We start from the raw sequence: 115,343 nt of genomic DNA, 5'->3' as shown, positions 1-115,343 counted from the left end.
CGGCCGGTGCCGCCGGACGGCTGGTGGATCAGCACGCGGGCGTTCGGCAGGGCCATGCGCTTGCCGGGCGTACCGGCGGCGAGCAGGACGGCCGCGGCGGAGGCCGCCTGGCCCATGCACACCGTCTGGATGTCCGGCTTCACGAACTGCATCGTGTCGTAGATGGCCGTCAGCGCGGTGAAGGAGCCACCGGGGCTGTTGATGTAGATGGAGATGTCCCGGTCCGGGTCCATCGACTCCAGGCACAGCAGCTGCGCCATGACGTCGTTGGCGGAGGCGTCGTCGATCTGCACGCCGAGGAAGATCACGCGCTCCTCGAAGAGCTTGGCGTACGGGTCGTACTCGCGCACGCCCTGGGAGGTGCGCTCGACGAAGCGGGGGACGACGTACCGGTTGTCCACCTGCGGGCCGGTGTAGAGGCCGCTCGCGGAGAAGTTGCTCATGTGGGTGTTCACCATCCTGGTGGCGTTCGGCGGGCTGGGAGGCGGGAGGCTGGGGCGGTACGGCGCGGCTGCTCGGGCAGCTCAGGCGCCGGTGCCGCCACCACCCGGAACGCCCGCGGCGGCGGACATGATGTCGTCGATCAGGCCGTACTCCTTGGCCTCCGTCGCGGTGAACCAGCGGTCGCGGTCGCCGTCGCGGATGATCGTCTCCACGGTCTGGCCGGAGTGGTGCGCGGTGATCTCGGCCATGCGCCTCTTGGTGCGGAGGAGGTACTCGGCCTGGATCTTGATGTCCGAGGCGGTGCCGCCGATGCCGGCGGAGCCCTGGTGCATCAGGATGTCGGTGTTGGGCAGCGCGAAGCGCTTGCCGGCGGTGCCGCCGGTGAGGAGGAACTGGCCCATGGAGGCCGCCATGCCCATACCGATGGTGACGACGTCGTTGGGGATGTACTGCATGGTGTCGTAGATCGCCATGCCGGCCGTCACCGAGCCACCCGGGCTGTTGATGTACAGGTAGATGTCCTTGTCCGGGTCGGCGGCAAGGAGCAGCATCTGCGAGGTGATCTTGTTGGCGATGTCGTCGTCCACCGCCTGGCCGAGGAAGATGATCCGCTCGCCGAGCAGCCGGTTGTAGACATGGTCGCCGAGGCCGCCACCGATGGACGGCTCACCCGCGGCGTAAGGCTTCAGATTCGTCACGTATCCACCTGCTCGTCTCTGACGGCTCCGGCGGCCGTCTCAGCGTCTTCGTACTGGGGCGGGTATCCCCCTGCCCTCGTATTCATGGACCCTAACGCGCAGGTGGGACAACACCATCCCGCTTCCCGAACTGTTCGCTGGGAGCGCAAGGTCCGGGGGCTGCCCGGGGGTCCGTACGGCGACGGGCCCGACCGCACGCGGGGTGCGGGCCGGGCCCGTCGATCGTTCTGCTGGACCGGTCAGGGTGAGGCTCAGGCCTCGGACTTGCCCTCGGCGGCCTCGTCCTCGGACGCCTCGGCGGCGGCCTCGGCGGCCTCCTCGGTCTCGTCCTCGTCGTCACCGAGGTCGACCGTCTCACCGTTGGTGTCGACGACCTTGGCGGCCTCGACGACGGCCGCGAGGGCCTTGCCGCGGGCGACCTCGCCGACCAGCATCGGGACCTGGCCGCCCTCGACGACGGCCTTGGCGAACTGGTCGGGGCTCATGCCGGAGGAGGCGGCACGGCGCATCAGGTGCTCGGTCAGCTCGTCCTGGTTGACGTTGAGCTTCTCGCGGGAGACGAGCTCGTCGAGGATGAACTGGGTCTTGATGCCCTTGACCGCCTGCTCGCGCGTCTCCGCGTCGAACTCCTCGGCGGTCTTGCCCTGGAGCTCCAGGTACTTGTCGATGGTCAGACCCATCTGGCCGAGCTGGTGGTGCTCGAGGTTGTGCTTGCGGGTGTTGACCTCGTCCTCGAGGAGCTTCTCGGGGATCGGGACCTCAACCAGCTTCAGCAGCTCGTCGAGGACGCGCTCCTGGGCCTGGGTGGCCTGGTCGTACTGCTTCATGTTCTCGAGGCGCTTGCGGCTGTCGGCCTTCAGCTCGTCGAGGGTGTCGAACTCGGACGCCATCTGGGCGAAGTCGTCGTCGAGCTCGGGGAGCTCACGGGCGGCGACCTGGGTGACCTTGACGGTGACCTCGGCCTCCTTGCCCTCGGCGGAGCCGCCCTTCAGCGTGGAGGTGAAGGTGGCCTCGCCGCCGGCCTCCAGGCCGGTGACGGCCTCGTCGATGCCCTCGAGGAGCTCGCCGGAGCCAATGGTGTACTGCACGCCGTTGGCGACGCCGTCCGGGAGGACCTCGCCGTCGACCTTGGCCTCGAGGTCGATCGTCACGACGTCGCCCTCGGCGGCGGCGCGCTCGACCGGGGAGGTGGAGGCGAAGCGCTCGCGCAGCTGCTCCACGGACTTCTCGACGTCCTCGTCGCTGACCTCGACGGCGTCGACGGTGACCTCGATGCCGGAGTAGTCCGGGATCTCGATCGCCGGGCGGATGTCGACCTCGGCGGTGAAGGCCAGCAGCTCGCCGTCCTTCAGCTCGGTGATGTCGACGTCCGGCTGGCCCAGCGGGTTGACGTCGGCCTCGTTGATGGCCTCCGTGTAGAGCTTCGGGAGGGCGTCGTTGACGGCCTCCTCCAGCACCGCACCCCGGCCGAACCGCTGGTCGATCACCCGGGCCGGGATCTTGCCCTTGCGGAAGCCCTTGACCGTGACCTGCTGGTTGATCTTCTTGTACGCCGCGTCGAGGCTGGCCTTGAGCTCCTCGAAGGGCACCTCGACAGTGAGCCGAACCCGAGTCGGGTTCAGGGTCTCCACGGCGCTCTTCACGGTTCGGTCTCCTTGGTGACTGATTCTTGGTTTCTGCCGGGGCGCTCGGTCGGGCGGCCCGGCTGATCGGCCCGGTCACAGAGACACACGGGCACGCAGCTTGCATAGTAACCGCAAGCGGGATGGGGCCCACAATGTGATCTTGGTTCCGCGGCACGCCACGGCGGCGGGAGCGCGGGAGAGGAATGGTCGGGGTGGCGGGATTTGAACCCACGGCCTTCCGCTCCCAAAGCGGACGCGCTACCAAGCTGCGCCACACCCCGTCGGTGCGACACGTAGGGTACATGGCCGCGGGCGGTGCGTCGGCATGATTCGGGGGCGTGCGGCGACCGGCCCGGACCCGCTACGATGCTCTTCGTGCCGCGGCCCACGCGACCTGCGGTGCACAACGTGCGGGCGTAGCTCAATGGTAGAGCCCTAGTCTTCCAAACTAGCTACGCGGGTTCGATTCCCGTCGCCCGCTCCACGGCCTCCGGCCCGGCTCGGCGAACCATCCCGAGCCGGGCCGGAGGCGTTTTCGCGTGCGCCCGCGCGTCCGCGCGCCCACCCGCACGGCCGCCGGTCAGAAGCGGATCTGGTTGATGGAGGACGCTATCGAGTCCAGGAACTTCTGGATCGACGGCGCCATCCCGGTGGAGGCGAGGAAGAAGCCGAAGAGCGCGGCGACGATCGCGGGCCCGGCTTTGATCGAGCCGCTGCGGATCATCACCACGAGGATGATCGCCAACAGCAGCACCACGGACAGTGAAATGGCCACACTGATCACAACCCTCGGTCGGTCGGTCTCCGCTTGCCGGCCGGGGGCGGGCAGCCCGGCGCACCCCCGTTCGGCTCATCGTGCCAGCAACCTTGCCCGGATCCCGACCCCCTGACGCATCGTCGGCGGACCGAACCGCCGGGCCGCCGCGCGTTCTGAAAAAAGTACTGCTCATTCGAGGTGATGGTTTCGCCTCGCACACAGGGTGGTCACAGGAAATTCGCAGCGTGTCCGAGTGGTAATTCTTCGTCGAAAATAGCGTAACGATATGCACCATTTAAGAGGGATTAATTGGGGCATATCGCACGGTTGACGGTCGTGTCGGCTGCGAATGGACGCGCCTTCCCGAGGGTTTTACGGATACGCCGGAGCGCTACTAAGGTGCCTGAGATGTTCCACGCTCCGCAGGGAAATCAAAGGGCCCCGCTCCCCTCGGCCCGAGAGGCACCGCAAGCACGGGAGGAACCGCAGGCACCGGAGGCCCGGACCGGGACACGGGCCGAGGCACGGACCGTCGACAGACCCGCTCGGACGGGTGAGACGGGCGAGAAGGGTGCCGGGCGCGACCCCTGGTTCGACAACGCCAAGTACCTGGCGATCGTGCTCGTGGCCGTGGCACACGCGTGGGAGCCCGTCATGGAGGGCAGCCGCGCGACCCGGTCCCTCTACATGCTCGTGTACACCTTCCACATGCCGGCCTTCATCCTCATCTCCGGCTACTTCTCCCGCAGCTTCACCGCCAAGCCGCACCAGATGAAGCGGCTGGTCACCGGGATCGCCGTGCCGTACCTCGTCTTCGAGATCGCGTACACGCTCTTCAGGCGCTGGGCCGGCGACCCCGCGCAGGTCTTCAGCCTGACCGACCCCTTCTACCTGACCTGGTTCCTGATCGCGCTGTTCGTCTGGCGGCTGTCCGCGCCCCTGTGGCGCACCCTGCGCCACCCCCTGCCGGTCGCGCTGGTGATCGCCGCCCTCGCCTCGCTGACGCCCGACATCAGTGACGACCTGGACCTCCAGCGCATCCTGCAGTTCCTGCCGTTCTTCGTCCTGGGACTGATCCTGAAGCCCGAGCACTTCCGGCTGGTGCGGCGCCGGGCGGTGCGGCTGGCGGCGCTCCCGCTGGCCGCGGGCGCGCTGGTCTTCGCGTACTGGGTGGCGCCGCGGGTGCGGATGGGCTGGTTCTACCGCGCCACCAGCGCCCCGGAGCTGGGGTACGCCTGGTGGACCGGGCCCCTGATGACGCTGGGCCTGTTCGCCTGCGCGCTGCTGCTGACGGTGGCGTTCCTGGCGTGGGTGCCGGGCAGGCGGACCTGGTTCAGCGTGCTGGGCGCGGGCACCATCTGCGGCTATCTGCTGCACGGCTTCCTGGTGAAGTCCCTCGACTACTTCGAGGTCGTCCCGGCGCACCCCTGGCTCAAGGAGCCGGCGGGCCTGGTCGGGGTCACCCTGGCGGCCGCGGCGGCCGTGACCCTGATGTGTACGCCGCCGGTGCGGCGCGTCCTGCGGTGCGTGACGGAGCCGAAGATGGAGTGGGCGTTCAGGAAGGAGCCCGGGGAGCTCACGAAGGGCTGATCCCCAGCAGCGCGCGCATCGCCGCGTACTTCGCGGTCAACCGGGCCCGGGTCGCCTCGTCCAGTACGGCGAGGCGGTCCGGGTCCGCGTTGTGTGCGAGGTCGGCCTCCTTGACGAGGCGGGCGCCCGGTGCGGAAAGGACACGGGCGGCGTACGCGGCGAGGTCCTCGCCGGGCCGCTTGGTGAGGGCCAGGACCATGTCCTTGACCTCCTGGGGCAGCGCGGCGGCCGCGAGCCACTCCTCGGACAGCTTGTCGTCCTCCACCGCGTCGTGCAGCCACGCGGCCGCCGTCTGGGCCTCGTCGCCGCCTCGGGCGCGTACCCCGTCCGCCACCGCCCGGAGGTGCTCGGCGTAGGGGCGGCCCGCCTTGTCGGTCTGGCCGGCGTGGGCCTCGCGGGCGAGCGCCTCGATCTCCTCCAGCGTCAGCACGTGTGCCTCCCTACGCTTCGCGCGTGATCAGCAGCAGCGCCCGGTCGTCGTTGACGTCCTTGGCGCACGCCTCGATGAGGTGCCAGGCCGCGCCCTCGAAGCCCGAGGCGACATAGCGGTCCGCCTCGCCCGTCAGGCGGTCGATGCCCTCGGCGATGTCCCGGTCCGCCGCCTCGACCAGGCCGTCGGTGAAGAGCATGAGCACGTCGCCGGGGCGCAGCGAGCCCTTGGCCGGGTGGAACTCGGCACCGTCGTACACGCCCAGCAGCGGGCCCTCGCCCGTCTTCTCCTCCCAGCGGCCGCTGCCCGCGTGCAGCTGCAGCGCCGGCAGGTGCCCCGCCGACAGCAGTTCGTAGTCGCCGGAGTCCAGGTCCAGTACGAGGTGGATGGAGGTCGCGAAGCCCTCCTGCCAGTCCTGGCGCAGCAGGTAGCCGTTGGCGGCCGGGAGGAAGCCGTGCGGCGGCAGCGAGCCGAGCAGGCCGCCGAAGGCGCCCGACAGCAGCAGGGCGCGGGAGCCCGCGTCCATGCCTTTGCCGGACACGTCGGTGAGGACGACCTCCAGGGTGCGGCCGCCGTGGGTGCGGGCCGCGACGACGAAGTCGCCGGAGAAGGACTGGCCGCCGGCCGGGCGCAGCGCCATCTCGTGGTGCCAGCCCTTGGGCAGCTCCGGCAGGGCGCTCTGCACGCGGATACGTTCGCGCAGGTCGAAGAGCATCGTGCCGCCGCGCCGCCAGGGCACGCCGACGCGGGCGCGGAACTGCGCCAGCAGCAGCCCGAACAGGCCGCACGCGGCGACCACCAGCACCGTGCCGGGGGTGACACGGGCGGCACCCTCGGTGTACGGGCCGAGGGCCAGCGATTCGACGATCAGGGCCGCGGCGGAGGCCGCGTACAGGCCGAGCAGGCTCGCGGGGCGCAGCAGCAGGCCGCCGGCCACGATCGGCAGGACGAGCGCCGCCGGTGCGGCCCACACGGGGTTGGCGATGGTGAAGAGCGTGATCGCCGGGACGGTGAGCAGCAGGCCCGCGAAGGCGATCCAGTCGGAGCCGTCGCCGCGGAAGTAGTCCACGGCGGATTTGCGCAGGGCGATGCGGGCCCGGCGCGTCGACTTCCGCATCCGGGCCAGGTACGCGTCCACTCGTGCGCTACGGGCCATTGGCCTGGACCCTATCCATCCGGTCCGCCCGCGTGCAGGGGGACCCCTATGACAATGCGTTCGAAATTGGGTCGCCCCGGGCAGGCCGTCCTGCTAGGCATGGCATATGACGATGGAATTACGGGTGCTCCGCCCGGACGAATGGGACCGCTGGTACGGACAGCTGGAGCTGGCCTTCGGGGGCGTGCCGGAGGCCCCGGAGGAACGTGAGCTGTGGCACGCGCTCACCGAGTACGAGCGCTCCCTCGGGGTGTGGGAGGGCGACACGTGCGTCGGTACGGCGGGAGCGTTCACCTTCCGGCTCACGGTGCCGGGCGGGGCGTCGGTGCCGACGGCGGGCGTGACCATGGTGAGCGTGGCCCCAACGCACCGCAGGCAGGGCGTGCTGACGTCGATGATGCGGCGCCAGCTCGACGACGTACGCGCCTGGGGGGAGCCGCTCGCGGTCCTGACGGCGTCGGAGCCGGCGATCTACGGCCGGTTCGGGTACGGCTGCGCCACCCGGCAGCTGCGCGCGGAGATCGACACCGAACGGGTGCGGCTGTCCCTCCCGCCCGGTACGGATGACGTACGGCTACGGCTCGCCGCGCCCGCGGACGTCAGCGCCGAGTGCGAGGCGGTCTACGCCCGGCTGGTCCCGGAGCGGCCCGGGATGCTCGCCCGCCGGCCCGGCTGGGAGCGGCTGCCGCTGCTGGACCCGCCCGGCGAGCGGGAGGGCGCCTCGCCGCTGCGGTGCGTGCTGGCGGAGCGGGACGGCGAGGCCGTCGGCTACGCGCTCTACGCCACCAAGCCCGAGTGGCGCGCCTCCGTGCCCGACGGCACGGTGCAGCTGCGGGACATCGGGGCGCTGGACCCGGCCGCGTACGGCGCGCTGTGGCGGCACTTGTTCTCCCTCGACCTGATGTCGACGCTCACGGTGGTGGACCGTCCGGTGGACGACACCTGGCAGTACCTCGTCTCCGACGTCCGGCGCTGCGGGGCGCGGGTGCGCGACGGTCTGTACGTACGCCTGGTGGAGCTCGGCGCGGCCCTGGAGGCGCGCACCTACCAGGCGCCCGTGGACGTGGTGCTGGAGGTGGAGGACGCGTTCTGCCCCTGGAACACGGGCCGCTGGCGGCTGTCCGGCGACGCCAAGGGGGCCGTCTGCTCCCGTACGCGCGACACGCCGGACCTCGCCCTGTCGGTGCGGGAGCTGGGCGCGGCGTACCTGGGCGGCGAGTCGCTCGCGTCGCTGGCAGCCGCCGGGCGCGTACGGGAACTGCGGCGCGGCGCGCTGGCGGAGGCGTCCGCGGCCTTCGGCTCGGCCGTCGCGCCCTGGCTGCCTCACGGCTTCTGACAGCCGGGGCACCAGAAGAGGTTGCGGGCGGCGAGATCGGCGGTGCGGATCTCGCCGCCGCAGACGTGGCAGGGCAGGTGGGCCCGGCGGTAGACGTACACCTCGCCGCCGTGGTCGTCGACGCGCGGCGGCCGGCCCATCGCCTCGGGCGTGTGCTCGGGCCGTACGGTGTCGATGCGGTTGTTCCGCACGCCCTCGCGCATCAGCGCCACGAGGTCGTCCCAGATCGCGTTCCACTCGCCCTCGGTGAGGTCCTTGCCGGGGCGGTACGGGTCGATGCCGTGCCGGAAGAGCACCTCGGCGCGGTAGACGTTGCCGACGCCCGCGATGACCTTCTGGTCCATGAGCAGCGCGGCGATGGTGGTGCGGCTCCTGGAGACGCGGCGCCACGCCTTGGCGGGGTCGTCGCCGTCCCGGAGCGGGTCGGGGCCGAGGCGCTCGTGTATCGCCCGCTTCTCGGGCTCGGTGATCAGGGCGCAGGCGGTGGGGCCGCGGAGGTCGGCGTAGTGCTCGCCGTTGACCAGGCGCAGGCGGACGGTGTCGGTGGGCGGGGGCGCGGGGGTGGTGCCGAAGCCGAGCTTGCCGAAGAGGCCGAGGTGGATGTGGACCCAGTCGGTGCCGTCTTCGTCGAAGCCGAGGAAGAGGTGCTTGCCGTGGGCATCGGCGGTGGTGAGGACGCGGCGGTCGAGGAGGGCCGCGCTGTCGGAGAACTTGCCCTGGGGGCTGGACACGCGGACCGCGCGGCCGCCGAAGCGGGCGAGGTGGTCCTGCGCGAGGCGGTGGATGGTGTGCCCCTCGGGCATGCGGTTCTCCTCTCGGGCGCAGGGGAAGAGGCCCCGTCCTTCCGGAGGGGCCTCTCGCGTGCCGCGGTCAGTCCTGCTGGGGGTGGTGCGCCGGGATCGGGGGGAGGTCGCCGGTGGTCTCGTAGGCCGAGAGCATCTCGATGCGGCGCGTGTGGCGCTCCTCGCCCGAGTACGGGGTGGTGAGGAAGGTCTCCACGAACTTCGTGGACTCCTCCAGGGAGTGCATGCGGCCGCCGATGGCGACGACGTTGGCGTTGTTGTGCTCGCGGCCCAGCGCGGCCGTCTGCTCGCTCCAGGCGAGGGCGGCCCGGACGCCCTTCACCTTGTTCGCGGCGATCTGCTCGCCGTTGCCGGAGCCGCCGATCACGATGCCGAGGCTCTCGGGGTCCGCGGCGGTCTTCTCCGCGGCGCGGAGGCAGAACGGCGGGTAGTCGTCCTGGGCGTCGTAGATGTGGGGACCGCAGTCGACGGGCTCGTGGCCGTGGGCCTTGAGCCACTCGACGAGGTGGTTCTTGAGTTCGAAGCCGGCATGGTCGGAGCCGAGGTACACGCGCATGCGTCCGAGTGTGGCACGGGCCCGGCCCCGGTCCGGTCAGGGGGCCCCTCGGGGTGCCGCAGGGTCACGATCCGGAATCGGGGTCTTTCGGCCCTCGCGGGTCCCGTGTTTGCATGCAGGGCTCGTAACCCGAGTACCGCACAGACGTAAGGAATCGTCCATGACGACGCAGCCGACCCTGCCGAAGGAAGGCGGAACGACCGGAGACCCCGGCATTTCGCAGCCCTCCGACGGCCTCAAGGCCGGACTCAAGAACCGCCACCTGTCCATGATCGCCATCGGTGGAGTGATCGGCGCCGGCCTCTTCGTGGGGTCCGGTTCCGGCATCGCCGCCGCCGGACCGGCCATCCTGCTGTCGTACGCCCTCGTGGGCGCGATGGTCGTGTTCGTGATGCGGATGCTCGGCGAGATGGCCGCCGCCCGGCCGACCTCCGGCTCCTTCTCCGCCTACGCGGACCAGGCGCTCGGCCGCTGGGCCGGCTTCACGATCGGCTGGCTGTACTGGTTCTTCTGGGTCGTGGTGCTGGCCGTGGAGGCCACCGCGGGCGCCCAGATCCTGGAGCACTGGATTCCGGCCGTCCCGCAGTGGGGCTGGGCGCTGATCGTGATGGTCGTGCTGACCGCGACGAACCTCGCCTCGGTCTCCTCGTACGGCGAGTTCGAGTTCTGGTTCGCCGGGATCAAGGTCGTGGCAATCGCCGCCTTCGTGGTGGTCGGCCTGCTCGCCGTCTTCGGTCTGCTGCCGGGCTCGGACAACCCGGGCGCGGGCTTCGCGCACCTGACGGACACCGGGGGCTTCTTCCCGATGGGCGCCGGGGCGGTGCTCACGGGTGTGCTGATGGTCGTCTTCTCGTTCATGGGCAGCGAGATCGTGACCCTCGCCGCGGGCGAGTCGGAGGACCCGCAGCGGGCCGTCACCAAGGCGACGAACAGCGTGATCTGGCGGATCGCCGTCTTCTACCTGGGCTCCATCTTCGTCGTCCTGACGCTGCTGCCGTGGAACGACAAGTCCATCGTGGACAAGGGCTCCTACGTCGCCGCGCTGAACTCGATCGGCATCCCCAACGCCGGCACGGTCATGGAGGTCATCGTCCTCACCGCCGTGCTGTCGTGCCTCAACTCGGGTCTGTACACGGCTTCCCGGATGGCGTTCTCGCTGGGGCAGCGCGGTGAGGCGCCCCGGGCGTTCGCACGGACCAACGAGCGGGGCGTGCCGCGGGCCGCGATCCTGTCGTCGGTGCTGTTCGGCTTCGTGGCCGTCTTCTTCAACTACAAGTGGCCCGACACCGTCTTCGCCTTCCTGCTGAACTCCTCCGGCGCGGTGGCCCTCTTCGTGTGGCTGGTCATCTGCGTCACGCAGCTGCGGATGCGCGGGATCATCCTGCGCGAGTCGCCCGAGAAGCTCGTCGTCCGGATGTGGCTGTTCCCGTACCTGACGTGGGCGACGATCGCGATGATCACGTTCGTGCTGGGCTACATGCTCTACAAGGGCGGGGACGCGCGTGAGCAGGTCGTCCTGTCGCTGGCCGTGGCCGCGGTCGTCCTGGTGATCGCCTTCGTGCGCGATGCCGTCAGGAAGCAGAACCGGTAGCGGACACGACGAGAAGGCACGACGGAAAGGCTCTCCGTACCCGTCGGGTACGGAGAGCCTTTCCGTTTCCGTACGGCTGTAGCGGTCGTACGGTCGGCGGCTGCCGCCTCAGCCCTTGCGGCCGATCAGCTTCCACGCCGTCGGCAGCGCGCCCATCGCCAGCGCCGCCTTCAGCGCGTCGCCGATGAGGAACGGCACCAGGCCCTTCGCCACGGCCGCCGACAGCGTCATGCCGGTCGCGAGCGCCAGGTACGGCACACCGACGGCGTAGATGATCAGGGACCCGAGCACCATCGTGCCCGCCATGCGCGCCACGGAGCGGTCGGCCCCGCGCCGGGCCAGGGCGCCGACGACGGTCGAGGCGAGCAGCATGCCGAGGACGTAGCCGAAGGACGGCATGGCGTACCCGGAGGTGGCCTGCGCGAACCACGGCACGCCCGCCACGCCGGCGACCACGTACAGCGCCAGGGAGAGGAAGCCGCGGCGGGCGCCGAGCGCGGTGCCGACGAGCAGCGCGGCGAAGGTCTGGCCGGAGATCGGCACCGGCGAGCCGTAGACGGGCACGGATATCTGGGCGGCGATACCGGTGAGCGCGGCGCCGCCGACGACGAGCGCGATGTCACGGGTACGGCCGGCGGGCAGCAGGTCGGCCAGGACCGTACCGGTGCGGATGGTGGGGGCGGCGGCAGTGCTCATCGGGGGCTCCGCGGGGTGAGGGCAGGTGGGGACAGGTAAGGACAGGCTGACGCTAGCCCAGGAGTGAACGAGCGATCACCGTCAGCCGATGACAAAGCGCCGGCCGAGCGCTTGGTGGAGTTCACACAAAGGGGGCCGCTCACACCTCGCCGGGCGTGACGCTTGTCACGAGGAGCTCCTGACGGACCGTCCTTTTTGCGCCAGGTACGCCCCAGCGGGAAGACTGTGGGCTCCCGCCAAACAGCACCCCTTGCGAGAGTACGAGCGCCATGCACGACGCCCCTCCGGCCGCCCCGCCGGCCCCGCTTGCCCCGGAGCCCGAGCCCCTCGCGCACGGGTTGAAGCAGCGGCACCTGACGATGCTCGGCCTGGGCGGGGTGATCGGCGCCGGGCTGTTCGTCGGCTCGGGGGCCGGGATCGCGGTCGCCGGGCCCGGCATCGTGCTGTCGTACCTGATCGCGGGCGCGCTGGCGATGCTGATCATGCGGATGCTCGGCGAGATGTCGGCGGCGATGCCCGCTTCGGGGGCCTTCTCGGTGCACGCGGAGCGGGCGCTGGGCCGCTGGGCGGGGTTCAGCGTCGGCTGGCTGTACTGGTTCCTGCTGGTGGTCGTGCTGGCGGTGGAGGCGTCGGGCGCGGCGCGGATCGCGCACGGCTGGGTGCCGGGCGTACCGCAGTGGACGTGGGTGCTGGTCTTCATGGTGGTGTTCACGGCCGCGAACCTGACGGCGGTGAAGAACTTCGGCGAGTTCGAGTTCTGGTTCGCCGCGCTGAAGGTCGGCGCGATCGTGCTCTTCCTGGCGCTGGGGGTGGCGGCGATCGCCGGCTGGCTGCCCGACACCGACCCCGTGGGGATGGCGAACCTGACCGGGCAGGGCGGGTTCCTGCCGGCCGGCTGGGACGGGGTGGTGTCCGGGGTGCTGGCGGTGGTCTTCGCCTTCGGCGGCCTGGAGGTCGTGACGATCGCCGCCGCCGAGTCCGAGGACCCGGCGCGCAATGTGGCGCGCGCGGTGCGCAGCGCCGTGTGGCGGATCCTCTTCTTCTACGTCGGCTCGATGCTGGTCGTGGTGACGCTGCTGCCGTGGACGTCGATGGAGCCGGGCCGGAGCCCGTACGTCGCGGTGCTGGACGCGATCGGGGTGCCGTCGGCCGGGCAGATCATGAACGTGGTGGTCTTCGTGGCCCTGCTGTCGGCGCTCAACGCCAACCTGTACGGGTCCTCGCGGATGGTGTTCTCGCTTGCGGAGCGCGGCGAGGCGCCGAAGGGACTGCTGGCGGTGTCACGCGGGGGTGTGCCGCGGCGGGCGGTGCTGGCGTCGGTGGCGTTCGGCTTCGTCTCCGTCCTGCTCAATCTCAAGTGGCCGGATTCGGTCTTCCTCTACATGCTCAACGCGGTCGGCGCGGTGCTGCTGTTCGTGTGGAGCCTGATCGCGGTGTCGCAGCTGCGGCTGCGGCGGCGCATCGAGCGGGAGGCGCCGGAGAGGCTGTCCCTCCGCATGTGGGGGTTCCCGTGGCTGACGTACGCGGCGCTGGCCGCGATGGCGGCGGTCGTGGCACTGATGCTGGCCGACGAGGGGACGCGGCCTCAGGTGCTGTGGTCGGGCGGGGCGACGGCGGCTGTCTTGATGGTGGCGGGTGTGCGGGAGTGGCGGACGCGCCGCCAATTGTGAATAATCGGTGTTCATTCCTTCACATTGTGTGAGCACGGTGTCCGTATAGCGGTCCGCTGTTCCCTGTAAGCGGTGCGCCCCCACAGACTGTGGGCCACACGCAGCCCCCCGTCTCAGCTACGAACAGGGCACACCCATGTCTCGGACCCCCGCGCCCTCATCCGTCGACTCGGCCCCCGCCGAGTCGACGCCTGTCGGCACCCCGACGCCGGTCGTCGACGTACCGCTCGCCAGCGGACTCAAGCAGCGGCATCTGTCGATGATCGCCCTCGGCGGCGTCATCGGCGCCGGCCTCTTCGTCGGCTCCGGCACCGCCATCGCCGCCGCCGGCCCGTCGATCATTCTCGCGTACGCGATATCCGGCGCGCTCGTCATGCTCGTGATGCGCATGCTGGGCGAGATGGCGGCGGCCAACCCGGCGTCCGGCTCCTTCTCCGTGCACGCCGAGCGCGCCATCGGACCCTGGGCGGGCTTCACCGCGGGCTGGTCCTTCTGGTTCCTGCTCTGCGTGGCCGTCGGCCTGGAGGCCATGGGCGCCTCGCAGATCATGACCGGCTGGTTCCCGGACACCCCGGAGTGGATCTGGGTCGCCCTCTTCATGGTGGTGTTCTGCGGGACGAACCTCGCGGCCGTGAAGAACTTCGGCGAGTTCGAGTTCTGGTTCGCCGCGCTCAAGGTCGGCGCCATCGTGCTCTTCCTGGCCATCGGCGTGCTCGCCATCCTGGGCCTCCTGCCCGGCACGGACTCCCCCGGCGCGAGCAACCTCACCGGCCACGGCGGCTTCATGCCGAACGGCTCCGAGGGCCTGATCGTCGGCCTGCTCGCCTCCGTCTTCGCGTACGGCGGCCTGGAGACGGTCACGATCGCCGCGGCCGAGTCCGAGAACCCCGTGCAGGGCGTCGCGAAGGCCGTCCGTACGGCCATGTGGCGGATCGCCATCTTCTACGTCGGCTCGATGGCCGTCGTCGTCACGCTGCTGCCCTGGACCCACAAGTCGGTCGCCGAGAAGGGCCCGTACGTCGCCACGCTGGAGCACCTGGGCATCCCGGCCGCCGAGCAGACCATGAACGTCGTCGTGCTGATCGCCCTCCTCTCGGCGATGAACGCCAACATCTACGGCGCCTCCCGCATGGCGAACTCCCTGGTCGCCCGCGGGTGGGGTCCGAAGCTGCTCGGGAAGCTCTCCGGCGGTGTGCCGCGCGTCGCCGTCCTGGCGTCGTCGGTCATCGGCTTCGTCTGCGTGCTGCTCAGCTACTGGAGCCCGGACAAGCTCTTCGGCTGGCTCCTCAACACCATCGGCGCGATCATCCTGGTGGTCTGGTTCTTCATCGCGGTCTCGCAGCTGCTGCTGCGCCGCCGGCTGGAGCGCGAGGCGCCCGAGAAGCTGGTCGTGAAGATGTGGGCGTACCCGTACCTGACGTACGTGGCGCTGGTCGGCATGGCGGCGGTCTTCGTCCTGATGGCCCGCGACGAGGGCACGCGGGAGCAGCTGTACTTCACGGGCGGGCTGACGCTGACGCTCGCGGTGATCGGCTACATCCTCCAGATGACCCGCAAGGAGTCGACGGAGGCAAAGGCCCCCGAGAAGGTCTGACCCAGCCTGTACGCGAAGGCCCCGGCGCACCGCGCGCCGGGGCCTTCGGCGTGCCGGTCCGCGCCGGAGCCTTCGGCGTTCCGGTGAAACCCGGCCGTACGGCGGGTGAAACGGACCGGCCCGCGGGCGGGGGCCGCCTACCGTCCGGCGGTATGAGACGTCGTTCCGTACTCCTCGCCGCGGGCGCCGGCGCCACGGCCGCCCTGTCCGCTCCACCGGCCGGCGCCGCCGCGCCGCCCGCCGCCCGGCCCCTGGTCGTCGGCCACCGCGGCGCGGCCGGCTGGCGCCCCGAGCACACCGCCTCCTCGTACGCCTTCGCCGTCCAGTGCGGCGCCGACTGGATCGAGCCGGACCTCGTCGCCACCCGCGACCACCACCTCGTCGTGCGCCACGAGAACGAGATCTCGGCCACCACGGACGTCGCCGACCGTCCGGAGTTCGCCGCACGCCGCACCACCAAGACCGTCGACGGGCGGTCCGTGACGGGCTGGTTCACCGAGGACTTCACGCTCGCCGAGCTGAAGACCCTGCGGGCGGTCGAGCGCCTCCCCCTCGTACGGAACCGGAACACCGTCTTCGACGGGCGTGAGCAGCTGCTGACCTTCCAGGAGGTCGTCGACCTCGCCCGCGGCCTCTCGCGGCGGTACGGCCGGACCGTGGCCGTCTTCCCGGAGACCAAGCACCCGACGTACTTCCGCTCCCTCGGCCTGCCCTTGGAGCCGGTCCTCGCCGAGGCCGTACGCCGCAACCGGCTCGGCCCGCGCGAGTGCGTCGTCCAGTCCTTCGAGCCGTCCAGCCTGCTGCGCCTCGCCGGCGAGGAGGGGCTGCGCGTGCCGCTGTGGCAGGCGCTCGGCACCAGCGGCGGCCCGTACGGCCACTCCGCCACGTACGCGGAGATGACGACACCCGCCGGGCTGCGCGCCATCGCCGCGTACGCGCGGTGGATCGGCCCCGACAAGTCGTCCCTCCTGCCACCGTCCCCGCTGCTCGCGGACGCGCACGCGGCGGGGCTGCGCGTCGGCGCGTACACCTTCCGCGCCGAGAACCGCTACCTCCCCGCCGACCTGCGGCGCGGCACCGACCCGAACGGCTTCGGGGACGCCTTCGCCGAGTACGCCCGCCACTACGCGCTCGGGGTGGACGCGGTGGTGACCGACTTCCCGGACCTCGCGGTGATCGCCCGGGACGCGCGGCCTAGGACGAAGGGCTGATCAACTTCCGGACCTTCCTGCTGTTAGCCTGCACTTGCACAGCCTTTGCAATAAGCAGCAGAATGCAGCAGCAGTCGGAGGGCACGGACATGGCGATCTACACACTCCCCGAACTTCCGTACGACTACGCGGAGCTCGAGCCGGTCATCAACCCGCAGATCATCGAGCTGCACCACGACAAGCACCACGCCGCCTACGTCAAAGGCGCGAACGACACCCTCGAGCAGTTGGAGGAGGCGCGCGACAAGGAGCAGTGGGGCGCGATCAACGGCCTGGAGAAGAACCTCGCGTTCCACCTCTCCGGCCACATCCTGCACTCCATCTACTGGCACAACATGACGGGCAAGAAGAACGGCGGCGGTGGCGAGCCGCTGGCGGCCGACGGCGTGGGTGAGCTCGCCGACGCGATCGCCGCGTCCTTCGGCTCCTTCGCCAAATTCAAGACGCAGCTGTCCAAGGCCGCCGCGACGACGCAGGGCTCGGGCTGGGGCGTCCTCGCGTACGAGCCGGTCAGCGGCCGGCTCATCGTCGAGCAGGTCTACGACCACCAGGGCAACGTCGGCCAGGGCTCGGTGCCGATCCTGGTCTTCGACGCCTGGGAGCACGCCTTCTACCTCCAGTACAAGAACCAGAAGGTGGACTTCATCGAGGCGATGTGGGAGGTCGTCAACTGGCAGGACGTGGCCAAGCGGTACGCCCAGGCCAAGGAGCGCACCCCGCTGATCGCGCCGTGAAGACGTGTTTGTGAAGGCGTGCCCCTGAACCGGGGCACCGCGCATCGTCCTGCTCGTGATCGTCTTCTCAACCTTCACCGGGCAGGCGGATGAAGGACGGCCCCCCGCGATGAAGTGAATCGCGGGGGGCCGTCTGTTGTGTCGCCGTACGGCGGCGGCTACAGGTTGCTGAAGTCGGGGCCGGCGGTCCGGGTCCGCTTGATCTCGTAGAAGCCGGGCGTCGACGCCACCATCAGCGTGCCGTCCCACAGGCGGGCCGCCGCCTCGCCCTGGGGGGCCGGGGTGACGACCGGGCCGAAGAAGGCGATCTGCTCGCCGTCCGCGCCGGGGACCGCGATGACCGGCGTCCCGACGTCCTGGCCGACCTTGTCGATGCCCTCCTTGTGGGAGGCGCGCAGCTCCGTGTCGTACGTGTCCTTGTCGGCGTAGCCCGCGAGGGAGACCGGCAGCCCGGCGTCCTCCAGAGCCGCCTCCAGGACCGCGCGGTCGGTGGCGTCCTGGCCCTTGTTGTGGAAGCGGGTGCCCATGGCGGTGTAGAGGGGGCCGAGCACGTCGTCGCCGTGCTGCTGCTGGGCGGCCATGGCCACGCGCACCGGGCCCCAGGCCGTCTTGAGCAGCGTCTGGTACTCCTCGGGAAGCTCGTCCATCTTGGGCTCGTTGAGGACGGCGAGGCTCATCACGTGCCAGCGCACGTCCACCGGGCGGACCTTCTCCACCTCCAGCATCCAGCGGGACGTCATCCACGCCCAGGGGCACATGGGGTCGAACCAGAAGTCGGCGGTGATCCTGCTCTCGGACATGCGTCTCCTCAACAAAGGGGTCGGGTGCGCCTGAGGGGGGCAACACCACCGGGCACCACCGGCATTCCCCATACCGGCCGTCAGTTGCGCATGGGAGGATCACTCCTGTCAGAACGAGCTACGAAGGAGTTGCCCGTGCCCGGTGAGAATCTGTCCCGCGACGAGGCCCGTGAGCGGGCCGAACTGCTGACCGTCGACGGGTACGAGGTGGCTCTCGACCTGCGGTCCGCAGTCGGGGAGGCCGCCGGCGGCGAGGCGCAGCGGCGGACGTTCCGGTCGGTGACGACGATCCGGTTCCGCTGCGCCACGCCGGGCGCCGCCACCTTCGCGGACCTGGTCGCCCCGTCCGTGAACGCCGTCACGCTCAACGGCCGCGCGCTGGACCCGGCCGCCGTCTTCGACGGCACGCGGGTCGCCCTGGAAGGCCTGGCCGAGGAGAACGTGCTGGTGGTGGACGCGCAGTGCGCGTACAGCCGGACGGGCGAGGGGATGCACCGCTTCGTCGACCCCGAGGACGGCGAGGTCTACCTCTACACGCAGTACGAGCCGGCGGACGCGCGGCGCGTGTTCGCCAACTTCGAGCAGCCCGACCTGAAAGCGCCCTACCGCTTCGAGGTGACGGCGCCCGAGGGCTGGACGGTGTGGAGCAACGGCGCGGAGGAGTCGCGGGAGGGCGGGGTCTGGCGGTTCGCGGAGACCGCGCCCATCTCGACGTACATCACCTGCGTGGTGGCCGGCCCGTACCACTACGTCACGGACACCTACCGGCGCGGCGACCTGGAGATCCCGCTCGGCGCGATGTGCCGCAAGGGGCTGGCGAAGCACTTCGACGCGGACGACGTCTTCCTCGTCACCAAGCAGGGCTTCGACTTCTTCCACGACAACTTCGACTACCCCTACCCCTTCGGGAAGTACGACCAGGCCTTCGTCCCCGAGTACAACCTCGGCGCGATGGAGAACCCCGGCATGGTGACCTTCCGCGAGGAGTACATCTACCGCGGCAAGGTGACGCGCGCGGCGTACGAGCGGCGGGCCAACGTCATCCTGCACGAGATGGCGCACATGTGGTTCGGCGACCTGGTCACCATGAAGTGGTGGGACGACCTGTGGCTGAAGGAGTCCTTCGCGGACTTCATGGGGTCCTTCTCGCTGGCGGAGGCCACCCGCTTCACCAACAGCTGGGTCACCTTCGCCAACAACCGCAAGGCGTGGGCGTACCGGGCGGACCAGCTGCCGTCGACGCATCCGATCACGGCCGACATCCGTGACCTGGAGGACGCCAAGCTGAACTTCGACGGCATCACGTACGCCAAGGGCGCGGCGGTCCTGAAGCAGCTGGTGGCGTACGCGGGGCGGGAGGCCTTCCTGGAGGGCGCCCGGCGCTACTTCAAGCGGCACGCGTACGGGAACACCGCTCTGGACGACCTGCTGTCGGTGCTGGAGGAGACCTCGGGCCGCGACATGAAGGCGTGGGCGCGGTCCTGGCTGCAGACGTCGGGCGTCAACGTGCTCACGCCGGTCGTGACGTACGACGCCGAGGGCAGGGTCGCGGAGCTCGCGGTGGAGCAGGAGGGCGCTGAACTGCGCCCGCACCGCGCGGCCGTGGGCCTGTACCGGGCGGAGGGCGGCGAGCTGGTGCGGTACGCCCGCGCGGAGGTGGACATCACCGGCGCGCGCACGGTGGTGGCGGAGCTCGTGGGGGCCGAGCGCCCGGCGCTGGTGCTGGTCAACGACGAGGACCTGACGTACGCGAAGGTGCGCTTCGACGAGGACTCGCTGGACACCCTGCGCGAGCACCTCGGCGACATCACGGACCCCCTGGCGCGGGCGCTGTGCTGGTCGGCGCTGTGGAACCTGACGCGGGACGCGCTGCTGCCCGCGCGGGACTTCGTGGCGCTGGTGCTGCGCTTCGCGGGGCGCGAGTCGGACATCGGTGTGCTGCAGATGCTGCACGCCTGGGCGCAGTCGGCGCTGACCCACTACGCCGCCCCGGCGTGGCGCGAGGAGGGCGGCCGGCTGGTCTCGCAGGGCGCGCTGCGCGAGCTGCGGGCGGCGGAGCCGGGCAGTGAGCACCAGCTGACGTGGGCGCGGTTCTTCGCGGCGACGGCGAGCGGGGACGCGGACTTCGCGCTGCTGGAGGAGCTGCTGGACGGTTCGGCCAAGATCGACGGGCTGGACGTGGACCAGGAGCTGCGCTGGGCGTTCCTGGGACCGCTGGCCGCGCACGGCCGCGCCGACGAGAGCGTGATCAACGCCGAGCTGGCGCGCGACGACACGGCGTCGGGCAAGCGCCACCAGGTGCGGTGCCTGGCGGCGCGCCCGTCGGAGGCGGTCAAGGCGCAGGCGTGGGCGCAGGTCGTCGAGTCGGACGCGCTGTCGAACGCGCTGGTGGAGGCGACGATCGCGGGCTTCGTCCAGCCGTCGCAGCGGGCGCTGATCGCGCCGTACGCGCCGAAGTACTTCGACGCGATCGAGCGTGTGTGGCGGGAGCGGTCCATCCAGATCGGCATGGACGTGGTGCGGGGCCTGTTCCCGTCGCTCCAGGACGACCCGTCGACGCTGGAGGCGACGGACGCCTGGCTCGCCGCCCACGAGGAGGCCGCCCCGGCCCTGCGCCGCCTGGTCCTGGAGGCCCGCGACGACCTGGCGCGCGCGCTGCGCGCGCAGGAGTGCGACGCGGCGGCGGGCTGACGCCCCGGAGGTGCCGCCTGAGGCTCGGGTGGGACCCGGCTGCCCGGCCGGCACCTCCGGCCTGGGGGCTTCCGGGCAGCCGGGAGCCCCTGATCGGCAGTCGAACGCCCGTACTTTAGGACGGGGTTGTCCCGGATTGTCGACAGGCTTGTAACAACGGTTAGCGGGCGGGGAGTTGGCGGGAAGTTCCGGGGCATGACGAACACCCCGCTCTCCCCCCGTCCCCTCTCCGGCTCCTCCGACGTACGGCGGCGCGTGCTGTCCACCGCGCAGCTGCGGGCCCGGGGCGTGTCCGCCGCCGAGGCCGGCGCGCACTGCCGCGCCGGTGGCCCCTGGCAGCAGGTGCTGCCGGGCGTGTACCTGCTGCGCCCCGGGCAGCCGACCAGCGAGGAGCGGCTGCACGCCGCGCTGCGGTACGCCGAGCGCCGGCCCGGCGGCGAGGGCGACGCGATGATCACCGGGCTGGCGGCGCTGGCGCTGTACCGGTTCGCCGCCGCGCCGCCGCTGCCCGCGCTGGACCACATCGACGTGCTGGTGCCGCGCACACGGCGGCTGCGGTCCACCGGATGCGTGCGCATCGTGCGCGCGTCGGCGGACCCGCCGGTGGCACGGGAGGTGACGGGCCTGCCGGTCGCCCCGGTGGCCCGCGCCCTCGCGGACGCCGTCGCGCACATCGCCGACGCCCACACGGTGCGCCGGCTGCTGACCGAGGCCGTGCGGAGCGGGCACTGCGAACCGTCCGCCGTCGCACGGGAGCTGAAGCGCGCCCGGCTGCTGACCCGGCCGCACGTCGTGGACGCCGTCGACACGCTGCTCGCCGACGGGCGGGCGCTGGCCGAGGAGCGGCTGTACGAGATGGTGCGCGTCCACCGGTTGCCCGACCCGCTGTGGAACGTGGACCTCCGGCTGCCCGGCGGCCCGCACCTCGGCGGCGTGGACGCCTACTGGCCGGACCACGCCGTGGCCGTGGAGCTCGACACCCGCTCGCCCCGCCAGGACGACGGCGACAGCACGTGGACCGCGTACACCCGCAAGCGCGAGCACCTGGAGCGGCTCGGCGTCACCGTCGTCCACCTCACGCCCCGCAAGCTGCGCGACGCGCTGGAGCAGCAGGCGGTCGTGGTGCGTACGGCCCTGATGGCGGCCGGGGACCGGGCCCCGGCCGCGTACATCGTGGTGCAGCCCAGGTGAGGGCCCGCCGGCGCGTCAGCCGCAGAACTCGGCTTCGACGATCTGCCGCGTGTTGCCCGCCCAGTCGCCGTTGACGTTCAGCGCCAGCGACTGCCGCCCGTCCCGGGTGGCGACCACGTTGGAGAGGGAGCCGTGGATGCCGCCGGTGTGCCCCCACACCTCCGTACCGCAGCTCAGCTTGTCCACGAACACGCCCAGGCCGTAGCGGGCGGTCGGCCTGCCCTCGCCGACCGGGACCGTGGTGGTCAGCTCCTTCATCTGCGCGGGCGGCAGCAGCTTCCCCGTCAGCAGCGCCCGTACGAAGCGCTGCAGGTCCGCCGAGTCGGAGATCATTTCGCCGGCCGCCCACGCCCCCGACGGGTTCAGCTCGGTGACGTCGTGGACCGGCGCGTTCGGCTCCGCCGCCATGAGCGTGGAGTAGGCGCGGCCGCTGGGCTTCGGCATCCGCGCGTCCGTGCCGGGCACGGAGGTGGCGCGCAGCTTGAGCGGCTTGAGGATCCGGCGCTCGATCTCCTCTCCGTACGGCCGTCCGGTCACCTTCTCGATGACCATGCCGGCGACGATGTAGTTGGTGTTGGAGTAGGACCAGTCCGTGCCGGGCGCGAAGTCGGGCCGGTGGCCCATCGCAATGCCCACCAGCTGCCGCGGCGTCCACGTGTCGTAGCGGTGCTGCAAGAAGCCCGGGCCGAAGGCCTTCGCCTGGAACCCCGGGTCGGCGGTGTACTCGTAGATGCCGCTGGTGTGGTTGAGCAGCTGACGGAGGGTGATCTTCCGGCCGTCGTGGCCGTTGCCGCGCACGACGCCGGGGAGCCACCGGTCGACGGTGTCGTCGAGGTCCAGTCTGCCCTCGGCTTCCAGTTGCAGGACGACGGTGGCGACGAACGTCTTGGTGATGGAGGCGACGCGGTAGCGGTCGTTCGGGTGGCGTTCGCGGCCGGTGTCGCGGTCGGCGACCCCGGCGGTGCCGTTCCAGACGCCGTCGCGGTCCCGCGCCTGGGCGAGCACGCCGGGCGCGCCCTCCCGTACGAGGGCCTCGACGGCCGCCTGGGTCTTCTCGTGCCCACCGGTGGTGCGGTCGGTGCTCTCGGTACGGACGGTGCTCTCGGTACGGATGGTGCGGTCGGTGGCGGCCGCCGGGACGGTGAAGGCGGTGGAGGCGAGAGCCGCCGCCACGATCGCCGCCGTCAGGGCCGTCTTCCGTATCGCCATGTGCGTTCCCCTCGCTGTTCGAGTGCGGTCGGTGGAGGGGACCGCGCCGGTGCGGGGGGAGTTGCCCGGGGCCGCCGGGTTGAGCGGCTTTCAGCCTTCCTTGATCACCGGCGGGTTGTGGGGCGAGTACTCCGGTACCGCCGACCACCGCAGCGGGCTCGCGCCCTGGTGCTCCAGGACCCCGTCGACGGTGAAGCGCACGGTGCGGCCGGTGGCGGTGAAGGCGGTGCGCGCGGTGCCGGTGAGCTGGAGCGTGGTGCCGGTGGCCCAGTCGAGGAACAGCAGTCCGGCGCGGGCGTCGGCCTCCAGGTTGCCGAGGGTGAGGAACATGGCGTTGCCCGGGTAGTCCTGCCAGGCGAGCTCGGTGGGCGAGGTGACCTGGACGAAGCCGGGGTTGCCGCCCCGGTGGCTCGCGTCGGCGCCGTGCCCGGGCGCGACGGTGGCGATGAAGAAGGTGTCGGCGGCGCGGACGAACCCCTGCTGCGCGGGGGTGAGCCGGTCACCCCGCTGTACGGCGCCGGGGCGGGTCGCCGCGCCGTCCTCGGGCGCGTACAGCGCCCGCTTCTGCAGGTACTTGGGGCAGTTCGAGAAGACCTGCCGCGCCGCGATGACCAGGCCGGACGCGCCGGGCCGGGCCGTCCCGTTGAGCCGCATCCGGCGCCGGCTGCGCGGGTCCAGGGCGATCGTGCCGACGGGGGTGTCCTCGGCGCGGGCCAGCGTGGCGGCGAGCGGGTCGCCGGCCGCCACGCCCCCGGCCACCGCCACGGAGCGCGCCCCCGTGGCCCGGACGAAGCCGGGCGCGCCGGTGAGCAGGGAGCTCCAGACGCGGCCGCCCTCGTCCTGCGCGCCGAGCACCAGCATGGGCTGGATCTCCAGGAAGGCCGCGGCGACCGGGCGGATGCCGGGGCCGATGGAGCGGCCGACGTGGTCGGCGAGGTCGCGGACGCCGACGCGGGTCTGCACGGCGAGCGATCCCTCGTGGTAGGGGCGTGACATGGGCGACTGCCTCCTAGAAGAAACCGCAGGTGGGGGCGGCGGCGTTCGGTGCGGGCGCCTCCTCGGCGCCGGTGGGGGCGTAGATCTCCAGGCGGGTGCCGTCGGGGTCGTGGAAGAAGATCCCGCCGGAGGACGCGCCCTCGCGGTGCGCGACGACCCCGTCGTACGCGAACGTCACGTCGAGCGCCCGGAGTTCGGTCTCGACGGCCCGGACCTCCTCCATGGTGTCGACCTCGAAGGCGAGGTGGTGCAGGCCGGCGCGGGCGGGGGCGTAGGAGTCGTCGGCCTGCTGCCAGAGGGCGAGGGCGAGCCGGCCGTCCCGGCCGAGGAGGGCGAAGCGCCGGCCGTCCTCCTTGCCCTCGACGAGGACGTCGAAGCCGAGGACGTCTCCGTAGAAGGCGAGTGAGCGGGGGAGGTCGGTGACGTTGATGCCGACGTGGCCGGTACGGAGCGTGCTGATGGTGGTCGCCGTCATGGCGGTGCCCCTTTCCTGGGCAAGCTTGTAACCAGTGATCAGCACCTTAAAGGTTAGATCGCTCGCACACAACCACTCACGTACGATTAAGGGGTTAGCCGCACCGGCCAGGCGGCGAGAGCAGCGAAAGGGAGCCCACAGATGCCCGCACCGGACCCGCGTCCACTCGTCGGCGAACCCCTCTCCCTGGACCTGCTCAACACCCGCTGGGTCCACGACGGCGCGACCCTGGACCTGCTGACCGGCCTCGAGGGGCTGGCCGTCTGGCTGGCGGCCAACGGGCTCGACACCGACGCCCGCTTCCGCGCCGACGCACCCACCCTGGAGCGCACCCTCGCCGCCCGCGACGCGCTCGCCGCCGCCGTCGACCGGCCCGGCGACACCGCCGCGGCCGCCGCCGTCAACGAGGTCCTCGGACACGGCCGGATCCGCGCCCTGCTCACCGCGGAAGGCCCCGCCGAGGAGGCGGAGTTCGCCGATCCCTCCTGGGGCCCCGGCTGGCTCGCCGCCCGCGACTACCTGGACCTGCTGCGCACCGCGCCCGACCGGATCCGCGCCTGCGCGCACAAGGCGTGCGTCCTGCACTTCTTCGACACCTCGCGCAACGGCACCCGGCGCTGGTGCTCCATGGCGGTGTGCGGCAACCGCGCGAAGGCGTCCCGCCACTACGCGCGCACCAAGGACAGTTGAACGCGCAGCCATTGAACGCTCAGCCGTTGAAGGATCAGCCGAACGGCCTGCAGCGACCGGGGAATTGACCCGGTTTCTCCCCACTGGCGTATCGGCGCCGGTGGCGGATGTACGCCAAGACCCGCATCCCGCCTCCGGCGCCCTCCACAAACCCCTGTCCCGTGCGAAAGGGTGAGCGGTCATCCGGCACCACATACCGGACCGTCTCTTTCACCAACAGGGATGCAGATGACCACCCTCGAATCCCAGAGCTCCATACCAGGGAGCTCGACCCCCGGCCACAGACGGACGGCTCGGCGCACCGCCCGCGTCGTCGCCGCCGCCGGCCTGGTGGCCGCGCTGGTCGCGGCCGGCACCGCCCCGGTGTTCGCCGCCGACGACCCGGCGGGCACCCCCGCGGGCACGGCCCCGGCCAAGTCGGGCGCCTCCTCCGCCGCCGACGCGAAGCTCGGCGCGGCCGACGCCGAGCGACTGGCCGAGGCGGAGGCCCAGGGCGACCGGACCGTCACCGTCATGGTGGCCACGGCCCCCGGCCAGACCGAGCAGGTCGCCCGGCAGCTCGACGGCGTCGACGGCGCCACGATCGGCACGACGTACGACAAGCTCGGCTACGTCCGCGCCACGCTGCCCACCGCGAAGGCGAAGTCCGCGCTCACCGCGGCCGCCAAGCTGTCCTCGGTGCAGGGCATCGACCTCCAGTACGAGATCGCGCTGGAGGACCCGTCGCCGGACGCGGGCACCGTCGGGGAGGGCGGCGCCACGACCGGTTCGACGGCCACCACGTACCCCGGCCCGGACGCGCGGACGCCGGCGAAGAACCCGTACAACCCGTCCTTCGAGACCGGCGCGGTGGACTTCGTCAAGAAGTACCCGAAGGCCGACGGCCGCGGCGTGACCATCGGCATCCTGGACTCCGGCGTGGACCTGGGCCACCCGGCGCTGCAGAAGACCACCACCGGCGAGCGCAAGATCGTCGACTGGGTGACCGCCACCCACCCGGTCACCGACGGCGACGGCACCTGGCGGCCCATGAACAACCCGCCGGTGGCCGGCCCGACGTTCACCGCCGACGGCCGCACCTGGACGGCGCCCGAGGGCTCGTACCGCTACCGCGACTTCAAGGAAGCCGCCACCAAGGGTGGCGACATGAACGGCGACCTGAACCGCGACGGCGACACCACCGACGTGTGGGGCGTGCTGTACGACGCGGCCGCCGGCACCGTCCGCGTCGACCTGAACGGCAACAACGACTTCACCGACGACGTCGCGATGAAGCCGTACAAGGACGGGTTCCAGGTCGGCTACTTCGGCACGGACAAGCCGGAGACCGACGTCGTCGAGCGCATCCCGTTCGTGGTCGAGATCCGCAAGGACGTCGTCTACAACGCCAACAAGGACAAGGCCGACTTCGTCAACATCGGCGTCGTCAACTCCGACCACGGCTCGCACGTCGCCGGCATCACCGCCGCCCACGGCCTGTTCGGCGGGAAGATGAACGGCGCCGCGCCCGGCGCCAAGCTCGTCTCCTCGCGCGCCTGCACCTGGTCCGGCGGCTGCACCAACACCGCCCTGACCGAGGGCATGGCGGACCTGGTCGTCAACCGCGGCGTCGACATCGTCAACATGTCGATCGGCGGCCTGCCCGCGCTCAACTCCGGCGACAACGCGCGCGCCGCGCTCTACGGCCGCCTGATCGACACCTACGGCGTCCAGCTGGTCATCTCGGCCGGCAACTCCGGCCCGGGCCTGAACACCATCGGCGACCCCGGCCTGGCCGACAAGGTCGTCTCGGTCGGCGCCGCGATCTCCAAGGAGACGTGGGCCGCCAACTACGCCTCGGTCGTCGAGAAGAAGTACGCCATGTTCCCCTTCTCCTCGCGCGGCCCGCGTGAGGACGGCGGCCTCACCCCGACGATCTCCGCGCCCGGCTCGGCGATCAACACCATCCCGACGTGGATGGCGGGCGCCGGCGTCCCGGAGACCTCCTACAAGCTGCCCGCCGGCTACGGCATGCTCAACGGCACCTCGATGTCGTCGCCGCAGGCGGCCGGCGCGAGCGCGCTGCTGATCTCCGCCGCCAAGCAGCGGAAGATCGCGCTCTCCCCGCTGAGCCTGCGCACCGCGCTCACCAGCACCGCGAACCGCATCTCCGGTGTCGCGGCGCACGAGCAGGGCGCCGGTCTGATCGACGTCGTCGACGCCTGGGAGTCCATCGAGGACGGGGCCACCGCGCACGAGTACACGGTCGCCGCGCCCGTCGACACGGCGCTGGAGCAGGAGCTGAAGAAGCCCGGCACCGGCATCTACGACCGCGAGGGCGGCCTCAAGGCCGGCCAGAAGAAGGTCTACGACGTCACCATCACGCGCACGACCGGCCCGGACCGGCCGATCGAGCACGAGCTGGACCTGAAGTACAACGACGGCACCTTCCGCATCCTCGGCGACGACGAGGTGGACCTGCCGCTGAACAAGCCCGTCACCGTCAAGGTGCAGGCCAAGCCGGGCTCCGCGGGCGTGCACAGCGCCATCCTGGAGGCCGACGACGAGGACACCGAGGGCGTCGACAAGCAGATCCTCGCCACCGTCGTCGTCGCGCACGACCTGGCGGCGCCGAGCGCGTACGCCTACAGCGCGACCGGCACCGTGCAGCGCAACAGCCACAAGTCCTACTTCGTCACGGTGCCCAAGGGCGCCAAGGCGCTGGAGGTCGCGCTCGGCGGGCTGAAGGAGAAGAGCCAGACCCGGTTCATCGCCATCCACCCGTACGGCGTGCCCGTCGACACCACCGCGTCCAACGCGTGCTACCCGCACTACAACCCGGCGAACACGTGCCGCCCCGACGCGCGCTCGTACGCCAACCCGACGCCGGGCGTCTGGGAGATCGAGGTCGAGGCGCGGCGCACCTCGCCGGATCTGGACAACCCGTACAAGCTGGACGTGTCCCTGCTGGGTGCGGCCTTCGACCCGGCGGTGCGGACGGTGCCCGAGGCGAAGGTCGGCACGCCGGCCGCGGTGGACTGGAAGGTCACCAACGGCTTCGCCGCGATCGACGGCACGCTGAAGGGCGGCCCGCTCGGCTCCGCGAAGGTCGCCACGCCGAGCATCGCCAACCACACCACGCAGACCAGCACGGTCACCATCGGTGAGGGCGTCGAGCGCCTCGACATCGCCATCGGCAACACGTCCGACAAGGCGGCCGACCTGGACCTGACCGTCTCGCGGGACGGCGTGGAGGTCGGCTCGTCGGCGGACGGCGACTCGGAGGAGTCCGTCTCCCTGATCAAGCCGGCCGCGGGTACGTACACGATCGAGGTCATCGGCTACGAGATCCCGGCCGGCACGACCACGTACGACTACAAGGACGTGTACTTCTCGTCCGCGCTCGGCACGGTCAAGGTCGACGCCTCCAAGCCGGTCAAGCTGGCGACGGGCGCGTCGGCGCAGGTCGCGGCCGAGGTGCTGGTGAACGGCGAGGCCCCCGAGGGCCGGCAGTTCTTCGGCGAGGTGTCGCTGGTGACGGCGCGCGGCACGGCCGCGGGCAGCGGCAGCGTCATGATCGGCAAGGTCACGCCGTAGCACTGGGCACACGATGAGTAGGGGCGGGCGTCCGGTTCGGGCGCCCGCCCTTCCTCGTCACCGGGCGTGCTGCTTCTCACGTCGCGGACAATGAATTGGACAAGCCCGGTCAGGTGATACGCATCATGGGTGAGGCACCCAGGCCGCCAGGGCCGACAAGCACGTACGGAGGAGTCCCCGTGAAGGTAGGAATCGTCGGAGCGACCGGTCAGGTCGGCACGGTCATGCGCAAGATCCTTGCCGAGCGGAAGTTCCCCGTCGACGAGCTGCGGCTGTTCGCCTCCGCCCGTTCCGCGGGCACCGTGCTGGACGGCGTGACCGTCGAGGACGCCTCCACCGCCGACTACACCGGCCTGGACATCGTGCTCTTCTCCGCCGGTGGCGCCACCTCCAAGGCGCTGGCCGAGAAGGTCGCCTCGCAGGGTGCCGTGGTGATCGACAACTCCTCCGCCTGGCGCCGGGACCCCGAGGTGCCGCTGGTCGTGTCCGAGGTGAACCCGCACGCGATCAAGGACCGCCCCAAGGGGATCATCGCCAACCCGAACTGCACCACCATGGCCGCCATGCCGGTGCTGAAGCCGCTGCACCAGGAGGCGGGCCTGACCGCCCTGGTGGCCACCACCTACCAGGCCGTCTCCGGCTCGGGCCTGGCGGGCGTCGCCGAGCTGGACGGCCAGGTCAAGGCCGTCGCCGAGCGCGCCACCGAGCTCACCCACGACGGCGAGGCCGTCGACTACCCCGAGCCCGGCGTCTACAAGCGCCCCATCGCCTTCAACGTGCTGCCGCTGGCCGGCTCCATCGTCGACGACGGTTCCTTCGAGACGGACGAGGAGCAGAAGCTCCGCAACGAGTCCCGCAAGATCCTGGAGATCCCGGAGCTGAAGGTCTCCGGCACCTGCGTGCGCGTCCCCGTCTTCTCGGGCCACTCCCTCCAGATCAACGCCCGCTTCGAGCGTCCGATCAGCGTGGAGCGCGCCTACGAGCTGCTCAAGGACGCCGAGGGCGTCGAGCTCTCCGAGATCCCGACCCCGCTCCAGGCCGCCGGCAAGGACGCGTCGTACGTCGGCCGCATCCGCGTGGACGAGACCGTCGAGCACGGCCTCGCCCTCTTCCTCTCCAACGACAACCTGCGCAAGGGCGCGGCGCTGAACGCCGTGCAGATCGCCGAGCTGGTCGCCGCAGAGCTGAACGGCTGACCACGCTGAGTACCTGACCTCCTGGTTGGTACCGATGGGGCCGCCCCGCCGTAACGGTGGGGCGGCCCCTTGGCGTCCGTGGAAGGATGGCCGGAAACGTCACACAACGAGGAGATGACCGGGTGCCTGGCACGAACCTGACCCGTGAAGAGGCGCAGCAGCGGGCGCGGCTGCTCACCGTGGACTCGTACGAGATCGACCTGGATCTCAGCGGCGCGCAGGAGGACGGCACCTACCGGTCCGTGACCACTGTGCGCTTCGACTCCGCCGAGGAGGGCGCGGAGACGTTCATCGACCTGGTGGCCCCCGCCGTCCACAAGGTCACCCTGAACGGCCACGCGCTGGACGTCGCGGCCGTCTTCCGGGACTCGCGGATCAAGCTCAAGCACCTGAAGCAGGGGCGCAACGAGCTGACGGTCGTCGCGGACTGCGCGTACACGAACACCGGAGAGGGCCTGCACAAGTTCGTCGACCCGGTCGACGACCAGGCGTACCTCTACACGCAGTTCGAGGTGCCGGACGCGCGGCGGGTGTTCGCCAGCTTCGAGCAGCCGGACCTGAAGGCGACCTTCCAGTTCACCGTGAAGGCGCCGTCCGGCTGGACCGTCATCTCGAACTCCCCGACGCCGGAGCCCAAGGGCCCCGATGGGAACGTATGGCACTTCGAGCCGACGCCGCGCATCTCGACGTACATCACGGCCCTGATCGTCGGCCCGTACCACGCGGTGCACAGCACGTACGAGGGCCCGGACGGGCAGGTCGTGCCGCTGGGTATCTACTGCCGTCCGTCGCTCGCCGAGTTCCTCGACGCGGACGCGATCTTCGAGGTGACGCGGCAGGGCTTCGACTGGTTCCAGGAGAAGTTCGACTACGCGTACCCCTTCGCCAAGTACGACCAGCTGTTCGTGCCGGAGTTCAACGCGGGCGCGATGGAGAACGCGGGCGCGGTGACCATCCGCGACCAGTACGTCTTCCGGTCGAAGGTGACGGACGCGGCGTACGAGGTGCGCGCCGAGACCATCCTGCACGAGCTGGCCCACATGTGGTTCGGCGACCTCGTGACGATGGAGTGGTGGAACGACCTGTGGCTGAACGAGTCGTTCGCCACGTACACCTCGATCGCCTGCCAGGCGGCGGCGCCGGGCTCGCGCTGGCCGCACTCGTGGACGACGTTCGCGAACCAGATGAAGACCTGGGCGTACCGGCAGGACCAGCTCCCGTCCACGCACCCGATCATGGCCGAGATCCGCGACCTGGACGACGTCCTCGTCAACTTCGACGGCATCACCTACGCCAAGGGCGCCTCGGTGCTGAAGCAGCTGGTGGCGTACGTCGGCGAGGACGAGTTCTTCCGGGGCGTGCAGGCGTACTTCAAGCGCCACGCCTTCGGCAACACGCGCCTGTCGGACCTGCTGGGCGCGCTGGAGGAGACGTCCGGGCGCGACCTGAGGACGTGGTCGAAGGCGTGGCTGGAGACGGCCGGTATCAACGTGCTGCGCCCGGAGATCGAGGTCGACGCGGACGGTGTCATCGCCTCCTTCGCGGTGCGGCAGGAGGCCCCGGCGCTGCCGGCGGGCGCGAAGGGCGAGCCGGTCCTGCGGCCGCACCGGATCGCGATCGGCCTGTACGAGCTCGACGGGTCGGGGAAGCTGGTCCGTACGGAGCGGGTCGAGCTGGACGTCACGGCGACCGAGCGGACGGAGGTGCCGCAGCTGGCGGGCGTGCGCCGCCCGGCCGTGGTGCTGCTCAACGACGACGACCTGTCGTACGCCAAGGTGCGCCTCGACGAGGAGTCGCTGGCCACGGTCAAGCAGCACCTGGGCGACTTCACGGAGTCCCTGCCGCGCGCGCTGTGCTGGGCGTCGGCGTGGGACATGACGCGCGACGGGGAGCTGGCCACGCGCGACTACCTGGAGCTGGTGCTGTCGGGCATCGCCAAGGAGTCGGACATCGGTGTGGTGCAGTCGCTGCACCGCCAGGTGAAGCTGGCGCTCGACCTGTACGCGGCGCCGGAGTGGCGCGAGACGGGCCTCGCCCGGTGGACGGAGGCGGCGCTGACGCACCTGCGCACCGCCGAGCCGGGCAGCGACCACCAGCTGGCGTGGGCGCGCGCCTTCGCCGCGACCGCCCGTACGCCGCAGCAGCTGGACCTGCTGGCGGCGCTGCTGGAGGGCGGCGAGACGATCGAGGGGCTGGTCGTGGACACCGAGCTGCGCTGGGCGTTCGTGGAGCGGCTGGCGGCGACCGGCGTGTACGACGAGCCGGAGATCGCCGCCGAGCACGAGCGCGACAAGACGGCGGCGGGCGAGCGGCACGCGGCCACCGCGCGGGCGGCGCGCCCGACGGCGGAGGCCAAGGCCGAGGCGTGGGCGTCGGTCGTCGAGTCCGACAAGCTGCCGAACGCCGTGCAGGAGGCCGTGATCGGCGGCTTCGTCCAGACCGACCAGCGCGAGCTCCTGGCCCCGTACACGGAGAAGTTCTTCGCGGCGGTCAAGGACGTGTGGGCGTCCCGCTCCCACGAGATGGCCCAGCAGATCGCGGTCGGCCTCTACCCGGCGGTCCAGGTCGCCGAGGAGACCCTGGCGGCGACGGACGCCTGGCTCGCGAGCGCGGAGCCGAACGCGGCGCTGCGCCGCCTCGTCTCCGAGTCCCGGTCGGGCGTGGAGCGGGCGCTGAAGGCCCAGGCGGCGGACCGCGCGGCGGGTGCGTGAGCGCGTAAAAGAACGCGAAGAAGGGGCGCCCTCCCCCGGGGGGCGCCCCTTCGTCGTCGTGTCGCCGTGGTGGAAATCCGCCCGGCGGGCGGGCGTTCGTGCGCTACCGCACCGCCGGGCGGAAGCCGTCAGCCGGTCAACCCTTCAGCCGTTCAGCCGCGCGTACCGGGCGCGCAGCTCGGCCGCGCCCTGCTCCGTGAGGGCTCCGTGCAGGCGCATGCGGGCGATGCCGCCGTCGGGGAAGGCGTCGAGGCGTACGTGGGTGACGACGGCCTCGGCAGGCAGCTTGAAGCGGTGGAGCGTGTCCGGCTGGAGCCGGGTGCGCGGGATGATCTCGAACCACTCGCCGTCCTCGCCGTCGCGGCCCTGGAGGGAGATCCAGCCGGCGGAGTTGCCCTTGAGGTACGCGGTGTCGATCTCGACGGCCCGTACGGTGCCCTGCGCGGCGAGGCGGAAGCGCACCCAGTCGTTGGTGCCGCGGACACGGCGGCGGCGGTTCTCCCAGCCGTCGTCCATCTTGCGGGAGGTGCCCGGCAGGATGATCTGCGTCGGCGACGAGTAGAACGTGTCGGACGCGTCCTCGTACACGCCTCCGTTGAGTACGGAGATGAGGTCGAGGGTGCCGAGCAGGTCCAGCCACTCCGGGTCGGGGACGACCTCGCCGTGGACGCGGAGGCGGGCGACGCCGCCGTCGGGGTGCTGGCAGAGCCGCACGTGGGTGAAGCGGCGCTCGGCCTCGATCGCGAAGCCGTTGGCGGCGTGGCCGCGTACGGGGGTGGGCGGGAGGATCTCCTCCCACTTCACGTCGTCGGAGAGGAGCTGCTCGGGGCTCGGGGTGCCTTCGACGGCGGTGGCCTGGAGGGAGACGCGCTGCGGGTAGTTGCCGCGGAAGTGGGCGGTGTCGACGATGACACCGCGGATGATGCCGGGGGCGCCGAGGCGGACGATCGCCCAGTCGTGGTCCTCGGGGGCGGGGAAGGGGTGCTCGCCGTCGGTGCCGCGCCGACGGCGGGTCTCCCAGCCGTCCATGATCTTGCCCTTGTGCCCGAAGTGCTCCGGATCGAACACCGCGCGCTCGCGCACCAGCAGGTTCTCGCGCTCGGCGAAGAACTCGTCGTTGGCGGCGACGACTCCGGCGCCGAGGCGGCGGTCGGCCAGGTCGACGAGGTCGGTGAACGGGAAGTCACCGGCGCGGTAGTCGGCGTACGGGTCGCCACCGCCGTACGGCGCGGCGTCGTTGGCGTGCGGGTCCTGGTCCTGGTCCGGGGCGTCCTGGGTGCTCGGGTCGAAGGTCATGGACCTACTGTCGGACCTGCGGAACGGTCAGGTCCATCGAAAGTTCCTTCAATGGATCTTCAGCTCAGCTGAAGGGTCGGTGGAAGGTGGGCTGGACGGCGATCGGTCGGACGGTCGGACGGCGGTCGGTCAGACGGCGGTGCCGGCGAGGCGGGCGGTGATCGTGGCGAGGCGCCGGCCCTGGTAGCGGGCGGCAGTCAGCACGTCGTCGCCGGGGGCACCCGCGCCGGAGGCATGGGAGGTGCCGTAGGGGTTGCCGCCGGCGGCGTAGATCGCCGGGTCGGTGAAACCGGGCGAGACGATGAGCGAGCCCCAGTGGTGCATGGTGTTGTAGAGCGCGAGCAGCGTGGACTCGTTGCCGCCGTGCGCGTTGGCCGCGCTGACGAACCCGGTGGCGGGCTTGTCGGCGAAGGTGCCGCGCTGCCACAGGCCGCCGGTGGAGTCGAGGAACTGCTTCAGCTGGGCGGCGATGTTGCCGTAGCGGGTCGGCGTGCCGAAGGCGTACGCGTCGGCCCAGGCCAGGTCGTCCAGGGTGGCGACCTCCACGCCGCGGGTGGCCTCGACGTGCTCGCGCCAGGCGGGGTTGGAGTCGATGGCCGCGTCCGGGGCGAGCTCGGGGACGCGGCGCAGCCGGACCTCGGCGCCGGCCTTCTCGGCGCCCTCGGCGACCGCCTCGGCGAGGCGGTGGACGTTGCCGGTGGAGGAGTAGTAGACGACGGCGATCTTCGGAGCCATGGCGAACCCTTCAACACGAACGAGACGGACGACACGAACGGAGAAACCGGATGACTATCCGCTTCCTGTCGATCACGAGTTAAGCGGATAGGAATCCGCATGGCAAGAGCTTTGCGGAGCGAAACCGGATAGCTTTCCGGTACTCCGCTATGCTCGACCCATGAGCACGCCGCCGTCGTCGCGCCCGCCCCGCCGCATCGACCTGCCGCTGGTGGGAGGGCCCGCCGCCGCGCGCCCGGAGCGCGCGGACGCCGCGGACAACCGCCGCCGGATCCTGGAGGCCGCCGCCGCGATCGTCGCGGAGAAGGGCCCGGCCGCCCTGACCATGAACGCGGTCGCCCACGCGACCGGCATCGGCGTGGGCACGGTCTACCGCCGTTTCGGCGACGTCGCGCAACTGCTGTTCGCCCTGCTCGACGAGCGCGAGAAGCGCTTCCAGCAGGCCTTCATGTCCGGCCCGCCGCCGCTCGGCCCGGAGGCGCCGCCCCTCCAGCGCCTGCGCGCGTTCCTGCACGCGCTGGCCGACCGGGTCGCCGAGCAGCAGGAGATGATGCTGGCGGCGGAGGAGGCGGCGCCGCTGGCGCGCTACGACAGCGGCGCGTACGGGACGATGCACACGCATACGGCGATGCTCGTGGCCCGGATCCGCCCCGACGCGGATGCGGCGTTGCTGGCGCACATGCTGCTGGCGCCGTTCATGCCGAGCCTGATGCACCGGGTGACGCGCCTCGAGGGCCGTACGCTCGACGGCGTCAAGGCGGCGACGGACGAACTCCTGCTGGGGCTGGCGAGACCGTCGACGGCCTGACCGGGCGCGGGGGTCCCTGCGTGCCGCGCCGCAGGGCCCTACCGCAGTGACGCGACCTCGCGCAGCGCCGCCAGCACGCGGGCGACCGCCGGGGCCGACTCCGCACCCCGGCGAGCCGCCGCGATGACGTGGCGGCGGGGCTGATCGGCCTCCAGGACCCGCATCACCACGCCCGTCGCCCGCTCGGCCGCCGCCATGCGCGGCACCAGGGCGATGCCCATGCCCGCCTCCACCATCGCGAGGATGGCCGTCCAGCCCGCCGCCGAGTGGGCCTGCTCGGGGACGAACCCGGCCGCCTCGCACGCGGCCGTGGTGATCTCCGACCAGGGGCCGCTGCCGCCGAAGATCCACCGCTCCCCGGACAGGTCGGCCAGCCGCAGCCCCGGGGCCCCCGCCAGCGGGTGCGCCGCCGGCAGGGCGACGTCCAGCGGGTCGGCGAGCAGCGGCACCCGCGTGAACTTCGGGTCCCGGGCCGTCGGCGCGTGCGCCGCCAGCGACAGCGCCAGGTCCACCGCCCCCGCCGACAGCAGCTCGTACGCCTCGGCAGCCTCCGCCTCCCGCACCCGTACCTCCAGGCCCGGGTGGGCGGTGCGCAGCCGCAGCACCGCGGGGACCACGAGACCGGGCACGGCGGTGGAGAAGGCTCCGACGCGCACCTCGCCCGCCTCGCCCTGGAGGTATCCGGCCAGCTCCGCGTCGGCCCGCTCCAGCTGCGCGAACACCACCTCCGCGTGGCGCAGGACGAGGTGGGCGGCGTCGGTGAGCCGCACCCGCCGCCCGTGCGCCTCCAGCAGCCGCACGCCCAGCTGCCTGGAGAGGTTGGACAGCTGCTGCGAGACGGCCGAGGGGGTCATCAGCAACGCCTCCGCCGTCGCGGTCACGGTGCCGCGGTCCCGCAGCGTGCGCAGGATCTGGAGCTTCTTGATGTCCCACTCGGTCATGCCCCGCAACCTATCCGCCGCCGCCCCGCCGGATCCGTCGGCCCCGACACGCCCCCGACGCGTCCCGACTGGCCCTGCGCCAGGCTCCTTTGGCGTCTACCGGACATCCCCGCGGTAACCGGTTGCCCGGCGCTCGCACAGGCTTGGACACTCAGAGTCATGCCCGCCGCACCAGCGAAGGGCATTCGTCCCGAAACAGGGGGAACACCGCATGACACTGCGCAAGCTGACCGCGGCGCTGTTCGCGGTCATGGCACTCGTCGCCGCGATGGCGTTCGGCCTGACCAACCCGGCCGCCGCCGCGTCCGTCCCCGGGCACCACGACTTCGCCGCGCAGGCGGAGGCGGCGGGCCTGGACGACGACGAGGCCGAGGACCTTCAGGAGCAGGTCGACACCCACCTCGCCCGCCACGGCGGGACGCAGGTCGCCCTCAACCGGATCGCGATCGCCGACAAGGGCGAGATCGTGCTGCCGCTGCCGGGCGCACGGCAGGGCCGCGCCAGCTGCCCGGCCCAGAACTTCTGCATGTTCACCGGCACGAACTTCACCGGCGCGCAGTTCAACCTCTACCGGTGCGCCACGTACGCCCTCGACAACTGGACCGGTTACGGCTCCTGGATCAACAACCAGACGGCGGGGACCCGGGCCCGCTTCCTGGACAGCAACCGGAACACCATCTACACCACGCCGGGCGCGTACTCCGCCTCCTCCAGCTACAACTGGAACCCGGTCTGGTACGTCGTCAACTGCTGACACCCCGCTGACACCCGACGACCGACACCCCCTCGCCGGGGTGACGCACCTCCCCGCGTCACCCCGGCACCCTCCCCGCACCCCCGAGCACGTGAGGGCCTCGCCCGCCGACTGACCACCGGCGGCCGAGGCCCTCACTTCGCCCGTCCGTCACGCCTTCGCCTGGCCGTCACGCCTTCGCGTGTCCGTCACGCCTTGGCGCGGCCCGTCCCGAGGATCACGCCACCCAGGATCAGCGCCATGCAGACCCCCTGGAGCACGCCCAGCCGCTCGTCGATCAGCAGCCAGGACAGCAGGGCCACACACACCGGCTGGAGGTAGTAGACGACACCCGCCCGCGCCGCGCCGATCAGCGAGACCGCCTTGTTCCAGGCGAAGAAGGCGACCGCGGAGGAGAACACCCCGACGTACACCAGCGGCCCGACCGTGCCCGCCTCCACCGTGAAGCCGCCCTGCACCGCGACGCTGATCCCGTACGCCGGCAGCAGCATCACCGCGCCCAGCACGAACGTGGTGAGGAGGAAGACGGTCCCGCCGAGCTCCGCCGGCCGCCGCCTGAGCAGGGCGCTGTACGAGGCGAAGGAGACGGCCGCCGCCACCATCCACAGGTCTCCGGCGGCGAAGTCCGGCACGAGGGACCCGTTGCCCACCAGGAGCACCACTCCGGCGCAGGCGATCAGCAGACCGGCCAGCCGGCGCGGTCCCAGCCGCGCGCCGCCCAGCCGCTCGTACACCGCCATCAGGACGGGTGAGGCGGCCATCACCATGCCCATGGTGGAGGCGGAGGTGGTGAGGCCGGCCTGGTTGACGAGGGTGTTGTAGACGGTGACGCCGAGCAGCGAGGTGAGGGTGACGAAGCCGAAGTGCCGCCGGATGAGGTGCCGCTGACGCCAGGTCGCCCGGGCCGCGAAGGGCGCGACGGCGAGGATGGCGACGACCCAGCGCCAGAACGCGGCCTGGACGGGCGGGACGGAGTCGTGCAGGGCGCGGGAGGTGACGAAGCTGCCGGACCAGACGACCGTGGCGACGGCCGCGAGGAGGAGGCCGAGGCCGGAGGCCTGCTTCACTCTCCTCGCGGTCGTCGTCTCGCCGATACGGACGCGGTCCAGGACTGCCACGGTGATCCCCCTCTGGTGTGCGGTGGACCTACCGTCGCACCCCCGGACCGATCGCGTCCATCGAAAGTTTCTGAGCCTTCCTTTCAGCACAGCTGAACGTTCGCGGCGTGGCGGGGCGCGGCCTCGTCGCCCACTGCCCGGCGAGCGTCGCACCGAACGCGATCACCATGCCGATCAGCTGCACCGGCCCCAGCGCCTGCCCCAGCGCCACCCACCCGACGACGGCGGCGGTGAGCGGCGAGAGCGGCCCGAGGAGGGTGACGGCGGTGGCGGTCAGCCGCTCGATGCCGCGGAACCAGAGCCAGTACGCGACGGCGGTGTTGGCGAGGGCGAGGTACGCGTATCCGGCGAGGCCCCGCGCGTCCAGCACCGGCGGGGCGCCCTCCACCAGGAAGGCGACCGGCGCGATGAGCAGCCCGCCGGCGCTCAGCTGCCAGCCGGTCAGGGCCAGCGGCCCGACCCCCTCGGGCCGGCCCCACCGCTTGGTCAGCACCGTCCCCGCCGACATGGACACCGCCGAGGCCAGCCCGGCGAGCACCCCGACGAGATCGAAAGCGGCCCCCGCCTTCAGCACGACGAGACTCACCCCGAAGGCGGCGGCGACCGCGGCCAGCAGCGCCCGCAGGGTGGGCCGCTCCCCCAGCAGCAGCGCGGCGAGGCCGACGACGAATAGCGGGCCCACCGAACCGACGACGGCGGCGACGCCGCCGGGCAGGCGGTACGCGGCGAGGAAGAGCAGCGGGAAGAACGCCCCGATGTTCAGCGCCCCGAGCACCGCCGACTTCCACCACCAGGCGCCGCGCGGGAGCGTGCGGGTGAGCGCGAGCAGCGCGAGCCCGGCGGGCAGCGCCCGCATGAGCCCCGTGAACAGGGGCCGGTCCGGCGGCAGGAACTCCGTGGTGAGGGCGTAGGTGGACCCCCAGGAGACCGGGGCGAGGGCGGTGAGGGCTATGACTGCGGCCTTGCGGGACATCGGGATCCCTCTTCAACTAGCTTGTTGCTAAGTAGCTTAGCGCTAAGCAACTTACTTGGAATCATCTTTTGCGTCGCTTACCGCCGGGGAAGGAAACTGCGGCCATGACTCCGAGGACTCCGACGTCTCCGCAACCCGATCGCGAGCAGCAGGACGCCGTCGACGCGATCACCGCCCAGTGGGCGGTCGTACGGCCCGATCTCGACACCGTCCCGATGGCGGTCTTCGGGCGCGTCTACCGGCTGGCCCACTCCATAGGGGCACGCGTCGACAAGGCGTACGCGCCCTTCGGGGTCTCCCGCGGGGAGTTCGACGTCCTGGCGACGCTGCGCCGCTCGGGCGATCCGTACACGCTCTCGCCGCGCGAGCTGTCGGCGACGCTGATGCTCACGACCGGCGGCATGACGGGCCGCCTCGACAAGCTGGAGCGGGCCGGGCTGCTGACCCGCAACCCCGACCCCAACGACCGGCGCGGCCTGCGGGTGACACTCACCGAGCGGGGCCGCGAGCTGGTGGACGAGGCCGTGGCGGCCGGGCTCGCGGTCCAACGGGAGGCCCTGGAGGCGGCGCTGGACCCGGCGGAGGCCGAACAGCTGGCGGCCCTGCTGCGCAAGCTGCTCAGAGCGACGGGCGCGTGACCGTAGGAACGTGTGAGCGCCTGAGCGCGTGAGAACGCACGAAGGCGCCGCACGGCGGTCTCCCACCGTGCGGCGCCTTCGGAAAGCTCAAAAAGCCTCTGAGGCGTCAGACCTGCTTCTTGGACTTGTCGAGCACCATCACCAGGCCCGCGATCACCAGGAACAGCAGGATCGGGGCACCCACGAACAGACCGAGCGTGTCGATCAGGCTCAGGCCGGGACCCGGGTCGTCGCCGTCGTCTCGGGTGAGCGCGAGCGCGGGGGACGACATGAGCAGCATCATCAGCGTCGTACCGGTCGCGACGGCGCCGGCGCGCAGGGCGTTCTTCTTGTCCACGGTGCAAACGTAGCGAACGCCTAAAGGCTCCGCGCGCCCGGGGGTCCCATAGGAGGCTCCGCACCGGTCGCGAGCACCGCCATGAGGGCGTGCAACCGGGGCGAGGCGGCCAGCTCCTCCAGGGTGACGGGGCGGCCCTCCGCGTCCGCGACGGGCAGCCGCCAGTTCGGGTACTGGTCCCACGTCCCGGGCAGGTTCTGCGGGCGGCGGTCGCCCACGGCGTCCGGCAGCCACACCCCGGTCATCCGCGCGGGCGTGCGCCGCAGGAAGCGGTAGAAGGCGCGGATCTCGGCCTCCTCGTCCCGAGCTTCCTGCCCGGGCCGGGCCCCGGGCGCGGGCTCCAGCAGGCCCAGCTCGCGCAGGTACGCGAGCCACTCGGCGACCTCGGCCGCGTCCTCGGCGCGCTCCTCCTCCAGCGGCCGGGCCAGCAGCCCCAGCCGGTGGCGCAGCTCGACGTGCTCGCCGGTGAGCCGCGCCGCCGTGGACGGCAGGTCGTGCGTCGTCGCCGTGGCCACGCAGTCCGCGCGCCAGGCCTCGGGGGCCAGCGGCCGCCGGTCGCCCTCCCAGTCCCGTTCGAACCACAGCACCGACGTGCCGAGGACCCCGCGCCGCTGGAGGGCCTCCCGTACGCCGGGCTCGACCGTCCCGAGGTCCTCGCCGATCACGGCGGCGCCCGCGCGGTGGGCCTCCAGGGCGAGGACCGCCAGCATGGCCTCGGCGTCGTACCGGACGTACGTGCCCTCGGTGGGCTCGCGGCCCTCGGGCACCCACCAGAGCCGGAACAGCCCCATCACGTGGTCGATGCGCAGGGCGCCCGCGTGCCGCAGCAGCCCGCGCAGCAGGTCGCGGTAGGGGGCGTAGCCGGAGGCGGCGAGCGCGTCGGGGCGCCAGGGCGGCAGGCCCCAGTCCTGGCCGCGCGCGTTGAACGCGTCCGGCGGGGCGCCCACCGACATGCCCGCCGCGAAGGCGTCCTGCTGCGCCCAGGCGTCGGCGCCGTCCGGGTGCACGCCCACCGCGAGGTCGTGGACGATGCCGACGTCCATGCCCGCCTCCCGGGCGGCCCGCGCGGCGGCCGCGAGCTGCTCGTCGGTGAGCCAGGCGAGCCGGCAGTGGAAGTCGACCCGGTCGGCGAGCTCGGCCCGTACGCGCGCGGTGGCGTCGGAGCGGGGGTCGCGCAGGCCCTCGGGCCACTGGGCGCGGTCGGCGCCGTACCGCTCGGCGAGCGCGCACCAGGTGGCGTGGTCCTCCAGCGCACGCCCCTGCGCGGCGCGGAAGTCCCGCAGGGCGGCCTCGCGGCCGGGCCCGAGCGGCACGGCGTACAGCAGCTCCAGGGCGCGGCGCTTGAGCACCCACACCGCGTCCCGGTCGATCAGCTCGCCCTTGCGCAGCACCTTCTCGCGCAGCTCGGCCGCGCGCCCCACCAGGGCGTCCAGCTCGGCGCGCCGCTCGGGCGCCAGGTGGCCGCGCGCGTACGGGTACTCGGGGACGTCCTCGATCCGCAGGTGTACGGGGTCGGGGAAGCGCCGCGAGGACGGGCGGTACGGGGACGGGTCCGTGGGCGTGCCGGGCACGGCCGCGTGGAGCGGGTTGACCTGGACGAACCCGGCCCCCAGCTCCCGCCCCACCCACGCGGCCAGCTCCCTCAGGTCCCCGAGGTCGCCCATGCCCCAGGACCGGCTCGACAGCAGCGAGTAGAGCTGGACGAGCAGGCCGTACCCGCGCGCCGCGGGCGGCTGCGGCACACGCGCGGGGGCCACGACGAGGGTGCTCTGCGTGGTGCGCCCGTCGGCGGCCCGGGCCTCCAGGCGGTGCGCCCCGAGCGGCAGCTCGTCCCAGACCGCCGGGAGGTCGGCGCCGTCCTCGCCGAGGACCCGCAGCGCGGTGCCCGCCGGCAGCGTGGCGAGCGGGCGCGGCAGCCCGGCCCCGGCGTCCCGCCACAGGACCACCGTCGGCGGGAGCAGCCGCCGGGCAGCCGCCTCCTCGGTGGCGGCGAGGGACGCGCGGATCGCCTCGGGCGTGGCGGCGTCGACGTCGAGTGCGGCGAGCACGTCGACCACCGTCGTGTCGGGGACCGGGACGGTGACGCCCGGGGAGGGCGAGTAGGCGGTGGCGACACCGTGCAGCGCGGCGAGCCGGGCGAGGGTCATTCAGGCTCCTGGGGACTCCGGTCCGCCGGCCGTGCCGTGCGCGGTCGGCTCGCTGGTGAGGGGGGTGAAGTCGGTGAGGGCCGGTTCGCTGGTGAGCGGGGCGGCATCGGCGAGCGGCGGCTCGGAGGTGAGGGGTCCGGCGGGGGCCGGCGCGGGGCCCGGGATCCGGGCGAGGAGCTGCGCGGTGGTCTGGGCGCGGGTCATGGCGCGGGGCTGGGCGGTGGTCTGCGCGGGAACCGGTGCGGGGACCTGTTTGGAGAGGGCGGAGAGCAGGAGCTGGGCGGACGCGGCCACGGTGGCCTCCCTGGGCGTGGGGGAACAAGGGTCACAGCAGCCCTACCCAGCGGCCGCCGTCGCATCCGTAGAACGTGGCGTCGGTCACATCGAGTTCCCGCTTTCCGTGGGCACCTGTCGAACCGTTCCTGCTACCCCGGTAGGCAAATACGACACAACGGCCACGCACATTGACACTTTCGGCGAGGGGGTGGTGGGCTCGAAACCGTCCGGTTCAGCCACCGGCCAAGCTACTCGCGCAACAACGGAAAACGAGGGGAGACGCGCGTGCAGTTCGGGCGCATCGGGCACATCGGGCGCGGAAAGCGGACCGCCACCGCCGTCGCGGTCGCCGTGATCGGCGGTCTGCTGGGCGGCGCGCCGGGCGCGCTGGCCGCCCCCGGGAACCCCGGCTCGCCCTCCGCGACCGCCCCCGACCGGGACGGGCCCGGGCGGGCAGGCACCGAACTCCCCTCGGTTTGGCCGCGACCGCAGTCCCTGCGCCCCGCCGGCACCGCGATATCCCTCGGCGACACGGTGACCGTCGTCGCGGGCGCGGAGACCGATCCGTACGCCGTCGAGGCCCTGGAGGCCGTCCTGCGCGACGCGGGCGTACGGACGGTGCGGACGGTGCGTGCCGCGCACCCGGCGCCCGCAGACGGAGCGGTGGTGTTGATGGGCGGCACCGGCGCGCAGCAGGCCCTGCGCGCCCTGCGTGCGCCCGAACGCGCGGACCTGCCGTCCGGCGGCTACCGGATCGCGACCGGCCGGTACGGCGAGCGCCCCACCGTCGCCCTCGACGGAGCGGGGCGGGACGGCCTGTTCCACGCGGTGCAGACGCTGCGTCAGCTCATCGGGACCGACCGCACCGTGCCGGGCGTACTCGTACGCGACTGGCCCGGCACCGCCGTACGCGGCATGGCGGAGGGTTTCTACGGCCGCCCCTGGAGCCACCAACAGCGCCTCGCGCAGCTCGACTTCATGGGCCGTACGAAGCAGAACCGGTACCTCTACGCCCCGGGCGACGATCCGTACCGCCAGGCGCAGTGGCGCGACCCCTACCCGTCCGCCCAGCGCGCGGAGTTCCGGGAGCTGGCGGAGCGGGCCCGGCGCAACCACGTGACGCTGGCCTGGGCGGTGGCGCCCGCGCAGTCGATGTGCCTGGCGTCCGAGGGCGACGTCGGGGCGCTCAAGCGCAAGATCGACGCGATGTACGCGCTCGGGGTGCGGGCGTTCCAGCTGCAGTTCCAGGACGCCAGCTACGACGAGTGGCACTGCTCCAAGGACGCCGACACCTTCGGCTCCGGGCCCGAGTCGGCGGCCCGGGCGCACGCGCGCGTGGCGAGCGAGCTGTCGCGGCACCTGGCCGAGCGGTACCCGGACGCGGAGCCGCTGTCGCTGATGCCGACGGAGTACTACCAGGACGGCGCGACCGCGTACCGTACGGCGCTCGCCGAGGAGCTGGACCCGCGCGTGCAGGTGGCCTGGACGGGTGTCGGGGTGGTGCCCCGCACCATCACCGGGCGGGAACTGGCGGGCGCGCGGGAGGCGTTCAAGCAGCACCCGCTCGTCACCATGGACAACTATCCGGTCAACGACTACGCGCAGGACCGTATCTTCCTGGGCCCGTACACCGGCCGGGAGCCGGCCGTGGCGGCCGGTTCGGCGGTGCTGCTGGCCAACGCCATGGAGCAGGCCACCGCCTCCCGTATCCCCCTGTTCACCGCCGCCGACTTCGCCTGGAACCCGAAGGGCTACCGCGCGCAGGAGTCCTGGCGGGCCGCGATCGACGACCTGTCGGGCGGTGACGCGCGCACCCGCGAGGCGCTCGGCGCCCTGGCCGGCAACGACGCCTCCTCCATCCTCAGCGCCGACGAGTCCGCCTACCTGCGGCCGCTCCTCGCCGCCTTCTGGCGCTCGCGCGCCGCGACGGACCCGGCGGCCCGCGAGAAGGCGGCGAGGGAGCTGCGCGCCGCCTTCACGGTGATGCGCGAGGCGCCGCAGCGGCTGGCGGGCGCGGCGGAGGGCCGGCTCGACGACGAGGTCCGGCCGTGGCTGGAGCAGCTGGCGCGGTACGGGCGCGCGGGCGAGGCGGCCGTCGACATGCTCGAGGCCCAGGCGCGCGGCGACGGCGCGGCGGCCTGGCGCTCCTCGCTGGCGCTGGAGCCGCTCCGTACGGCCCTGAAGGGCAGCTCCGTCAAGGTCGGGCACGGGGTGCTGGACCCGTTCCTGGCGCGGGTCGTCAAGGACGCGGAGGCGTGGACGGGCGCGTCGCGCTCCTCCGGTTCCGTGACCCGGGAGGACGGCGCGTACACCGTACGCCTGGACCGCCCGCGTACCCTGGAGGCGGTCACGGTGATGGCCGCCCCCGGTCCGGTGGACGGCAGCGTCGAGGCGTACGTCCCCGGCGAGGGCTGGCGGCGGCTGGCCGCGCTGTCGCCGACGGGCTGGACGCAGGCACCGGTGAAGGGGCTGCGCGCGGACGCCCTCCGCGTCACCGGAACGGCGGGCACGGCGGACGTCCGGGCCCTGGTGCCGTGGTTCGCGGACGAGCCGGCGGCCCGGCTGGAGCTGAGGCGTACGGAGACGGACGCGGTGATCGGCGGCGCCCCGCAGCGTGTGGACGCGGTCCTGTCCGCGCGGCGCCCCGCCGAGGTGCGCGGCGCGCTGACCGCGAGCGCGCCGAAGGGCGTCCGGGTCACCGTCCCGAAGGAGGTCACCCTCCCGCGCGGGACGGCGGCCGTCGTCCCGGTCGAGATCACCGTTCCGGAGGGCACCCCTGCGGGCGAGTACCGGGTGCCCGTCTCCTTCGCGGGCCAGGAACGCGTCCTGACCGTACGTGCCTATCCGCCTACCGGCGGCCCGGACCTGGCCCGTACGGCGACGACGTCCTCCTCGGGCGACGAGACCCCGGACTTCCCGGCCTCGGCCGCGATCGACGGCGACCCGAAGACCCGCTGGTCCTCACCGGCCGAGGACGGCGCCTGGTGGCAGGCGGAGCTGTCCGGGCAGCCGGTGCGCCTGGGCCAGGTGGTGCTGCGCTGGCAGGACGCGTACGCGTCGAAGTACCGCGTCCAGGTGTCGGCGGACGGCCGTACGTGGCGTACGGCGGCCACCGTACGGGACGGGAAGGGGGGCCGCGAGGCGGTCCGGATGGACGCCCCGGGCACCCGCTTCATCCGCGTACAGGCCGACGCGCGTGCGACGCGGTTCGGGATCTCGCTCTTCGCGGTGGAGGCCTACGCGGTCGCCCCCTAGGGTGGGTCAGGACGCACGAAGGCCCGAATCATCAGGCACGAGTCGCGTGCCGTCGATCCGGGCCAGGGCGTCATCCGCGCCGAACGGCTGCAGGTACGGCAGCCAGCGCGGATCCCTATGGCCGGTCCCGATGATGCGCCAGGCCAGGCCGGAGGGCGGGGCGGGTTGCTGGTGGAGCCGCCAGCCCAGCTCGCGCAGGTGCCGGTCGGCCTTCACGTGGTTGCAGCGGCGGCAGGCCGCCACGACGTTCTCCCAGGCGTGCTTGCCGCCCCGGCTGCGCGGGATGACGTGATCGACGCTGGTTGCGACGCCACCGCAGTACATGCAACGCCCTCCGTCGCGGGCGAAGAGGGCTTTGCGGGTCAGAGGAACGGGCCCCCGGTAGGGGACCCGGACGAACCGCTTGAGGCGGACGACGCTGGGTGCCGCGATGGCACGGGTCGCGCTGTGCATGAAGGCGCCGGACTCCTCGAGGCATATGGCCTTGTTCTCGAGGACGAGGACGAGCGCGCGGCGGAGCGGTACGACGCCGAGGGGCTCGTACGACGCGTTGAGGACCAGGACATGCGGCACGGATGCCTCCTTGTACGCCGGCGGCGCGTGGCTCGCGCCGGGACGATCTGCTCTCAGTTTCTCCTCATGCCAGGTCGAAGCGCCACCACGTACGGACAACAGGCCCCGAGTGTTTTCGACCACACCCCGGCACACACCCCGACACAACCAGGTCATCCCCAGGTGAGACGTACCTCTCCCTCGAACATGGCAACGAACCCCCCTCTGTCCCCCGTTAGATTGTTTTGTCTGCTCTTCTCTTCATGCCATGGCCCATGCCTGGAGGTACCCCGCCGTGTTCCGGTCCGCCCTACTGGCTGCCGACCCCACACCCCAGCCGGTGTCCCTCGACGAGGCCGCGAGGCAGGCCAACGAGGCCGCCGGCTGGGTCGAGGAGAACTGGTCCACCTGGCTGAACACCGGGCTGCGCATCCTGCTGATCCTGGTGGTCGCCTTCGTCCTGCGGATGCTGGTCCGCCGCGCGCTGACGAAGCTGATCGAGCGCATGAACCGCAGCGCCCAGGCGGTCGAGGGCACGGCCCTCGGCGGCCTGCTGGTGAACGCCGAGCGCCGCCGCCAGCGCTCGGAGGCCATCGGGTCCGTCCTGCGCTCGGTGTCGTCCTTCGTGATCCTCGGCACCGCCGGCCTGATGATCCTCGGCGCCTTCAACATCGACCTGGCCCCGCTGCTGGCCTCCGCAGGTGTCGCGGGCGTGGCGATCGGCTTCGGCGCGCGGAACCTGGTGACGGACTTCCTCTCCGGCGTTTTCATGATCCTGGAGGACCAGTACGGCGTCGGCGACTCCATCGACGCGGGCGTCGCCTCCGGCGAGGTGGTCGAGGTGGGCCTGCGCGTGACGAAGCTGCGCGGCGACAACGGTGAGATCTGGTACGTCCGCAACGGCGAGATCAAGCGCATCGGCAACCTCAGCCAGGGCTGGGCCACGGCCAACATCGACGTCACGGTCCGCCCCTCCGAGGACCTGGACCGCGTCCGCGCGGTGATCGCCACCGCGGCCGAGGCCATGGCCAAGGAAGAGCCCTGGAACGAGCGCCTGTGGGGCCCGGTCGAGATCCTCGGCCTCAACGAGGTCCTGCTCGACTCCATGACGGTCCGCCTCTCCGCCAAGACGATGCCGGGCAAGTCCCTGGGCGTCGAACGCGAACTGCGCTGGCGCATCAAGCGCGCCTTCGACGCGGAGGGCATCCGCATCGTCGGCGGCCTCCCCCAGCAGGCCGACGACGAACCGAAGCCGGACCCGACGGCCGGGATGGCCGCCCCGTCGGCCTTCGCGTCCACCACGTCCCCGCAGTCGGCGGCGGCGACGCCTCTGACGCCGCCGGTCACCCCGGGGCCGGTCGCGCCGGGGCCGAACCTGACGAAGTAGGCCGACGGCCTCTCCGCCGAGGCGCGCTAAGCCGCCCGCTGAAGGGGCGCCCATCGAGTTGGTCCCAGATTCACCGGCGAGCTGTAGGGCCAGCCGTACGCGCAGAGATACGGCGTGACGTCTGGCTCCTTCACTCAACAGACCCACTAGGGATTAATCCTTGTCCGACAGAAGCCCCGGGTTCGGTGCGACTAAACCAACTACAGAGGTGCTCAGATGCCTTGTGCTCGGGGGAAAGTCGAAGTGCTCGCGTGAACCTGCGAGGCTCACCGCGTCACGCCAGAAGGCAAACCGACGGCTGCAACATTTACCAGTAGGTAAAAATTTCTAGGGCCTCTAGGTCGGGGTGGCTGAAATTCGCCTCCACAAGTTGTTCTTCGTCATGCGTCATGAACATCTCATACTTTCCCAGCGCATCGAGTGCCTGAAACACGAATCTAGCAAGCTCTTGACTGTCCGCCCAGTTATCGCAGTCGTCGACGTAATTGAGCTGAACATCACAAGGGTGATCAATAAAAATGGAAGCAATAAATTCTCCCGACCCCTCCACGTTGGCGACCACCGCAGAAGCGGCATCGCTTTGAATACGGAATACTCTACCGAACTTCCCCAATGACTCAGTGCAAGCGCCGAGAAGAATGTCGGCAATATCGCATGCCACTTCGCCGTCGAGAGGTAGAGACGAGGCACACCCAGGCCTAATGCCCACAAAAATATCAAAATCCCCGGTAGCCATTACGATCCCCATCGTAGCGGATTACATCTGGGCCGGTGTGGCGGCGAACACGCGCCGCCACACCGGTACACACTGCTAACTAATCGTAGACCCTCAGATCCCAGGGGTGAGAGTCACCCCCGACGGCCCACACCTCCGCAAAGGTCGGACCACTTACGAAAGACTTCACCTGACCACGCACAGCGCGCTCCACATCTTCCCGTTGTAGACCAGTCCCCCGGACATCGAGATAAACATGGTCCACGTTTTGGGTGTGCGCCTTCTTGAGTCGCGTCTGAATGGCGTTCCTTGAGGTTGGCGCCTTGAATTCCGACCGCTTCGCATCGACCCAGGCGTCACCAGCACCGTCCGTATCATTTCGAGACATTACATTCTTGCGCCCATTCATCGCCAGGTAAAATGCAAGTTCATATTCCTTGTCAGTAAAACCCCTCCCGTTGTTCTTCTTGATATTTTCCGGACTGGCCCAGGATTCATCAATGCGCTGCACCGCCTTTCGCACATCGTTCCACATCGCAAGCTCCCAAGCTTCTTCCACCCCCCTGCAAAAAGCTGCATCTCCCCCCTTCCCCCTGCATGAGAAATGCTGCGCATCACCGGCACTGTCGACCGCGTCGCGAATTCCAAAGGCCCCCGCGCTTATTTGTGCCATACGCTCAGCTTGAAACTTGGCAGACAAGTCTTCGTTGGCGTACTGGTCTTTTTCTTCCTCGTACGACTGACGGTAAGATCCCCCACTTTCACTTGCCGTGCCTCCACTGCCTCCAGTGGTAGACCCTTTGGGCGGCTTGCCCGTTCCCGTCGCCGCTTCGTTTGGCCGCCCGTTTCCCTTCGTGCCGTCGGGCCGCGTGGGGCACGGTATGTCGTCATCGCCGCATGCAAGGCCCATACCGCTCGGGTCCGAAAATGTCAGCGGGTTGTTGATGCTATAGCTGTAGCCGTTAAGCGTCTGGTGCTTGTCGAGTTCCAGCAGCGGGTCGACGCTGATGAACAGCCCAATGCCCGGGTCGTACTCGCGGGCCCCGATATGGGTCAGGCCCGTCGACTTGTCCGCCGGCTTGCCCAGGAACGCCTTGTCGTCCGGCCAGGCGGTCGGTGCGGTGCCGCGAGGGGCACCGAAGGGGGTCGTGAAGCGCCTGGTGATCGCGAGGGTCGTGGCGTCCACGGCCAGGCTGCTGGTGCCGTGGTGGTCGGAGGCCAGGAAGCTGAGCTTGGTCTCCGGGGCTCCCGCAGTGGCCGTGCGGACCGCGATCGTCTTGCCCGCGGCGGTGTAGTAGCGGGTGCCGGTCAGGGTCTTGGTGGTGCCCTTGGTGGTGAGGCGGACCTCCGTGGAGCCGAGGTAGAGGACAGTGTCGCCGTCTGCGGTGGTGTTGCGGCGGATCAGGAGTTCGCCCGAGGCGTCGTAGAGGTACGAGGTGCCGAGTGCGGGCTTGGTGCCCGCGGCCGGTTCCGTCGTGCCGACCAGCTTGCCTTCGGAGTTCCAGGTCAGCGTCTGCTGGGCCTGGGTGCCGGGGCGGCTGGTGGTGTTGCCCGCCGGGTCGTACGCGTACGTGGCGTTCTTCGCGCCGGTCGTCTTGGCCAGCGGGTGCGGCTGAGCCGCCGTCGTGCCGTACGTGTACGTCGTGGTCTTGTCACCCGAGGCGGTGTGCTCGGTCTCGGAGGTGCGCTGGCCGGCCGTGTTGTAGGCGTAGCTGGTCCAGTAGGGAGCTGCACCGTCGAGGTTGGCGACGGTACGGCCGGTGGCGGCGCAGTCGGCCGTCCTCGGGGTCCAGGCCTCCTTGAGGCGGCGGTGGCCGTCATAGGTGAAGCACTGGTTGTCGGTCTTGCCGGTGCCGCCCAGGGTGGAGTCGTCGAAGACCGAGGTGACGTTTCCGGCGTCGTCCTGCGTATAGGACGCGTTCTGCAGCTGGTAGGCGTGAACGTCCGAGGTGACCAGGGAGTTCTTCAGGCGCCGTGTGCCGTCCTCGTACTGGTATCCCAGGTAGAGGGTCTGCTTCGCGGTCGGCGAGTTGGCGAGGTCCAGACGGTTCAGGTCGCCGAGGGGCGTGTAGAGGGCGTTCTGGAGGTAACCGGTGGAGCCCGTCAGCTTCTGCTGGAGTCCGACGCCGTCGAAGTCGTAGCCGTAGCCGAGCGTCTCCGCCGCGAGGCCGGCCACCGCGGGGCTGCCGGCCTGCTTCACCGTGCCGTCGAGGTTGTACCCGGTGGTGAAGGTGAGCGTCGACGGGACACCTGCGGCGACCAGTGGGTCGTCCGCGGGCAGCTGGAGGGTGGAGCCGACGGCCCGGTACATCAGGTCGTAATCGGTGACCTTCTTGATGTACGCCTTGCTGGTCGTCTGCTTGATGCCGTTCTCGTACCGCTCCGCGGTGTCCTGCTGGCCCTTGGCGAGCGTGTCGTAGGACCAACCCGTCAGCTTGCGCGAGTTGGACAGCGAGCCGTCCCACAAGCCGATCCGCCGGCCCAGCACGTCGTACAGGGACAGGAGCGACCGGCCGCGTGAATCGGTGGTCGCGGTGACCTGGTCGAGCTCGTTGTACGTCGTGGTGGACGTGCCCTTGTCCGGGTCGGTGGCGCCGACCTGACGGCCGAAGAGGTCGTAGGAGTACGACCACTTGGCCCCGTCCGGCCCGGTGATCAGGCTCTGCTGACCGGCCGGCGTGTAGGTGTAGGCCGTCTTGGTGAATGCACCACCCGTGGGCTGCGGGCCGCCGTACTCACGGCGCTCCGTCGTCTGCCCGAGGGCGTTGGTGACGACGGCGGTGGCCTGACCGCCGGCGGGGGCGGTGCTGGTCACCGTGTCACCGGTGTAGGTGGTCTCCGTCGTCCAGCGGACGACGTTGTAGTTCTTGGTCACCGCCTTGATCGCGCGTCCGGCACCGTCGTACGTGGTGTCCGTCTGCACCGGGGCCTGACCGCCGTCGGTCGCGACGAGGACTCCGGACGGGGCATTCGCGTTGTCCCAGATGTCCGACTGCGCCGAGACGGCGAGACCACGCTCGTCGTACTGGGTCAGCGCGATGACCCGGCCGCCGGACGCCGACGGGGACTGCACCTGGCGGGGCCGCAGCAGCGAGTCGAAGATCTCGTACGTCGTGTTGTAGCCGGAGCCGTCTCCCTTGAGGGTCGCCGTGGACACCCACGGCAGGGAGTCGGCCTTGATGCTGTACGTGTAGACCTGGCTGGCCTTGCTGCCGAGGACCCTGAGGTTGTCGGGCAGCCACACCTGGGTGAGTCGGCCGAGGGAGTCGTACTCCGTCTCGGTCACTCCTCCGTTGGCGTCGGTCACCTTGGTGGCGGTGCCGGTCGCGAAGTCGATCGCCGTCGTCGTGGTGTGCCCGGCGGCGTTGGCCACCGTGGTGGAGGTCAGCGGTCCGGTGGCCGCCGGGGTGTAGGTGGTGGCCGCGGTCTGGGTGTCCTTGGTGTCCCTGACCGTCAGCGGGCGGCCGAGGACGTCGTACGTCGTGGTGGCGACCTTCTGCCAGACCGGCTGGTCGTCGATGCCGTACCCCTTGGCGCGGCCCGTCCACTGCGCCTCGCCCTTGGTGGGCTGCTGCGTGGCCGACCACGTGGTGGAGTCGTACGCGGTGGCGGTGTCGCCGAGGACGTCACCGGGCCGCGAGGAGTCCACGGGCAGGTCGAGCTCCGCGTCCGTCGTGGCACAGGGCTTGCCGACCGTACGGGTGCGGGAGACCAGGCTGTTGATGCCGGCGGCGTCGTTGCGGGCGTACCAGGTGCGGGTGCACTTCTCGTCACCCGTGACCTTGTCGTCGCCCCGGTCCTCGACCGTCGCCGCCATGCCGTAGTCGTCGTACGTCGTGGCGGTGGTGCGGGTGCGGTCGGTGGCGGTGCCGCTGGTGGTGATGGTGGTGCGGGCCTGGGTGGACGCCGTGCGCACGAAGTGCGCTTCGGTGTCGGCGTACGACTTGTGCTGCGTCGCGGTCCGCTTCGACCAGGGGAGGTTGACCGTCCCAGAGACCTCCTGGGCGCCGTTGTAGGTGACCGACTCGCGCGTGTACCCGGCGAACTGCTCGCTGTCCGTGAGCGCCGGGGCCTTTATGCCCGTCACCTGCACGGTCTTGCGCGTGTCCGGGTGGGGCAGCTTCCCGTCGGAGCCGAGGACGCGGTCGCCGTTCATGCCGCGCAGGTACACGGTGACCGTCTTGGACTGCGTCTTGCCAGTCGCACCGGTGAGGTGGGTGACCTTGCCGAAGCCGCGCCAGGTGGACCAGGTGCGTTCCTTCTCCGGCGTCATGGGGTCTTCGTTGTAGTGCCAGGCGCCGCCGCCCTCGTACACATAGGTGTGCTGGACGGCCTGGGAGCCACCGCGGGTGTCGTTGGTGCGCACGCCCACGACCGGGTACTTCTGGAACCAGTCCAGGATGGGGGTCTTCTCGCCGTTCGGAGACCAGTACACCGGGTAGCAGGTGCGGGTGTTGGTGTCGGCCTTGGGCATGGTCTGCCCTGCGACGCATTGGGCGGGCTGGTAGTCGACGACCGTCAGGGCGCCCGCCTCGGAGACGATGGTCTTCAGGCGCGGCTTGTGCAGCGGCAGGATGGAGTCGCTGCCGGAGTCGACACGGTTCGCCATGAACTCACCGGTGAGCCTGACCGGATCGAGCGTGAGAGGCGTGCCCCGCTTGCCGGTGTGCCGGATCTCGTCGAGCCACAGCGACTGGTCGGTCGAATCGCCCGTGTCACCCGGGTCCAGGTACACGTGCTTGAGCTGCCACTCGTCCACGGGCGCGTAGGCGGTCGCGCTCGCGTCCCACGCGTGCGTGGTGACGGAGGTCATGCGCTTGCGGGTGAAGAAGGTGGGACCCACGTTCCCGGTGCAGGGTTTGCCCGCCTCGCAGAGCGCGTCGAACGGCACGTCGGGCCAGTTGTCGCGGTTGGTCTCGGTCAGCGTGGCGCAGTCCGAGACGACGCAGCGCTCGGTGTAGCCGAACGCGACCTTGTGGGAGGCGGCGGGGGCGGCGGTGAAGAGGGCGCCGGCCCGCTGGCCGTAGCGGATCTCCCTGAGGTAACCGCCGCGGTGGTAGGCGGCGGCGGTCCCGCCGTCACCGAGCTTGTCGTAGTGGTTGCCCTCGGTCTCGTACCAGTAGGTCATGGCGTTGCCGTGGGTGTCGACCACGTAATCGAGGTTCCAGCGCCACGCCTGCTGCTTCGAGCGGCCGGAGAACGTGGTGCCGTCGGCGTAGCCGGGTTCTCCGGAGTCGTCACCGAAGACGGGCACCGTCCAGACCGACTGGGTGCGCTCGGTGGTGGCGCCTTCGAGCTTGTTCAGGCCGAAGACGTACTTGGTGCCGTCACCGGTGATGACGGTCCAGTACTCGCCGTTGTCGTCGCCGTTCGTCGCACCCGTGCCGGGGATGACCGTGGAGGCGTCGTCGTTCTTCAGACGCCACTTGCCGGTGGTGTCGTCCTTCACGAGCTCGGTGGCCTTGCCGCCGAGGACGAGGGAGGCGTTCTCGTACTTCCAGCAAAGGTCGTACTTGTCGGTCTGGCCGTCGTCGTCGCACGTGCCGTACTTGCGCTCGATGTACGACGAGGTGATGTCGAAGCCCTCGCCTATGACCGTGCCCTGGTTGTTGGTGTTGGCGGTGCGGCCGTCGACGCTGCCGGAGTCGTACGAGAGCGCGAGGTCCGGCTTGGGGCCCGCCGCGGCGGACGGCGTGCGCATCGGGTAGGACCAGGTGAACGTGCCGGACGAGCCGCCGGCTTCCCAGGTGGACGACGCGGAGAGCGGCGTGGCCTTGTAGTCGCCGGCGCCCGACTTGGTGCCGGCGGCGAGGGCGAACACGACGGGCTCGGCACCGGCCGCGGCCTTCGCCTGCGGCGCGAAGGAGACGTCCGCCTCGACCCGGCTCTTGGCGCGGTCGTTGGCCGAGGGCAGCGGTGTCTGCGTACGGCACTCGGCGCGGTCCGGGCGGGTCAGTGCGCAGGCGGGGAGCCGGACGAGCCGAAGACGGCCTGCCCAGTCACCGCCGTACGCGGACGCGAACGAGGTGTAGTCGACTCCCAGTCGCGCGTTTCCGCCGTCGGCTGGGGCCGTGGCGGTCAGCACGACACCCTTGACGCCGAGGGCGGCTGTCCGCTTCTGGTCCAGGACGCCCACCTTGAGGGAGGCGGCGTTCTTGGTCTTCTTGGCGTTCTTGGCGTTCTTGGCGGCCGTCGGCGGGGCCAGGGTGACCGGAAGCGCTCCCGGTGCCGCCTGCGAGGTGCCGCGGGCGGGCGTGGTGAGGGTCGCTTCCCCTGCCGTGGGCCAGGTGACGGTGACGGCTTGCTGACGGGTGGCCCGTTTCACCGCCTCGGCCTCGGCCTTGGCCGCCTTGGCCGCCGCTGCCGCGCTCTTGGCGTTGGTCTTGGCTGTGAAGGGGTGGACCTTGGTGGCTCGGTGAGGCTTGAGTGCCGGGGCGCCGAGCGGGTCCGGGTCGGCGGCGAAGGCGACCGGAGTCAGCAGGCCGGGTAGGAGGACGAATCCGGTGAGGGCGGCTATGCGCCCGGCCCAGCGTTTCCCGGCCGGCGGGCCGGTGCGTGGGCGTGGGCCCGGACGTGCCGAAGGATGATCATTCATGTCCGCTCCTGGGTGCGGGCTGGCCGCACGCGTGCGAGTCAGATGGAGGTGTGCGTGTGAGGGGTCGTGGCCGGGTGCGCGTCGGGCGCACCCGGCCGTTGCCCGTGCTGGCGGTCAGCCGATGAGGGCGCCGACCTGATCGGCGGACATCGCCCCGGACCACATGCGCAGGTCCTGGAGCGCGCCCGGAAGGTGGTGCCCGGTGGTACCGGCGGCCGAGCCCTTGCCGGCCGTGAGGGCGCCCGTCCCCTGGGTCGGGGTGGTGAACTCGGCCTTCTCACGCGGATCCTGCTCGAACATGCCCACGTAGAGGCGCGTCTTGCCGTACCCGACGGCCGTCTGCTCGGAGGCGTCGAACACGCCCGTCACCTGCACCCACGTATCGACGGCGGCGGGCTCCTGCGCGGGGACGGAGGCCGTTTCGGTGACCGTGCCCGTGGCGTCGACGGCCGTGCGGCCGAACCTCCACAGGTAGACGCCGTCCGCCACCTTCTCGGCCCACAGGGCCCAGGAGGACTCGCTGCCGACCGTCGTGGGCTGGGCGAACACCATCGCCCGGTAGCCGACCGGCTTTCCGGCGAACACGGCCTTGTCGAGCCGGGCGCGCGCGGTGACCGTGAAGGACCCCTTCTCGTCCACCACCGGACCGGTGGCCGAGACATGGCCGCTGGTTCCGTCCAGGAGGAGAGCTTCCTCGCCGGCCCGCGCTCCGGTGGCCGAGAGCTTCAGCGAGGGCCGGCCGTAGCCGCTCGTGTCCTTGATCTCGGTGCCGGTGAAGGCTCCCGCGTTCCAGTCGGCGACGAGTTCCACCGTCGGGGTGTCCTCGCCGGACAGGCCGGCCTCCTGCCTCAGCTCCCGTTCCCCGAGAGCGCGCTGCCAGACGGCGACCTCGTCGATGTGGCCCCGGAAGTACTGGGCGTAGACGCCTTGGCCCTTCGTACGGCCGATCTGGAGACCGCCGACCGACAACCACGGCTCGTACGTGGGCACCACGGCGGCGAGAGTGACCGGCTGGCCCTGCGGCTTGCCGTTGATGAACAGCTGGATCGTGTCGTTGGACTTGTCGGTGTCCCCCTTCGTGTCGAAGACACCGGCCACATGGGTCCAGACGTTGAGAGGTGACTCGCCCGGGTCGGCGAAGGTGATGATGTCGACGGCGTCGACCTTGTCCTGTGAGCCGCGGTTGAACGCCCAACGGCGCTTCGCGTATGAGTAGTAGACGGTGAACGCGGCGTCCTGGGCGCCCGGAGCGGCCAGTGCGACGCGGTTGGTCGTGCCCTCCGTGAGGTAGACCCAGGCCGCGGCGGTGAAGGAAGAGCTGGTGTTCACCGCCGCCGATCCGGTCGCGGCGTACGCCTGCTGCTTGGCCGGGTCCGCGCTGTTGAGGCCCAGGGAGTAGTCGCCCGCGCCGCGTCGGCCCTGGTCCGCCCAGGAGGCGCCGCCGTACAGGGTGGCGTCGTGCCGGAGTCCTTCGGTAGCGGTGTCCTTACTGATCACCGTGGTGGTGTCGGTCGGCCGGTCGCCGAAGCGCCAGCGTCCCACTTCGCCCTCAGCTGGTTTGACCTTGAACAGGAACTGCGCCGTTTCGCCCCATCGCTGGTTGACGTCCTTGGCCTGCACGGCCAGCGTCACGGTGCCGGACAGTGAGGGGAAGACCGCCACGTCCTTGGCGATGGGCCCGGCCGACTCGTGGGCTCGCGCCTGTCCGACGAGGTACCAGCGGTAGGTCGTGACGTCCGAGTCAGCCGCGTTCGGGGCGAAGGTGAACGTGCCGGGTACGCCCGGGCCGCCCGCGCCCTCGCAGAGGGTGGGGGTGCACGCGGTGTACGGCGAGCCGGCTGTGATCCGCGGCGCCTTGGGAGCGGCTACGTCGATCTTGAAGTAGCACCACGAGTGGTACGGGGAGGAGAGGCTGCCGCTCTTCGTGCCGTACGTCCAGTGGGACTGGGTGAGCGCCGAGACGCGGTACAGCAACCCGTCCTCGCCGTGCGGCAGCTGCGCGTTCTCCACCGTGTCGTCCGGGTCGTAGCCGGTCTCCGGCATGCTCGTGCTCCAGGTGTTCACCCAGGAACCGTCGGACGCACGCCGCTGGGCGTGGAAGAACGCCCGGAGCGAACCGCGCTCGTTCACCAGCCTCGGCTTCACGAGCGTCTGCACGGTCGCCTGGAACGTGGGGGTGAGCCGGGTCACGATCTGCGGATCGGTGGCCGTTCCCTTGCAGTCCCAGTAGCCGCCGTCTCCCGACGCCACGCGCAGGCCGGGCACTCCGGGCTTGGCGATGTACACGATCTGCAGCTCGGCGTTGTCGTCGAAGCGCTTCCACGCCGCCGGGTCGCCCTCGTCCTTGGCCTTCAGCATGAGCGTCAGCCGGCTGATCTTGCCGTCCGCCAGCGCCCGTACGGTCGCTATGAGGTTCTCGTCGGTTTCCGAGCGGTTGTCATGGAACTCGACCCACCTGTCCGGCTGCTCCGGTGTGCAGTTGGTGCCCCGCCCGGCCGACACGTACTGGTCGTTCATCAGATCGAGGTGCTTGGGTCCGGGCCAGCGGGTGGCTTCCGAGATGTTGTCGGTGCGCACCAGGTCGACCCACTTCGGGTCGCACGAGAAGGACCACGTCTCGTACGCCCGGAAGGTGGCGTCCAGTACGTACTTCCCCGGCAGGCTCGTCGGCGCGAACTCGAAGTACATGCGGTTGGTGTAGTTGCTGCCGCAGTAGTAGGGGCCCTGCACACTGCAGTTGCCGACCCCGTGATCGCCGTCGAAGTCCCAGAAGCGGTCGCCGTCCGAGGACAGCACCGTGCGCTCCTGCCGGCCGAGGCCCATGGGCGGGTCGATGTACACCGGGTAGACCGTGTTCGCGCCGCGCAGCAGTTTCGTGTCGGGGGTGATCGTGACCTTTTCGCCGGTCACCTTCACCGGGAGCTCGGCCGCCGCGTCGCCCTCGCCGGGATGTGCCGCGTCGTCGCCCGCTCGCGTGCCGGGGTCCGCGCTGCCGCCCGGCGGAACCGTGGGTCCGGCCTGCGGCGCCGTGCGGAGCAGCTGGGTACGCGTACCGGTGTCGCCGGGGTCGCCGCCCGCGGAGTCCCACATCTGCCCGGCGGGGCCGCTGAAGACGGTGTTGCCGTCGTCGTCGACGGCCCGCAACCCGCCCCCCGGACCGGGCACGACGCGAAGACCGTCACCGGCGGCGTTGAGGGTGACCTCGTTGAGCTGCGGATTGGCCGCCGCCTTGGCCGAGTGCACGACCAAGACCTCGCGGTAGCCGACGGCGGTGGCGGTGAGCTGGAGGTCCACGCCCTCGAAGACGCCGGGATAGGTCGCCGTGGGCCCGGACAGCCGGGGCTCCGGCAAAGCACTGGGCCACCTCAGGGACAGAGTCCCCTCGTCGTTCCCCAACGTGATCAGGTCCTTGCCCTGGCCGCCGCCCGAGAAGGACAGGTCGACCATCGCCGCCTTGGGGCCGACGCTGCCGTCCGCCCGCTTTTCCAGCGTGACGTCGATGTCCCGCCAGGAACCTTCGGCCGTCTTCACGCGTTGCGGAGTCGTGGCCTGGGTCAGCGTGTACGTGCCGTCGGGGTTCGCCACCGTCGTGGTGTACTCCGTCCGCGCCTCCGTCACTTCGACCGGCCTGCCGGACGCGACGGCTGCTTCGGACGCGGTTTGTTCGGGGTTCACCGCCGGTGCCCCGGCGGGCGTGCTCGCGGCGTCCGCCGCGTATCCCACCGCGGGCACGGCACCCGTCACCAACGCGCACCCGAGCAGCATGGCCACCGCGCGTGCCGATCTCTGCCTGCGTGCAGACATAACCCACCCCACCCCTCCAGGGCCTCCCCAGGCCCATCACAGATATGGCGATCTCGTGGAGAGCGCCGCGACGGACCCTAGGGACACCCGGTCTGTGTAAGCGACACATTTCTGGCCGCAAAAGCTGTTGGCGCAAGAAGCTGAGGGTGGGCAAGTAGCACTATCTGGAGAGATGTCACGTCATGTCGAGGTGACGGGGTAACTGGTGCGCAATTGCGGGGACACGGTGAACGTGCGCCCGCCCGGTGCGGCGGCCTCCGGCTCTCCTTCTCGGGCAAAGCCACGTGGCGCCGCGGGGCAGGGCGGCTGAATCCGTGTAGGCCTGGGTCGCCCCGCCGCACGGGTATTGACACCCCCTGACCTGCGCCCTACGTTCTGCGCCACACGAACAGGAAGCTTTCCTAACAGTCATAGTCATCGGCAGGTGAACCCCTCGTGTCCGGGACCACCCTTGGAACCGGAGTCCCCGGTACCCCCCGCCTCCTGCGCGCCATGAACGACCGGGCCGCGCTCGAGTTGCTGCTGGAGCACGGGCCCCTCTCCCGCACCCGGATCGGGACGCTCACCGGGCTGTCGAAGCCCACCGCCTCGCAGTTGCTCGCGCGGCTGGAGGCGGCCGGGCTGGTGGTGGCGACCGGGACGAGTGCCGGGCGGCCGGGGCCCAGCGCGCAGTTGTACGCCGTCAACGCACGGGCCGCGTACGCCGCCGGGCTCGACGTGAACCCGCGCCGCGTCCGCGCCGCCGTCGCCGACGTCACCGGGGAGGTGGTCGGCGAGTTCGAGCTCGCCACGCCGAAGCGGCCCGCCGGGGACGCCGGCGGCGTCGTACGGCAGGTGACCGACGCGCTGGACGGCGCCGTGAAGGCCGCCGGGATCACGCGGAGCGAGGTGCACCGGCTGGTGATCGGCACGCCCGGCGCCTTCGACCCCGGCACGGGCCGCCTCCGGTACGCGAGCCACCTGCCCGGCTGGCACTCCCCCACGCTGTTGGAGGAGTTGGCCGCCGCGCTGCCGATGCCCGTCGAGTACGAGAACGACGTCAACCTCGTCGCCCTCGCCGAGCAGCGCCTCGGAGCCGCCCGCGGGCACGGCGACTTCGTCCTGCTGTGGAACGAGCAGGGCCTGGGCGCCGCGCTCGTGCTGGGCGGGCGGCTGCACCGCGGGTTCACCGGGGGCGCCGGCGAGGTCGGGTTCCTTCCCGTGCCGGGCGCGCCGCTCGTGCGGCAGGTCACCAGGGCGAACGCCGGTGGGTTCCAGGAGCTCGCAGGGGCCCAGGCGCTGCCCCGGCTCGCGCGGGAGTACGGCATCGACGACGTGCCTCCCGGCGAGTACGCGGACGTCGCCGCCCGGCTCGTCGAGCGCGCGGCGCGGGACGACGCGCCACCGGCGTACCGCAGGCTCCTCGACGCCTACGCGACCGGGCTCGCGACCGGGCTCGCCTCGCTGGTCGCGGTCCTCGACCCGGAGCTGGTGGTGCTGTCGGGGCGGGCGATCGTCGGCGGCGGCGAACCGCTGCGCGAGCGCGTGGAGGCCGAGCTCGGCGAGCTGGCCGCCTCGCGGCCGCGGCTCGTGCTCGGCGGCGTACAGCGGGATCCCGTGCTGCGCGGGGCGCTGGAGAGCGCGCTGGCCGCCACCCGGGACGACCTCTTCGACACCTCCGGGAGTCGTTCATCCGGGAGTCGTTCAAGGGCGCGCACCACACCGACGGGAACCGAAACCGGCGTCAAGGGCTGAAGGGCTGAGGCACTGACCATGAAGTTGACTGTCGTGGGCGGCGGGTCCACGTACACACCCGAACTGATCGACGGCTTCGCGCGGCTGCGCGACACGCTCCCGATCAGCGAGCTGGTTCTCGTCGACCCGGCCGCCGACCGGCTGGAGGCGGTCGGCGGACTGGCCCGGCGGATCTTCGCCAAGCAGGAACACCCCGGTCGCATCACCACCACCTCCGATGTGGAGGCGGGCGTCGACGGCGCCGACGCCGTGCTGCTGCAACTGCGCGTCGGCGGGCAGGCGGCCCGTGAGCGGGACGAGACGTGGCCGCTGGAGTGCGGCTGCGTCGGGCAGGAGACGACCGGCGCGGGCGGGCTGGCGAAGGCGCTGCGCACGGTGCCGGTGGTGCTGGACATCGCCGAGCGCGTACGCCGGACGAACCCGGAGGCATGGATCATCGACTTCACCAATCCGGTGGGGATCGTGACGCGGGCGCTGCTCCAGGCCGGCCACAAGGCGGTCGGGCTGTGCAATGTGGCCATCGGCTTCCAGCGGAAGTTCGCCCGCCTGCTGGGCGTCGAGCCGGGTGCCGTCCACCTGGACCACGTGGGGCTCAACCACCTCACCTGGGAGCGGGCGGTGCGGCTCGGCGGGCCGGACGGCGAAGACGTGCTGCCGCGGCTGCTCGCCGAGCACGGCGACGCCGTCGCGGCCGATCTGCGGCTGCCGCGCGCCGTCCTGGACCGGCTCGGTGTCGTCCCCTCGTACTACCTGCGGTACTTCTACGCGCACGACGAGGTCGTACGGGAGCTGGGGACCAAGCCGTCGCGGGCCGCCGAGGTGGCGGCGATGGAGCGGCAGTTGCTCGCGATGTACGGCGACCCGGCGCTGGACGAGAAGCCGGAGCTGCTGGCGAAGCGGGGCGGGGCCTTCTACTCGGAGGCGGCCGTGGAGCTGGCCGCCGCCCTGCTGGGAGGGGGCCCGGCGGCGCGGGTGCAGGTCGTCAACACGTACAACAAGGGGACGCTGCCGTTCCTGCCGGACGACGCCGTGATCGAGGCCCAGGCGGCGGTGGACGGCTCGGGCGCGGTGCCGCTGGCGGTGCCGGAGATGGATCCGCTGTACGCGGGGTTGGTCGGGCACGTCACGGCGTACGAGGACCTGGCGCTGGACGCCGCGCTGCGGGGCGGGCGGGACCGGGTGTTCAAGGCGCTGCTGGCGCACCCGCTGGTGGGGCAGTACGCGCTCGCCGAGGGCCTGACGGACCGGCTCGTCGCGCACAACCGGGAGTACCTCGCGTGGGCGTGAACCAGGCTTCGGTGCCGGCCATCGACGCGGTCCTGGCGATCGACGCGGGCAACAGCAAGACGGACGTCGCCGTGGTGGGCGCGGACGGGGCGGTGCTCGGCGAGGCGCGCGGCGGGGGGTTCCAGCCGCCGGTCGTGGGGGTGGATGCCGCGGTGGGCGTGCTGGCGGACGCGGTGGGCGCGGCGGCCCGGACCGCCGGGCTGGGCGGCCCGCCGTACGTCTCCCATGTGTCCGCCTGTCTCGCCAACGCCGACCTGCCGGTGGAGGAGCGCGAGTTGGCGGACGCGGTACGGGCCCGGGGCTGGAGCCGGGGTGGCTCCGTCGAGGTGCGGAACGACACGTTCGCCCTGCTGCGGGCGGGGGTGGAGGAGCCCCGGGGCGTGGCGGTGGTGTGCGGGGCGGGCATCAACTGCGTCGGCATGAGGCCGGACGGGCGCACGGCCCGCTTCCCCGCGCTCGGCCGGATCTCCGGCGACTGGGGCGGCGGCAGTGGGCTCGCGGAGGAGGCGATGTGGTGGGCCGCACGCGCCGAGGACGGGCGCGGTGAGCCGACGGAGCTGGCGCGTACGCTTCCCGCGCACTTCGGCCTCGACTCGATGTACGCGCTGATCGAGGCGCTGCACCGGGGGCGGATCGCGGCGGAGCGGCGGCACGAGCTGACGCCGGTGCTGTTCGCGACGAGCGCGGCGGGTGACCCGGTGGCCCGTGCGCTGGTGGAGCGGCTGGCGCAGGAGGTGGTGGCGATGGCCTCCGTCGCCCTGGCCCGGCTGGACCTGCTGGACGAGGAGGTTCCGGTGCTGCTGGGCGGCGGTGTGCTGGCGGCGCGGCATCCTCGGCTCACCCCGCGGATCGCCGAACTGCTGGCGGCGAAGGCCCCGAAGGCGGCGGTGCGTGTCGTGACCGCGCCACCGGTGCTGGGGGCCGGCCTGCTGGGGCTGGACCACGTGGGCGCGCCGGCGCGGGCGCGGGCGCGGCTGCGGGCGCACTACGAGCAACAGGCGACGCAGTACGACTAATGGCGATGGCTGTGGACAACGTGGTGCGGTACGTGCGTTCGGTTCGTCAGTATGGGGGCGGAACCGATGCGGGGCGGGTGGCGTATTCAAGGGGGAGAGCGCACGGCGGTGCGAGTGGGGGGCGCCGCGGTGTTTCCACACACCGTTCAGCACGATAGGAACAAGATCGAGTCAAGCCTGGTGTGAACGTCGGCCCCTACGGCCATACTGCGGGCAGCGACCGAGGGGGAGGTCACGTGACATACGCACCGAATGTGCCGAACAGGCCGCGCGTGCCGCCGCCACCGGCGGGCCCGCCGTCGGCCGCGCCCGCGACCGCGGCGCCCGCGCCCACACCCGTGGTGCCCGCGCCCGCGCCAGCGGCGCCGAGCAGCGCACCCGTGCCCGCCGGGCGCGGCGCGTGGGCCGAAGGGCGGGCGCGGCTGCGTGCCGCCGCGACCACGGAGCCCGGGCGGCTGCAGATCATCGGCGCCGTACTGGCCCTGCTCGTGGTGGCGTTCGGGGCCGTCACCGCCTTCGAGGTCGCCGACCGCTCCGCGGCCGCCGACGACGTGGTCGGCCGCAGCCAGCCGCTGAGCGCCGACGCCGCGCACCTCTACCGCTCGCTCGCCGACGCCGACACGGCGGCCGCCAGCGGTTTCCTGGCCGGTGCGCAGGAGCCCGCGGACGTGCGGGAGCGGTACGAGGACGACATCGCGACCGCGTCGCGGCTGCTGGTCAAGGCCGCGGCCAACACCGAGGGTTCGTCCCAGTCCGCGCGCGAGATCACCACGCTCAACGAGTGGCTGCCCCGCTACACAGGCCTGATCGAGCGCGCCCGCGCCGCCAACCGGCAGGGCCTCCCGCTCGGCGGCGCGTATCTGCGGTACGCCAACCAGCAGATGACGACCGAGCTGCTGCCCGCCGCCGAGCGGCTGTACGCGGCGGAGACCGCGCGGCTCGCGCGGGACGACCGGGACGCCCGCGCCTGGCCGTGGCTGTCCCTCGCGGTGGGGGTCGTGGTCGTCGGCGCGCTGGTGTGGGCGCAGCGGCGCACGTATCTGCGGACCAACCGGGTGTTCAACCAGGGGCTGCTCGCCGCGACGGCCGCCTCGGTGGTGGTGCTGCTGTGGCTGGCGGGCGGGCACACGGTCGCGCGCAGCCAGCTGACCGACGCCGGCCGGCACGGCCAGGATTCGCTCAAGGTGCTGAACGAAGCGCGGATCAACTCCCTGAAGGCCCGCGCCAACGAGAACCTGACCCTGGTGGCGCGGGGTGCCGTGCTGACCGACGACGGCAAGAAGGACAAGTACGAGACCGAGTACGGCGCGGGCATGGGCAAGCTGAGCGCGGCGCTCGCCGAGGCGGGCCGGCTCGCCGACGACAGTGAGGGCCGCGAGCCGGTCAAGGCGGCGGTGGAGCAGGTCGACGAGTGGCAGAAGCGGCACGCTGCGGCGCGCGCCACGGACGACGCGGGCGAGTACGAAGGAGCGCTGGCCAAGGTCATCGGTGACGACGGGTCCACCGGCCAGGCGTTCGACGAGGTGGACGCGGCGCTGAAGAAGGCGCTCGACCATGAGCAGGGCGAGTTCACCCGCGCCGCCGAGGACGGCCGCTCCGCGCTGACCGGCCTGCCGGTCGGGGCCACGGCGCTGGCCGTCCTCGGGGCGGTGGGGGCCATCATGGGCATCAACCGCAGGCTGTCGGAGTACCGGTGAGGGTGAGGGGAGGCACGATGAGCAAGCTGGACCTCGATGCGGCCGGCACCCCCGGCGAGCGGAGCCTGACCCGGCGGGCCGCCGGGCGGCTGCGCGGGTGGGGCGGGGTCGCGGCGATGGCGGCCGCGTGCGGGCTGACCGCCGCGCTCACCCTGGTGCCGCTGTCGCAGGGCACCGGACTCGGGGCGTCCGCCGTGTCCGGGGCGAGCGGCGCGGTCCCCGCCAAGGCGGACACCTGCAAGGACCCGGAGGCCTCCCTCACCCCGTCCACCGCCGACGGCCCCGCCATCGCTGCCATCAAGGCGCGCGGCAAGCTGATCGTCGGCGTCGACCAGAACAGCTACCGGTGGGGCTACCGCAACCCCGCCAGCAAGACGCTGGAAGGTTTCGACATCGACCTCGCCCGCGCCATCGCCGCCAACATCCTCGGCAGCCCCGACGCGGTCATCTTCCGCGCCATCCCCACCAACCAGCGGATCGCCGCGCTGGAGAGCGAGAAGGTCGACCTCGTCGTCCGGACGATGACGATCACCTGCAAGCGCATCGAGCAAGTCGCCTTCTCGACCGCCTACTTCCAGGTGGGGCAGCAGGTCCTCGCGCCCAAGGAATCGACGGTCACCGGCTACAACAAGACCCTGTCCGGCAAGCGCGTCTGTTCCGGCGAGGGCACGACGGCGTACGAGGCGCTGGTGAAGGAGTCGTTCGGCGCCACGTTCAAGGACGAGGACGACGGCGGCAAGGGCGACAAGGACGTCTACACCGTGCCCAACCAGCTGGACTGCCTGGTCCGCCTGCAGATGGGCGAGGTCGACGCGGTGGTGACGGACAACGCGCTGGCGGCCGGCCAGGCGGCGCAGGACCCGGCCGTCGAGCTGAAGGGCCGTCCGTTCACCACGGAGTACTACGGCATCGCCGCGAAGCTCGGCAAGGACGACCTCGTGCGCCGGGTCAACCAGGTGCTCGTCGAGTACCGGCAGGGGGCGTGGAAGCAGGCGTACACGAAGTGGCTGAGCGCCGACCTGCCGGGGATAGCCGGCCCTCCGGCACCGAAGTACCGGAGCAGCTGACCGACATGGGCACGAGGCGAAGAGGTGATCGATGGGCGTCACGGAGCCCCCTGGGCCGGTGATGGACCGGGACGAGGTGGACCGTGCGCTGGCGCGGCTCGGGGCGGAGCACAAGGCGGTCGAGGACTCGCTGCTCGCCCTGCAGGACCACGCGGGCCGCAGGCTCCTCGAGGGCGCCGAGCTGACCGGTACGACCAAGGACCGCTGGGCCGCCACCGAGCGGACGATCAGCCTGCTGTGGACGTACTTCGACGCGTACACCGCCGCCGTGCACGAGGCCCGGGAGGTGCGCGCGCGGCGCCGCTGGCCGGGGCGCGAGGAGCTGTCCGAGCTGACGGAGCGGCTGCGCGGCGAGAGCGTCACGGTCTCGGGGACCTCCGCGCTGGCCGAGCGGTTCACGCTGGAGCGGCTGGTGGCCCGGATGAACGAGCTGTACGCGAGCTCCCTCGACATGGTGGTCACGGCGGACGCGGTGTGGTCGGCACTGCCCGCGCGCATAGACCTGCTCGCCGCCGAGCTCGGCCGCACGCGCTCGCTGGCGCACTCCGTGGGCGTACGGCCCGGGGAGCACCCGGCGGGGGACGACCTGGAGGCCATCACCCATGAGCTGGCCGCGCTGCGGGCGCAGGTGGTGACGGACCCGCTGGCGTTCTGGCGGCCGGCGACCGGCAGTTCGGCGCCCGGCGGCGGACGTCCGGACACCGACCGGTACGACCGGGCGGCCCGGGCCCTGGAGGACGTGCGGCGCGAGATCGAGGCCGTGCTCCAGGTCCGGCAGGACTCCGAGGCGCGGCTGATGCGCCTGCGGGACGTGCTGTCGCGCGCGGACCGGACGCTCGCGGAGGCGCGGGCGGCCCGGGGCGAGGTGCTGGCGAAGATCGCCGCCTCCGAGGTGCCGGCGGTGAGCGGCCCGCCGACCGCGCTCCAGGAGCGGCTGGCCACCGCCGCCGAGTACCGCCGCCACGCCCAGTGGCACCGGCTGTCGCCGCTCCTGGAGGCGCTGGAGCAGGAGGCCGAGGAGGAGCTGCTGCGCGCCCGCGAGCAGTTGACGGCCGTCACCGCGCCGCTCGCGGTCCGCGCGGAGCTGCGCGGCCGGCTCGACGCGTACAAGGCGAAGGTGGCCCGGCACGGCATGGCGGAGGATCCGCTGCTGATCGAGCGGTACGACCAGGCACGCCGGATGCTGTGGAGCGCCCCGTGCGACCTGCGCGCCGCCGAGCAGGCCGTGCTGCGCTACCAGCAGGCCGCCATGGACATGGTGTCGGGAGCCGGCCCGGTCGACCGTAGGGGGAGTCAGTGAAGACGTGTCAGCGGCCCGGCTGCGGGGGCTCGTACGAGGACATGGGCGGCGGCGAGCTGTACTGCGACACGTGCGGGCTGGCGCCCGTCGTCTCGCCCGGCGGCATGGTGTCGTCGCCGCCGACCGGTGTGGCGGGCGGCGGGGGCGGCAAGGGATCCGGCAGCAGCTCCCGCTCGTCGTCCCGGTCCTCCCGCTCCTCGTCCCGGTCGTCACGGCGCTCGGTGTCGGGCCGGCTGTCGCGTTCCCTGACGGGCGGTACGGAGTCGTCGCGTTCGGTGTCGGTGCGCAGCTCCGGCTCGTCCACCGGCCAGTCCGGGCGCAACCGGCTGGGCGCCGGACTCGTCGCGATCCCGTCCGTGCCGCGCCCCGACCCGCGCTCGGTGGTCATGGAGAACCCCGAGGTCCCCGAGCGGAAGCGGTTCTGCTCGCGCTCCGACTGCGGGGCGCCGGTGGGCCGGGCGCGCGGGGGCCGGCCGGGGCGCACGGAGGGCTTCTGCACCAAGTGCGGCCACCCGTACTCCTTCGTGCCGAAGCTGCGGGCCGGTGACATCGTGCACGGGCAGTACGAGGTGGCGGGCTGCCTGGCCCACGGCGGCCTCGGCTGGATCTACCTGGCCGTGGACCGCGCGGTCTCCGACCGGTGGGTCGTCCTCAAGGGCCTGCTGGACACCGGCGACCAGGACGCGATGGCGGCGGCGATCTCGGAGCGGCGGTTCCTCGCGGAGATCGAGCACTCCAACATCGTCCGCATCTACAACTTCGTGGAGCACCTGGACCAGCGCACGGGCTCGCTGGACGGGTACATCGTCATGGAGTACGTCGGCGGCAAGTCGCTCAAGGACATCGCCAACGAGCGGCGGGGCCCGGACGGCCGGCGCGATCCGCTGCCGGTCGAGCAGGCCTGCGCGTACGGCATCGAGGCGCTGGAGGCGCTGGGGCACCTGCACAGCAGGAACCTGCTGTACTGCGACTTCAAGGTCGACAACGCGATCCAGACCGAGGACCAGCTCAAGCTCATAGACATGGGCGCGGTGCGCCGGATGGACGACGACGAGTCGGCCATCTACGGCACGGTCGGCTACCAGGCCCCGGAGGTCGCGGAGGTCGGGCCGTCGGTCGCGTCCGACCTGTACACGGTGGCGCGGACGCTGGCGGTGCTGACGTTCGACTTCCAGGGGTACACGAACGTGTTCGTGGACTCGCTGCCGGACCCGGACAACATCGAGGTGTTCCGGCGGTACGAGTCGTTCTACCGGCTGCTGGTGCGGGCGACGGACCCGGACCCGGCGCGCCGGTTCGCCTCCGCGCAGGAGATGGCGGAGCAGCTGACAGGTGTGCTGCGCGAGGTGGTCGCGCTGCAGACGGGCCGGCCGAGGCCCGCGCTGTCGACGCTGTTCGGGCCGGAAGTCCGCGTCACGGACACGGTGTTGTTCGCGGAGCCGCCGGCCGAGGTGTCGGTGCTCGGCGCGCGGGAGATGCCGCGGGGTCTGTTCGGCGGCCGGAGGCGGGGCGGGACGGCGGCCGCGCCGCCGACCGCGCCGCCACCGGTGCCGGGTTCCGGGCTCGCGGCCGCCGGGCCGGGTCAAGTGCCGGGGCCGCCGCCGGTGACGGGGCAGGTGCCCCGGCCGCGTACCGAGCCTGTGGCGCCCCGCCCCGCCGCGCCGCTGCTCGGAGCGCTGGACGCGCGGGCCATCGCGCTGGCGCTGCCCGTGCCGCACGTGGACCCCGGCGACCCGAACGCGGGCTTCCTGGCCGGGCTGATGGCGGCCGGACCCGCCGAGCTGATCGCCGCGCTGCACACCGCGCCCGCGAGCTCCGTCGAGCTGCGGCTGCGCGAGCTGCGCGCCCACCTGGAGACGGGCCAGGTCCCCTCGGCGCACCGGGCCCTGGAGGACCTGGAGAGCGGGCACCCCGACGACTGGCGGGTCGTCTGGTACCGGGGCGTGGCGTCACTGGCGACCGGCGACAACGAGAACGCCGCGCTCTCCTTCGACGCCGTCTACGACGCGTTCCCCGGAGAGCCCGCGCCCAAGCTGGCACTCGGCGTCTGCGCCGAGGTGCTGGGCCAGTTGGACAACGCCGCCGAGTACTACCGCCTCGTGTGGACGACCGACCCGAGCTATGTGAGCGCGGCGTTCGGCCTCGCCCGGGTGCAACTGGCCGCGGGCGACCGGGCCGGAGCCGTACGGACGCTGGAGTCGGTGCCCGAGGCATCGATCCACTACACCGCCGCGCGCGTCGCGGCCGTACGGGCCCGGCTGCGCCACCGCTCCCCCGCCGACCCGCTGCTCGCGGACCTGGCGGCGGCGGCCGAGCAGGTTTCCGCGCTCCAGCAGTTCGGGCTGGACGCGGTGCGCCGCGAGCGGTTGGCTACGGAGGTGCTGGGTACCGCGCTGGACTGGGTACTCTCCGGAAGCCCCGGGGCCGGCCCGGTACAGACGTCGCTGCTGGGCAGCGAACTGGACGAGCGCGGCCTGCGCTTCGGACTGGAGCGCTCCTATCGGGTGCTCGCCCGGCTCGCTCAGCGCGGCGAGGAGAGGATCGAGATGGTGGAGCGGGCGAACCGGTTCCGCCCCCGGACATGGGTGTGAAGATGTCGCAGATGCACCAGCTGTCCACCTGCCCCGGCTGCGAGGAGCCGCTGGAGCGGGGGGACCTGTTCTGCGGGGCGTGCGGGTACGACCTGTCGGCCGTACCGGAGCCGCCCCGCGACAACCCGACCATGGTGATGAGCTCACCGGTGGAGGGGGTGGCGAGGCCGCCGGAGCCCGGGCAGCCCGGGCAACAGCCGATACGGTTCGACGCCCGCGCCTCGGACGGCCCGCAACGCCCCGATGCGGGCGCCGCCGGCACGGACGCCGACTTCCCGCTGCCCGCGCCCGCGCCGGCACCCGCGCCCGACCCCGTGTCGACGCCGATGCCGCCCGCACCGCCGGTCCCGCCCGCGCCACCGGTCCCGGCGGTCCCGCCCGTGCCCGCCCAGGCACCCGTGCCCGCGCCCGCCGTGCCGGATCCGCGGACCGCCGAGCACGCGCACACCCCGCCCGCCGGCACGAAGCTGTGCGTCGCGTGCCGGGCCGGGCACGTGGACCCGGACGGCTACTGCGAGAACTGCGGCCACGCGCAGCCGCGCGAGCGTGACCACATGGAGGAGGAGCTCGGTTCGGTCGCCGCCGTCAGCGACCGCGGCCTGCGCCACCACCGCAACGAGGACGCGTTCGCCGTGTCGTCGACGGCCCTGCCCGACGGTTCGCCGGCCGTCGTCGCGATCGTCTGCGACGGCGTGTCCTCGGCGACCCGCCCCGACGAGGCGTCCGCCGCCGCGGCGGCCGCCGCCAGCGAGTCGCTGCTGGAGTCGCTGCCGCGCGGCACGCACCCGCAGCAGGCGATGCACGACGCGATCGTCGCGGCGTCCGAGGCGGTCAACGCCCTCGCCGAAGCCGCCGACGGCCATGGCACCGCCATGGAGCACGACCCTCACCGCCACCAGAACGCCCCGGCGTGCACGCTGGTCGGCGCGGTGGCGGCGGGCGGGCTGCTGGTGGTCGGCTGGGTCGGCGACAGCCGTGCCTACTGGGTGCCGGACGACCGCACCGGCCCGCCGGCCCGCCTCACCGAGGACGACTCGTGGGCCGCGCAGATGGTGGCGGCGGGCCTGATGAGCGAGGCGGAGGCGTACGCCGACGAGCGCGCCCACGCGATCACCGGCTGGCTCGGTGCCGACGCTTACGAAGTGGAGCCGCACACGGCGGCGTTCAAACCGGACCGCCCGGGTGTCGTGGTGGTGTGCACGGACGGGCTGTGGAACTACGCGGAGGGCGCGGACGACATGGCCAGGGTCGTGCCGCCCGACGCGGCGGGCCGACCGCTGCACAGCGCGCAGGTCCTCGTCGGACACGCGCTCGACGGAGGCGGGCACGACAACGTAACGGTGGCCGTGCTGCCGTTCACCATGGCACCGCAAGGGGCAGGATCGGCCTGATTCAACCTGCCTGTCCGTTCCGTCTTTTGTGCGTGGAGTCCCGAGGAGCCCCTCAGATGGCGAACTTCTCCAAGTCGAACGTGCCGCGGTTCTCGGTCGACGTGTACCAGAACGAGTACCTGCCGGAGGGCGGGCGTGAGGTGAACGCGATCGTCACGGTCACCTCGACCGGCGGCGGCACGACCGGCGGGGCGCCGCTGGCCGGAGCGTCGCCCTCCCCTTCGTACATACCGGGTCGGGCGCCGACCGCCGCCGTGGTGGTCATGGTGGACTGCTCGGGTTCGATGGACTATCCGCCGACGAAGATGCGCAACGCGCGGGACGCGACGGCCGCCGCGATCGACACGCTGCGCGACGGAGTCGCCTTCGCCGTGGTCGCCGGGACGCATGTGGCGAACGAGGTGTACCCGGGCGAGGGGCGGCTGGCCGTCGCCGACGCCCGCACCCGTGCCGAGGCCAAGCAGGCGCTGCGCCGGCTGAGCGCGGGCGGCGGCACCGCGATCGGCACCTGGTTGAAACTGGCCGACCGGCTGCTGAACTCGGCCGAGGTGCCGATCCGCCACGGCATCCTGCTGACCGACGGCCGCAACGAGCACGAGTCGCCCGAGGATCTGCGGGCCGCCCTCGACGCCTGCGCGGGCCGCTTCACCTGCGACGCCCGCGGCGTGGGCACCGACTGGGAGGTCAAGGAGGTCACCGGCATCGCGTCGGCACTGCTCGGCACGGCCGACATCGTCGCCGATCCGGCCGGCCTGGCCGCGGACTTCACGCGGATGATGGAGCACGCGATGGGCAAGGAGGTCGCGGACGTGAGCCTGCGCCTGTGGACGCCGGTCGGCGCGGAGATCGTCTTCGTCAAGCAGGTCGCGCCGACGGTCGCGGAGTTGACCGATCGGCGCACGGAGGCGGGGCCGCGTGCCGGTGACTACCCGACGGGTTCGTGGGGCGACGAGTCCCGTGACTACCACGTGTGCGTACGGGTGCCCGAAGCCGGCATCGGCCAGGAGATGCTGGCGGCCCGCGTCTCGTTGATCCTCCCCGACCCGGCGGGGGGCGGGTCGCCGCAGACGCTGTCCCAGGGTCTGGTGCGGGCGGTGTGGACGGACGACATGGCGGCTTCGACGTCCATCAACCCACAGGTCGCGCACTACACAGGACAGGCGGAACTCGCCCAAGTCATCCAACAGGGGCTGGAAGCGCGCAAGTCCGGCGATTTCGACGGTGCGACGGCGAAACTGGGGCGGGCCGTGCAGCTGGCGGCCGCCTCGGGGAACGCGGACACTGCGAAACTGCTTGCGAAGGTGGTGGACGTGGTCGACGCGGCGACAGGTACTGTGCGACTGAAGGCGAAGGTCGCGGAAGCGGACGAGATGACGCTCGAAACCCGCTCCACCAAGACGGTTCGCGTGAAGAGATGAAGCACGATCTGCTCGGCCTGCGGGCCGGATGAGGAGAGGGGGAAGCGCCGACATGCCGACCTGCCCGAACGGACACCAGTCGGGTTCCGACGACTGGTGCGAGGTCTGCGGCCACCGCATGTCCGGGGCGAGCGCGCCTGCGGGCGCCGTGCCGCCGCCTCCCCCGCCCCCGCCGCCGCCCGCGTACGGCTACCCGGGCCCCGGAGGGCCGCAGGGGGGCGGTCCGGTCGGCGACCCGAACGCCACCGCCCAGGCGGAGCTGTGCCCGCAGTGCCGTACGCCGCGCGAGGCCATGGCGCCGTTCTGCGAGGAGTGCCGCTGGAACTTCCTCACCAACACGGCGACCTCCTACACTCCCGCCGCTCCGCCGCCGGGCCGCCTCGGTGGGCCGGGTGGCCCGGGTGGTCCGGGCGGACCCCCCGGGCCGCCGCCGGGGCTGAACCTGCCGCCGGGCTTCCAGGCCCAGCAGCAGCCGCCGCGGCCGCCGGACCCGTTCGAGTACCAGGGTTCACGCCCGTCGCAGATGAACCGCCCGGCGGAGCCGCTGCCGCCCGAGCCGCAGACGCCGCAGGGCCCGCCTCAGCCGGGCCCGCCGCCGGTTCCTCAGGGCTTCCAGCAGCCGGGTCCGCCGCCCCCGCCCGCGCCGCAGGCGTTCCAGCAGCCGGGCCCGCCTGCCCCGCCGCAGCCTCACCACCCGCATGCGCCGCAGCCGCCCCAGCAGCCGCAGACCGGTGGCGGTGGCGGTGACGACTGGCTGCTGCCTCCGCCCTCGCACGCGCAAGCGTCCCAGCAGCCCCAGGCACCCCAACAGCACCAGCAGCCCCAGCCCCAGCAGCCCCAAGCGCCGGTCGGCTGGACCGCCGTCGTCGGCCCCGACCGCGAGTACTTCATGGCCATGATGCGGCGCAGCGGCCCGGAGGCCGCGGGCCTCAACCTGCCCGCGTACTCGCCAGAGCAGCGGCTCACGCTCTCCGGCAACCAGATCACCATCGGGCGTCGCCGCCACTCCACGGGCGAGTCCCCCGACATCGACCTGTCGGTGCCGCCGGAGGACCCGGGCGTCTCCCACAAGCACGCGGTGCTGGTCCAGCAGTCCGACGGCTCCTGGTCCGTGGTGGACCAGAACTCCACCAACGGCACCACGCTCAACGGCGCGGAGGACCCGATCCAGCCCTACGTCCCCGTCCCGCTCAAGGACGGCGACCGGGTCCACGTCGGCGCCTGGACGACGATCACCATCCGCCGCGGCTAGCCGGCGGGCCGACCGAGGGGCCAGAGGTACGGCCCCTCGGGTTCGTCCAGCCACGCCCACTGCCGCTCGCCGCCGACCGTCACGCCGAACCGCTCCCGCTCGGGCCGCCCCTCGCGCTGCCAGAGCGAGTACGCCTCCTGCGGGTCCAGGCTCCCCGCCGTGAGCGTCAGCAGGAAGCGGAACAGGTCGTCCTCGGTCGCGCGCCGGGGCAGCCCGCCGGTGTGCGGCGGCACGGCGGCCGGGACCGCGCCGCGCAGCGGGACGAAGTACGCGGAGGTGCTCAGGAACCGGCCCTCGGCGTGCTCGGCGTCCCGTACGCGCAGCGAGATCACCCCGGTGGCCATCGGCGCCAGGACGCGCGCGTCACCGGGGCGGCACTGCGCGAGCCACTCCCTCGGCACGGACGGTACGGCGCAGGTCGCGATGATCCGGTCGAACGGCGCCCGCTGCGGGCAGCCGCGCGCCCCGTCGCCGGTGACCACGGTGGGCCGGTGGCCGGCCGCCGCCAGGTGGGCCCGCGCCGCCTCGGTGATCTCCTCGTCCAGATCGACGGTGGTCACGTGCTCGTCGCCCAGCCGGTGCGCCAGCAGCGCCGCGTTGTAGCCGGTCCCGGCGCCGATCTCCAGGACGTCGTGCCCGTCGCGTACGTCCAGGGCCTCCAGCATGTACGCCATGAGGGAGGGCTGACTGGCGGAGGAGACCAGGTCACCGTTGCGCACGCGCGTGGCGAGCGGCCGGTCCTCGTAGGCGCCCGCCAGCCAGCGCTCGCGCCGGGCCGGGTCCGGGTCCTCGCACCAGAGGCGCTCGTAGCCGCCCATGACGCCGACGTAGTAGTACGGCACGAACAGGTGCCGGGGCACCTCCTCGAACGCCTCCCGCCAGGCGGGGTCGGTCAGGTCCCCGCCCTCGGCGATCCCGCGCACCATCGCGCGCCGCGCCTCGGCGGCCCGTTCGGCGAACGGGTCCTCTCGCTCTGTGCCCATACGTCCACTTTCCTGCGGGCGGGGAGCAGAAGCGAGCAGGACCTAGGACCCGGGACCTGGGCCGGTCCGTCTGAGACCATGGACGGGTGATTGAGATTCCGCGTGGCACGCTTCAGGAGCAGACGTTCTACGAGCAGGTCGGCGGCGAGGAGACCTTCCGGCGCCTCGTCCGCCGTTTCTACGAAGGTGTCGCCGAGGACCCGGTGCTGCGGCCGATGTACCCGGAGGAGGACCTGGGCCCGGCCGAGGAGCGGCTCGCGCTCTTCCTGATGCAGTACTGGGGCGGCCCCCGCACCTACAGCGACCACCGCGGCCACCCGCGGCTGCGGATGCGCCACGCGCCGTTCACCGTCGACAAGGCCGCGCATGACGCCTGGCTGAAGCACATGCGCGTCGCCGTCGACGAGCTCGGGCTGTCCGAGGAGCACGAGCGCCAGCTGTGGAACTACCTGACGTACGCCGCGGCGTCGATGGTCAACACCGCGGGCTGAGTCCCCGCCCCCTTACCGCTGGTCGACCACCGCTGGTCGACCCTGCTTACCGCTGGTGGGGGACCGCGGTGACGGTCAGGCCGCCGAGACCGCCCGCCGCGCGGACCGCGACCGAGCCGAAGGGTGTACGCAGGCGGAGCCAGGCTCCGGCGCCGAGCAGCGCCACGGGCACCTCGTGCGAGGGCAGGAAGCCCAGCGCCTGGGCGGCGTGGACGGCGCGCAGCGGCAGGCCCGTCGAGCCGATCGTCCGGGACCAGATCTCGCGGCCGATCCGGTCGCGCTCCGCACGGGTCCGGTGCTCGGCCGGCAACTCCTCGTCCCGTGCCCGGAATTCGGCCACCGCGGCCGCGACAGCGCCGCGCAGCTCGCCGGCGTCCGGCAGTCCGGGTATCTCGCTCCAGCCGCCGCGCGGGGGCAGCAGCCCGGTCCAGGGCGGTCCGGTGACGGGTGCCGGCACCATCGCCTTGCCCGCCGACTCCTCGATGCCCTCCAGGAGCTGACCGGCGGAGACGGTGATGTCCAGCGGCGCCTCGTCCATGAGCGTGGCCGTGCGGATGGCCAGCACCTCGAAGGACGGCGGGCGCCCGAACACGGCCAGGGCCCCGCCGGCCGCCTGGAGGCGGACGACGGCGGCCCGGTCGTAGTGGATCAGCCGGGCCAGGAAGGCGGCGAGGTCCGCCGCCTCCCTGGCGTCGGCGAAGTGAAGCGGCGCCGTCATACGGCCGCGGCCTCTCCCGGCACCGGGGCCTGTGCCGACGCCTGGGCCGGCTGCGCGTGCATGCCGTCGTCCACGTACTCCTCCAGGAACGACCGCTCCTCCGCGGTGATGCGGCGCGGCCGCTGCGCCTCCAGGTCGAACGGCACGACGACCGTCGAGGCGCGCACGTACACCTGGTCGGGATCCTTGATCTCGTACGCGATCGTCAGCGACGCCGCGCCGATCTTGGTGACCCAGGACTCGATGGTCACCGGCTCGTGCCGGTGGACCAGCGGCCGTACGTAGTCGATCTCGTGCCGGGCGACGACCGACCCGCCGGAGAACGACGGCGAGCCGTTGCCCGGCGCCAGCCGGAACATGAAGTCGATGCGGGCCTCCTCCAGGTAGCGGAGGAAGACCACATTGTTGACGTGCCCGAAGGCGTCCATGTCCGACCAGCGCAGCGGGCACCGGTAGATGTGACGAGCCACTGCCTCCGCCTCAGCCCCGGGTGAGCTTCTTGTGCGTGGCGCGGTGCGGGCGGGCGGCGTCCGGGCCGAGGCGCTCGATCTTGTTCTTCTCGTACGACTCGAAGTTGCCCTCGAACCAGAACCACTTGGAGTCGCCCTCGTACGCCAGGATGTGCGTGGCGACCCGGTCGAGGAACCAGCGGTCGTGGGAGACGACCACGGCCGCGCCCGGGAACTCCAGCAGCGCGTTCTCCAGGGAGGACAGGGTCTCGACGTCGAGGTCGTTGGTGGGCTCGTCGAGGAGCAGCAGGTTGCCGCCCTGCTTGAGGGTCAGCGCCAGGTTCAGGCGGTTGCGCTCACCGCCGGAGAGGACGCCGGCCGGCTTCTGCTGGTCCGGGCCCTTGAAGCCGAAGGCGCTGACGTAGGCGCGCGACGGCATCTCGACCTGGCCGACGTTGATGTAGTCCAGCTCGTCGGAGACGACGGCCCACAGCGTCTTCTTCGGGTCGATGTTGGCGCGGGACTGGTCGACGTAGCTGATCTTGACGGTCTCGCCGACCTTGATCGAGCCGGAGTCGGGCTGCTCCAGGCCCTGGATCATCTTGAACAGCGTGGTCTTGCCGGCGCCGTTCGGGCCGATGACGCCGACGATGCCGTTGCGCGGGAGGGAGAAGCTCAGGTCCTCGATGAGGACCTTGTCGCCGAAGGCCTTGCTGAGCTTCTCGACCTCGACGACGACGCTGCCCAGGCGCGGGCCCGGCGGGATCTGGATCTCCTCGAAGTCCAGCTTCCGGGTCTTCTCGGCCTCGGCGGCCATCTCCTCGTAGCGGGCGAGACGGGCCTTGGACTTGGCCTGGCGTCCCTTGGCGTTGGAGCGGACCCACTCCAGCTCTTCCTTGAGCCGCTTGGCGCGCTTGGCGTCCTTCTGGCCCTCGACCTTGAGACGGGTCTGCTTGGTCTCCAGGTACTTGGAGTAGTTGCCCTCGTAGGGGTAGGCGCGGCCGCGGTCGAGCTCGAGGATCCACTCGGCGACGTTGTCGAGGAAGTACCGGTCGTGGGTGATGGCGACGACGGTGCCGGCGTACTTGGCGAGGTGCTGCTCCAGCCACTGCACGGACTCGGCGTCCAGGTGGTTGGTGGGCTCGTCGAGCAGCAGCAGGTCGGGGGCCTCCAGCAGCAGCTTGCAGAGCGCGACGCGGCGCTTCTCACCACCGGAGAGGTTGGTGACCGGCCAGTCGCCGGGCGGGCAGCCGAGGGCGTCCATGGCCTGCTCGAGCTGGGCGTCGAGGTCCCACGCGTTGGCGTGGTCGAGCTGCTCCTGGAGCTTGCCCATCTCCTCCATGAGCTCGTCGGTGTAGTCGGTCGCCATCTGCTCGGCGATCGCGTTGAACCGGTCGAGCTTGCCCTTGATCTCGGCGACACCGTCCTGCACGTTCTCCAGGACCGTCTTCGTCTCGTCGAGCGGCGGCTCCTGGAGGAGGATGCCGACGGAGTAGCCGGGCGAGAGGAAGGCGTCGCCGTTGGACGGCTGCTCCAGGCCCGCCATGATCTTGAGGACGGTGGACTTACCGGCGCCGTTCGGGCCGACCACACCGATCTTCGCACCGGGCAGGAAGCTCAGCGTCACGTCATCGAGGATGACCTTGTCGCCGTGCGCCTTGCGCGTCTTGCGCATCGTGTAGATGTACTCAGCCAAGAGAAACCGTCCGGCAATCCGTGAGTGGGCAGATACACCCCATCTTGCCTGACGTCCATCCCTCGATGGAAACCAGTTCATGAGGGGGCGGGTGGGGGGAGCTGTGGCGCGCCGCGGGGGGCCCGCCGTCACCAGCGGATCGTCACCGCCCGCGCGCGGTGCGTCACGACTTCTTGCGGAGGAAGAGCACCGCCGCCCCGCCGACGAGCAGGAACACGATGGCCGTCCCGGCGATCATGGGCGTGGCGCCGGACGCGCCGGTCTCGGCGAGGTCCAGGTCGGCCTCGCCACCCGCCGCGGCCGTCCCGGCGCCGGTGGTGGCGCCGCCGGACAGCGGGCTGGGCTGTGAGCCCGGCTGCCCGGCCATGGTGGCCGTGCCGCCGGTGGTCTTGCAGTCGAGGACGCCCTTGAAGGTCTTGGTGAAGCCGCCGGGCGCGGTGACCGTGAGGTGGTACGCCTGGTCCTCGGCGACCGGGACCGTCACCGTCCTCGTCCCACCCGCCTCGATCGCGTACCGCAGGCCCATGAGCTCGAAGGAGAAGGGGGCGTCGCCCTTGTTGGTGGCGGTGATGTCCACGCCGCCCTTGGCGCAGTTCTTCCGGGCGGAGAGTGCCGGTATGGCACCCGTGGTGGCCCAGGTGGCGGTGGCCGTCGCGGAGACGGTCGACTGGCTGGACCCGGCGAGGATCTGCGTCTGGCTCCTGGTGACCCCGGCGAACGCCCGGCCCACCGGTACGGAGGTGGTGGCCTGCACGCTCAGCGCGGCGCTCCCGTCGGCGGCGCCCGCGGGCACGTCGAAGTAGAGGCTGCTGCCGTTGACAGCAGAGTCGACCGGCTTCCCGGTCGCGTCGGTGATCCTGATGCCGCTGGCGGCGGCGTCGGCGGGCGGGCTGACCGCGACGCGGTCGGCGTTGGTGCGCACGGTGACCGGTCCGAGCCGGGTGCCGGCCGGGCCGGAGACCGCGCCGGGCCCCAGGCTGAGCGAGGCCGCGGGCTCGGCGACGCTGCCGGCCTCCCCCTGCAGCCAGTCGGCGAGCTTCTCGGCGGCCGGGTCGAGCGCCTCGACCTCGGCCCCGTCCGAGTACCGCCAGATCGCCACCTGGGTGCCGGCGGCGGCCGTCTCCGGCGTGAGCGGCCCGGTGCCGGCCTTCTTGGCGAGGCCCACGAGGTCGTCGACCTGCGGGTAGGAGTGCTGGAGGATCCAGCGGATCCGGCCCGCGTCCTTGTTCCCGCCGAGGGAGGTCTGGTCCCAGGAGGTCTCCAGGTACCTGGCCTTCTCCTGGGTGGGGTTGTGTACGTCGATGCAGTACGTCTTGAGGGTGCCGCCGCCGTCGACGGTCATCTCGAAGAGGCCGGCGGGGAGCTGCTGCGTCTGGTTGCCGAGGTGCAGGACGGCCTGGTGGAAGGTGGTCAGGCCGTTGAGGGTGGCTGCCGCGCCCCCCTGGTGCTGGGGCGCCTCGTCGGCGGCGGCGGGGGTCACGCCGGCGGCGGCGCCGGCCGCCACCAGTCCGGACGCGACGGCCGCGGCGGCGAAGCGGGCGGCGCGGCGCTTCCGCCTCCGTACACAGAACGCAGCAAACACAGAATTCCCCTCTGGGCGAGGTGCTGTCGCGTGGGACGCGTGGGGGGTGTGCCTCGCCTGCCGACTCAAGTGGCCCGTGGGTACCAGGAGTACCCCGGTGATCCTAAAGAGGCGACCCGACACAGTCCCCTGTCATACCGTCAGATAACCATTCCGAATCGCAATCGTTATCGCCGCGCGGTGGCGCGCCGGAAATGGCCCGTTCCCGGACCCGTTCCCGGACCCGTTCCCGGCCGTGCGTGACTCCGTCATCCGACGAGCTCCCCGGTGGGGGCGGTGTTCGGCGCCATTTCACCATCGGCGACAGTCTCCTGACGCTCGGTCAGGTGTGTGTCGGGCCGCGCCGCTCGTCTGAACGCCGACGTACCGCGCGTCAGGTCGTGGCCCGCCGCCACCGCGTCGATGTCGACGAACGTCCTGCGCTGGCCCTCCCACTCCTCCTCCCGCACCTTCAGCCGGCCGTGGACGACCAGCGGATCGCCGACGGCGACCGACGCGGCGAGGTTCGCGCCGAGCGTCCGCCAGGCGCTCACCGAGTAGAAGCTGGTCGGCCCGTCGGCCCAGGTCGCCTTCTCGCGGTCCCACCGCCGCGCCCGCGCCGCGAGCCGGAACTTCGCCACTCCGCCGGCCGCGGTGTCCCGGTAGTCCACGCTCGTCGCCACATTGCCCACGACGGTCACCATGGTCTCGGCCATGACGCCCACCCCGTCCCTTTTCTCCGCCCGCCGGCCCCGCGCCGGCTGTCGACGTCACCCATGCTGGCCCCCGCGGCGAATTGCCGCTGACGGGTGTGGACAACGCCAGGCGTGTGCAGAACTCCGTCACCCACACGGGCGAGTCCCCCGCGCCGCCGCCGGGGGCCGCCGCGGCCTCCGTCACCCCACCCGGCGGCCCGCCTCCACCGTCGCGTACTGCTCGCGCACCTCGCGGTAGCGCATGAGCTCGGAGGCGATCGGGTCGAGGACCATCGCCCGCCCGCACCCCGCCGCCGCCTCGCGCAGCCGCCGCTCGGTCTCCTGGCCGTACCGGCGCGCGGGGCCCCGGGCCGCCGCCGCGCAGCCCCACTCCACCAGCGGCCCGCCGACGACGCCGGACAGCATGATCAGCGCGGGCACCATGAGCCCGGGCTCCAGCACGCCGACGATCTGCCCCAGGAGCCACAGCCCGCCGTAGAACTGGAGCAGTGTCATCGCCGCCTGCGCCAGCACCGCCGCCGGCCACCAGGCGGGGCGGGGCGGCTTGCCGTCCCGCCCCGGCCGGCCGACCGTCGCCGCCAGCTCGTCCAGCGCCTCCGGCAGCCCCTGCGCCCCGCGCACCGCCGCCTCGCGCACGGCCTGCGCCCACGGCGCCGGAAGCCCGCGCGAGGCCTCGTCCGCGACCACGCGTACGGCCTGTTCCACGCGCTGCCGCGCCGTGAGCTCGTCCTCCACGGTCGTCTCGGCGTCGCCCTGAGCCTGCGTGCCGCCCGGCGTACGCAGCCGCTCGTACCAGCGCCACAGCCGCAGCCACGGCGTCCCGCACGCGCGTCCGGCGTTGCGGCGCCACTCGCGTTCGGCGGCCTCGCCCGCGGCGTGGGCACCGACGGCGACCGCGAGCCGGGCCCCGAAGTCCTCGCGGGACCGCTCGCCGAGCCCGGGCCGGCCGTCGGCGACGTACACGGGGCGCAGCCGCCGCGCCGTCGCGTCCACGTCCGCCGACAGCCGCCGCTGGGCGGCGTTGCGCTGCTGGACGAACACCCCGAGCATCTCGCGCAGTTCGCCGACGCCCTCCCCGGTGAGCGCCGACAGGGCGAGGACCGTGGCGCCGGGTTCGCCGTGTTCGCCGAGCGCCATCCCATCCTCGTCGAGGAGCCGCCGCAGGTCGTCGAGGACCTGGTCGGCGGCGTCGCCGGGAAGCCGGTCCACTTGGTTCAGGACGACGAACATCACCTCCGCGTGCCCGGCGAGCGGCCGCAGGTAGCGCTCGTGCAGCGCGGCGTCCGCGTACTTCTCCGGGTCCACCACCCAGATCACCGCGTCCACCAGGGCCAGCAGCCGGTCGACCTGCTCCCGGTGGGCGGTGACCGCCGAGTCGTGGTCGGGCAGGTCGACCAGGACCAGCCCCTGGAGCGCCTCGTCGCCGACCCCGCCCGCCAAGGGCCGGCGGCGCAGCCGCCCCGGGATGGCGAGCCGGTCCAGCAGCCCGCCCGCGCCTTCGGACCAGGCACACGCGATGGGCGCGGAGGTGGTCGGCCGGCGCAGGCCGGTCTCCGAAACCGGCACCCCTGCCAACGCATTGATCAAAGTTGACTTCCCGCTCCCCGTGGCACCGGCGATGGCGACCACCGTGTGCCGGGAGGAGAGCCTCTGACGAGCCGACGCCTCCTCCAGCACGCGCCCCGCCTCGGCCAGCGTGTGGCCGTCCAGCCGGGTCGCCGAGAGCCCCACCAGCTTGCGCAGGGCGTCGAGCCGGCCGCGCAGGGCGGTCGCGTACGGGCCGGTCGGCGCCTGCGGTTCGTCCGGGGCGGAATCCTCCTCCCCCGCCACCGCCTGCTGCTCCTGCACGCGCCGGGCGATGAGCCCGTCGTCCCAGCGTTCCTCCACGGTGCTCACCGCGGTCACCTCTCCCTCTGGAGGACGGACAGCGCGGCGATCAGCTCGGCCTGCGGCTCTGGTGTGATGTCCAGCCGGTCGAGCGGTGCGAGGCGCCGGTCCCTCTCCTCGTGCAGTACGCGGTCGATGTACGTCTCCACCAGCTCGCCGCCCCGGTCGCGCAGCCTCAGCGCGCCCTGCGCGCCGAGCAGTTCGGCGAGCCTCTCGCCCGCGCCCCGGGTGCGGCGCCCGCCGAGGAGCGCGGCCGCCAGCAGCGCGGCGACGGTGTCGGCGTCGGGCGCGGCGGAGCGCTCCATGCGCCGCACCTCCTCCTCGGCGAGCTCCTCCAGGACGCGCCGCCAGCGCCGTACGGCCATCCCGATCCGCTCGCCGGCCTCCGCGTCGGGCGGCGCCTGCCCGCCGCCGACGGCCCCGGCGGCCGGTTCGCGCCGCCAGGCCTCCTGTACGTGTTCGTCGGCGGCGGCGACGGCGCACTGCAGCAGCGCGCCGAGCGACTCGGTGAGCGAGTCCAGCAGTTCGGCGGCCGTGCAGTCGCGGGGATAGGCGCGCCAGCGCGTGCGCGCGTCCCCGGCGAGGACGGCCCCGCGCCCGAGCTCCCGGCGTACGCGCTCGCCCTCCTTCTCGTACGCCGCCTCCACGGTGCCGGAGAGCCGTACGGCGGCGGCGTACTGCGCGGCGACGGCGCCGGCCAGTTCCGGCATGCGCAGGCGCAGCGAGTCGATGACGCCCTTGGCGGTCCGCCCGACGGCCTGGCGGCGGGCGGCCGGGTCCTGGGCGTGGTACGCCAGCCAGGCCCGCAGCGCGGCCACGGCGTTCTCCGGCAGCAGCCCGCTTCCGCCGCCGGCCGATTCGGGCAGCTCGGGGATGGTGAAGCGCGGTACGTCCCCGAGCCCGGCCCTGGCCAGGAGGGCCTCGTACTGGCGCGACACCTCGCCGATCACCTGGTGGGGGACCCGGTCGAGGACGGTGACCAGCGTGGCGTCGTACTCCTTGGCGGTACGCAGCAGATGCCACGGCACGGCGTCGGCGTAGCGCGACGCGGTGGTGACCATCACCCACACGTCGGCGGCACACATCAACTCGGCGGCCAGTTCCCGGCTCTCGACGACGAGGGAGTCGATGTCGGGGGCGTCGAGGAGGGCGAGCCCGCGCGGCAGGCTGTGCGCGGTCTCGACGCGCAGCGCCTTCTCGCCGGTGGGCTCCTGTTCGCCGTCCTCGGGCACCCACACACGAGTGAGGTGCGGCAGCACCCGCATCCCGGCGAACCAGTGGTGGTCTTCGGGGTGGCAGACGAGGACGGGCGTCCGCGTGGTGGGCCGCAGCACCCCGGCCTCGCTGACGCGTCGCCCGACCAGGGAATTGACGAGCGTCGACTTCCCCGCCCCGGTGGAACCGCCGATGACGGCGAGCAAGGGCGCTTCGGGCTCTTTCAGCCGTGGCACCAGATAGTCGTCGAGCTGCGCGAGCAGCTCGGCCCGCGTCTGCCGGGCCCGCGGCGCCCCTGGAAGGGGAAGGGGAAGACGCACGGCGGCGACACGGTCGCGCAGGGCGGAAAGTGCGTCGATGAGCTGAGGCCGTACGTCCAAGGTCACCACATGCGAAGAATGCCCAATTTCGGCACGCTTTTGAAGCGTATGCACGCCTCTGCGCGCCGATCAAGGGCAGGGGACACAGGGGACGAGTGGGACGCAGGCATAACGAGTGCACAACACCCGGCGCGCGTGGCGCAAAAAGCGCTGCGAGAATCGCACCTGCCTGCGATTATCGGTTCGCTTCACCGAACCTCCACATCGTGCCACGCGGGTGAAGCAACCGGGCCAAGGGGATCGGAGCCCTATCCTTGTGCCCGGCAAGGTCACGGACCACCCGACCAGGGGCTCCAGGCCACCTAGGCCACCACCGGCCCCCGTAGCTCAGTGGATAGAGCAGGCGCCTTCTAAGCGCTTGGCCGCAGGTTCGAGTCCTGCCGGGGGCGCCACTGACACGAGCCCGTACGAGCCCGCATCTCACCGGTGTCGCGCAACCGCTCGGCGGCTCAGCCGCGTTGGGCTCCCGGAGGCCGGTACGCGATCCGCTCCGCCTTGCGCAGGGCGTCCAGGGTCTCGTCGACCGTCAGGAGCACGGTCGTCTCGAGCGAACTGAGCGCGCCGCCTCCGCTGATCGCCAGGGCGACCGCGGCCATGGAGACGTTGTCCGGGGCTTCCCACAGGGTGTAGCCGTCGTGGCTGCCGAAGGCGTACCAGAAGCCGTGCAGTGTGCCGCCGACGGACTCGATGTACGTCCGGGCGGCCTCGGTGCGGTCCTCGGGGTGGCCGATCATCCTCGCCCACGTCTGGGGCGTGTAGCAGAACCTCGACAGGTAGAGCGGCATCGTGTCCCTCTCGTTTCGGGGGTTCGTTCTCAGCGCGGTACGCCGTAGAGCACGAGGTTGTCGGCGTACGCGTGGGCGTCCGGGTCGAAGAGGCCCGCGCAGGTCACCAGGGCGAGGCGCGGGACGCCGTCGGCGCTGAAGAGGTCGGTGGGGAGGTCGGTCTTCGGGTACGTACGGCGGGCGACGATCTCGTACGTGTGCCGGGCGCCGTCGGCCGTGGTGACGTGGACGCGGGCGCCGATCGGGACCTCGTGCAGCGCTTCCAGGGGGCCCGCCCCCTCATCCGCCGAGTCGAGGTGACCGGCGAGGAGCAGCGTGCCCCGGGTGGCGCCGGGGTGGGCGCCGAGGGCCCACCAGCCCAGGCGGGCCGGGGATTCCGGTACGGCGAGGACGCCCTTGGTGTCGGCGGTGACGGGGTCGACCGGGGTCCGTTCGACATGGCCCGGAATGGCGAGGGTGAGGGGCGGGGAGGCGGCGTGGGCGGCGCCGCCGGCGGAGGTGGCCGACGGGAGCACGCCCGCGTCGGGCGCGCGGACGGCGGGGTCCGCGGTCGCCCCCGGCCACAAGCAGGTCAACGCGGCCGAGGCGGCCGCGGCGAGCCCGGCCCAGACCAGCAACCGGTCGGGGCCGGGCTCACCGCGCAGCCAGAGGCCGCCCTTGTCCGTCACGGGCGCAACCACCGTCGATGTCAGCGGCCGGCGGCGTCAGCGGCCGTCGTTGCGGCGGATGCGGTTCGCGGCCCAGAAGGCGCCGCCCGCGACGAGGACGCCGCCGAGCGCGAGCGCGGGCACGGCCAGCATCACGGGCACGTCGGCCGCGAGGGCGGCCTGTCCGCCGTTGCCCGCGTGGATCGACTTCGGCGTGGTCGCGGCGTCGGCCGCGGCGCCGTGGCAGGTGCCGCCGCGCACCATGTCCAGGTGCATGGCGACGACCGGCCGCGCCGACTTGGCGGCGGCGGTCACCTCGGCGTTCTTGCCGTGGGCCACCTGGTGGTCGATCATCGACAGCGTCTTCTCGTGGGCGGCGGCCTGGGCCTGGAGCCAGGCGGTGTCGTACGCGCTGGTGCCGGCCTTCTTCATCACGTTCGCGAGCGTCTCCTGCTGCTCCGCCGTGGGGGCGACGGGCAGGTCGACGCCTTGCTTGTCGGCGAGCGCCGTGGTGGCGGCGTCCAGCTTGGTGTGGTCGCGGACCAGGACCTGGCCGACGTTCTTGACGCACTGCGTGGTGGCGTTCTTCTGGGCGTCCTTGCCTGCGGCGATCTCCGCCAGGTTGCCCTGGTGGGAGGCGCGCAGGAAGGCGCTGTCGACGGGCAGCGCCCTCGCGTCGCCGTTGGCGAACGCGGGCGCGGCGGCGCCTGTGGCTATGCCGCCGAGGGTCAGGCAGGCGAGGGCCGTGGCGGCCCAGCGCCGGGGGGAGCGGGAGCGGATCACGATGTCTTGTCCGTTTCTCGTCGGTCTCGTCGGTCTCGCCGAGCTCGTCGGTCTTGTCGAGCTCGTCGGTTTCGCCGAGCTCGTCGGTCTTGTCGATCGGTCCGTGACCCTTCCGAGCGAGGGTCCACGGTCACCATCCGAAACCGACCGTGCGCCGCGCGCCATCGGCGCTACTGCAAACGGAGCACCACCGACGGATCGGCGCCTGTCCGGCGATGGCTTGGACTCGCCAACCCCTGAACTGGGTCTTGTCACCGTGCGCAGTCACGTGCGTACATGGAGTTGCGTACGTTCCAAGGGGATGACGGGGGTGGTCAGCCGTGGCGAACGCTCCGAGCTCTGTGCTCGGCCGAACGGCTCCGAGAGACACGTCGACGTCGACGCCGGTACGAGCGGTGTCGCCGCGGTCACCTCGGCGCGTGGCGCCTCTCATACCGCAACAGGCAGCAGCACAGCAGGCGACGCAGCAGATGACACGTCAGCAGGTACCGCACCAGGCACCGCCGCGGCAGGAACCGCGACCGGCGGGGCAGTCGGTGCGCGGTACGCGGCAGATCTGCGCGGCGCTCGCGGCGCTCGCCGAGTCCGCCCGCCGGGAGCTGCTGACCTTCGACGACCCGGCCGCGTGCCTCGGGCAGTCGATCCCGCAGCCCTTCCTGGAGCTCGCCGGCGCGTGCGTGCGCACCGCGACCGAGCGGGTGGAGCGGGTGGGCACGGTCCGCCAGATCGTGCCGCGGCACGCGCTGGACCGGGTGACGGCCGCCGACGTCACCGCGGCGGCGCGACTGACGGGGCGGGCGCGGCTGACGGAGTCGATCCCGTTCAAGATGATCGTCGTGGACCGCACGGTCGCGGCGGTCCCGCTCGACCTGGAGCTCCTCTACAACGGTCTGCTGCTGATCCGCGACCCCGTGATCGTCCAGGCGCTGGTGCGCGCGCACCACGCCTGGTGGGAGGCGGCCGACGACGTGACGGCGACGCCCGCCCCACCGGGCTCGCTGCCACCGCACCTGCGGCCGGTGCTGGAGGCCCTGCTGGCCGGGCTCACCGATGAGACGGCCGCCGCCCGGCTCGGGATATCGGGGCGTACGTACAGCAGGCGCGTGGGCGAGTTGCTCGCCGCCCTCGGCACGACGAGCCGCTTCCGGGCGGGAGCGGAAGCGGCCCGCCGCGGCTGGGTCTGACCGCCGGATCCGGAGGCGTGCGGGGCCGCGCGTGGTGATCCCCGGAGGGCGAGACGCTCCCTAGGACACGATGTCCTTGCGGGCGAAGCCCCGGAAGGCGAGCGCGAAGAGCACGACGGCGTACGTCACCGACACCGCCGCGCCCTTGGCCATGCCGCCCCACTCCAGGTGCGGCTGGAGGGCGTCCGCCCAGGCGAACTGCCAGTGCGCGGGCAGGTAGTCCCGCCAGGAGCCGAGCGCCGTCACCGCGTCCAGCACATTGCCGATGATCGTCAGCCCGACCGCGCCGCCGACCGCGCCGAGCGGTGCGTCGGTCCTGGTCGACAGCCAGAAGGCGAGCCCTGCCGTGACCAGTTGGGAGACGAAGATGTACGCCACGACCAGCGCCAGCCGCGACAGTGTGTCCGCCGCGGCCAGGGAGCCGCCCGTGGGCAGGCGCAGCGGGCCCCAGCCGTAGGCCATGGTGCCCACGGCGAGCGCCACCAGGGGCAGCAGCACCATCGCCGCCGCGCTGAAGGCGAGCGCCACGGCCAGCTTGGACCACAGCAGCCGGGCGCGCGGCACCGGCGCGGCGAGGAGGTAGCGCAGCGACGACCAGCTCGCCTCCGATGCCACGGTGTCCCCGCAGAACAGCGCCACCGGGATCACCAGCAGGAAGCCGGCCGAGACGAACAGGCAGGTCGCGGCGAAGTTGGCGCCGGACGCGGTCGCCGTGTCCATCAGCGTGATCCGGGTGTCGCCCGGCCCGTCCGGACCGCCGCCGATCGCGAAGGCGACGACCAGTACGAAGGGCAGGGCGGCCAGGATTCCGCCCATGACCAGGGTGCGGCGCCGCTTCAGCTGGCGTACGGCTTCGACGCGCAGCGGGAGGGTGTGCCGGGCCCGGTAGCCGGGTGCGGCGGTCGTGGTCTTGGCCGTGGTGGTCGTCACGCGGGTCCTCCTCCGATCAGGGTGAGGAACGCGTCCTCCAGGCGGCGGTGCGGTCCGACCCCGGTCAACGGCAGGTCGAGCCGGACGAGTTCGGCGAGCAGGGCGGCCGTGGTGGTCGTGCCGTCCAGGCGTACCAGCAGCCCGCCGTCGGTGCGCACCGCCGAGTCGACGCCCGGCAGCGCGCCGACCTTCTCGACCAGCGGCTCCGCCACCGCGCCGTCCGTGGTGACGAGCAGGGTGTCGCCCGCGCCGGTGATCTCCGCGACCGGGCCCGCCTGGACGAGCCGGCCGCGGTCCATGACGACCAGGTGGGTGCAGGACTGCTCGACCTCGGAGAGGAGGTGGGAGGAGACGATGACGGTCCGGCCCCCGGCCGCGTACCGGATCATCACGTCGCGCATCTCGCGGATCTGCGGCGGGTCGAGTCCGTTGGTGGGTTCGTCGAGGATGAGGAGGTCCGGCAGGCCGAGCATGGCCTGGGCGATGGCGAGCCGCTGCCGCATGCCCTGCGAGTACGTGCGCACGGCGCGGGCCAGGGCTTCGCCGAGGCCCGCGATCTCCAGGGCCTCCTCCAGGTGCGCGTCCTCGGCGGGGCGGCCGGTGGCACGCCAGTACAGCTCCAGGTTCTCGCGGCCGGACAGGTGCGGCAGGAAGCCGGCGCCCTCCACGAAGGCGCCCACCCGGGACAGGACGGGTGCGCCGGGCCGGATCGCGTGGCCGAACACGCGGATCTCGCCGGCGTCGGGGGTGATCAGGCCCATGAGCATGCGCAGGGTGGTGGTCTTGCCGGCGCCGTTGGGCCCGAGGAGCCCGAGGACCTGGCCCTTCTCGACGCGGAAGGACAGGTCGCGGACGGCGTACCGGTCGGCGGACTTGGCGTACCGCTTCGTCAGGCCGCTGATGGTGAGCGGGACGTCGGCGAGCGCCGGGTCGGGCGCGGGCGCGGTGGTGCGTCGGCGGGCGGTGAGCAGCAGGGCGGCGGCGATCAGGGCGCCGGCGGCCGGCAGGCCCCACACCCACCACGGCAGGCCTGCCGCCTGCGTGCGGACGCCGGGCGCGGTGGGGACGGACAGCCCGCTCGCCGGCTCGACGGTGTACGTCGCGGGGGCCGCCGGGGAGGCGTAGGCGAGGTCGGTGGCGGCGAGGACGAGCCGCAGCCGGTGCCCGGACTCGACCTCGTGGTCGATGGCGGGGAGCGTGAGCTCGACGTCCTTGCCCTTCGCGGCCCCCTCGACGCGTACGGGGGCGACGAGCTGGGCGGGCAGCACCTGGCCGCGGCCGTCGGGGCCGACGTCGTACACCTTGGCGAAGAGGACCGCTTCTCCGCTGTCGGAGGCGACCTTGACGCGGACGGTGGGCGAGCCGGTGACGCGCAGGGTCTCGGTCAGGGGTGCCGTCTCGAAGCGGGCGTGCTGCCCGGGGAAGTCGAGGGAGAGGCCGACGCCGAAGGAGGAGAACCGGGACAGTCCGGCGCCGATGCCGGGCACGGTGGAGATGGCGGGCGGGTTGGCTCCGGCGGGGTTGCGGAAGCTCTGCGGGGGGCCGGTGAGGGCGAGGGTGCGGGCGCCGCCCCGCAGCCCGGGGTAGGTGTCGGCGGTGGCGCCGCGCAGTTGGGCCTGCCCGTCGGTGGAGTCGACGCCGCCGGTGCGGCTGACGCGGAAGGCGGGACCGGTGTCGGCGCCGGTGTCCTGCTTGAGGTGCCGGTCGAACCAGTCGGTGATGCGCGCCTCGACGCGGGCGGTCTCGCGGTCGCCGCCGTCGTGCCCGCCGGCGATCCAGTCGACGGCGACGGGTGCGCCGTTGCTGCGGATCGTCCGGGCCATAGCGTCGGCGTGCGACAGCGGGAAGAGGGAGTCGGACTGCCCCTGCACGATGAGCGCGGGCACCTTGATGCGCCCGGCGACGGCGGAGGGGCTGCGCGCGGCCAGCAGCTCGCGCGCCGCCGCGTCCGGCTTCCCGGCGACGGCGACCCGCTCGTACATGCGGCACAGCTCGTCCTGGAACCGCCCGCAGGCACCGGCCCCTGCGCCCCGGGACGCAGGGCCCGGGCCCGTGGAGCCCGCGGTGTCGCCGGTGTCACCGGTGCCCGCGGTGCCCGCGGAGGCCGCGGTGCCGGTGGAGAAGAAGATCCCCGCCCAGAGCTTCTTGAAGACGCCGTCGGGGAAGAGGGCGTCGGAGAGGTTCCAGTAGGCGATCTGCGGGGCGACCGCGTCGACCCGCTTGTCGTGGCCGGCGCCGAGGAGCGAGATCGCCCCGCCGTACGAGGAGCCCGACATCCCCACGCGCGGGTCGCCCGGGGCGTCGAGCCGGACCTCGGGGCGCTGGGCGAGCCAGTCGATGAGCCGCGAGACGTCCTTGACCTCGAACTCCGGGTCGTTCAGGCCGATCCGCCCGGTGGAGGCGCCGAAGCCGCGCGCGGACCAGGTCAGCACGGCGTAGCCGTCCTTCGCCAGCCGCTCCGCCTGGGCGCGTACGTCGTCCTTGCTGCCGCCGAAGCCGTGGCCGAGGAGCACGGCGGGGCGGCGGCCGGCGTCGGGACCGGAGGTGAAGAACGACGTGTCGATCCTCGCCCCCGGCATCTCCAGCACCCGGTCCTCGCGGTGCGGGGCGGGCTCGTCGTCCGAGGCGACGGCGGTCCACGTCCCGGCGCCGGCGAGCAGCACGACGGCGGAGACGAGGGCCCACGCGGCGCGGCGTAGTCGGATCTGCATGCCTGGCATGCCTAGACCCTAAGGGCCGCCGGGCCCGCCCGTCCGCTGCCGCCGGGCGGAGCCGGCAGACCTCCTTGGGGCGTACGCACTACCGTCGCCGTACACCAGCCGCGGTATGCGCGGGATGCGCCGCGCAGGACAAAGGAGCGTAGCGATGGAGATCCGACGCGCCACGACCGTCGCCGAACTCGTCGCCGCCGAGCACCTCTACGACGGTCCGGCGCGCCCCGAGTGGGCCGAGCGGTTCCTCGCCGCGCCCGGCCACCTGATGCTGATCGCGTACGCGGACGACGGCGTGCCGGCCGGGATGGTGTCGGGCGTCGAGATGCTCCACCCCGACAAGGGCGCGGAGATGTGCCTGTACGAGCTGTCCGTCGACGAGCGGTTCCGGCGGCGCGGCATCGGCCGGGCGCTGACCGAGGCGCTCGCCGCCGTGGCCCGTGCGCGCGGCTGCTACGACATGTGGGTCGGCGTGGACACGGACAACGACCCTGCCCTGGCGACGTACCGCTCGGCGGGCGCGGCCGACGATGGAGAATTCGCCATGCTGACGTGGGAATTCGGCGACGAAGTGAGGAGGAGCGACTAGCAGTCTTGTGCGGTACATGACCAGCCGAGACGCTGTGGGGCCGTCCGGTACAAGAAAGGTCAGGTGCCCCCGAGATGAGAGCCCCCTCCCGCAGGCCCCGGCGCCGCGTCGGCGCGCTGATACCCGTCATCGCCCTCACGGCCGGTCTGCAGTTCGCCGCCACCCCCACCGCACAAGCGGTCCAGGTCGGCGACCTCCGTCTCGCCCCCACGGAAACCGCCGTTCCCCACAGCTGGATCGTCGTCCTCAAGGACAACTCCACCCGCGCCGCCGACCTCGGTGTCACGCCGAAGCACGAGTACCGCAGCGCGCTCGACGGGTTCTCCGCGACCATGTCCCAGGCCAAGGCGGCCGCCCTCGCCGCCGACCCGAGGGTCGCGTACGTCGAGCAGAACGAGACCGTCCGCCTCAACGCGACCCAGGCGAACGCCACCTGGGGCCTCGACCGCGTCGACCAGCGCAGCCTGCCGCTGTCGACGACGTACACGTACGACACCTCCGCGTCGAACGTGAACGCGTACATCATCGACACCGGCATCCGCACCTCGCACAGCGAGTTCGGCGGGCGGGCCGTGGTCGGCACGGACACCGTCGGCGGCGGGCAGAACGGCCAGGACTGCCAGGGCCACGGCACGCACGTCGCCGGTACGGTCGGCGGGAAGACGTACGGCGTGGCGAAGGCCGCCAGGCTGGTCGCGGTCCGCGTGCTGGACTGCAACGGCTCGGGCACCACGGCCGGGGTCATCGCGGGCGTGGACTGGGTGACGGCCAACGCCGTCAAGCCCGCGGTCGCCAACATGAGCCTGGGCGGCGGCGCCAACACCTCGCTCGACAACGCCGTCAAGCGGTCGATCGCGTCGGGCGTCTCGTACACGATCGCCGCCGGCAACGGCAACATCCTGGGGTTGCCGGAGAACGCCTGCACCACCTCCCCGGCCCGCGTCCCCGAGGCCATCACCGTCGGCGCGACCGACAGCGCCGACCGGCGTGCCTCCTTCTCCAACTACGGCACCTGCCTGGACCTCTTCGCACCCGGTGTGAAGATCACCTCGGCCTGGCGCACCGGCGACACGGCGACGAGCACCCTCTCCGGCACGTCGATGGCGGCCCCGCACACGGCGGGTGTGGCGGCCCTGTACCTGTCGAAGAACCCGACCGCGTCCCCGGCCCAGGTGAGCGCCGCGCTGGTGAACAACGCGACGAGCGGCAAGGTGCAGAACGCCCTCACGGGCTCCCCGAACAGGCTGCTGTACTCGCGGTTCTGATCCCGCTCAGCGGATGAGATGCCCGAGGAGCTCCGCACCCGCCGGGTACGGGCGCTCCTCGGGCATCAGCCGTGCCGCGCGCTCCAGGTCGCCGTCCCGCACCAGGGCGTGGATCTCGTGGGCGAGCGGTGTCACGTCCCGGATGGAGACCGTCCACTCGTCGGCGTACCGGGCCGACGCCTCCCCCGACAGGCCCAGCTGGAGTGAGCGGTACGGCAGCGGCGACAGGTGCAGGTCCCGCTCGGGGTCCCACTGGACGCGGGCCGGCGACCGGCGCAGCTGCCGCTTCCAGTCGGCCTGGTCGGGGTGGAGGCCCTGCCGGTAGTGGGACAGGCAGGAGTGGCGCAGCGCCCACTCGAAGCCCTCGCGGCTGATCTCGACGGCGAGGACCGTCTCCTGGCCCTCCTTGGTGGCCCAGCCGCAGCGGTACATCATCCACAGGAAGCTCGGCTTGATCCACGTCATCCGGTCCCGCTTCCAGGCGGCCGGGAAGCGGCCGTCGCGGGCGGCGGGACCGCCGATGGCGGGCCTGTAGGCCTGGTAGACGGTGATCGTGTCCTCGGTGTGGAGGGCGCGGATGCGGTACTTCGGTTCGCTCTCGTTCATCCCGGCAAGGATCAACGGCCGGCCCCGGTCGGGGCCAGCCGTTTTCTGTCGGACCGGGAAGCTGTCAGTGGTTGCGCGGGAAGCCCAGGTCCACGCCCACCGGGGCCTCGGACGGGTCCGGCCAGCGGGTGGTGACGACCTTGCCGCGCGTGTAGAAGTGCACGCCGTCGTTGCCGTAGATGTGGTGGTCGCCGAAGAGGGAGTCCTTCCAGCCACCGAAGGAGTGGTAGCCGACGGGGACCGGGATCGGCACGTTCACGCCGACCATGCCCGCCTGGACCTCCAGCTGGAAGCGGCGGGCGGCGCCGCCGTCGCGGGTGAAGATGGCGGTGCCGTTGCCGAACGGCGAGTCGTTGATGAGGCGGACGCCGTCCTCGTAGGTGTCGGCGCGCAGCACGCACAGCACCGGGCCGAAGATCTCGTCGCGGTACGCGTCGGAGTCGGTCGACACCTTGTCGAGCAGGGACAGGCCGATCCAGTGGCCGTTCTCGTAGCCGTCCACCGAGTAGCCGGTGCCGTCGAGGACGACCTCCGCGCCCTGGGCGGCGGCGCCGGTGACGTACGAGGCGACCTTGTCGCGGTGGGCGGCCGTGATCAGCGGGCCCATCTCGGAGGCGGGGTCGGTGCCGGGACCGATCTTGATCTTCTCGGCGCGCTCGCGGATCTTCTCCACGAGCTCGTCACCGATGGCGCCGACCGCGACGACCGCCGAGATCGCCATGCAGCGCTCGCCCGCCGAGCCGTACGCCGCCGAGACCGCCGCGTCGGCGGCCGCGTCGAGGTCGGCGTCCGGGAGGACGAGCATGTGGTTCTTGGCGCCGCCGAGGGCCTGGACGCGCTTGCCGTTGGCGGAGGCGGTGGTGTGGATGTACTTGGCGATCGGCGTGGAGCCGACGAAGGAGACGGCGGCGACGTCCGGGTGCTCCAGCAGGGCGTCGACGGCCACCTTGTCGCCGTGGACGACGTTGAGCACGCCGTCGGGCAGACCGGCCTCGGAGGCCAGCTCGGCGAGGAGGTTCGCCGCGGACGGGTCCTTCTCGCTCGGCTTCAGCACGAAGGTGTTGCCGCAGGCGACGGCCAGCGGGAACATCCACATCGGCACCATCGCCGGGAAGTTGAACGGCGTGATGCCGGCGACCACGCCGAGCGGCTGGCGGATGGCGGCGACGTCGACCCGGTTGGAGACCTGGGTGGACAGCTCGCCCTTGAGCTGGACGGTGATCCCGCAGGCCAGCTCGACGATCTCCAGGCCGCGCGCGACCTCGCCCAGCGCGTCGGAGTGGACCTTGCCGTGCTCGGCGGTGATCAGGTCGGCGATCTCGCCGCGGCGGGCGTCCAGCAGCGCGCGGTACTTGAACAGGATGCCGGTCCGCTGCGCCAGCGAGGACGTGCCCCAGGTGGCGTACGCGGCCTTGGCGGAGGCGACCGCCGCGTCGACCTCGTCGGCCGAGGCGAGCGCGACCCGCGTGGTGACGGCACCGGTCGCCGGGTCGGTGACCGGGCCCCAGTTGCCCGACGTGCCCTCGACGGTCTTGCCACCGATCCAGTGGTTGACGGTCTTCGTCATGACGAAAGCTCCTTCAGATGCTTCACAGGTGGCGGCGTCGGGCTGCGACATGCCGGTCGTACTCCTCGCGGGCCTTGACCGCCGCCGTGCGGGTCGCGGTCTCGGCCACGGGCACATCCCACCATGCCTCGGCGGGGGGCGCGCCCGACACTGTGTCTGCCGTTTCGGTCTCCACGTAGACACATGTGGGGACGGTCGCCGCCCGCGCTTCGGCGAGGGCTTCCCGCAGGTCACCGATGGTGTGGGCGCGCAGGACGCGCATGCCGAGGGAGGCGGCGTTGGCGGCGAGGTCGACCGGGAGCGGCTCACCGGTGTACGTCGTGTCGGGGGCGCGGTAGCGGTAGGCGGTGCCGTACCGCTCGGCGCCCACGGACTCGGACAGGCCGCCGATGGAGGCGTATCCGTGGTTCTGGAGGATGACGACCTTGATGGGGACGCGTTCCTGGACGGCGGTGACGATTTCGGTGGGGTTCATCAGGTACGTACCGTCGCCGACGAGGGCCCAGACCGGGCGCCCGGGGGCCGCGAGGGCGACGCCGATGGCGGCGGGGATCTCGTAGCCCATGCAGGAGTAGCCGTACTCGACGTGGTACTGGTCGCGGGAGCGGGCGCGCCACAGTTTGTGCAGGTCGCCGGGGAGCGATCCGGCGGCGTTGATCAGGATGTCGTCCCCGGTGACCAGGGTGTCGAGTACGCCGAGGACCTGCGGCTGGGTGGGGCGCGCGTCCTCGCTCCGCGGGGTGTAGGCGGCGGTGACGCGCGACTCCCAGTCGGCCTTGAGCCCGGCGTACTCGGCCGCGTACGACGCCGGGACGGTGTGCCCCGCCAGGGCGGCGGTGAGGTGTTCCAGGCCCGCGCGGGCGTCGGCGACCAGCGGGAGGGCGGCCATCTTGTGGGCGTCGAAGCCGGTGATGTTGAGGTTGACGAACCGGACGCCGGGCTGGGCGAAGAGCGTCGAGGAGGCGGTGGTGAAGTCGGTGTAGCGGGTGCCGACGCCGATGACGAGGTCGGCGGTGCGGGCGAGGTGGTCGGCGGTGGCGGTGCCGGTGTGGCCGATACCGCCGACGTCGGCCGCGTGGTCGTGGGGCAGCGAGCCCTTGCCCGCCTGGGTCGAGGCGACAGGGATGCCGGTCGCGGCGGCGAAGGCCGCGAGGGCGGCTTCGGCGCGGCTGTGGTGGACGCCGCCGCCCGCGATGATCAGGGGCCGGTCCGCCGCCCTGACGGCGCGGACGGCGGCGTCGATCTCGGCTTCGTCGGGCTGGGGGCGGCGCACCCGCCAGACGCGTTCGGCGAAGAACTCCTCCGGCCAGTCGTGGCCTTCCGCCTGCACGTCCTGCGGCAGCGCCAGCGTGACGGCGCCGGTGGCGGCCGGGTCGGTGAGCACGCGCATCGCCTGGAGCGCGGCCGGGATCAGCGCCTCGGGGCGGGTGACGCGGTCGAAGTACGCCGAGACGGGCCGCAGCGTGTCGTTGACGGACACGTCACCCGCGTACGGAACTTCCAGCTGCTGGAGCACCGGGTCGGCGGGGCGGGTGGCGAAGGTGTCTCCGGGGAGCAGCAGCACGGGCAGGCGGTTGATGGTGGCGAGGGCGGCGCCGGTGACGAGGTTGGTGGCGCCGGGGCCGATGGAGGTGGTGACGGCGTGGGTGGACAGGCGGTTCGTCTGGCGGGCGTGGCCGACGGCGGCGTGGACCATGGCCTGCTCGTTGCGGCCCTGGAGGAACGGCATGTCGTCGGCCGACTCGATCAGGGCCTGGCCGATGCCCGCCACATTGCCGTGGCCGAAGATGCCCCAGGTGGCGCTGATGAGGCGGTGGTACTGCCCGTCGCGCTCGGTGTACTGGCGGGCCAGGAAGGCGATGAGCGCCTGGGCCGTGGTGAGTCGTCGCGTACCGGTCGTGCGGCTGCTCATCGGTATCCCTCCGTGCGGTGGTCGGGATGGAAGCGGATCCTCCACTCCCTCTCCTCCCCCGGGCCCGCCATGACGTTGAGGTAGTACATGGTGTGCCCCGGCTGCGCGATGGACGGGCCGTGCCAGCCGTCCGGTACGAGGACGGCGTCGCCGGTGCGGACCTCGGCGAGGACGTCGGCGCCGCCGGGGCGGGAAGGGGACACGCGCTGGTAGCCCAGTCCGTCGCCCTCGATCTCGAAGTAGTAGATCTCCTCCAGCTCCGCCTCCTCGCCGGGGAGGTGCTCGTCGTGCTTGTGCGGCGGGTAGGAGGACCAGTTGCCGCCGGGGGTGAGGACCTCGACGGCGATGAGCCGGTCGCAGTCGAAGGTGTCGGCGGCGGCGAAGTTGCGCACCTCGCGGGCGCAGGTGCCGCTGCCGCGTGCCTCGACCGGGACCTCCGGCGCGGGGCCGTAGCGAGCGGGGAGTCGTCGCTCGCACCTCGCTCCTGCCAGGGCGAAACGGCCTCCCGCGCCGGAGGCGATCTGGGCGTGGGCGTCGCGCGGTACGTACGCGAAGTCCGAGACGTCGCTGAACACGCTTGCGCGGCCCGCCAGTTCGAAGCGTTCGCCCCCGTCCACCTGCACCGTACAACCACCGGTGAGCGGAAGCACGATCCATTCGGTGTCGCGGGTGGCGAGTTCGTGCGCCTCACCGGGGCCGAGGTCGAGGACCCGGAGGGCGGAGTGGGCCCAGCCGGCGTACACGGGGTCGATGTGGAGGGCGTACGGGCCGTCGGCGGCCGCGCCCCTCGGTACGTACAGCTGCCGTTCGCGCATGGTCCTTGCGTACCCCCTTCTCGGAGCCTTCTCAGAGCAGGCCCACGGCCGTGTCGACGGCCGCCGCCACATCGTCGTCGGGCGGGTAGAGCAGCGAGCGTCCCACCACCAGACCCTGGACGGTGGGCAGGTGGAGGGCTTTGCGCCACTTCTCGTACGTGGCGTCCTGGTCGCGGCCGACCTCTCCGCCGAGCAGCACGGCGGGCAGGGTGGAGGTCCCCATCACGCGTGCCATGGCGTCCGGGTCGTCGGTGACGGGGACCTTGAGCCAGGTGTACGCCGAGGTGCCGGCGAGACCCGAGGCTATGGCGATGGCCGTGGTCACGGCGTCGGCGCCGAGGTCGTTGCGCAGGCGGCCGTCCGGGTCGCGCCGGCAGAGGAACGGCTCGACGAAGACGGGAAGCCGGTACGCGGCCATGGCGTCGATGGCGCGGGCGGCGGAGTGGAGGGTGGTCAGGGAGCCGGGGTCGCCGGGGTCGATGCGCAGCAGCAGCTTCCCGGCGTCGAAGCGGAGGCGCGCGAGGTCCTCGGGGCGCGGGCCGGTGAAGCGGTCGTCGAGCTCGAAGGCGGCGCCGGCGAGGCCGCCGCGGTTCATGGAGCCCATGACGACCTTCTCTTCGAGGGCGCCGAGGAGGAGCAGGTCGTCGAGGATGTCGGCGGTGGCGAGGACGCCGTCGACGCCGGGGCGGGAGAGGGCGAGGCAGAGGCGTTCGAGGAGGTCGAGGCGGTTGGCCATGGCGAGCGGGCGGTCGCCGACGGCGAGGGCACCGCGGGCGGGGTGGTCGGCGGCGACGATCATGAGCCGGCCGTGGTGGTCGGGGCCCTCGCGCCCGGTGGCGGGGGCGCGGAGGAGGGGCCTGCGCCGGCGGCGGGCGGCGGCCTCGGCGACGGCTTCGGGGTGGCGGGTGCGGACCGCGACGAGGTGCGCGAGGTCGACGCTCACGGTGTGCCGCCGCTCCCGAGCGCCTGCTCGACCTCCTCGGGGAACGGCATCGCGGAGGAGCAGGCGAGGCGGGAGGCGACGAGGGCGCCGGCGGCGTTGGCGTACCGGACCGTCCGCTCCAGGTCCCAGCCGGCGAGCAGCCCGTGGCACAGCGCCCCGCCGAACGCGTCCCCCGCCCCCAGCCCGTTGACGACCTCGACCGGGACGGGCGGCACGTCGGCGGTCTCGCCGTCGGCGGCCATGGCGAGGACCCCCTTGGGCCCCTGCTTGACGACGGCGAGGCGGACACCCGCGTCGAGCAGCGCGCGGGCGGCGGCGTACGGCTCGCGCTCGCCGGTGGCGATCTCGCACTCGTCGAGGTTGCCGACGGCGACGGTGGCGTGCCGGAGGGCCTCGCGGTAGTGCGGGCGGGCGCTGTCGGCGTCGGCCCAGAACACTGGCCGCCAGTCGAGGTCGAAGACGGTGGTGCCGCGCTTGGCCCGGTGTGCGAGGGCGGCGAGGGTGGCCGTGCGGCTGGGCTCGGCGGACAGGCCGGTGCCGGTGACCCAGAAGACGCGGGCGGCGGCGAGGGCGGCCAGGTCCAGCTCGTGCGGGTGGATCTCCAGGTCGGGGGCCTTGGGGTACCGGTAGAAGTAGAGCGGGAAGTGGTCGGGCGGGAAGATCTCGCAGAAGGTGAGCGGCGTCGGGTACGCCTCGACGGGCGTCACCCAGCGGTCGTCGACGTCGAACGCCCGCAGCTCCTGGTGGAGGTAGTCGCCGAACGGATCGGCGCCCGTGCGGCTGACGAGTGCGGTGCGGCGGCCGAGCCGGGCGGCGGCGACGGCGACGTTGGCGGCGGAGCCGCCGAGGAACTTGCCGAAGGCGTCCACCTGGGCGAGCGGCACGCCCGTTTGCAGCGGGTAGAGGTCCACCCCGATGCGCCCCATGGTGATCAGGTCGTACGGATCGGTCGCCATCCATGTCCCCTTCACATCGGCACCGCGCTCAGGTCTAGTCCCCCTCGGAACACCTGTCAACATTTTGTCCTTACATTCGGACTATGCCTTGACGCTCGCTTCCGGCCCCTTCCAAGCTGACCCCCATGACGCCGCAGTCACCGCAGTCGCCGCCGCCGCTGTCGCCACCGCCGCTGTCCCGCATCCGGATCGGCTCCGCCCCCGACTCGTGGGGCGTGTGGTTCGCCGACGATCCCCGGCAGGTCCCCTGGGAACGCTTCCTGGACGAGGTGGCCGCAGCCGGTTACGAGTGGATCGAGCTGGGCCCGTACGGCTATCTCCCCACCGACCCGGCGCGGCTCACCGAGGAGACCGCGCGCCGGGGCCTCAAGGTGTCGGCCGGCACGGTCTTCACCGGCCTGCACCACGGCGAGGCCGTCTGGGAGAAGACCTGGGCCCACGTCGCCGACAACGCCGCCCTCGCCCACGCCATGGGCGCCGACCATCTCGTCGTCATCCCGTCCTTCTGGCGGGACGACAAGACCGGCCGGGTGCTGGAGGACCGGACGCTGACGCCGGAGCAGTGGCGGAACCTGACCCGTCTGACGGAGCGTCTGGGCCTGGAGGTGCAGGACCGCTTCGGGCTCCGGATCGTCGTCCACCCGCACGCCGACACGCACATCGACACCGAGGAGAACGTCACCCGCTTCCTCGACGCCACCGACCCCGGCCTGGTCGCCCTCTGTCTGGACACCGGGCACTACGCGTACTGCGGCGGCGACAGCGTCAAGCTGATCGAGACCTACGGGGAGCGGATCGGCTACCTCCACCTCAAGCAGGTGGACCCCGCGATCCTGGCGCAGGTCGTCGCCGAGGGGACCCCCTTCGGCCCGGCCGTCGCGCGCGGCGTGATGTGCGAGCCGCCGACCGGGGTGCCCGCGTTCGAGCCGGTGCTGGCCGCCGCCCAGGCGCTGGACGTCGACCTCTTCGCCATCGTCGAGCAGGACATGTACCCGTGCCCGCCCGACAAGCCGTACCCCATCGCGGAGCGGACGCGCCGCTTCCTCCGCTCCTGCGGCGCGTGACCGGGCACGCCGATGCCACGTGTGTAACAGGGGTCTCTTCATCGTCACACTTGTCTCCACTACGCGGGACTTCCGTCACAGCCCTTCGACAGCCGCTCCCCGCCGCTCACTCGGCGTCGTTGTCCGGGCACAGGCTCAGTGATCGCCAGCGTCCCGCCGCGGCTCCTCCGACAGCCCTCCCGGGCCGCCGCCGCGGCGCCCGCAGGGAGGTGCCACAGATGACGGACAGAAGGCTCTGGTCCTACAAGGAGATCGCCGCGCACATCCGGGTACAGCCGGACACCGTCCGGTCGTACCGCAAACACGGCCTGCTCCCCCAGCCCGACCACGTCGAGGGCGGCAAGCCCTACTGGTACGCGGACACCATCCGCGTCTGGGTCGCCAACCGGCCGGGCAACCGGGGGCGCAAGGGCTGACGCCCGCCATCCCGGGATCTCGTACCGCCCGCGGCCCCGCACCCTCCCCGGTGCGGGGCCGCGGGCGTTGGGGGGTCGTCGCGCCGGGTCTCGGAAACGGCCGCCGGATCACCTGGCATTTATACCCCCTAGGGGTATAGAGTGATGTGTGTCAGGCAGCCACGGCATCCCCGTGAGCCCCTGGCGCACCATGACCGACCCCAAAGGAGTACGCCATGACCGCCGAGACGAAGACCGAACTCCCCCAGGCCACCTCCGGTTCCTGCTGCTCGCCCTCGGGCGGCTGCCACGACGGTGCCGCCGACGCCCCGGCCGCCGCCGGCACGGTCACCACCGTCTACCAGGTCAAGGGCATGACGTGCGGCCACTGCGAGGGCGCCGTCTCCAGCGAGATCTCCGAGATCCCGGGCGTCACCTCCGTCACGGCCGTCGCCGCCACGGGCCGCGTTACCGTGGTGTCCGAGGCCGCGCTGGACGAGGACGCGGTACGCGCGGCCGTCGACGAGGCGGGCTACGAGCTCGTCGGCCAGGCCTGAGCGCGAGCTCACCCGAAAGGCTCCAACGGCTCCCACGGCCCGAACGGCCGGGTCGTACCGTGACGACGGTCGGCCCGGCCCCGTCCCGCTCCTGGAAACGCCCATGACCAGCACCGCCACCACCGCACCGGAGACCTCCACCACCGAACTGATCATCGGCGGCATGACCTGCGCCTCCTGTGCGGCCCGCGTGGAGAAGAAGCTCAACCGCATGGAAGGCGTCACCGCGACCGTCAACTACGCGACCGAGAAGGCGACGGTCACGCACCCGAAGGGCGTGGAGGTCGCCGACCTGATCGCCACGGTCGTGAAGACGGGTTACACGGCACAGGAGCCGGCTCCGCCGCCCCCGCCGCCGCATCCCGCCGCGGAGCCCACCGCCCCGGGCACGCGCGACACCGGCGGGACACAGAGCGAACACGACGCGCTACGGCAGCGGCTCGCCGTCTCCCTCCTCCTCGCCGCGCCCGTCGTCCTGCTCGCGATGGTGCCCTCGCTCCAGTTCGACCACTGGCAGTGGCTCTCGCTCACCCTGGCCGCGCCCGTCGTCGTCTGGGGCGGCCTGCCGTTCCACCGGGCCGCCTGGACCAACCTCCGGCACGGCGCCGCGACGATGGACACGCTCGTCTCGGTCGGCACCCTCGCCGCCTTCGGCTGGTCCCTGTGGGCGCTGTTCCTCGGCCACGCCGGCGCACCCGGCATGCGCCACGGCTTCGACCTCACCCCCGCCCCCGGGGACGGCGCGTCGACGATCTACCTGGAGGTCGCCGCCGGGGTCACCGTCTTCATCCTCCTCGGCCGCTACCTGGAGGCCCGCGCCAAGCGCAGCGCCGGTGCGGCCCTCCGCGCGCTCATGCGCCTCGGCGCGAAGGACGTGGCCGTCCTGCGCGGCGGCCGCGAGGTGCGGATCCCCGTCGGCGACCTGCGGCCCGGCGACCGCTTCGCGGTCCGCCCCGGAGAGAAGATCGCCACCGACGGGACGGTCGTCGAGGGCGCCTCCGCCGTCGACGTGTCGCTGCTCACCGGCGAGTCCGTCCCCGTCGACGTCACCGTCGGCGACCCCGTCACCGGGGCCACGCTCAACACCTCCGGCCGCCTCGTCGTCGAGGCCACCCGCGTCGGCGCCGACACGCAGCTCGCCCGGATGGCGCGGCTGGTCGAGGAGGCGCAGGCCGGCAAGGCGCGGGTGCAGCGGCTCGCGGACCGGATCTCCGCCGTCTTCGTGCCCGTCGTGCTGCTGATCTCGCTCGGCACGCTGCTGACCTGGCTGGCGGCGACCGGTGACGCGACCGCGTCCTTCACCGCGGCCGTCGCCGTCCTGATCATCGCCTGCCCGTGCGCGCTGGGTCTCGCCACGCCGACCGCGCTCATGGTCGGCACCGGGCGCGGCGCCCAGCTCGGCATCCTCATCAAGGGTCCGGAGGTGCTGGAGTCCACGCGTCGCGTCGACACCGTCGTCCTGGACAAGACCGGAACGGTCACCACCGGCCGCATGACCCTCCAGGGCGTGTACGCCTCCGAGGGCACGGACGAGCGCGAGCTGCTGCGCCTCGCGGGCGCGCTGGAGCACGCCTCCGAGCACCCGGTCGCCCGCGCGATCGCGGCCGGCGCCGCCGAGCGCCTGGGCGAGGGCGAGCTGCCGTCGCCCGAGAGCTTCGAGAACGTCCCGGGGCTCGGCGTACGGGGTGTCGTCGACGGCCACAAGGTCGTGGTCGGCCGCGCGGCCCTGCTGGACGGCGCGGAGAGCGCGCCGACTGCCTCCGACGACGGCGCCACCCTCGTCCACGTCGCCTGGGACGGCCGGGTGCGCGGCAGCCTCGCCGTCGCCGACGCCGTCAAGGAGACGAGCCCGGAGGCAGTGCGACGGCTGCGCGCCCTCGGGCTCACGCCGGTCCTGCTCACCGGCGACAACAGGGCCGTCGCCGAGCGGGTGGCGGCCGAGGTCGGCATCGACGAGGTGTACGCCGAGGTGCTGCCCGAGGAGAAGGTGGACGTCGTCAAGCGCCTCCAGGCCGAGGGCCGCTCGGTGGCGATGGTCGGCGACGGCGTGAACGACGCGGCCGCCCTCGCCCAGGCCGACCTGGGGCTGGCGATGGGCACCGGCACGGACGCGGCCATCGAGGCGGGCGACCTCACCCTCGTACGCGGGGACCTACGGGTCGCGGCGGACGCCATCCGCCTCGCGCGCCGCACCCTCGCGACGATCAAGGGGAACCTCTTCTGGGCCTTCGGCTACAACGTCGCCGCGCTGCCGCTGGCCGCCGCCGGGCTCCTCAACCCCATGATCGCGGGGCTCGCCATGGCTTTTTCGTCCGTTTTCGTGGTGACTAACAGCCTTCGCCTGCGATCGTTTACGTGAGTTTGCCTTCACGTGACACACAAGACCTTCACAAAGAGACCTAGATCACAGATATTTGGGGGTAACCATTTGGACGGCTCGCGAGTCTAAATGGGCGATGCCACGAACGTCTTGGGGGACGTTCATGGGATGTCTTGGGGGACGTCCCAGGCAAGCGTTGGCCGGGGCACGTGCACCGGGGAGCTTTGAGCGGCCCTCCCGTACGTACGTACCCCGGCAGATCGCACACGCGAGCTTCTGCTGAACCCGGCAGACGCCCGGCCGGATCCCGTGGGGGGAATCCGCTCCGGGGTAAGGAAGCGCCCCGCTCGCCGACCCGTGGGGGGATCGGCGGCGGGGCGCTTCTGCTTCCCCCGTGCGGGAACTTCCCGTGGGGGAACTTCCCGTGGGGGAAGCGAGGCTCAGCGGGCCTCGACCGGCACGAAGTCGCGCAGGACCTCGCCCGTGTAGATCTGGCGCGGGCGGCCGATGCGGGAGCCCGGCTCCTTGATCATCTCGTGCCACTGGGCGATCCAGCCCGGCAGCCGGCCCAGGGCGAAGAGGACCGTGAACATCTCGGTCGGGAAGCCCATCGCCCGGTAGATCAGACCCGTGTAGAAGTCGACGTTGGGGTAGAGGTTGCGCGAGACGAAGTACTCGTCGGCGAGCGCGTGCTCCTCCAGCTTCAGCGCGATGTCGAGCAGCTCGTCGGACTTGCCGAGGGCCGACAGGACGTCGTGCGCCGCCGCCTTGATGATCTTCGCGCGCGGGTCGAAGTTCTTGTAGACGCGGTGGCCGAAGCCCATCAGGCGGACGCCGTCCTCCTTGTTCTTCACCTTGCGGATGAAGGAGTCGACGTCGCCGCCGGTGGCCTGGATGCCCTGGAGCATCTCCAGCACCGACTGGTTGGCGCCACCGTGCAGCGGGCCCCACAGGGCCGAGATGCCGGCGGAGATCGAGGCGAACATGTTCGCCTGCGAGGAGCCGACCAGGCGCACGGTGGAGGTGGAGCAGTTCTGCTCGTGGTCCGCGTGCAGGATCAGCAGCTTGTCCAGCGCGGAGACCACGACCGGGTCGAGCTCGTACTCCTGCGCCGGGACCGAGAAGGTCATGCGCAGGAAGTTCTCGACGTACGAGAGGTCGTTGCGGGGGTAGACGAAGGGGTGACCGATCGACTTCTTGTACGCGTACGCCGCGATCGTCGGCAGCTTGGCCAGCAGCCGGATCGTGGACAGGTGACGCTGCTTCTCGTCGAAGGGGTTGTGGCTGTCCTGGTAGAAGGTGGACAGCGCGCTGACGACGGAGGACAGCATCGCCATCGGGTGGGCGTCGCGCGGGAACCCGTCGAAGAACCGCTTGACGTCCTCGTGCAGCAGCGTGTGCTGCGTGATCTCGTTACGGAAGGCCGCCAGCTCGTCGACCTTCGGCAGCTCGCCGTTGATCAGCAGGTACGCCACCTCGAGGAAGGTGGAGCGCTCGGCCAGCTGCTCGATGGGGTAGCCGCGGTACCGCAGGATGCCCTGCTCGCCGTCGAGGTAGGTGATCGCGGATTTATAGGCGGCGGTGTTGCCGTAACCGCTGTCCAGGGTCACCAGACCGGTCTGGGCTCGGAGCTTCCCGATGTCGAAGCCCTTGTCACCGACGGTGCTCTCGACCACCGGGTAGGTGTACTCACCGTCCGCGTACCGCAGTACTACAGAGTTGTCGCTCACGTCATCCCTCACCGACGTAGTGCCTCTTCTTCGAGGTGCCCTGACTGTCTCTACCATCCCCCACTTGGCTCAGCAGAGTGCACTCGGGGTCGACCATTCGGCCAATTGGCGGCACTCAGTGCCGTCAACCTGCTCATCCTGCCCCCTTCGCCCCGGTTAGGAAAGTCCTGCGATCTCCCGGGGGCCCCTGGGTGATGTTTCCCACCCGCACCTCACCTGTCAGGCGGTGGCGCAGTGAGGTAAAGCGCCGGCCGGCGGAGACGGTGCGGACGGCCTGGGCGATCGCCTTGCGCGAGCCGACGAGGACGACGAGCTTCTTGGCGCGCGTGACGGCGGTGTAGAGCAGGTTGCGCTGGAGCATCATCCACGCTCCCGTGGTCACCGGGATCACCACGGCCGGGTACTCGCTGCCCTGGGAGCGGTGGATCGTGACGGCGTACGCGTGTGCCAGCTCGTCGAGCTCGTCGAAGTCGTACGGCACCTCCTCGTCCTCGTCCGTCAGTACCGTCAGACGCTGGTCGTCCACGTTCAGGGACGTGACCACGCCGACCGTGCCGTTGAAGACTCCGTTCGCTCCCTTTTCGTAATTGTTGCGAATCTGGGTGACCTTGTCGCCGACGCGGAAGACCCGGCCGCCGAACCTCTTCTCGGGCAGATCGGGGCGGGCGGGGGTGATCGCCTGTTGCAACAGTCCGTTGAGGGTGCCCGCGCCGGCCGGGCCGCGGTGCATGGGCGCGAGGACCTGGACGTCCCGGCGGGGATCAAGGCCGAATCTCATCGGTACGCGGCGGGCCGCGACGTCCACCGCGAGGCGGCCGGCCTCCTCCGTCTCCTCCGCGACGAAGAGGAAGAAGTCGGGAAGCCCCGAAGTGAGGGGCTGCTGCCCGGAGTTGATGCGGTGGGCGTTGGTGACGACGCCGGACTGCCGGGCCTGCCGGAAGATCCTCGTCAGCCGTACGGCGGGGACGGGGCTGCCCGGGGCCAGCAGGTCGCTCAGCACCTCGCCCGCGCCGACGCTCGGCAGCTGGTCCACGTCCCCCACCAGCAGCAGGTGGGCGCCGGGGGCGACCGCCTTGACCAGCTTGTTGGCCAGCAGCAGGTCCAGCATGGACGCCTCGTCGACGACGACCAGGTCGGCGTCGAGCGGCCGGTCCCGGTCGTACGCGGCGTCGCCGCCCGGCTTGAGCTCCAGCAGCCGGTGCACGGTCGACGCCTCGGCGCCGGTCAGCTCCGCCAGCCGCTTGGCCGCGCGGCCGGTCGGCGCGGCGAGGACGACCTTGGCCTTCTTGGCCCGGGCCAGCTCCACGATGGACCGCACCGTGAAGGACTTGCCGCAGCCGGGGCCGCCCGTCAGCACGGCCACCTTCTCGGTGAGGGCCAGGCGCACGGCCTGCTCCTGCTCGGGCGCCAGCTCCGCCCCCGTACGGTCCGCGAGCCACGCCAGCGCCTTGTCCCAGGCGACGTCCCGGAAGGCCGGCATCCGGTCCTCCTCGGTGCGCAGCAGCCGCAGCAGCTGGGCGGCGAGGGAGACCTCGGCGCGGTGGAACGGCACCAGGTAGACGGCGGTCAGCGGCTCCCCCTCCGGCCCCGGCACCCGCTCCCGTACGACACCGCCCTCCTCCTCGTCCGCGACGAGCTCGGAGAGGCACTCGATGACCAGGCCCATGTCGACCTGGAGCAGCTTCACCGCCTCCGCGATCAGCTGCTCCTCGGGCAGGAAGCAGTGCCCCTGGTCGCTGGACTGGGACAGCGCGTACCGCAGCCCCGCCTTCACGCGCTCCGGGCTGTCGTGCGGTATGCCGACGGCCTGCGCGATCCGGTCGGCGGTGAGGAACCCGATGCCCCACACGTCGGCGGCCAGCCGGTAGGGCTGGTTCTTCACGACCGAGATCGAGGCGTCCTCGTACTTCTTGTAGATCCGCACCGCGATGGAGGTGGAGACGCCCACGCCCTGGAGGAAGACCATCACCTCCTTGATCGCTTTCTGCTCCTCCCACGCGGCCCCGATGAGCTTGGTCCGCTTGGGCCCGAGCCCCGGCACTTCGATGAGCCGCTTCGGCTCCCGCTCGATGACGTCGAGCGTCTCCACCCCGAAGTGGTCGACGATCCGCTCGGCGATGCGCGGCCCGATGCCCTTGATCAGCCCCGACCCGAGGTACCGGCGGATGCCCTGCACGGTCGCGGGCAGCACGGTGGTGTAGTTCTCCACGGTGAACTGCCTGCCGTACTGCGGATGCGACCCCCACCGCCCCTCCATCCGCAGCGACTCCCCCGGCTGCGCGCCGAGCAGCGACCCGACCACCGTGAGGAGCTCCCCACTGCCACGCCCGGTGTCGACCCGCGCGACGGTGTAGCCGCTCTCCTCGTTGGCGTACGTGATCCGCTCGAGGACCCCTTCGACGACTGCCAGATTGGACATGCCCCGACGCTACCGGGCAGGTCGGACAGCGCGGCAGGGCTGTGGACACTCCCCTGTGGACAACTCACCCGCGCGTGACTGCCGGCGGGCACTCGAGGGGCCCGGTCCGATGACCGGGCCCCTGTGCGCTCCCCCCGCCCCTCAAGGCCTCCCGAATCCCCCCAGATTCCCCCCGGAAGCCCTGACGCCATGTACGACTCCCCTCACCGCCGGTTGGTTGCACGGATGCGGGGGGTAATTTTTCCGGAAGCCGGATTCCACAAGCGGCCGCCCTACAGCGCGTGCTCCACGTACCGGCGGGCCGTCTCCTCCAGGACCTCCAGGCCGTCGCGGGCCCACAGCTCGTCGTTGAAGAGCTCGACCTCAATGGGGCCGGTGTAGCCCGCCGCGTCGACGCGTTCGCGCCAGGCGCGGAGGTCGATCGTGCCGTCGCCCAGCCGGCCGCGGCCGGTGAGGACGCCGGCCGGGAGGGGGAGGGTCCAGTCGGCGAGCTGGAAGGAGTGGATGCGGCCCTGCGCGCCCGCGCGGGCGACCGCCGCCGGGGCGCGGTCGTCCCACCAGACGTGGTACGTGTCGACGACGACGCCGACCTGCTCGGCCGGGAAGCGTTCCGCGAGGTCGAGGGCCTGGTCCAGGGTGGAGACGGCGCAGCGGTCGGCCGCGTACATGGGGTGCAGCGGCTCGATCGCCAGGCGGACGCCGCGCTCGGCGGCGTACGGGGCGAGCTCGGTGAGGGCGTCCGCGATGAGGGAGCGGGCACCCGGCAGGTCCTTGCTGCCGGGGGGCAGGCCGCCGGAGACCAGGACCAGGGTGTCCGTACCGAGGGTCGCCGCCTCGTCGACGGCGGCGCGGTTGTCGTCGAGGTCGGCCGCGGTGGTGAAGAAGCCGCCGCGGCACAGGGTGGTGACCGTCAGGCCGGCGTCCCGGACGAGCTTGGCCGTGGCCTCCAGGCCGTACGCGGCGACCGGCTCGCGCCAGAGGCCGACGCCGGGGACGCCGAGGCGGACGCAGGCCTCCGTCAGCTCGGGCAGCGGGAGTTGCTTGACCGTCATCTGGTTGATGCTGAAGCGGGAAAGGTTCACTGCGCGACTCCGTACACCGTCAGCAGGCTCCGCATGCGGGATTCGGCCAGCTCCGGGTCCGGGAACAGCCCGAGCCGGTCGGCGAGTTCGTACGCCGTCGCCAGGTGCGGGAGCGAGCGCGCCGACTGCAGGCCGCCGACCATCGTGAAGTGGTCCTGGTGGCCGGCCAGCCACGCCAGCAGCACCACGCCCGTCTTGTAGAAGCGGGTCGGCGCCTGGAAGAGGTGGCGGGAGAGCGGGACCGTCGGGTCGAGGAGGGCGCGGAAGCCCTCCGTGTCACCGGTGTCGAGGCGGCGGACCGCCTCCGCCGCGAGCGGGCCCAGCGGGTCGAAGATGCCCAGCAGCGCGTGGCTGAAGCCCTGGTCGTCGCCCGCGATCAGCTCGGGGTAGTGGAAGTCGTCGCCGGTGTAGCAGCGCACGCCCCTCGGGAGGCGGCGGCGCAGGTCGACCTCGCGCCGCGCGTCCAGCAGGGACACCTTGACGCCGTCGACCTTGTCCGGGTGCTCGGCGATGATCTTCAGGAAGGTGTCGGTCGCCGCGTCCAGGTCCGCCGAGCCCCAGTAGCCCTCCAGGGCCGGGTCGAACATCGGGCCCAGCCAGTGGAGGACGACGGGCTCGGCGGACTGGCGCAGGAGGTGGGTGTAGACGGTGAGGTAGTCGTCGGGGCTCGTCGCGGCCGCCGCGAGGGCGCGGGACGCCATGAGGATGGGTTGCGCGCCGGTGGATTCGACGAGGGCCAGTTGTTCCTCGTAGGCCGCCGTCACCCGGTCCAGTCCGTGCGCGCCCGGGGCAAGCTGGTCCGTGCCGACGCCCGCCGCGATCCGCCCGCCGACCGCCTTCGCCTCGGCAGCGGAGCGGCGGATCAGCTCGGCGGCCCCCGCCCAGTCCAGGCCCATGCCCCGCTGCGCGGTGTCCATGGCCTCCGCGACACCCAGCCCGTGCGACCACAGGTGGCGGCGGAAGGCGAGCGTGGCGTCCCAGTCCACGGCCGCCGGGGAGTCGGGCGAGACGTCCGCGTACGGGTCGGCCACGACGTGCGCGGCGGAGAAGACCGTACGGGAGGCCAGGGCGGTGCCTGGTGCGCCGAAGGCGGCGGGCTCGGTGCGCGGCTCGTACGTGCCGTGCGGCAGTCGGATGGTCACAGCGACAGCTCCGGTACGTCGTAGCGGCGGCCCTCCGCCGAGGACTTCAGGCCCAGCTCGGCGAGCTGGACGCCGCGCGCCCCCGCCAGCAGGTCCCAGTGGTACGGCTCGTCGAGCGCGACATGGCGCAGGAACAGCTCCCACTGGGCCTTGAAGCCGTTGTCGAACTCGGTGTTGTCCGGCACCTCCTGCCACTGGTCGCGGAAGGAGTGCGTGACCGGGAGGTCCGGGTTCCAGACGGGCTTGGGGGTCATGGAGCGGTGCTGGACGCGGCAGCCGCGCAGTCCGGCGACGGCCGAGCCGTGCGTGCCGTCGACCTGGAACTCGACGAGCTCGTCGCGGTGGACGCGCACCGCCCAGGAGGAGTTGATCTGCGCGACGGCGCCGCCCTCCAGCTGGAAGACGCCGTACGCGGCGTCGTCGGCGGTGGCGGCGTACGGCTTGCCGTCCTCGTCCCAGCGCTGCGGGATGTGGGTGGTGACGTGGGCGGAGACCGAGGTCACGCGGCCGAACAGCTCGTGCAGCACGTACTCCCAGTGCGGGAACATGTCGACGACGATGCCGCCGCCGTCCTCGGCGCGGTAGTTCCAGGAGGGGCGCTGGGCCTCCTGCCAGTCGCCCTCGAAGACCCAGTAGCCGAACTCTCCCCGTACGGAGAGGATCTCGCCGAAGAAGCCGCCGTCGATGAGGCGCTTCAGCTTCAGCAGGCCCGGGAGGAAGATCTTGTCCTGGACGACGCCGTGCTTGATGCCGGCGGCCCGGGCCAGCCGCGCCAGCTCCAGGGCGCCGGCGGTGTCGGTGGCGGTGGGCTTCTCGGTGTAGACGTGCTTGCCGGCGGCGATGGCCTTGGTGAGGGCGTCGACGCGGGCGGAGGTTACCTGGGCGTCGAAGTAGACGTCGGTGCGCTCGTCGGCGAGGACCGCGTCGAGGTCGGTGGTCCACTCGGTGAGGCCGTGGCGTTCGGCGAGGGCGCGCAGGGCGTGCTCGCGGCGGCCGACGAGGACGGGCTCGGGCCACAGGACCTCGCCGCCGCCGAGGTCCAGGCCGCCCTGCTCGCGGATCGCGAGGATCGAACGCACCAGGTGCTGCCGGTAGCCCATCCGCCCCGTGACGCCGTTCATGGCGATCCGCACTGTCCTGCGTGTCACGAAGGTCCCTCCAAGACTCGGGCGCCGTGCCGGCGCGGTAAGCGCGGCGTAGTAAGCGCTTTCTATGAGTGATGACGCTAGCCTGCGGACAGCGGCGCGTACAAGAGCCACGCCCGACTCTCCTCGGAGGAACGCGATAGCGATGACAGTCACCCTGGCCGATGTGGCGGCGCGCGCCCGGGTGTCCCCGGCGACCGTGTCGCGCGTCCTGAACGGCAACTACCCGGTCGCCGCGTCCACGCGCGAGCGCGTGCTGCGCGCGGTGGAGGAGCTCGACTACGTCCTCAACGGTCCGGCCAGCTCGCTGGCCGCCGCCACCTCCGACCTGATCGGCATCCTCGTCAACGACATCGCCGACCCCTTCTTCGGGATCATGGCGGGCGCGGCGCAGAGCGCGATCGGCGAGGGCGCGCCGGGCCGCGCGGGCGGCGAGAAGCTCGCCGTGGTCTGCAACACCGGTGGCTCGCCGGAGCGCGAGCTGCGGTACCTGACGCTGCTGCAGCGCCAGCGTGCGGCGGCCGTCGTGCTCACGGGCGGCGCGCTGGAGGACCCCGCGCACACGGCCGCGATGGCCGCCCGGTTCGCCAAGCTGGCGGACGCGGGCACACGCGTGGTGCTGTGCGGGCGGCCGCCGGTGGAGAACGGCGACGCCGCGATCGCGGCCGCCCTGACCTTCGACAACCGCGGCGGCGGGCGGCGGCTCACCGAGCACCTGCTGGCGCTCGGGCACCGGCGGATCGGTTACGTCGCCGGGCCCGCCGAGCGCACGACGACCCGGCACCGGCTCGAGGGCCACCGCGAGGCGATGGCCGCGGCCGGTCTGGCGGGCCCGGACCTGGAACGGCTCACCGTGCACGGCTCGTACGACCGCCGCTCCGGCTACGACGCGACGCTGGAGCTGCTGCGGCGCGACCCGGACCTGACGGCGGTCGTCGCCGCCAACGACACCGTGGCGCTGGGCGCCTGCGCCGCGCTGCGGGACCGGGGCCTGCGCATCCCCGACGACGTCTCGGTGGCGGGCTTCGACGACCTGCCCTTCTCGGTGGACGCGGTACCGGCGCTCACGACCGTACGGCTTCCGCTGTCGGAGGCGGGCGCGCGGGCGGGCCGCCTCGCGGTGGGCGCCGAGGCCGCGCCCCCCGGCGGCATCGCGACGATCCCGGCGGAGCTGATGGTGCGGGCGTCGACGGGGCGGCCGCGGGGGTAGTCCGGGGCGTCGAGCCGTTCGGTCATAGGAGCGCGGCGAGCGGGTAGGTTCGCGCCCATGAAGTACGCCTTCTCCACGCTCGGCGTCCCCGGGACGCCCGTCGCCGATGTCGTACGCCTCGCCGCCGAGACCGGCTACCACGGGGTCGAACTGCGCGCCCACCCCGAGGAACCCGTGCACCCGGGGCTGCCGGCGCATCAGCGCCGCGTGGTGGTCGACGAGTTCGCGCGCGCCGGCGTCGAGATCCTCTCCGTCGCCGGGTACGCGCGGGTCGCGGCGGCGGGTGACGACGAGGCCGTGTACGAGGAGCTGCACCGGCTGCTGTACCTGGCGGCCGACCTGGGCGCGCCCTACGTACGGGTCTTCCCGGGCGGCGGCGACCAGGACCCGGCGGACGCGGACGCGACGGCCGCGCGGCGGCTGGGCGCGGCGGCGGAGGTCGCGGCGGAGCTGGGCGTACGGGTCCTGCTCGAGACCCACGACTCGCACCGCACGGGCGCGGACGTCGCCCGCGTCGTGGGCGCGGTCGGCCACAAGCACGTCGGCGCGCTGTGGGACGTGATGCACCCCTGGCTCGCGGGCGAGGCCCCGGAGGCGACGCACGCGGTCCTCGCGCCGTACCTCGGGTACGTCCAGGTCAAGGACATCGCCTCCCGCGAGGACACGACCCCGCGCCCCCTGGGCACCGGGGTGCTGCCGCTCGCGGAGTGCCTGGGCCTGATGCGCGGTGAGGGCTGGGCGTGCTGGGAGTACGAGAAGCGCTGGTACGCCGACGCGGCGGAGCTGCCGCGCCTGCTGGCGGCGGGGCGCGAGCGGCTGGCGGGCCTGGGATAGGGGCTGGCGGTTCCGTACGCGCCCGTGGGCGACCCGGGGGCTCGGGCACGGAGGCTCGTCGATCGACGCAGCGCGGTAGGGGACGGCCAGGCAGCCCCTCCAAGCGCGCGTGACGGAGCGACACCTCGGGGCCGGCCAGGGGCTTTGCCGCGCACTGCGGTCCCGGTTCTTGACCTGGCAGTTACTTTCCGGCTATGCGTGGCTCCTTGGAAGTTTCCTTCACCGCCTCCCACTCCCCCTCCGCACGGCCGGAAGGAGCACCAGTGCACCACCGCGCCACCACCTCCAGACGTACCCTCCTCACCGTCACCGCCGCCGCGGCGGCCGCCGCCGCCACCGGGGTGGCCACCCCGGTGCGGGCCGCAGACGACCGCCGCCTCCAGCAGCTCATCTCGCGGATGAGCCTGGAGGAGAAGGTCGGCCAGCTCTTCGTCTCGCGGGTGTACGGGCACTCCGCCACCGCGCCCGACCCGGCCGACGTCGACGCGAACCTCAAGGAGATCGGCGTCCGCACCGCCGCCGAGCTCGTCGGCCGGTACCACGTCGGCGGCGTCATCTACTTCACCTGGGCGCACAACACCCGCGACCCGCACCAGATCGCCGACCTGTCCAACGGCATCCAGCGCGCCGGGCTCGCGAAGCCCACCCCCGTACCGCTCCTCATCTCCACCGACCAGGAGCACGGCATCGTCGCCCGGATAGGGGAACCCGCCACCCTGGTGCCCGGCGCGATGGCGCTCGGCGCGGGCGGGTCCCGCTCCGACGCCCGCCGCGCCGCGCGCGTCGCGGCCCGGGAGCTCGCCGCGATGGGCATCCGCCAGAACTACGCGCCCGTCGCCGACGTCAACGTCAACCCCGCCAACCCCGTCATCGGCGTCCGCTCCTTCGGCGCCGACCCCGAGGCCGTGGCCGAGCTGGTCGCCGCCCAGGTGAAGGGGTACCAGCGGGCCGGGGTCGCGGCCACCACCAAGCACTTCCCCGGCCACGGCGACACCGAGACCGACAGCCACTACGGGCTGCCGAGGATCAACCACACGCGCGAGCAGTGGGAGAAGCTCGACGCGCCGCCGTTCCGGGCGGCCATCGCCGCCGGCATCGACTCGATCATGACGGCGCACATCGTCGTCCCGGCCCTCGACCCCGCCGAGGAGCCCGCGACCCTCTCCCGCCCCATCCTCACCGGAATCCTGCGTGAGCGCCTCGGCTACGACGGCGTCGTCGTGACCGACTCGCTCGGCATGGAGGGCGTCCGCACCAAGTACGGCGACGCCCGCGTGCCCGTCCTCGCCCTACAGGCGGGGTGCGACCAGCTGCTCAACCCGCCGCACCTGCCCACCGCCTGGAACGCCGTCCTCAAGGCCGTACAGAGCGGCGAGATCAGCGAGGCCCGCATCGAGGAATCGATTCTCCGCATCCTGCGCCTCAAGGCGAAGCTCGGCCTCTTCCGCGAGCCGTACGTCACCCACGAGGGCGTGGACCGCACCGTCGGCTCCGCCCTCCACCTCGCCACGGCCGACCGGATCGCGGAGCGGACCACGACCCTCCTGCTCAACGAAGGCGGCCTGCTGCCCCTCGACCGCCGCGAGCGGCCCCACCTGCTCGTCGTCGGCGCCGACCCGGCGTCCCCTTCCGGCACCACGGGCCCGCCGACCGCCACCCTCGCCGCCGCCCTCACCGAGCTGGGCTTCACGGCGGCGGCGCTGTCCACCGGCACCGCGCCCTCCACCGCGAAGATCGACGACGCGGTGGCGGCCGCGGCGGGCAAGGACGCGGTCGTCGTGGGCACGTACAACGTCTCGGCGACCAGTACGCAGCGCACGCTGGTGTCCCGGCTCGCCGCGACCGGCGTGCCGGTCATCACGGTCGCCCTGCGCAACCCGTACGACATCGCACGCCTCAGCGGCCAGCGCGCCACCCTCGCCGCGTACTCCTGGACCGACGTCGAACTGCGCGCCGCCGCGCGGGTCATCGCCGGGCGGGCGCGGCCCGGGGGGCGGCTGCCGGTGCCCGTGCAGCGCGCCGACGACCCGGCGCAGGTGCTGTATCCGATGGGCTACGGCCTGACGTACTGAGTGGCCGACGACAACGGCGAGTACTGGACCGTCATCACCGGTGACGGCACCAAGTACGTCTTCGGCCTGAACAA

88 protein-coding genes and 3 tRNA genes (1 of these 91 running past the window's edge) are annotated in these 115,343 nt (G+C 72.2%); 41 read left to right on the top strand and 50 right to left on the bottom strand.

Annotated features, from left to right (window positions below):
• The 4 genes from ABZX67_RS17690 to ABZX67_RS17675 form a co-directional block, all read right to left on the bottom strand.
• Nucleotides 1–458: the 5' portion of an ATP-dependent Clp protease proteolytic subunit gene (locus ABZX67_RS17690; RefSeq protein ID WP_031070475.1), read on the bottom strand. Its footprint begins 217 nt before the window's first position; 458 of the gene's 675 nt are visible here — the first part of the coding sequence; the start codon lies at nt 456–458; the stop codon falls past the left edge of the window.
• A 66-nt stretch (nt 459–524) separates the two neighbouring features.
• Entirely contained in the window at nt 525–1,142 is a 618-nt protein-coding gene (locus ABZX67_RS17685; protein WP_355360973.1) for an ATP-dependent Clp protease proteolytic subunit, read from the bottom strand.
• A 251-nt stretch (nt 1,143–1,393) separates the two neighbouring features.
• Nucleotides 1,394–2,785 carry a trigger factor gene (tig, locus tag ABZX67_RS17680; protein ID WP_355360970.1) on the bottom strand — a complete coding sequence of 464 codons (1,392 nt, stop codon included), beginning with the start codon at nt 2,783–2,785 and terminating at the stop codon, nt 1,394–1,396.
• Nucleotides 2,786–2,971: 186 nt separating this feature from the next.
• Nucleotides 2,972–3,048 (bottom strand) — tRNA-Pro (locus tag ABZX67_RS17675).
• Nucleotides 3,049–3,177: 129 nt separating this feature from the next.
• Here ABZX67_RS17675 and ABZX67_RS17670 point away from each other — a divergent pair.
• A tRNA-Gly gene (locus tag ABZX67_RS17670) sits at nt 3,178–3,251 on the top strand.
• Nucleotides 3,252–3,347: 96 nt separating this feature from the next.
• On the opposite strand, the gene ABZX67_RS17665 is transcribed toward ABZX67_RS17670, so the two are convergent.
• Complete coding sequence (locus ABZX67_RS17665) at nt 3,348–3,542, bottom strand: hypothetical protein (RefSeq protein WP_355360967.1); 195 nt, start codon at nt 3,540–3,542, stop codon at nt 3,348–3,350.
• 390 nt (nt 3,543–3,932) lie between these two features.
• On the opposite strand from ABZX67_RS17665, the gene ABZX67_RS17660 reads away from it, so the two are divergent.
• The gene (locus tag ABZX67_RS17660; RefSeq protein WP_355360964.1) at nt 3,933–5,114 is read left to right on the top strand and encodes an acyltransferase family protein; all 1,182 of its coding nucleotides are present in this window, start codon (nt 3,933–3,935) and stop codon (nt 5,112–5,114) included.
• Here the strand turns inward: ABZX67_RS17660 and ABZX67_RS17655 are convergent.
• Both ABZX67_RS17655 and ABZX67_RS17650 read right to left on the bottom strand, forming a co-directional pair.
• A complete protein-coding gene (locus ABZX67_RS17655; RefSeq protein ID WP_355361048.1) occupies nt 5,101–5,541 on the bottom strand; it encodes an HD domain-containing protein in 441 nt (146 codons plus the stop codon). The genes ABZX67_RS17660 and ABZX67_RS17655 overlap by 14 nt on opposite strands.
• A gap of 13 nt (nt 5,542–5,554) precedes the next feature.
• A complete protein-coding gene (locus ABZX67_RS17650) occupies nt 5,555–6,700 on the bottom strand; it encodes a PP2C family protein-serine/threonine phosphatase (protein ID WP_355360961.1) in 1,146 nt (381 codons plus the stop codon).
• A 106-nt stretch (nt 6,701–6,806) separates the two neighbouring features.
• Here ABZX67_RS17650 and ABZX67_RS17645 point away from each other — a divergent pair, with 106 nt between their 5' ends.
• On the top strand, nt 6,807–8,036 hold the full coding sequence (locus tag ABZX67_RS17645; protein WP_355360958.1) for a GNAT family N-acetyltransferase: 1,230 nt from the start codon (nt 6,807–6,809) through the stop codon (nt 8,034–8,036).
• Here ABZX67_RS17645 and ABZX67_RS17640 read toward each other — a convergent pair.
• A complete protein-coding gene (locus tag ABZX67_RS17640; protein ID WP_355360955.1) occupies nt 8,024–8,839 on the bottom strand; it encodes a DNA-formamidopyrimidine glycosylase family protein in 816 nt (271 codons plus the stop codon). The two genes, ABZX67_RS17645 and ABZX67_RS17640, sit on opposite strands and share 13 nt — an antisense overlap.
• A gap of 67 nt (nt 8,840–8,906) precedes the next feature.
• Nucleotides 8,907–9,395 carry a ribose-5-phosphate isomerase gene (locus ABZX67_RS17635; protein WP_355360952.1) on the bottom strand — a complete coding sequence of 163 codons (489 nt, stop codon included), beginning with the start codon at nt 9,393–9,395 and terminating at the stop codon, nt 8,907–8,909.
• A 160-nt stretch (nt 9,396–9,555) separates the two neighbouring features.
• Between ABZX67_RS17635 and ABZX67_RS17630 the strand changes: the two genes are divergently transcribed.
• Nucleotides 9,556–10,986, top strand: coding sequence for an amino acid permease (locus ABZX67_RS17630; protein ID WP_355360949.1), 1,431 nt, complete (start codon nt 9,556–9,558; stop codon nt 10,984–10,986).
• Between the two features lie 108 nt (nt 10,987–11,094).
• Here the strand turns inward: ABZX67_RS17630 and ABZX67_RS17625 are convergent, their stop codons facing one another.
• On the bottom strand, nt 11,095–11,682 hold the full coding sequence (locus tag ABZX67_RS17625) for a biotin transporter BioY (protein WP_355360946.1): 588 nt from the start codon (nt 11,680–11,682) through the stop codon (nt 11,095–11,097).
• 269 nt (nt 11,683–11,951) lie between these two features.
• Here ABZX67_RS17625 and ABZX67_RS17620 point away from each other — a divergent pair, with 269 nt between their 5' ends.
• The 4 genes from ABZX67_RS17620 (at nt 11,952) to ABZX67_RS17605 (ending at nt 16,891) form a co-directional block, all read left to right on the top strand.
• Entirely contained in the window at nt 11,952–13,352 is a 1,401-nt protein-coding gene (locus tag ABZX67_RS17620) for an amino acid permease (protein ID WP_355360945.1), read from the top strand.
• Between the two features lie 259 nt (nt 13,353–13,611).
• Nucleotides 13,612–14,946, top strand: a complete 1,335-nt coding sequence (locus ABZX67_RS17615; RefSeq protein WP_355361045.1) for an amino acid permease — start codon at nt 13,612–13,614, stop codon at nt 14,944–14,946.
• Nucleotides 14,947–15,098: 152 nt separating this feature from the next.
• A complete protein-coding gene (locus ABZX67_RS17610; RefSeq protein WP_355360943.1) occupies nt 15,099–16,157 on the top strand; it encodes a glycerophosphodiester phosphodiesterase family protein in 1,059 nt (352 codons plus the stop codon).
• Between the two features lie 89 nt (nt 16,158–16,246).
• Nucleotides 16,247–16,891 (top strand): superoxide dismutase, encoded by a 645-nt coding sequence (locus ABZX67_RS17605; protein ID WP_355361042.1) that lies wholly within the window; start codon nt 16,247–16,249, stop codon nt 16,889–16,891.
• A gap of 158 nt (nt 16,892–17,049) precedes the next feature.
• Here ABZX67_RS17605 and ABZX67_RS17600 read toward each other — a convergent pair whose 3' ends face one another.
• Entirely contained in the window at nt 17,050–17,691 is a 642-nt protein-coding gene (locus tag ABZX67_RS17600; RefSeq protein ID WP_355360941.1) for a DsbA family protein, read from the bottom strand.
• A 135-nt stretch (nt 17,692–17,826) separates the two neighbouring features.
• On the opposite strand from ABZX67_RS17600, the gene pepN (ABZX67_RS17595) reads away from it, so the two are divergent.
• Both pepN (ABZX67_RS17595) and ABZX67_RS17590 read left to right on the top strand, forming a co-directional pair.
• Complete coding sequence (pepN, locus tag ABZX67_RS17595; RefSeq protein ID WP_355360938.1) at nt 17,827–20,382, top strand: aminopeptidase N; 2,556 nt, start codon at nt 17,827–17,829, stop codon at nt 20,380–20,382.
• 195 nt (nt 20,383–20,577) lie between these two features.
• Nucleotides 20,578–21,573, top strand: a complete 996-nt coding sequence (locus ABZX67_RS17590) for a hypothetical protein (RefSeq protein ID WP_355360935.1) — start codon at nt 20,578–20,580, stop codon at nt 21,571–21,573.
• A 15-nt stretch (nt 21,574–21,588) separates the two neighbouring features.
• Here ABZX67_RS17590 and ABZX67_RS17585 read toward each other — a convergent pair whose 3' ends face one another.
• The 3 genes from ABZX67_RS17585 to ABZX67_RS17575 all read right to left on the bottom strand — a co-directional run bounded on the left by ABZX67_RS17585 (nt 21,589) and on the right by ABZX67_RS17575 (nt 24,253).
• On the bottom strand, nt 21,589–22,782 hold the full coding sequence (locus ABZX67_RS17585) for a serine hydrolase domain-containing protein (protein WP_355360932.1): 1,194 nt from the start codon (nt 22,780–22,782) through the stop codon (nt 21,589–21,591).
• A gap of 90 nt (nt 22,783–22,872) precedes the next feature.
• Nucleotides 22,873–23,778 carry a pyridoxamine 5'-phosphate oxidase family protein gene (locus ABZX67_RS17580; RefSeq protein ID WP_355360929.1) on the bottom strand — a complete coding sequence of 302 codons (906 nt, stop codon included), beginning with the start codon at nt 23,776–23,778 and terminating at the stop codon, nt 22,873–22,875.
• Between the two features lie 13 nt (nt 23,779–23,791).
• Entirely contained in the window at nt 23,792–24,253 is a 462-nt protein-coding gene (locus tag ABZX67_RS17575; protein WP_355360926.1) for a VOC family protein, read from the bottom strand.
• Between the two features lie 141 nt (nt 24,254–24,394).
• On the opposite strand from ABZX67_RS17575, the gene ABZX67_RS17570 reads away from it, so the two are divergent.
• The 4 genes from ABZX67_RS17570 (at nt 24,395) to pepN (ABZX67_RS17555) (ending at nt 32,426) form a co-directional block, all read left to right on the top strand.
• Entirely contained in the window at nt 24,395–24,943 is a 549-nt protein-coding gene (locus tag ABZX67_RS17570) for a CGNR zinc finger domain-containing protein (protein ID WP_355360923.1), read from the top strand.
• A gap of 228 nt (nt 24,944–25,171) precedes the next feature.
• Nucleotides 25,172–28,519 (top strand): S8 family serine peptidase, encoded by a 3,348-nt coding sequence (locus ABZX67_RS17565; RefSeq protein WP_355360920.1) that lies wholly within the window; start codon nt 25,172–25,174, stop codon nt 28,517–28,519.
• Between the two features lie 179 nt (nt 28,520–28,698).
• Nucleotides 28,699–29,715, top strand: a complete 1,017-nt coding sequence (locus ABZX67_RS17560) for an aspartate-semialdehyde dehydrogenase (protein ID WP_355360917.1) — start codon at nt 28,699–28,701, stop codon at nt 29,713–29,715.
• Nucleotides 29,716–29,837: 122 nt separating this feature from the next.
• The gene (gene pepN, locus ABZX67_RS17555) at nt 29,838–32,426 is read left to right on the top strand and encodes an aminopeptidase N (RefSeq protein WP_355360914.1); all 2,589 of its coding nucleotides are present in this window, start codon (nt 29,838–29,840) and stop codon (nt 32,424–32,426) included.
• Nucleotides 32,427–32,570: 144 nt separating this feature from the next.
• Here the strand turns inward: pepN (ABZX67_RS17555) and alc are convergent, their stop codons facing one another.
• On the bottom strand, nt 32,571–33,722 hold the full coding sequence (gene alc, locus ABZX67_RS17550; protein WP_355360911.1) for an allantoicase: 1,152 nt from the start codon (nt 33,720–33,722) through the stop codon (nt 32,571–32,573).
• Nucleotides 33,723–33,851: 129 nt separating this feature from the next.
• On the bottom strand, nt 33,852–34,457 hold the full coding sequence (gene wrbA, locus ABZX67_RS17545) for an NAD(P)H:quinone oxidoreductase (protein ID WP_355360908.1): 606 nt from the start codon (nt 34,455–34,457) through the stop codon (nt 33,852–33,854).
• Nucleotides 34,458–34,617: 160 nt separating this feature from the next.
• Here wrbA and ABZX67_RS17540 point away from each other — a divergent pair, with 160 nt between their 5' ends.
• Nucleotides 34,618–35,265: a helix-turn-helix domain-containing protein gene (locus ABZX67_RS17540; protein WP_355360904.1), complete on the top strand. Its 648-nt coding sequence runs from the start codon at nt 34,618–34,620 to the stop codon at nt 35,263–35,265.
• Between the two features lie 38 nt (nt 35,266–35,303).
• Here the strand turns inward: ABZX67_RS17540 and ABZX67_RS17535 are convergent, their stop codons facing one another.
• Nucleotides 35,304–36,206, bottom strand: a complete 903-nt coding sequence (locus tag ABZX67_RS17535) for a LysR family transcriptional regulator (protein ID WP_355360901.1) — start codon at nt 36,204–36,206, stop codon at nt 35,304–35,306.
• Between the two features lie 211 nt (nt 36,207–36,417).
• Between ABZX67_RS17535 and ABZX67_RS17530 the strand changes: the two genes are divergently transcribed.
• Nucleotides 36,418–36,960 (top strand): peptidase inhibitor family I36 protein, encoded by a 543-nt coding sequence (locus tag ABZX67_RS17530; protein ID WP_355360898.1) that lies wholly within the window; start codon nt 36,418–36,420, stop codon nt 36,958–36,960.
• Nucleotides 36,961–37,148: 188 nt separating this feature from the next.
• Here the strand turns inward: ABZX67_RS17530 and ABZX67_RS17525 are convergent, their stop codons facing one another.
• Both ABZX67_RS17525 and ABZX67_RS17520 read right to left on the bottom strand, forming a co-directional pair.
• Complete coding sequence (locus ABZX67_RS17525; RefSeq protein ID WP_355361039.1) at nt 37,149–38,069, bottom strand: DMT family transporter; 921 nt, start codon at nt 38,067–38,069, stop codon at nt 37,149–37,151.
• A gap of 37 nt (nt 38,070–38,106) precedes the next feature.
• Nucleotides 38,107–39,051: an EamA family transporter gene (locus tag ABZX67_RS17520; protein WP_355360895.1), complete on the bottom strand. Its 945-nt coding sequence runs from the start codon at nt 39,049–39,051 to the stop codon at nt 38,107–38,109.
• A gap of 104 nt (nt 39,052–39,155) precedes the next feature.
• Between ABZX67_RS17520 and ABZX67_RS17515 the strand changes: the two genes are divergently transcribed.
• Nucleotides 39,156–39,689, top strand: a complete 534-nt coding sequence (locus ABZX67_RS17515; protein ID WP_355360893.1) for a MarR family transcriptional regulator — start codon at nt 39,156–39,158, stop codon at nt 39,687–39,689.
• 106 nt (nt 39,690–39,795) lie between these two features.
• On the opposite strand, the gene ABZX67_RS17510 is transcribed toward ABZX67_RS17515, so the two are convergent.
• The 3 genes from ABZX67_RS17510 to ABZX67_RS17500 are packed head-to-tail and all read right to left on the bottom strand — an operon-like array spanning nt 39,796 to nt 42,467.
• A complete protein-coding gene (locus ABZX67_RS17510; protein WP_355360890.1) occupies nt 39,796–40,026 on the bottom strand; it encodes a hypothetical protein in 231 nt (76 codons plus the stop codon).
• Between the two features lie 20 nt (nt 40,027–40,046).
• Nucleotides 40,047–42,173: a 4-alpha-glucanotransferase gene (malQ, locus tag ABZX67_RS17505; RefSeq protein WP_355360887.1), complete on the bottom strand. Its 2,127-nt coding sequence runs from the start codon at nt 42,171–42,173 to the stop codon at nt 40,047–40,049.
• Entirely contained in the window at nt 42,174–42,467 is a 294-nt protein-coding gene (locus ABZX67_RS17500) for a hypothetical protein (RefSeq protein ID WP_355360884.1), read from the bottom strand.
• Between the two features lie 267 nt (nt 42,468–42,734).
• Here ABZX67_RS17500 and ABZX67_RS17495 point away from each other — a divergent pair, with 267 nt between their 5' ends.
• A complete protein-coding gene (locus ABZX67_RS17495; protein WP_355360881.1) occupies nt 42,735–45,704 on the top strand; it encodes a beta-N-acetylglucosaminidase domain-containing protein in 2,970 nt (989 codons plus the stop codon).
• 6 nt (nt 45,705–45,710) lie between these two features.
• Here ABZX67_RS17495 and ABZX67_RS17490 read toward each other — a convergent pair whose 3' ends face one another.
• Nucleotides 45,711–46,277: an HNH endonuclease gene (locus ABZX67_RS17490; RefSeq protein WP_355360878.1), complete on the bottom strand. Its 567-nt coding sequence runs from the start codon at nt 46,275–46,277 to the stop codon at nt 45,711–45,713.
• 247 nt (nt 46,278–46,524) lie between these two features.
• On the opposite strand from ABZX67_RS17490, the gene ABZX67_RS17485 reads away from it, so the two are divergent.
• Nucleotides 46,525–47,643, top strand: coding sequence for a mechanosensitive ion channel family protein (locus ABZX67_RS17485; protein ID WP_355360875.1), 1,119 nt, complete (start codon nt 46,525–46,527; stop codon nt 47,641–47,643).
• Nucleotides 47,644–47,950: 307 nt separating this feature from the next.
• On the opposite strand, the gene ABZX67_RS17480 is transcribed toward ABZX67_RS17485, so the two are convergent.
• The 3 genes from ABZX67_RS17480 to ABZX67_RS17470 form a co-directional block, all read right to left on the bottom strand.
• The gene (locus tag ABZX67_RS17480; protein WP_355360872.1) at nt 47,951–48,379 is read right to left on the bottom strand and encodes a hypothetical protein; all 429 of its coding nucleotides are present in this window, start codon (nt 48,377–48,379) and stop codon (nt 47,951–47,953) included.
• Nucleotides 48,380–48,458: 79 nt separating this feature from the next.
• Nucleotides 48,459–54,953, bottom strand: a complete 6,495-nt coding sequence (locus ABZX67_RS17475; protein ID WP_355360869.1) for an RHS repeat-associated core domain-containing protein — start codon at nt 54,951–54,953, stop codon at nt 48,459–48,461.
• 114 nt (nt 54,954–55,067) lie between these two features.
• Nucleotides 55,068–58,757: a LamG-like jellyroll fold domain-containing protein gene (locus ABZX67_RS17470; RefSeq protein WP_355360866.1), complete on the bottom strand. Its 3,690-nt coding sequence runs from the start codon at nt 58,755–58,757 to the stop codon at nt 55,068–55,070.
• A gap of 435 nt (nt 58,758–59,192) precedes the next feature.
• Here ABZX67_RS17470 and ABZX67_RS17465 point away from each other — a divergent pair, with 435 nt between their 5' ends.
• The 10 genes from ABZX67_RS17465 (at nt 59,193) to ABZX67_RS17420 (ending at nt 73,510) form a co-directional block, all read left to right on the top strand.
• Nucleotides 59,193–60,491, top strand: a complete 1,299-nt coding sequence (locus tag ABZX67_RS17465) for an ROK family transcriptional regulator (protein ID WP_355360863.1) — start codon at nt 59,193–59,195, stop codon at nt 60,489–60,491.
• A gap of 18 nt (nt 60,492–60,509) precedes the next feature.
• Nucleotides 60,510–61,778, top strand: a complete 1,269-nt coding sequence (locus ABZX67_RS17460) for a 6-phospho-beta-glucosidase (RefSeq protein WP_355360860.1) — start codon at nt 60,510–60,512, stop codon at nt 61,776–61,778.
• A complete protein-coding gene (locus ABZX67_RS17455; RefSeq protein ID WP_355360857.1) occupies nt 61,769–62,794 on the top strand; it encodes a BadF/BadG/BcrA/BcrD ATPase family protein in 1,026 nt (341 codons plus the stop codon). Before ABZX67_RS17460 ends, ABZX67_RS17455 begins: the two co-directional genes overlap by 10 nt.
• Before the next feature lie 380 nt (nt 62,795–63,174).
• Entirely contained in the window at nt 63,175–64,491 is a 1,317-nt protein-coding gene (locus ABZX67_RS17450) for a hypothetical protein (RefSeq protein WP_355361036.1), read from the top strand.
• A gap of 17 nt (nt 64,492–64,508) precedes the next feature.
• Entirely contained in the window at nt 64,509–65,558 is a 1,050-nt protein-coding gene (locus ABZX67_RS17445) for a glutamate ABC transporter substrate-binding protein (protein ID WP_355360854.1), read from the top strand.
• Between the two features lie 31 nt (nt 65,559–65,589).
• Entirely contained in the window at nt 65,590–66,858 is a 1,269-nt protein-coding gene (locus ABZX67_RS17440) for a hypothetical protein (RefSeq protein ID WP_355360851.1), read from the top strand.
• Nucleotides 66,859–66,899: 41 nt separating this feature from the next.
• The gene (locus ABZX67_RS17435) at nt 66,900–69,449 is read left to right on the top strand and encodes a tetratricopeptide repeat protein (protein WP_355361033.1); all 2,550 of its coding nucleotides are present in this window, start codon (nt 66,900–66,902) and stop codon (nt 69,447–69,449) included.
• A 2-nt stretch (nt 69,450–69,451) separates the two neighbouring features.
• Complete coding sequence (locus tag ABZX67_RS17430) at nt 69,452–70,840, top strand: PP2C family serine/threonine-protein phosphatase (RefSeq protein ID WP_355360848.1); 1,389 nt, start codon at nt 69,452–69,454, stop codon at nt 70,838–70,840.
• Nucleotides 70,841–70,896: 56 nt separating this feature from the next.
• Nucleotides 70,897–72,258, top strand: coding sequence for a VWA domain-containing protein (locus ABZX67_RS17425; RefSeq protein ID WP_355360845.1), 1,362 nt, complete (start codon nt 70,897–70,899; stop codon nt 72,256–72,258).
• A 52-nt stretch (nt 72,259–72,310) separates the two neighbouring features.
• Nucleotides 72,311–73,510, top strand: a complete 1,200-nt coding sequence (locus ABZX67_RS17420) for an FHA domain-containing protein (protein WP_355360842.1) — start codon at nt 72,311–72,313, stop codon at nt 73,508–73,510.
• Here the strand turns inward: ABZX67_RS17420 and ABZX67_RS17415 are convergent.
• Nucleotides 73,507–74,493 carry a methyltransferase domain-containing protein gene (locus tag ABZX67_RS17415; protein ID WP_355360839.1) on the bottom strand — a complete coding sequence of 329 codons (987 nt, stop codon included), beginning with the start codon at nt 74,491–74,493 and terminating at the stop codon, nt 73,507–73,509. The two genes, ABZX67_RS17420 and ABZX67_RS17415, sit on opposite strands and share 4 nt — an antisense overlap.
• 86 nt (nt 74,494–74,579) lie before the next feature.
• Here ABZX67_RS17415 and ABZX67_RS17410 point away from each other — a divergent pair, with 86 nt between their 5' ends.
• Nucleotides 74,580–74,984: a globin gene (locus tag ABZX67_RS17410; RefSeq protein ID WP_355360836.1), complete on the top strand. Its 405-nt coding sequence runs from the start codon at nt 74,580–74,582 to the stop codon at nt 74,982–74,984.
• Between the two features lie 46 nt (nt 74,985–75,030).
• Here ABZX67_RS17410 and ABZX67_RS17405 read toward each other — a convergent pair whose 3' ends face one another.
• The 7 genes from ABZX67_RS17405 to ABZX67_RS17375 form a co-directional block, all read right to left on the bottom strand.
• On the bottom strand, nt 75,031–75,702 hold the full coding sequence (locus tag ABZX67_RS17405; RefSeq protein WP_355360833.1) for a hypothetical protein: 672 nt from the start codon (nt 75,700–75,702) through the stop codon (nt 75,031–75,033).
• Nucleotides 75,699–76,172: a thioesterase family protein gene (locus tag ABZX67_RS17400; RefSeq protein ID WP_355360830.1), complete on the bottom strand. Its 474-nt coding sequence runs from the start codon at nt 76,170–76,172 to the stop codon at nt 75,699–75,701. Before ABZX67_RS17400 ends, ABZX67_RS17405 begins: the two co-directional genes overlap by 4 nt.
• 10 nt (nt 76,173–76,182) lie before the next feature.
• Nucleotides 76,183–77,847 carry an energy-dependent translational throttle protein EttA gene (ettA, locus tag ABZX67_RS17395; protein WP_355360827.1) on the bottom strand — a complete coding sequence of 555 codons (1,665 nt, stop codon included), beginning with the start codon at nt 77,845–77,847 and terminating at the stop codon, nt 76,183–76,185.
• A 163-nt stretch (nt 77,848–78,010) separates the two neighbouring features.
• Complete coding sequence (locus tag ABZX67_RS17390) at nt 78,011–79,429, bottom strand: Cys-Gln thioester bond-forming surface protein (RefSeq protein ID WP_355360824.1); 1,419 nt, start codon at nt 79,427–79,429, stop codon at nt 78,011–78,013.
• A gap of 248 nt (nt 79,430–79,677) precedes the next feature.
• A complete protein-coding gene (locus ABZX67_RS17385; protein WP_355360821.1) occupies nt 79,678–80,124 on the bottom strand; it encodes a single-stranded DNA-binding protein in 447 nt (148 codons plus the stop codon).
• A 180-nt stretch (nt 80,125–80,304) separates the two neighbouring features.
• A complete protein-coding gene (locus ABZX67_RS17380; protein WP_355360818.1) occupies nt 80,305–82,029 on the bottom strand; it encodes a GTPase in 1,725 nt (574 codons plus the stop codon).
• Entirely contained in the window at nt 82,026–83,606 is a 1,581-nt protein-coding gene (locus tag ABZX67_RS17375) for a dynamin family protein (RefSeq protein WP_355361030.1), read from the bottom strand. Before ABZX67_RS17375 ends, ABZX67_RS17380 begins: the two co-directional genes overlap by 4 nt.
• Nucleotides 83,607–83,922: 316 nt before the next feature.
• Between ABZX67_RS17375 and ABZX67_RS17370 the strand changes: the two genes are divergently transcribed.
• Nucleotides 83,923–83,998, top strand: a tRNA-Arg gene (locus ABZX67_RS17370).
• Between the two features lie 57 nt (nt 83,999–84,055).
• Here the strand turns inward: ABZX67_RS17370 and ABZX67_RS17365 are convergent.
• From ABZX67_RS17365 to ABZX67_RS17355, 3 genes are read right to left on the bottom strand one after another with little or no spacing between them, the layout of a single operon-like run.
• On the bottom strand, nt 84,056–84,391 hold the full coding sequence (locus ABZX67_RS17365) for a GYD domain-containing protein (RefSeq protein ID WP_355360815.1): 336 nt from the start codon (nt 84,389–84,391) through the stop codon (nt 84,056–84,058).
• A gap of 29 nt (nt 84,392–84,420) precedes the next feature.
• Nucleotides 84,421–85,059: a class F sortase gene (locus ABZX67_RS17360; protein WP_355360812.1), complete on the bottom strand. Its 639-nt coding sequence runs from the start codon at nt 85,057–85,059 to the stop codon at nt 84,421–84,423.
• A 36-nt stretch (nt 85,060–85,095) separates the two neighbouring features.
• A complete protein-coding gene (locus tag ABZX67_RS17355; RefSeq protein ID WP_355360809.1) occupies nt 85,096–85,821 on the bottom strand; it encodes a DUF4142 domain-containing protein in 726 nt (241 codons plus the stop codon).
• Between the two features lie 470 nt (nt 85,822–86,291).
• Between ABZX67_RS17355 and ABZX67_RS17350 the strand changes: the two genes are divergently transcribed.
• Entirely contained in the window at nt 86,292–87,005 is a 714-nt protein-coding gene (locus ABZX67_RS17350; protein WP_355360806.1) for a DNA-binding response regulator, read from the top strand.
• 60 nt (nt 87,006–87,065) lie between these two features.
• On the opposite strand, the gene ABZX67_RS17345 is transcribed toward ABZX67_RS17350, so the two are convergent.
• Together ABZX67_RS17345 and ABZX67_RS17340 are read right to left on the bottom strand one after the other, a co-directional pair.
• Nucleotides 87,066–87,935 carry an ABC transporter permease gene (locus tag ABZX67_RS17345; RefSeq protein ID WP_355360803.1) on the bottom strand — a complete coding sequence of 290 codons (870 nt, stop codon included), beginning with the start codon at nt 87,933–87,935 and terminating at the stop codon, nt 87,066–87,068.
• Entirely contained in the window at nt 87,932–90,646 is a 2,715-nt protein-coding gene (locus ABZX67_RS17340) for an alpha/beta fold hydrolase (protein WP_355361027.1), read from the bottom strand. Before ABZX67_RS17340 ends, ABZX67_RS17345 begins: the two co-directional genes overlap by 4 nt.
• A gap of 154 nt (nt 90,647–90,800) precedes the next feature.
• Here ABZX67_RS17340 and ABZX67_RS17335 point away from each other — a divergent pair, with 154 nt between their 5' ends.
• Both ABZX67_RS17335 and ABZX67_RS17330 read left to right on the top strand, forming a co-directional pair.
• Nucleotides 90,801–91,235, top strand: coding sequence for a GNAT family N-acetyltransferase (locus ABZX67_RS17335; protein ID WP_355360801.1), 435 nt, complete (start codon nt 90,801–90,803; stop codon nt 91,233–91,235).
• A gap of 74 nt (nt 91,236–91,309) precedes the next feature.
• A complete protein-coding gene (locus tag ABZX67_RS17330) occupies nt 91,310–92,500 on the top strand; it encodes a S8 family serine peptidase (RefSeq protein WP_355360798.1) in 1,191 nt (396 codons plus the stop codon).
• A 6-nt stretch (nt 92,501–92,506) separates the two neighbouring features.
• On the opposite strand, the gene ABZX67_RS17325 is transcribed toward ABZX67_RS17330, so the two are convergent.
• The 6 genes from ABZX67_RS17325 to iolC all read right to left on the bottom strand — a co-directional run bounded on the left by ABZX67_RS17325 (nt 92,507) and on the right by iolC (nt 99,299).
• On the bottom strand, nt 92,507–93,106 hold the full coding sequence (locus ABZX67_RS17325; RefSeq protein ID WP_355360795.1) for a DUF4291 domain-containing protein: 600 nt from the start codon (nt 93,104–93,106) through the stop codon (nt 92,507–92,509).
• A 64-nt stretch (nt 93,107–93,170) separates the two neighbouring features.
• On the bottom strand, nt 93,171–94,673 hold the full coding sequence (gene mmsA / locus ABZX67_RS17320; RefSeq protein WP_355360792.1) for a CoA-acylating methylmalonate-semialdehyde dehydrogenase: 1,503 nt from the start codon (nt 94,671–94,673) through the stop codon (nt 93,171–93,173).
• 22 nt (nt 94,674–94,695) lie between these two features.
• Nucleotides 94,696–96,585 carry a 3D-(3,5/4)-trihydroxycyclohexane-1,2-dione acylhydrolase (decyclizing) gene (iolD, locus tag ABZX67_RS17315; protein WP_355360789.1) on the bottom strand — a complete coding sequence of 630 codons (1,890 nt, stop codon included), beginning with the start codon at nt 96,583–96,585 and terminating at the stop codon, nt 94,696–94,698.
• Nucleotides 96,582–97,400 carry a 5-deoxy-glucuronate isomerase gene (gene iolB, locus ABZX67_RS17310; protein ID WP_355360786.1) on the bottom strand — a complete coding sequence of 273 codons (819 nt, stop codon included), beginning with the start codon at nt 97,398–97,400 and terminating at the stop codon, nt 96,582–96,584. Before iolB ends, iolD begins: the two co-directional genes overlap by 4 nt.
• A 31-nt stretch (nt 97,401–97,431) precedes the next feature.
• Nucleotides 97,432–98,343 (bottom strand): deoxyribose-phosphate aldolase, encoded by a 912-nt coding sequence (locus ABZX67_RS17305; RefSeq protein WP_355360783.1) that lies wholly within the window; start codon nt 98,341–98,343, stop codon nt 97,432–97,434.
• Nucleotides 98,340–99,299, bottom strand: a complete 960-nt coding sequence (gene iolC / locus ABZX67_RS17300) for a 5-dehydro-2-deoxygluconokinase (RefSeq protein WP_355360780.1) — start codon at nt 99,297–99,299, stop codon at nt 98,340–98,342. The genes ABZX67_RS17305 and iolC overlap by 4 nt, the downstream gene beginning before the upstream one ends.
• A 125-nt stretch (nt 99,300–99,424) precedes the next feature.
• Here iolC and ABZX67_RS17295 point away from each other — a divergent pair, with 125 nt between their 5' ends.
• From ABZX67_RS17295 to ABZX67_RS17280, 4 genes are all read left to right on the top strand, one after another.
• A complete protein-coding gene (locus tag ABZX67_RS17295) occupies nt 99,425–100,363 on the top strand; it encodes a sugar phosphate isomerase/epimerase (RefSeq protein WP_355360777.1) in 939 nt (312 codons plus the stop codon).
• Nucleotides 100,364–100,581: 218 nt separating this feature from the next.
• Entirely contained in the window at nt 100,582–100,779 is a 198-nt protein-coding gene (locus tag ABZX67_RS17290) for a MerR family transcriptional regulator (RefSeq protein ID WP_355360774.1), read from the top strand.
• Between the two features lie 215 nt (nt 100,780–100,994).
• Nucleotides 100,995–101,315 carry a heavy-metal-associated domain-containing protein gene (locus ABZX67_RS17285; protein ID WP_355360771.1) on the top strand — a complete coding sequence of 107 codons (321 nt, stop codon included), beginning with the start codon at nt 100,995–100,997 and terminating at the stop codon, nt 101,313–101,315.
• A 103-nt stretch (nt 101,316–101,418) separates the two neighbouring features.
• A complete protein-coding gene (locus tag ABZX67_RS17280; protein WP_355360768.1) occupies nt 101,419–103,674 on the top strand; it encodes a heavy metal translocating P-type ATPase in 2,256 nt (751 codons plus the stop codon).
• A 401-nt stretch (nt 103,675–104,075) separates the two neighbouring features.
• Here ABZX67_RS17280 and ABZX67_RS17275 read toward each other — a convergent pair whose 3' ends face one another.
• The 5 genes from ABZX67_RS17275 to ABZX67_RS17255 form a co-directional block, all read right to left on the bottom strand.
• Nucleotides 104,076–105,365, bottom strand: coding sequence for a citrate synthase (locus tag ABZX67_RS17275; RefSeq protein ID WP_355360765.1), 1,290 nt, complete (start codon nt 105,363–105,365; stop codon nt 104,076–104,078).
• Between the two features lie 133 nt (nt 105,366–105,498).
• Nucleotides 105,499–107,784, bottom strand: coding sequence for an ATP-dependent RecD-like DNA helicase (locus ABZX67_RS17270; protein ID WP_355360762.1), 2,286 nt, complete (start codon nt 107,782–107,784; stop codon nt 105,499–105,501).
• 272 nt (nt 107,785–108,056) lie between these two features.
• On the bottom strand, nt 108,057–108,836 hold the full coding sequence (locus ABZX67_RS17265) for a sugar phosphate isomerase/epimerase family protein (protein ID WP_355361024.1): 780 nt from the start codon (nt 108,834–108,836) through the stop codon (nt 108,057–108,059).
• A 26-nt stretch (nt 108,837–108,862) separates the two neighbouring features.
• The gene (locus tag ABZX67_RS17260; protein ID WP_355360759.1) at nt 108,863–110,008 is read right to left on the bottom strand and encodes a dihydrodipicolinate synthase family protein; all 1,146 of its coding nucleotides are present in this window, start codon (nt 110,006–110,008) and stop codon (nt 108,863–108,865) included.
• Nucleotides 110,005–111,156, bottom strand: coding sequence for a Gfo/Idh/MocA family oxidoreductase (locus ABZX67_RS17255; protein WP_355360756.1), 1,152 nt, complete (start codon nt 111,154–111,156; stop codon nt 110,005–110,007). Before ABZX67_RS17255 ends, ABZX67_RS17260 begins: the two co-directional genes overlap by 4 nt.
• A 142-nt stretch (nt 111,157–111,298) precedes the next feature.
• On the opposite strand from ABZX67_RS17255, the gene ABZX67_RS17250 reads away from it, so the two are divergent.
• From ABZX67_RS17250 to ABZX67_RS17240, 3 genes are all read left to right on the top strand, one after another.
• Complete coding sequence (locus ABZX67_RS17250) at nt 111,299–112,363, top strand: LacI family DNA-binding transcriptional regulator (RefSeq protein WP_355360753.1); 1,065 nt, start codon at nt 111,299–111,301, stop codon at nt 112,361–112,363.
• A gap of 57 nt (nt 112,364–112,420) precedes the next feature.
• Complete coding sequence (locus ABZX67_RS17245) at nt 112,421–113,197, top strand: sugar phosphate isomerase/epimerase family protein (protein ID WP_355360750.1); 777 nt, start codon at nt 112,421–112,423, stop codon at nt 113,195–113,197.
• Between the two features lie 263 nt (nt 113,198–113,460).
• Nucleotides 113,461–115,269: a glycoside hydrolase family 3 N-terminal domain-containing protein gene (locus tag ABZX67_RS17240; protein WP_355360747.1), complete on the top strand. Its 1,809-nt coding sequence runs from the start codon at nt 113,461–113,463 to the stop codon at nt 115,267–115,269.
• Nucleotides 115,270–115,343 lie beyond the last annotated feature (74 nt).

The sequence above is a fragment of the Streptomyces sp. NPDC003036 genome, from assembly GCF_040611175.1.
In the GTDB taxonomy this organism is placed as follows: Bacteria; Actinomycetota; Actinomycetes; order Streptomycetales; family Streptomycetaceae; genus Streptomyces.
Note: the sequence above shows the minus strand (reverse complement) of the source record. Positions and strands in the feature narration are given on the sequence as shown.

Coding starts and splice junctions, on each gene's coding strand:
- ABZX67_RS17590 (WP_355360935.1), top strand. CDS start 20,578: ATGACGAACACCCCGCTCTCCCCCCGTCCCCTCTCCGGCTCCTCCGAC.
- ABZX67_RS17325 (WP_355360795.1), bottom strand. CDS start 93,106: ATGAACGAGAGCGAACCGAAGTACCGCATCCGCGCCCTCCACACCGAG.
- ABZX67_RS17420 (WP_355360842.1), top strand. CDS start 72,311: ATGCCGACCTGCCCGAACGGACACCAGTCGGGTTCCGACGACTGGTGC.
- ABZX67_RS17445 (WP_355360854.1), top strand. CDS start 64,509: ATGAGCAAGCTGGACCTCGATGCGGCCGGCACCCCCGGCGAGCGGAGC.
- ABZX67_RS17635 (WP_355360952.1), bottom strand. CDS start 9,395: ATGCGCGTGTACCTCGGCTCCGACCATGCCGGCTTCGAACTCAAGAAC.
- ABZX67_RS17625 (WP_355360946.1), bottom strand. CDS start 11,682: ATGAGCACTGCCGCCGCCCCCACCATCCGCACCGGTACGGTCCTGGCC.
- ABZX67_RS17460 (WP_355360860.1), top strand. CDS start 60,510: ATGAAGTTGACTGTCGTGGGCGGCGGGTCCACGTACACACCCGAACTG.
- ABZX67_RS17515 (WP_355360893.1), top strand. CDS start 39,156: ATGACTCCGAGGACTCCGACGTCTCCGCAACCCGATCGCGAGCAGCAG.
- ABZX67_RS17645 (WP_355360958.1), top strand. CDS start 6,807: ATGACGATGGAATTACGGGTGCTCCGCCCGGACGAATGGGACCGCTGG.
- iolC (WP_355360780.1), bottom strand. CDS start 99,299: ATGGCGACCGATCCGTACGACCTGATCACCATGGGGCGCATCGGGGTG.
- ABZX67_RS17605 (WP_355361042.1), top strand. CDS start 16,247: ATGGCGATCTACACACTCCCCGAACTTCCGTACGACTACGCGGAGCTC.
- ABZX67_RS17335 (WP_355360801.1), top strand. CDS start 90,801: ATGGAGATCCGACGCGCCACGACCGTCGCCGAACTCGTCGCCGCCGAG.
- alc (WP_355360911.1), bottom strand. CDS start 33,722: ATGACCTTCGACCCGAGCACCCAGGACGCCCCGGACCAGGACCAGGAC.
- ABZX67_RS17600 (WP_355360941.1), bottom strand. CDS start 17,691: ATGTCCGAGAGCAGGATCACCGCCGACTTCTGGTTCGACCCCATGTGC.
- ABZX67_RS17385 (WP_355360821.1), bottom strand. CDS start 80,124: ATGGCCGAGACCATGGTGACCGTCGTGGGCAATGTGGCGACGAGCGTG.
- ABZX67_RS17430 (WP_355360848.1), top strand. CDS start 69,452: ATGTCGCAGATGCACCAGCTGTCCACCTGCCCCGGCTGCGAGGAGCCG.
- ABZX67_RS17290 (WP_355360774.1), top strand. CDS start 100,582: ATGACGGACAGAAGGCTCTGGTCCTACAAGGAGATCGCCGCGCACATC.
- ABZX67_RS17565 (WP_355360920.1), top strand. CDS start 25,172: ATGACCACCCTCGAATCCCAGAGCTCCATACCAGGGAGCTCGACCCCC.
- malQ (WP_355360887.1), bottom strand. CDS start 42,173: ATGACCCTCGCCCGGCTCGCCGCGCTGCACGGTGTCGCCACCGCCTAC.
- ABZX67_RS17480 (WP_355360872.1), bottom strand. CDS start 48,379: ATGGCTACCGGGGATTTTGATATTTTTGTGGGCATTAGGCCTGGGTGT.
- ABZX67_RS17615 (WP_355361045.1), top strand. CDS start 13,612: ATGATCGCCCTCGGCGGCGTCATCGGCGCCGGCCTCTTCGTCGGCTCC.
- ABZX67_RS17585 (WP_355360932.1), bottom strand. CDS start 22,782: ATGGCGATACGGAAGACGGCCCTGACGGCGGCGATCGTGGCGGCGGCT.
- ABZX67_RS17535 (WP_355360901.1), bottom strand. CDS start 36,206: ATGACCGAGTGGGACATCAAGAAGCTCCAGATCCTGCGCACGCTGCGG.
- ABZX67_RS17350 (WP_355360806.1), top strand. CDS start 86,292: ATGACACGTCAGCAGGTACCGCACCAGGCACCGCCGCGGCAGGAACCG.
- iolB (WP_355360786.1), bottom strand. CDS start 97,400: ATGCGCGAACGGCAGCTGTACGTACCGAGGGGCGCGGCCGCCGACGGC.
- ABZX67_RS17340 (WP_355361027.1), bottom strand. CDS start 90,646: ATGCAGATCCGACTACGCCGCGCCGCGTGGGCCCTCGTCTCCGCCGTC.
- ABZX67_RS17485 (WP_355360875.1), top strand. CDS start 46,525: ATGGCCCATGCCTGGAGGTACCCCGCCGTGTTCCGGTCCGCCCTACTG.
- mmsA (WP_355360792.1), bottom strand. CDS start 94,673: ATGACGAAGACCGTCAACCACTGGATCGGTGGCAAGACCGTCGAGGGC.
- ABZX67_RS17295 (WP_355360777.1), top strand. CDS start 99,425: ATGACGCCGCAGTCACCGCAGTCGCCGCCGCCGCTGTCGCCACCGCCG.
- ABZX67_RS17365 (WP_355360815.1), bottom strand. CDS start 84,391: ATGCCGCTCTACCTGTCGAGGTTCTGCTACACGCCCCAGACGTGGGCG.
- ABZX67_RS17470 (WP_355360866.1), bottom strand. CDS start 58,757: ATGTCTGCACGCAGGCAGAGATCGGCACGCGCGGTGGCCATGCTGCTC.
- ABZX67_RS17405 (WP_355360833.1), bottom strand. CDS start 75,702: ATGACGGCGCCGCTTCACTTCGCCGACGCCAGGGAGGCGGCGGACCTC.
- ABZX67_RS17475 (WP_355360869.1), bottom strand. CDS start 54,953: ATGAATGATCATCCTTCGGCACGTCCGGGCCCACGCCCACGCACCGGC.
- iolD (WP_355360789.1), bottom strand. CDS start 96,585: ATGAGCAGCCGCACGACCGGTACGCGACGACTCACCACGGCCCAGGCG.
- ABZX67_RS17440 (WP_355360851.1), top strand. CDS start 65,590: ATGGGCGTCACGGAGCCCCCTGGGCCGGTGATGGACCGGGACGAGGTG.
- ABZX67_RS17250 (WP_355360753.1), top strand. CDS start 111,299: ATGACAGTCACCCTGGCCGATGTGGCGGCGCGCGCCCGGGTGTCCCCG.
- ABZX67_RS17245 (WP_355360750.1), top strand. CDS start 112,421: ATGAAGTACGCCTTCTCCACGCTCGGCGTCCCCGGGACGCCCGTCGCC.
- ABZX67_RS17520 (WP_355360895.1), bottom strand. CDS start 39,051: ATGTCCCGCAAGGCCGCAGTCATAGCCCTCACCGCCCTCGCCCCGGTC.
- ABZX67_RS17280 (WP_355360768.1), top strand. CDS start 101,419: ATGACCAGCACCGCCACCACCGCACCGGAGACCTCCACCACCGAACTG.
- ABZX67_RS17270 (WP_355360762.1), bottom strand. CDS start 107,784: ATGTCCAATCTGGCAGTCGTCGAAGGGGTCCTCGAGCGGATCACGTAC.
- ABZX67_RS17630 (WP_355360949.1), top strand. CDS start 9,556: ATGACGACGCAGCCGACCCTGCCGAAGGAAGGCGGAACGACCGGAGAC.
- ABZX67_RS17530 (WP_355360898.1), top strand. CDS start 36,418: ATGACACTGCGCAAGCTGACCGCGGCGCTGTTCGCGGTCATGGCACTC.
- ABZX67_RS17265 (WP_355361024.1), bottom strand. CDS start 108,836: ATGACGGTCAAGCAACTCCCGCTGCCCGAGCTGACGGAGGCCTGCGTC.
- ABZX67_RS17640 (WP_355360955.1), bottom strand. CDS start 8,839: ATGCCCGAGGGGCACACCATCCACCGCCTCGCGCAGGACCACCTCGCC.
- ABZX67_RS17415 (WP_355360839.1), bottom strand. CDS start 74,493: ATGGGCACAGAGCGAGAGGACCCGTTCGCCGAACGGGCCGCCGAGGCG.
- ABZX67_RS17650 (WP_355360961.1), bottom strand. CDS start 6,700: ATGGCCCGTAGCGCACGAGTGGACGCGTACCTGGCCCGGATGCGGAAG.
- ABZX67_RS17425 (WP_355360845.1), top strand. CDS start 70,897: ATGGCGAACTTCTCCAAGTCGAACGTGCCGCGGTTCTCGGTCGACGTG.
- ABZX67_RS17660 (WP_355360964.1), top strand. CDS start 3,933: ATGTTCCACGCTCCGCAGGGAAATCAAAGGGCCCCGCTCCCCTCGGCC.
- ABZX67_RS17330 (WP_355360798.1), top strand. CDS start 91,310: ATGAGAGCCCCCTCCCGCAGGCCCCGGCGCCGCGTCGGCGCGCTGATA.
- ABZX67_RS17540 (WP_355360904.1), top strand. CDS start 34,618: ATGAGCACGCCGCCGTCGTCGCGCCCGCCCCGCCGCATCGACCTGCCG.
- ABZX67_RS17580 (WP_355360929.1), bottom strand. CDS start 23,778: ATGTCACGCCCCTACCACGAGGGATCGCTCGCCGTGCAGACCCGCGTC.
- ABZX67_RS17620 (WP_355360945.1), top strand. CDS start 11,952: ATGCACGACGCCCCTCCGGCCGCCCCGCCGGCCCCGCTTGCCCCGGAG.
- ABZX67_RS17570 (WP_355360923.1), top strand. CDS start 24,395: ATGCCCGCACCGGACCCGCGTCCACTCGTCGGCGAACCCCTCTCCCTG.
- ABZX67_RS17435 (WP_355361033.1), top strand. CDS start 66,900: ATGGGCGGCGGCGAGCTGTACTGCGACACGTGCGGGCTGGCGCCCGTC.
- ABZX67_RS17285 (WP_355360771.1), top strand. CDS start 100,995: ATGACCGCCGAGACGAAGACCGAACTCCCCCAGGCCACCTCCGGTTCC.
- ABZX67_RS17575 (WP_355360926.1), bottom strand. CDS start 24,253: ATGACGGCGACCACCATCAGCACGCTCCGTACCGGCCACGTCGGCATC.
- wrbA (WP_355360908.1), bottom strand. CDS start 34,457: ATGGCTCCGAAGATCGCCGTCGTCTACTACTCCTCCACCGGCAACGTC.
- ABZX67_RS17610 (WP_355360943.1), top strand. CDS start 15,099: ATGAGACGTCGTTCCGTACTCCTCGCCGCGGGCGCCGGCGCCACGGCC.